This window comes from Pseudomonas sp. GL-B-12 (genome assembly GCF_019955895.1).
Classification (GTDB): Bacteria; Pseudomonadota; Gammaproteobacteria; order Pseudomonadales; family Pseudomonadaceae; genus Aquipseudomonas.
In genome coordinates this window covers 1-113,190 of sequence record NZ_JAHBCX010000005.1, presented here as the reverse complement: position 1 = coordinate 113,190, position 113,190 = coordinate 1, and the positions used below count along the sequence as shown (strand labels likewise).

The window sequence follows — 113,190 nt, the reverse complement described above, 5'->3', positions numbered from 1 at the left end:
GCCGACCTGGTCCAGCGGGATGCGACCACTGGCAACGAGACCGGGCGTGCTCCGCTCGGACTCCCCGTCCATGGCAGCCGCTTGAACCTGCTCGCCTGCTTCAGGATATGGATATGCATAAGAGCAAATTGCACGAGTCAGAAAAGACTCCGGAATCGATATTCGTAAGTTGAGCGCGGAGTGCGCGCTGCATTCATGTTGAACCAATGTTCTAACTGGAGGACATCATAATGATAGGTTATTGGTTGTGTGCGTTGCTGTGGGGTGTGGTGTTGCTGGAGGAGATCCAACTCATGCCCCTTCAAGAATGGAAAGACGAGGGTCTGAAAAAGGTTCTGTTGCTGCGCCGGACTAGAACCCGGACCGGCTACTTTATTGCGTTGATCGCGGGCGCCATGTGCCTTTATAGCGAAATCCTGGTGGCGCCGGTCGATCAGGGCATTTTCAATCCGGAGCTAATACTTGCCCTGTGTGGTGTTCTTTGGGGTGCTTATCTTTCCGTAGTCTGCATGAAGGGGAAGCGATAGATGCCTATCTCCATGACGACTGCGGGTAATTGATATTTCACTATCCTCGGCCGGCAGGGAAACTCCGCCGGTCAGGCGCTCAACTCAGCACTTGAACAGCCGCAGCCTCGCTGGCAGCGGCTTCATCCGAGGTTAGCGGACGAGTTCCAGGCGGGCGGCAATATTGATTGGGATGAGCGAAAGGATCTGAGGCGACGGAGCATAATGCCCGTGCTGTCGAGACGGATTCAACAAACTGGATTTGGTGTAGGCGGGATCTTGGTTAAACCGGCGCTGGCAGCACCTTGGGTGCTGCCAGCGAGGCTTGAGGCTGAACACTTCTGTCAGCCGGGGGACAGGCTACGCAGATCAGCTGTTGGCGTGATCGGTCGCTTTGGCTTTGCTTTCAGCGACAGCGGCTTCAGCCTTCTGTTTCTGTGCAACCTGGAAGGCTTTCATCGAGACTGTCCGGGCCGACTCCATGCGTGCGAAGGTCCGGTCACCACCACCTGTGGCCATCGCCAGAGAAGAAGCGGTCAGAGTGGCGACTACGAAGAGAACTTTCATGGATTTCATTTGGGTATCCTCAATTGAAATTTGTTAACAGTTAAAGCGGGATTCATTTGCTAGAGCAGAACTTCCTTGTTCAACCTGGATTCACCAGCCAGCCAGGGCGGCGTTGCCTGGTGTCCTGGTGCCTTGCTCCATACGCGCTTCGGTGTCTTTGTTTTTTGCCCAGGCAGTGAGCAGTACCATCATCGCGAACCCACCAACGATGAGAACCGGATAGGCTGCCAGCAACTCCACCAGCGAGTACTTCCAGGCTAGCGGACGACCAACACCGAGCATGGCGGCATAGAACCACGACACGCCAGAGAGGGCGCCCGAGAACAGCGCCAGCATGCGCAGGCTGAAGGAGAGTTTCAGTAACGAACCGGCTTTTTTCAGCGCCGGCAATACAGCGCTATGCAACAGGAAGCCGTTAAAGGTCAACAGCACAACGATGCCGATCTTGGCTTGCAGTTTGGGGTTGAGGAAATACTCCATCCCCTTGCCGGCATAATCGATCCCGATAATACCAATGCCCGTAACCCAGAGAGCTACAAGTGCAAGCGATACGGTTTTTTGAAGGCTTTCCATGTGCGCGTCATCTTGGTGACCTGACGCATCCCCCTTCAGGAGTTGCTTGACCATTGCAATGTCACTGGTCAAAACCAGCCCGATTGCAACGCAGCAGGCGATAAGATGAAAATATACAACGCCCAAACGCACATATTCCACGGTGGACGAAGAAAACATACTAAGTTCCATGGTGACCTCTTGGTTTCAATAGTGAATCAACTTGGCTCTCAGCACGGTTTGATTGAAATTTACCGTTGCTGACTACCATTTAGATCCAGCCATTGTTATCAGTTAATCTTGCGACATTACGCCATCAAGATAATAGTGAATTTCGCGAATGAACTTTTAGTCATTCGATCATGTCCATTTTCAGGTAACAAAAAACATCATCCGCACTGAGTGCATATGAGGTTTAACTTCCGCTTCTAGGGAGGGCGGCGAGGCCCGGAACCCGATCGACTAGTTGATCAGGCAATGCTGGTGGGGTCGGCGGGGCTTCCACCCCATTCGAGGAAACGGATCTTGTGAACCTCGCCCTCGCTGTCTTCGTAGACCAGGGTCACCGGTACCACGCCGGTCTTGTCGGATGTATCGGTGCGCTGCAGTACCCGCTTCACATCGATTTCCATACCGTAGTGGTATTCGACGGCTGAGACATGCGCGCCGGGTTCTTGCAGGCTGTTCTGGTCGAAGACACTGGGTGCGAGACTGGAAATCACCGCACTGACAATTGTGGCCATGCTCATAAGGCTGTACCTCTTCTTAAGTTCACTTGACAAGGACCTAATGTGACACGAGGTGACAGTGAAGTTCACTTCACCGCGACGAACGTGCCCGCCTGAAAAGCCTGTAGTGGCTGCAAACTCCCGGCAATTCCCCGCGCTTGACGCCTTTCGACCGTTCGTCCTTTAACCCCCGTATTTGTTGGGCAAAGTCCGTTTCTGAAGGAGGTCATAACATGTCATGACGGATTTTCGCGCACGGTGAATCAGTGCTTTCAATTCAGTCGGCTGAGTCCGAGCGATTGCGAACGCCTGCTATCGAGCCAGGGGAGAAATATCGGGTATTGGTCGATTGTTGACTGTCGCGAAAGGTAGCCACCGACCCATTGCGGACGGTCAGACTTCACTTGGGAAGCGCTGAGCAAGTACCCGACTCGTGTCTCGTCGACGTTCTCAGCCTGATTTCTAAAACCTGGTGGGCGAGCACTGCTATTTTGAGCCGGTTTGTGTCCCGGTTTCGCAGGTTGGCGGTGCATCGCCCGTGTTGCAAGCGGATTGATCCCTAAGTGTCGCACTAGCGACGATAGTAGCGGCGATCGTCCTCGTAGCGGTACCGCATGGCCCGATCCTGGTGGCGCTCCCAATCACGATGGCGTTCGGCTTCTCGGCGGGCTTGCTCTCTGCGCCAGTTATCTCTACGCCAGTCGTCTCGGCGCCAATCGTCTCTACGATCGTGCCAGCGGCCGTCATGCCAGTATCGGTCGTCATGTGCAAGCAACGACCCTGGCTGCTTGCCGGCCATACTGGCCAAGGTCGGCCAAGGGTTGCCGGCAGCCTGGACCGGAACCTGAACTGCTGCGACTTCAGGTGCGAAAACAGGGGTTGAGGTCTTCATCTGTGTTGCTGATGCCGAGCCCACTGCCGCGAACGCGAACAGGCCGAAGAGCACCATCCGTGGGTCATGGAATTTCATGAGTGAAGACAACCTCTGATTGACAATTGGACGTGTGGCCATCTGGCTGCGGGAAGCCTGCGGGTTCGCGCTTATCGAGCGGATGTGCCTATCCACATAGACCGATAAATAGGGAAAAGTTCTAGGTAGCCGCTGTTTAAATAACCAACGGCCTCAGTGTTCGGCCCCTTTGAGGACTGCTATCTCGATGTCCGCTTCGGTCCTTTTTGCCCCAACGTGAAGTGCAGATACGGATCACGCTTGGATGTTGGGGGTGGTAAAAAAGTGATACTGGTTGCGCCGGCCTTTACAGCGGGACCTTCAGGGTACTGGTCAGGTCAAGAGGGGCCCTGTATCGCAGATGCCGAGCAGCGCTGGCGGCCTGTTTCAGGGCTGTGCCGTCCGAGATCAGCCGAGTCCGCCCCCTGATGCCAACCAAGAGTTTTCTGTCGGCTCTGCTCCTCGCTTTTTGCGCCTTCGCGTCGCTTTGCTCTATTGCTGCGGAGCGAAGAGCGCCCCTGCATATTCAGCCGAACAATCCCGCGACGCTGCATTACCTCGGAGTATTGCGACTTCAACAGGGGCAGTACCAGCAAGCTGAAACCTTGGCGGCACGCTCTAATATTCGGATTGGTAACAACGTCGAGTTACGCAACCGCAACTTCGAATTGATCCAAGCGGCGCAGCAGGCCCAGGCTTCGAGTTCCCCACCCAAAGCCAAAGAGGAAGGACCTGGTCGTAGAACAGAGGGGGCAGGATGAGGAGGCCCAAAGGCGCTAAGAAGCAGAGATGGCCCCTGCTGAACAACCCCCGTCTGAATCGAGCTGAGCCACACCTGTATCGTTCAGATTTCTTCTGGGGAAACCACCCATACGCTGCAGGGCAACTTGTACAGCAGATGTTCCACGGTACTGCCAACCAACCGCTCCATTGCGCGGTGACCAACGCGTCCCATGACAATCACATCGGTGTCATTGGCACCCGCGTAGCTGGAAAGCACCTTGGCCGGATTGCCCATGATCATATGCTGGTGTTCCGGCGGGATACCGTTGCGCTCAGAAAGGTTTTGAAACGCATCAGCCTGCGCGTCGAACAGGGTCTTGGCTTTTCCCGATGAGAAAAACGCCGAGCCATTACTGAAACCGAATTCGTCCGCACTGATGCTGGAAAGGTCATGGGCGTAGATCACGTCCAGTTCTGCGTTACAGATACTCGCCAGTTTGGAGGCCTCGCGCAGAATTCTGTCGTTGAAGCCTTCGTATTGGTCATCACAATGAAAAGAGTCAACTGCGGCGACGATCTTGCGCGGCAAAACGTTGTGCAAATGACTGACAAAATGCAGGGGTACCGGGCATTCGCGCAGTAGATGGATATCCAAGGGCGTAAACATCAGGCGTGACAGCAGCGATTCGTGTTCCAGCGCCTTGATCAATACGGACATCGGCTGTTCTTTGAGATGAATGAGGATTTCCTGCAAGGGCCTTTCGACCCAGACGACTTCAGTGGTGACGTGCACACCGATCTTGCGCAAGGGGCGGGCCTGGTCTTCGAGCCACTGGCGATGGCGCTCGACATAACCCAGCCGCATCTGCTCCAGCGCTTGTTCGTTGACCATTGCGGCAGTCGCCAGTCCTTCAAGATAATCGAACGCCACGATGTGCAGGGCGGCACCCGTAGCCTTGGCCAACGCGGCGGCCCGGTCGAAGGCGGGGCTGTTTTCCATCAATGGCGAGACGACCAGCATGAAACGTGATTGATCAGACATGACAAATCTCCGCAAGGTAATCGCGCAATCGCTAGCCCCAATGGCTTCGGCGTTATTGGGCAGTGAAGCCTTTCACTTAGCCTGCCGCCGTTCGGAGCTCCGGGTTTGATCTTTGTCAAATGGAGGGGGGAAGAATGATCTTGGCCGACGCGCGGTTATCCGGGCGTCGTCCAGTGAAGAAATTGTTGACCATTATCAATCTTTCGTCCGGCTCCCCGGCGCAGTCTTTGGGTTCGTGCTGGGCTTTGGCTTACGTACGAAAAGGAGGGATTACCATGGCAACCATGAGCGCGGCTGGGGCCTGTCGCCGCTGGTGACCCACCGTTTCAAACTCGATGATATTGAAGCGGCCTATGAATTGTTTGCTCACCAACGAGACGGTGTGATGAGGGTTGCGATTACGCCGTGACGCTGTGCGCGCTGATTCTCTAAGTAGTACGGAGGTTTCAATGATCATTGATATCACGCAGAAGCCGGTAAGCCATTGCTGGGTCGTGTACATGGACGCCTTGGAAGTGAACTTCAACAGTCTGGGAGAAGCACAGGCGTTTGTTGGCCAGCTCAAGGCACGTATCGAGGCGCCACATGTCTGGCCAAGTGGCGCTGGCCCGGTAGACGACACAAGACGGATACCTGAGCGTCAAACGCCTTCTGTGGTTCTACTCCAGGATTGACATGACCCTGTGCCGAGGTGCCCCATGTCGCAATCTCAGCGTTTACTCTTGATCGCGCCTTCAGCCATGACTCGGACACCGGCATTCGACCGGGCCGTCGCGCTTGCGCTCGCGATGCAATTGCCATTGCACCTTGTGGCGTTCGACTATTCACAGGCCCTGGCGGTGGCCGGGCTGTTCGCCCCGGAACAATTCAGCCTGGCCCGGGACGGCTATCTGCAAATCCATCGCCAATGGCTCGCGGATCAGGCGGGATGGATCAGCAAGCAGGGCGTCAAGGTCACCAGCGAAGTGGTGTGGGTACAGCATCCTTACGAAGAGATCCTGAACTCCATCCATGAGATGCCGCTGACGCTGATCATCAAGGACGCCCAGGAAGAATCGGCGTTCAAGCGCGTGTTTTTCACACCGCTGGATTGGCAGCTGCTGCGCGATTGCCCAGCGCCGGTGCATCTGGTGACTACTGCGCTGAATGCCCGGCCACGCAATGTACTGGCCATCATTGACGTGTTGCGCGATGAAGATCAGGGCTCTGTGTTCAACGACCAGATTATCGACGCCGCGGTGAAGCTGGCTGCGGTCTGTGATGCCAGTCTTGAGTTGCTGCATGTGTATGACTGGACGGCTGTATACGTCCAGGACATGGGCTTTGCCGCATTGCCACTGGCCAGCGGGATCCATGAAATGTTGGGAGCGGCTCAGCATGAGGCATTTGCGGCCATCGCTGAACGCCACGGCGTGCCACCGGAGCGTCGGCACTTCGTGGCGGGGGCACCCGTGCCGAGTATTTGTGGATTTGTCTATGAGTACCGCAGCGATGTCATTGTCATGGGCACGGTGCAGCACAAGGGCTTGAGTAAATTACTCGGAACCACGGCCGAGCAACTCCTGCATCGGGCGCCGTGCAGTGTGCTGGCGATCAAGCCGGGAAGAATGCTGCAATCCTGAGGGCTTGGTCGCCCCGTGATGAGCCGTTGGCCGGAACATCGCGGGGCGATTTTCTACAGGTAAAGACGATGGGCTTGAAAGGTTGGCGCGCAGCAAAAGAACCGCGTTTGAATCCTTTTCCACACCGCTGTCGATGCTTGAATCTGATCTGGATCAGACAGCTGTGCCGGCGGCACTGGTTTGCGTGTGCTTGATGTAAATCAAACCGCACGAGGTGATAAAGCGCAGTCTTGAAACCATGCCGGCACTGTATGACCGGAGTCGAACGGAGGTGTGTGATGGGTCAATATCAACGTTTTCTGCTGATCGCTGACCAAACCCTGCATCAGTCTCCCGCCCAGTTGCGTGCCGTCGCATTGGCCAAGGCAGCCGGGGCCGTACTGGATGTGCGGGTCTTTGTCGAACCGGCGCCGGTGGTTCATTTATGGCAAGAAAAAGTCGACGACGCAGAGCATCAGCGCTATCTGCGTCGCTACCGCCGCTGGGAGGCTGAAGAACTCGATCGACTCAGCGATCTGGGGCTGGATGTGACGGTCAAAGCCGTCTTCACCACCCATCCGCTGCTGGATATTTTGAAGACGGTCGAGGACCTCAAGCCCGACCTGTTGATCAAGGATGTAACCCTTGAGCCCGTGCTCAAGCGAGTGTTCATCACCCCGCTTGATTGTCATTTGTTGCGTGAATGCCCAATCCCCGTGCATCTGGTCAATCACGTCCGTTACAGCTTGCCGCACCGAATCGTCGCGGCAGTGGACCCGTTCGATCCGTCGACACAAATCAGCGGTTTGAACGACACCATCATTCAGACCGCCAACGCTATGGCCCTGCAATGCGATGCTCCGTTACACCTGCTATTCGCCTATGATTTATCGCCCGCTTTCAACAGCGACGCGCCACTGGCCGGGGGCGGTTGGGGCGTGGATCTCAGCGAAGAGCTACGTCAATCCTTGCACCAGGCGTTTGTTACATTGGCAGAGCGCTACGGGGTGCCACCGGAGCGACGGCATTTCGTCATGGGACTGCCGGTGCCGGCGATCAGTGAGTTTGTCGAGCAATACCTGGCCGACGTCGTGGTGATGGGCACTGCGCATCGGGTGGGGCTCGACCGGTTGATCGGTAGCAACACAGAGCGAGCACTGTACTCTGTGCCGGGCAGCATTCTGGTGGTCAGGTCGCGTGTCAGGTAATGAGCGCTATCGCGCCGTTGAACTGACCTGTGCGCAACAGCGCCAGCCAGAACCATGGCACGCATGAAAATTCTCCAGGCAGCAGGTGTCAGCGGAGGTGACGATGGCAGCCCACGATCAGTTTCTTGAGCCCGTCCATGTTCTGGATGTGGACGTCGCGGCCGTTTATTTCCACCAGTCCCTGGTCACGCAGGTGCGCTATGCCCCGACAGATGGTTTCAAGGCGCAGGCCCAGGTAAGAGCCGATTTCCTCCCGACGCATTTTCAGCACAAAACTGCTGGACGAGTAACCGCGCGTATTCAAACGCTGCGACAAATTCAAAAGAAAAGCGGCCAGGCGTTCATCCGAGTTCATGTTACCCAGCATCATCAGCATGTCGTGATCGCGAACGATTTCCCGGCTGAGGATTTTGTTCAGGTTGTGCTGCAATGACGGCAGTTCTCGGGCAAGTTTTTCCAGGTGAGCAAAGTGGACGGGGCAGACCTCGCTATCCTCCAACGCAACCGCATTACAAGCATGCAGGTCGGTACTGATGGCATCTAGACCAAGTATTTCACCGGGGATCTGGAACCCCGTGACTTGCTCGCGACCATCGACCGAAAGCACGCTGGTCTTGAACGAACCGATTCGCACGGCATAAAGCGAACGCAACGGATCGCCTGTGCGGTAGAGTGCTGCGCCTTTTTTGACCTTCAATCGTTGAACGATCAGTGTGTCCAGACGTTTGATTTCCAGACCGGTCAGGCCAAGCGGCAGGCACAACTCCAACACGCTGCAGTTGGAACATGCAGACTTGAGGTTTTGACTTTGAAACGGCCTGGCTTCAGACATGATCTAAATGCCCCCGTATGGATGGGATAAGCATAGGTAGTACCCACCCAAATCACCCTTTGTTTCAAAGTAATGTGGACGTAACAGACGAGCGGGTGAAAACCCCGTTCCGTCGATTGGTTCCCATGCGCCATTGGGCCCATACGCAGTCTTTGAGATTTGATGTAAATCAAGTCATGAGCGCTTCAGACTCTCAGAATCGAGGAAAAACCTACTGGTTACCTGATCCTCTGGCGGAGAAGTTCATGAGCGATTTCCTGAGTGCCGAGCAACTGCAGGGGCATGACGTGCAAACTGAACCGGCCATGGACATTGGTGGTGAATCGCTGGCGTCTACACAGAGGCGGCCTGCGTCGAGTATCCACACCACTGGAGATTTATCATGAGCCAGTATCAAAGCCTGTTACTGATCATCAACCCGGCCTTGCGCCATTCTCCAGCCATGAATCGTGCGGCAGCGCTGGCCAAGACCAGCGGCGCGAGTTTGCATATCGCGGCGCTAATCCCCTCGTTCAAATGGTTATCGCTGCTTGAAGACGGCGATCGAGAACTGGCTCGGGAGCGTTACCTGCAGGACCATCGCCACTGGTTCAAGGCTCAGGCCGAGAATTTGCGTGGCAGAGGGATCGAGGTAACCACCGAGGTGGCTTGGGCTGAGGACATCAAGCAGGACATCATTGATCACGTCACGGACATGCAGCCCGACTTGTTGATCAAGGAGGTTCAGCATGAGTCCGTGCTCAAACGGGCCTTCTTCACCCCGTTGGACTGGCATTTGTTGCGTCACTGTCCGGTGCCGGTCTATCTGGTGGGCGGGAGCTGCTACGTTTTGCCCCGCAAGGTTGTAGCCGCGGTCGAGGTATCGGATATCGAGTCTGTCGACAACGAACTGAATGACCGAATCATCAAGCAGGCTTGCAGTCTTGCCATGCAGTGCAATGCCGAATTGCATTTGCTGTACGCCTGCGATATCTCGGCCGCTTATCTTGCGGACATGGGCGGCCTGACACTTGCTGACCTTACCAAAGCGCTTCGCAGAGACCTGGAAAAGTCTTTCCTTGAGTTGGCAGGCCGGTTCGGGGTGCCCTCCGATCGTCGACATTTCATTGAGGGACATCCGGTCACGGTGTTGAGTGAGTTTGCTAATGAACACAACGTGGATGTGATCGTGATGGGCAGAGTCCAGTCCCATGGTGTGGACAAGCTTTTGGGCAGCACGACCGAGCATATTCTGTATCAGGTGCCATGCTGCGTTCTGGCGGTCTAGATCGAGTCTGTACCAGACTTGATGGCACACCGTCAGTTCGACAGTTGAGTCTGATACGAGTCAGAAAGGGGATTAGTTGCGCTTCCAGTACTTTTGCATTTCCAGAAACAGGAAGGATGCGGTCCATGTGATGAGCACCAGCCCGGTAAGGGCTTGTAGACCGGTCAAGTATTTGAGGTTGCCCACAGGCGAAATATCGCCGAAGCCGATCGTCGTGTACGTCGTAAAAGAAAAGTAAACGCAGTCCATCAGCGTACCGTCGAAGTTGCCCGTCAGGCTGCCCCATCTCCCGGAGTGCACCATCAGGTAATAGACCAGTGCAAAGCACCAGACCTCTATCGCGTGGGCCAGGAGGGCGCCGAATACTCCAACTACGATTCTGAAGCGGCTCCACAGCTTGAGCCGGGGTAGCCAATCATTCAGGCGTAACAGACATTCATAGTGGATCACTACGGTGATGATGACCACCAGCGTATTGATCAGCGTGACTGCCAGCATGGCAAATCTCCAGCGAAAAGGGAGGCGGTGAATCAGAGTACTTCTACGCCTGGGAGCCGGAAAATCGTTGAGCTGAATCAACAAGGGTTTTAGTAATCGAAAGCCAGTCGTTGCGTTAACGATAGCTGCTGATTAGTTGATAAAAGTCAGGTCCCCCACGGCATAACGCCAAATAATCGAACTACAGCTCTCCAGTCGCAACAAATCGACGGGACGATTATGAGGACGTACTTGTTCGTTGTATTGCCGGATATTTTGCTGGCTGCAGTCACGAGCCCGCTCGAAGTAAATCCAAGTAACAAGCGTTTGACCCAAGGCCCCGACAGGAAGGCGGGTTTGCACTCAGGCAGGCAGGTTTCAGGGCGAGGTATGTGATGCTCAAACTCAAACGCATTCTATTGATAGCCCCCAGCGAAATGACCCTGACCCCGGCGTTTGAGCGTGCGCATGCCTTGGCTTGTGCAACCGGTGCCTTATTGCACATTGTCGCGTTCGATTATGTCCAGGCACTGGCGGTAGCCGGTCTGCTTGACCACGATGCGATGGCCCAGGCACGAGAAGGTTATCTGCAGGTGCACCGTCATTGGCTGGAGCAGCAGGCCCGGTTTCAACGATGCGGTGGCCGGCAGGTGACCACCGAAGTGGTCTGGGCCAAGTCGAGTCTGACAAACCTGCTTGAGTACGTGAATGACTTTCTTCCGGACCTGGTAATCAAGGACACCCATTATGTGCCGGCACTTGACCGTGCCTTTCACCGGCCTGTGGACTGGCGACTGCTACGCGAGTGTCCGACCCACCTGCACCTGGTTACCAGCGCCAAAAATCCCAAACCATTGAAAATTCTAGCGGCGATCGATCTGTCCCATCTGGAAGAGCTGACCCGGGGATTAAATGACCGAATACTCGATCTGGCATCTACTCTGGCGGCCAGCTGCGGCGCCGCGCTGCACTTACTTAACGTCAGTCGTTGGTCAGAGATGAGCGATGCGCCGATGAGTGTGCCAACGGGCAGTCTTGATGACAGTTTGAGGGACGCGATTGAAGATGCCCAACAAGAGGCTTTCGATGTGCTTGCCGAGCGCTATTGCATCAACAATACACGCCGACACTCACTGACGGGCGTCCCCCACAAGGTCATCGGACTTTTCGCTCAACAGAATGCCTTTGACATGGTGGTGCTGGGCACGGTTTATCACCATGGGCCTGACCGGTTTATCGGCGATACCGCCGAGAGCGTGTTAAACCGGGCACCGTGCAGTTTGATGATCGTCAAACCCTTCCCCCCGCCCGATTGAACGGGGCGCCCTACGATGAAACCACCTATTATATTGCTGCAATCAGTGCATTAATGTCCTGCAATCGACCCGTCTTGTTCATCAGGAGATCAGTTCTCACACTGAGGCCACTCATTTGATAACGGCTTTTGACTGAAGGAGAAATGACCATGGTATCTGCGATCCGGTTTAACCAGTTCGGCAACCCTGAAGTACTGAACCTGGAGACACTGAGCGAACAAACGCCAGGCCAAGGCGAGGTCTGGCTTGAGCAAGAGGCTGTAGGTGTCAACTTTCTCGACGTTACCCAGCGCAAGGGCGCGGTGCCCATTGCGTTGCCATCTGGACTTGGGCTGGAAGGCGCTGGGCGTGTCGCAGCTGTGGGGGCGGGTGTCAGCAACGTGCGAGTAGGGGATCGCGTGGCCTATGCCACCGGCCCTATCGGTTCCTATGCTTCGGCCCGGCTTTATCCGGCAGAGCGGCTGGTCAAAATTCCGGATTCGCTGTCATTTGACGATGCCTCAGCCGTCATGTTCAAGGGCATCACTGCACAGTACCTTTTGAAAGCCACCTATCCTGTGGGGCCCGATACAACCATGCTCCTCTACGGTGTGGCTGGAGGGTTGGGGGAAATCATGGTGCCGTGGGCCAGACACTTGGGGGCCACTGTGATCGGCGTGGTTTCAAAGCAGGCCAGTGTCGAGAAAGCTCAGGCGTCGGGATGCGATGAAGTCCTGGTGTTCGATGCTGACAGCCTGGCTTGCGAGGTCGCTCGAATCACCAAAGGTAAAATGGTCGACGTCGTCTATGACCCAATAGGGCGTGTTTCTTTCCAGGCATCCCTGGATAGCTTGCGACCACGAGGTCTGATGGTATCGTTTGGCGCTTCATCGGGTGCGCCGTCAGCCGTGGAGTTGTCGACACTCAATGCCAAAGGCTCGCTGTTCCTGACACGTCCTTCGTTGGCAGCCCATACGGCGAGTGCCTCTGAGTACCAGGAACGAGCGCAGGATGTGTTGGCCGCCATAGGTGCGGGTATTATCAAACCTCGGGTCCGGGCAAGCTACTCTCTGGCGGACGCAGCATTGGCGCATGCTGACCTGGAGTCGGGGCGTTCATCGGGGGCGATCATTCTAAAACCATGAATCTTGATGTTCTGAATAATCAGCACAGTGACGAAATCGCTGCGTTTCTGGCCGTGGCCTCGCAAGGTTCATTTGTCGGGGCTGGGCGGCTATTGCAGCGACATCCTACAGTCGTCTCAAAGCGACTCGCCGCAATGGAAAGGCGCCTTGGCGTTCGGCTCGTGGAGCGCTCCACCCGGCAGGTTCGAATTACTGAAACAGGTGCCAGGCTGGAGCAGCGCCTTCGCTCAGCCATCGAATTGATGAATGAAGCGCAGCAGCAAGCGTCTGAGGGCGCCAGCGAAATCCGCGGTACTTTGCGGCTTGCATTGCCAGCAGCCATGGGACGGCGTTGGCTTGGCCCGATGCTGCCGGAGTTTCTCAAGGCTCATCCGCATGTCTCGATCCTTGCAGACTATAGCGAGCGTCTGGTCGACATCATTGATGAAGGTTTTGACGCGGCGATCCGAATCGGAGAATTGGAAGACAACCGGTTGATAGCCAAAAAACTAAGTGACCATCGCCGGATACTGTGTGCCTCGCCTGCTTACATCAGACAGCACGGCATGCCCGAAACGCCACAGGATCTGATCAGGCACAATTGCCTTCGCTTCAGTGGCCTTGTGTCTTTTCCCCAGTGGAGACTCCATCGCGGCAATGAGCTGCAGACGGTTTCTCCCAAAGGAAACCTGACGGCCAATGACAGCGAATCATTACTGGCAGCGGCCCGCGCCGATGCGGGAATACTGGGGGCCGGTGACTGGTTGATGAGTCGTGATATTGCTGCCGGGAGGCTGTTGCATGTCCTTCCTGACTGGCAATTGGACACCGCCGGTGGGGTCTACCTGGTCAGGCCATCGGCCAAGTTTCCGGGCGCCGTGGTCGTCGCGTTCAAACAATGGATCGAGTCAAAGTTTACCCCCGCGCCCCCATGGGCCATTTGACCGAGGCTGCCTCAGCACGTGAATGCCCTCTACCCTCGACAACAGTTGAAGGCATGTCATGGACGTTCATGGCAAGACGTAGCAGCAATGCACCCGCAAAGGGGAGGCTGCCTCAGGGTTTTGTAGATGTTGAGCGCTGGTCTCTCAACACGGTGCTTGCGTCGTCAGAAGTCGAAGAACACCGTTTCCGATTCGCCTTGAAGGTGGATATCGAAGCGGTAGGCCAGCTTCCCATCAACCGTGCAGCGCCTGGCAATCAGGGATTCACGCCGATGTGGCTGTTCGATCAGATTCAATACGGGGTCCACTGCATTCGCCTCGGATTCGTCGTCGAAATACAGTCGCGTCTGCAGGTGAATGTTGATGCCCCGGGCGAACAGCGACACATTGATATGCGCTGCCATGGGCACACCCGAGGCATTTTTCACCAGGCCAGGCTTGACGGTTTCGATCGTCCATTCACCGACATCGGTAGTGGCGGTACGACCAAAGCAGTTGAAGGGTTTTTCCAGATCGAAACCGCTGTCGTAGTGGCCTTGGTGATTGGCCTGCCAGAGTTCCAGAAACGCGTCGCGAATCAAGTGGCCGTTACCGTCATAAACGTGACCCATCAATAGAATGTGCTCACCAGGCGCGCCAGGTTTTGCCATCACATTCCAGATTTCCTGTTCCCGCGGCGGGTTGCCGGCCGCCTCCAGTGCCAATCCGATATGGACATAGGGACCGGCTGTTTGCGACGGGGTTTCAGGCAGAAGTTGAACGGGCATATGCAGGCCTCCTCAGCAGTTTTCGAAGTGGGTCTTGCGCTGGCCGCGCAGGACGATATCAAAGCGATAAGCCAGGCAATCCATAGGATTGGCCATGCTCATGTCGAGCCTGGCGATCAGGCTCTGTACCGCTTCCGGATTGGCGATCGACTTGACGAACGGGCACATGGGGATCAGCGGATCGCCTTCGAAATACAGCTGGGTAATCAGGCGCGTGGCAATGGACGGGCCACTGATGGAGACATGGATATGGGCCGGTCGCCAGTCGTTGGGACCGTTGCGCCATGGGTAGGGACCGGGCTTGACCGTACGGAAGCTGTAGTTGCCATCGCGGTCAGTCAAGGCACGGCCGACGCCGCCGAAATTCGGATCAAGAGGGGCCAGGTAACTGTCTTTTTTATGCCGGTAACGACCACCCGCATTGGCTTGCCACATTTCCACCAAAGTATGTGGGATCGGCTTGCCGTACTGATCACAAACCCGGCCCGCGACGATGATGCGTTCGCCGATGGGCAGGCCGCCGTGATTGAAATTCAGCAGCAGGTCGTTATCGTGCTGGCCCATCTTCAGATGGGAAAAATCCGGGCCGCTGGTTTCCGAGACAGACTGGGGAATGCTCACCAATGCCTGGCGGGGGGAGCGCAGGATCGAAGTCTTGTAGTCAGGTGTCAGGGCTTTGGGATGCCAATTACGGTCACGAATGGCGAAGCGGCTCTCGTGCGCATCAGACATGTCGATTTTCCTATTGTTATGGTTGGTCAGAGGCAAGCGCTGCGATGGCAGCGACTTGCAGCCCAGTCTCCTCTTGTGCGACCCAACCCAAAATTGAAAAAACCGACTTAATACATGTCCAAATGGTTATGGATATTTCCCTTCGCTATATTCTTGCCCGACCTCGCGCAATGCCTCCACGCACCACTGGGCCGCAGGTGTCACCGGCAACACAGGATTTGTGCAGAGCCCCACGGAACCACCGGCTTCACGCATCCCCAGTTCCACCAACTCACCTAGCTTCAAGTCCTGTCTGACCGCGTCAAAAGGCGCGACCCAGATTGCCTGGCTGCATTGTATGTAGCGCCGGCTCAGGGCAACCGACAGGGTTTCCAGGCGTTGGCGCGAGGGGGTGATCCCGTGCTGCACAAACAGGCTGTCGGCGAATTTGCGGATCGTCGTCCCCGCCAGCGGAAGTACCACTGGATAGTCTTCGAGGTTTTTATGCCCCAGTGGATCAGTCAGCACTGGATGGCCGTTACGTACCACCAGGGTCATGGATTCGCTGTAAAGGTGCTCGAACGTCAAGCCGTGAATCGATGGGCTATCGGTCATTCTGCCGACCACCAGGTCCAGCTCGCCGACACGCAGTTGGGACAGCAGGTAGGCGCTCGGCCCGGTCACGACACTGACCGCCAAGGCGGGATGCCGGTCGTGTAAACGGCAGACAACCTCAGGCACCAACAGGCTTTCGACGGTGGATAGCACGCCGAGCCGTACGGCAATCGGCTCATGTACACCGGAGCGCAAACTGTTGACCCCTTCACGCAGCGATTGCACGCTCGGTCCCGCATATCGCAAAAAGGCCACCCCGGCCTCGGTCAGCGTCGAGCCCTTTTTGCTCCGCTCGAACAGCTTGGCAGCCAGCAGGGATTCCAGTTCCTTGAGGGTTTTCGAAAGCGCCGGCTGGCTGATTGCCAACTTGTCGCAGGCACGTGCCAGGCTACCCTGGCGCGCCACCTCGAGAAAACACACCAGATGACGGAATTTGATTCGGGTATCGATGTTCAATCTGCTGCTCCGCCTTCGTGGTGTGGCATTCATTAATCCTGGTGACCGATGCGGGCAAACGGTAGCTATCGGTCGACATTCGGCAGTTCGCATCCCGGGATCAGTCGTCCCAGTTTGACGGCCTGCTGATAAAGCACCTGCATGAGCTGCGTGGCGGATTCGCCAAGCGGCTCGAACCGCGAGTAGACAAAGCTGATATCGAAATGAATCGCCTCAACCAGCGGTACGACGATCAGCCCGCTGTCCTGGGCCACGAACTCATCGATGATGGTCAGTCCCATGCCTTGCTTGACCAGGGCGACCGCTTCGTTGGCATTGGTGAAATTCAGCATGGAGCACAGGTTCAGGCCCTGGCGTTCGATCTCGTCGGCCAGCAACCGGCCAAAAGGCATGTCGGGGCGAAACAGCAACAACGGCTGGTCGACAAGTTCGTGCAGTGACAATGCAGCTCGCCGGGCAAAGGGGTGATCAGCCGGCATCACGCAGACCATGCGTGCGCGCATGAAGGCCAGCGAGTGCAGGTGGTCATGGATCAGCGGCAGTGCCGAAACAGCCAGGTCGACCTTCTTCGAGAGTATCTGGTTGGGCATGTCGCCCATCAGCGTGGTTTGCCATTCAATGTTCAGCGATGGCAATTCCCGCTTGAGTCGGGCCAGGGCGAACGGGATGACCACCGTCGACAGCGAAGCACTGCAACAGATGCGCAGCTGACGGTGGGGGCCGTTGGCGAGGGCCAACGCACACTCATTAACCGCCAGCGCGGCCTGGTAGACACGCTCGACTTCCCGGTAAAGGGTCACGGCTTCTGCGGTGGGCACCAGGCGATTGTTGATGCGCTGGAACAGGCGGTAGACCAGCCGACTCTCGATATAGGCGATCAGCTTGCTGACTGCCGGCTGCGACACGTAGAGCATTTTTGCCGCACCGCTGATCGAGCCGGTCAGCATCACCGCCCGGAACACTTCCATGTGTCGCAGCTTGAACACCATCGTGTTGGCGTCGGGGCCTTCGCCGTAGGGCATGGGTCATTAACCTTTGGTTATTGTTCGAGCGATCTGTGTATGAGCGCTATTGATCGCCTGGTCGTATCTTCACTGCAACGGCATCGCCCACCGCGGCGAACAATAACAAAGATCAGTGAGCAAGCGCAGTGACGCTTGGTGGGAGCAGCCTTGAGCATCTACGACGAACCCAAGATCGATTGCCATAACCACCTGTTTGATCCCGTGCGGTTTGCCTATCGTGCCGACACGGTTTACGCACCCGCCGGGCAGGAGGTCGCGACCCTGGAGCAGTTCGGTCGGGTCATGGGCGCCTATGGTGTGCAACACGCTTTGCTGGTGGGGCCGAGCAGTGGCTACCGCACGGACAATCGTTGCCTGCTGCATGCGCTGGCGCAAAGCGAGGGCCGCTTCAAGGGGATTGCAGTTGTCGACCACGACACGCCCCTGGATGAGCTGGCAGCGCTCAAGGAACAGGGTGTGGTGGGGATTGCGTTCAATCCGGCGCTGGAAGGCGTGGAGGTCATGAGTGACGCGGCCGGGCTTTTCGGGCGGCTCGCCGAACTGGACCTGTTCGCCCAGATCCAGGTTCAGGGCAATCAACTGGTCGAGTTGCTGGGCTTGATCGAATCGACTGCGCCGCGGCTGCTCATCGACCACTGTGGCCGTCCCGACGTCCGTGCAGGCGTCGGCCAGCCGGGGTTCCAGGCGCTACTGGGTCTGGCCGGGAGCGGCCGGGCCTGGGTGAAAATCTCCGGCATGCAGAAGTTCGCCGCCCACGATCATCTCGATGAGCAAGCCGGTGCCTACGTGCAGGCGCTGCTCCAGGCCTTTGGCCCGGATGCGTGCGTGTGGGGTTCGGACTGGCCGTTCATTCGCGAGCAATCGCGCGTGGACTACGGGCCGCTGCTCAAGCTGGCTGAGCGATTGATGCCCGATTTCAGTGAAAGGAAAAAGGTGATGTGGGACACGCCACTGCGACTGTTCGGTTTTGGCGAGCGTTGAACCGGCCCTGGGCAGCAGTGCTGCCAGAAATACTCCGATAAAAACAAGGAACAAAACCATGACGACCGACAATAGATTTGCGGCGGCAACGCTCGCCTGTCCGGCGGCGCAAACCGCCAGAACCCGTACCCGATTCATGATCCTGGCGCTAATTTCCGGTGGCACCATGATCAACTACCTGGATCGCAGCGTCATGGGCATCGCCGCCCCCAGCATCAGTGCCGACCTGGGCCTGAACGCCGTCATGATGGGGCTCATCTTTTCTGCATTTTCCTGGACCTACGCAGCCGCGCAGATTCCCGGCGGCATCCTGATCGACCGGCTGGGCACCAAGTTCACCTATTGGCTGGCGCTGACGTTATGGTCGCTGTTCACCGGCCTGCAAGGTTTTGCCCAGGGCTTTCTCTCGTTACTGGGCTTTCGCCTGCTGGTCGGTGCCAGCGAAGCGCCGTGCTTTCCCACCAACAGTCGGGTGGTCGCGACTTGGTTCCCGCAGAGCGAGCGTGCACGGGCGACCGGCATCTATACCTTCGCTGAATACGTCGGTCTGGCGTTTCTCACGCCGCTGCTGTTCTGGGTGCTGCATGCCCATGGCTGGCGTGTGCTGCTGATGGCGGTGGGCATCCTGGGTGTGCTCTATGGCCTGGTGTGGTGGCGCAAGTACCACGAACCCCATGAGTCGACCACGGCCAATCAGGCCGAGCTGGATTACATCGCCGAAGGCGGCGGGGTGATCGATGGCGGCCAGAAAGCCACGCGGTTTTCCTGGTCGCAGATTCCGGCACTGCTCAAGCATCGCAACATGCTGGGGATCTGCCTGGGGCAGTTCGCCTGTAACTCGACCAACGTGTTCTTCCTGACCTGGTTCCCCACTTATCTGGTCACTGAGCGGCACATGCCCTGGCTCAAGGTGGGTTGGGTGGCGGTGCTGCCGTTCATTGCGGCTTCCCTGGGTACCCTGGCCGGCGGCTGGTTGTCGGACGCCTTGCTGCGCCGCGGCTACTCGTTGAATGTCGCGCGCAAGTTGCCGGTGATCGCAGGCCTTTTGACCGCATCGGTGATCGTGCTGGCCAATTACGTGGACTCCGACGCACTGGTGATCGCCATTCTGTGCGTGGCCTATTTCGCCCAGGGCATGTCGGCGCTAGCCTGGATGATCGTCTCCGATATCGCCCCCAAAGGCTTGCTCGGCTTGAGCGGTGGTGTGTTCAACCTGTTCGCCAATGCGGCCGGCATCGTGACCCCGTTGACCATCGGCGTGATTGTCACGACCACAGGTTCGTTCGTCTGGGCCCTGGCTTTCGTGTCCTCGATCACCGTCCTGGGGGCGCTGTGTTACCTGTTCATGGTGCGCGACCTGCGTCGCCTGCCCGAAATCCAATCCGTTCAACAAGGAGCACTTTGATGACTCGATACCTTGAAGGCCAGACGGCCATCGTTACCGGCGGCATGCGTGGCATCGGCCTGGGCATTGCGCGGCGCTTGCACACTGCTGGCGCGCAGATCGTCATCTGGGACCTGGCGGTCGATGGCTGGGACAGCGTCGCCAACGGCTTTGAGCCGGTGATGCGTCAAGCCGTCAATGTCGCCTCGCTGGGGTCCGTGGAGGCGGCTTTCGGCGAGGTTATTGCCCAGCAGGGACGGGTCGATATCCTGGTCAACAATGCCGGTATCAACGGGCCGGTTGCTCCTTCCTGGGAATACCCGCCAGCCGCCTGGGACCAGGTCATCGCCATCGACCTGACGGGTGTGTTCTATTGCTGCCGCACGGCCATCCCGCACATGCGCGAGCGCGGCTACGGGCGCATCGTTAACGTTGCCTCGATGGCCGGCAAGGACGGCGTGCAATACATCAGCGGTTATTCGGCGGCAAAGGCCGGTGTCATTGCGTTTACCAAGGCGGCGGCCAAGGAGTTGGCCCAGGACGGCGTGCTGCTCAATTGCATTGCTCCGGCCATGGTGGAAACCGGGCTGATGGCGGAAATGACCCCCGAGCACATTGCCGCGAGCAAGGCCAAGATACCCATGGGGCGTTTCCTGCAAATCGAGGAGATCGCCAACATGGTGACCTGGATCGCCGGGCCCGAGTGCAGCTTCACCACAGGCTTTGTGTTCGACCTCAGCGGCGGGAGGGCAACCTATTGAGAGGCCTGGGTGTCGCGCACCTCACCGCGTTGGAGCTGGCGCCCGATGCACTGGTACGAGAGGCGGCGCGCGCGGGTTTCAGTTCGGTCGGCCTGCGCCTGCACCCGGCCATGGCGGGTGGCATCGCTTACTCGCTGGCGCCGGGCAGCCAGGCGCTGCGGCAGTTGAAGACCACGCTCGATAGCGAAGGTGTGGTGGTCAACGAGATCGAATTCGTCGAGCTGACACCGCGAGTGGACGTCGCCGGGTTTGCGTCGCTGCTGGAGTCCGGGGCGCAACTGGGGGCGCGTTGCCTCACTGTGTCGGGCGACGATCCGGAGCAATGCCGGCTCACGGATAATTTCGCTGCCGTGTGCGAGTTGGCAGCCGGATATGGCCTGCGTGTGGATCTGGAATTCATGCGCTGGCGGCACATTGGCAACCTGCAACAGGCCGTCGCGTTGATCGCGGCGGCGGGGCAGGCCAACGGCGGCGTGCTGCTGGATGCGTTGCACCTGTTCCGCTCCAGCGGCAATGCCGCTGCCGTGGCTCAACTGGATCAGCGTTACATCCATGGCGTGCAGTGGTGCGATGCGCTGGCGCTGGCGCCCACGGGGGAGGGCATCATCCGCGAAGCCCGCGAGGGTCGCCTGCCGCCCGGTCAGGGGCAGTTGCCCTTGGCCGGGTTGCTCAATGTCCTGCCACCTCAGGTGCACTGGAGCGTGGAAATCCCATGCCCCGCGACATGCGCACCTGAGCGGTTGGCTCAAGCTTTCACGATCACCCGGGCCTGGTTGGCCAGCCATTCGTTGCCGTGAGCGTGCATATTCTGCTGATTCTTGGTACTACCTCGCATCCTCTCTCGAAGCACCGTTTCTGGCCGATTGCTGCCTCTGGCTAGGGGCAACAGTCGACCCAGGTTGTGTGAAAACGTTTTGGAGTGAGTTTGACACTCAGAACCGCAACGGAAATCGCATTCCTACGCAAATTTTAGGTCTGGCTGACCAGCCAAACGCTGACAGATTTTACGTAGCAACGCAGACTTCAAAACGGGGCATGCGCTTTCACACAGCCTGGACCCATAGCTGCCGGTCAGCACCGGAAGAAAACGGCCAGCAGCGGCTACGGTTCAGCATGTTTCACCGGCACCATTCGGTGACGCTTCGCCGCCCAGACGACCCCACCCACCAACAACACGATTGACGTCACCTCCATCAAGCCAGGCACCCGCTGGCTGAACAGAAAACCGTATACACAGGCAAACAGCGTTTCGAACACGATCATCTGGCCACTCAACGACGTGGCCATTCGACGCGAGCAGGCATTCCACAGCCCATTGGCAACCCACGAACCACAGAGTGCCAGGAACAGGCAGACCCACAGCAAAGCTATCCAGCGGCTGTTTTCAACCTGAGCGGGTACCAGGTTCGGGAACAGTATCAAGGCAGCGATGCCGAACACGACCGCCACGACGCCCGTCACGATGCCCAACAGCGTCGACCATTCGCTGCTGTTGAAATGGCTCTGTTTGAGGTAACGGGCATTATGGGTGGCGTACCACGACCAGCAGACCACGCCGCTGACCCCGCAGGCCAGGCCCAGCAACTGGGAAGACAGCGAGGTACTCGCTGCCCGCGCGCCTGAGTGTTCGAGACTGACCGATACGATGCCCAGGAATACCAGTAACAGGGGCAGCTTGAGCTTTGTCAGGGGTAGGGACCCTGCATCGCCACGCCCCAGAAAGGTAATGGCAACCGGCATCATGCCGTTGATGAGGGCGGCGGCAGTCACCCCGCTCAGTTGTACGGAAGCGCCCAGCAGCGCGTAGTTCAGGATGTTTCCGGTTAATGAAAGACGAAGCAACATCAATGCATCGCGGCGCGTCAACTGTGAGAGCAGGCGGGATGCAATCGGTAAAGCCACGAGGAGCGAGATCAGCCCGTACATTGCAAACCGCACACTGCTGATCAGCACGGCATTGAATTCCGGCAGCAACGAAGGGGCGATAATCACCCCTCCCCAGATGGCACCCGCCAAAATCGCAAATACAATCCCACTGTTCATCATCTCGGCTCTGACAGGCTATTTAGCGGCATTCTAGCCATGGTATATAAGCGCCACCTGCGATAAAAAGTTGGCCACCCATTCCCAGCCGGAATGTCGTGCGGCAATCACCCGCTCAGGAGAACCCTCATTAACCGTTACCTGCGCACCTTGCCCCCATTAGAAACCCTGATCACATTTGAGGCCGTGGGACGACACGCCAGTTTCACGGGTGCCGCAGGCGAACTGTTTCTTACCCAGAGCGCCGTGAGCAAACAGATGCGCCAGCTTGAGGACTGCATGGGCGTCCCGCTCTTCGAGCGCAAACCAAGGGGTGTCAAGTTGACCAGCGCAGGAGATGAGCTGTTGATGACGGTCAACGTGCTCCTCACCACGATGTACCAAAGCGTCACGCGGATTCGCAATGTCCATCAGTCCAACGCCGTCTCGGTGCTGGCGACCCATGCCCTGGCCCAGTTCTGGCTGTTCCCGAAACTGATCGAATTCAACAAGGCATACCCCGATATCGCCGTGCACGTTCACGCGATCAACGAGTTCGATGAGGCCAGCCTCAATGATTTCGACGTGGGCATTCTCTATGGTTCTGGCGAATGGCCCTCGCTGGACAGCGATTTCCTGCTGCCGGAAATCGTCTATGCCGTGGCTCATCCTTCACTGGATGTCTCGGGGATCAAGACCCTGGAACAACTGGCGCAGGCCAACCTGGTGCAGATCGACACTTGCGCCTGGCAGTGTCTGGACTGGCATCAATGGTTCGGCCACTTTGGCATCGACTACATACCGCGGGACAAAGCCCCGGTCTTCAACCAGCTGACGTTGGCTTATCGGGCCGTTCAGCAAGGCATGGGCATCGGCCTGGCCTGGACGTTCATGGCTGATGAAGCGCTGGCCAAGGGAGAATTGCAGCGGGTTACGCCTTTCGAATGCGTGACGGGCAATGGCGAATTCCTGGTGTCGCTCAAGCATCGCAAGCGTTCTGCCTCTGCCGAGATATTTCGGCAGTGGCTCCTGGGATCAATGGGCGACTGACCAGCCAAAGCGAGCGGTCACAGGTGTCACTCAGTGCAGGTTAATCATGCGTAGGCTTCGCACGCCTTCAGCCCATCTTATCCAGCCAATGCGACATCAACAGGGCGAGCTTTTCAGGCTGCTCCAAGGGAATCATGTGGCCTGATTCTTCCACCACTTCCACGCTGGCTCCCGGGATCGCGTCACGCAGCTCCTGTGCCTCTTCAGGCAATCTCAGTTTGTCCTGTGCACCGGCAATGATCAGGGTCGGGCAATGGATATTGCAGGACGAGATGTCATCCCTGATCAACAGGGATTGTCTGGCAAATACTTCGTGGCCCATTCGCTCACCCATTTCACGAATACGGCCGATCAACGCTTTGTCGTTTGCCCGTTGTGGGTGCACCGATTGGGTAATCGAGACCGAACTCAAGCCACGAAATTGCCCTTGTGCAGATGCCTTCACTGCGGCGTGCTTGAGTTGCTGTTGCCCTGGCGTGTCCGGGCGCAATGATGTCGCAATCAACACCAGGCCCGCCACACGGTCAGGAAACTGTTGTACCAATGACCTTGCGACATAGCCGCCCAATGAAAAGCCGATCAGGAAAAACCTTGAAGGTGCGCCGGCAGCAATGTTCTGAGCAATCTCAGCGATCGTTTGTCCATGGAGCAGGTTCGCCCGATGGACCTTTCGATTTGATGGCAGTTGTTGAACCACCTCGTCCCAAAGCGATTCGTCGAGCATGAAGCCGGGAATCAGTACCAATGGCAGAGCACTTTCAGAGGACATATTTATCATCCCCTGGGACGTGAGTCGGTCCATCGCAGAGTGGGTCGCGCAAGGCTCCTGCAACATGTGCGTACAGCGCATCTACAGCGCGTGAGCCTGTCGAGTCTCGGCTTCGGGTCAACACGACTTCCGCCACCGGCAATTCTGGCAGACCGTGCCGAGTATCCAGCACCTTAAGGTACGCCGGCAGACTGCAACGAGTTACCACGGCCACCGCCAGGCCACTTTCCATCGCCGCCAATTGGCCGCTCACATTGGGGCTGTTGTAGACCACTCGGTACTCGCGCCCCAAGCCCGAGATAGCGGCAAGTATTGCCGAGCGCAATCGTTCGCTGAGCCCGTGCACGGCGATTGGCAGCGGGCTGCGCTTCCAGGTTTCATGTTGCTCGGCGCCGCCCCATACCAACGCTTCCCTGAACAGCAGTTCGCCCCGTGAAGGGCCGTCGCGGGTGACCAGGGCAAGGTCGACCTGGCCGCGGTCGACCTTTGTCCAGAGGCTTGCAGAGTCTTCGCAGACCAATGTGACCTCGACCTCGCCGAAGCGGGTCATAAAGCTGCGTAGGGCGGGCATCAGGTAAGTCAGGGCATAGTCATCCGGAGCACCCAGAGTCACGCGCCCGGAGACCGCGCCCCCGTGCATCGCATCAACCATCGTCGAGTGGGCTTCGAGCAGCTTGCGGGCATGGCCGAGGAGGTCATACCCGGCAGGGGTCAACGTCAGTTGCCTCGGCTCGCGCTTGAACAGCGGCCGACCGAGGCTGTCTTCCAGCTTCTTCAACTGCATGCTCACCGCGGACTGGGACCGGGCGACCTGACGCGCCGCCGCGGTCATGGAACCGGTATCCACGACTGCCAAAAACGTGCGTAACCAATCGATCTGCAAATCCTTGGAATGAATCATAGTGTCTAAGCATTCGATAATCGAATGCCTTGTATAACAGATATTCGCTTTTCTGGGTGATGGATGGACATTCACACTTGTCGCCACAACGACAGCAATAGCGATGCAGTGAGAAGCCGCCAATGACCCACCCATACACGAGAAGCGAGATCCTGCGAGGGGCGAGGGATGCTCTCCCGGTCATGTTCGCGGTCGCCCCCTATGCCATGGTCCTCGGTGCGCAAGCCTCCCAGGTAGGCCTGTCACTGGTTGAAGTGGGGGCCATGACCGGCCTCAACTTCGCCGGCGGTTCGGAGTTCGCCGCCATCAAGCTTTGGGCTGCGGTGCCACCGATGCTGACGATTGTGCTCATCACCCTGCTGATAAACAGCCGCCATATCGTCATGGGCGCAGCGCTGGCGCCTTATCTCCAGCACTTGCCCAAACGCAAGGTGATCCCGGCCTTGTTCTTCATGGCGGACGAGGGCTGGGCGATCTGCTATGCCGACACCATGCGGCGGTCTCTGGCACAGCAGCAAACGGCCTTCAGCTGGCCCTACTACTGGGGTGCTTGCTTGCCTTTCTACCCGGTCTGGGTCGGTTTTGCCTTGATTGGCGCAGCAATCGGACCTGCGCTAGGCAACATCGAAGCCTATGGCTTTGCCATGGCGTTCCCGGCGGTCTTCATCGTGCTGCTCAGGGGCATGTGGAAAGGCTCGCGGTTGGCCTGTTCCTGGTTGATCAGTCTGCTCGTCGCGATCCTGGTCTACCTTACGGTGCCCGGCGCCTGGTTCGTGTTTGCCGGCGTCATTGCCGGGATGCTGTTCACTTACCTTCGGGCGATAGAGTCATGATCAGCATGGCGGCTTTGCTGACGATTGTGGGCATGGCGTCAGCCACCTATGCGACACGCCTGGCGGGTTATCTGCTGCTGCGCAAACGCAAACTCGGGCCGCGTGCCCGCGCGGTAATGGAGGCCGCACCGGGGTGCGTGCTGATCTCGGTGATCGCTCCACACTTCGTCTCGCCTCATCCTGAAGAGTTGCTCGCATTGGGCATCACGCTGGTTGCCGCGTGGCGCTTGCCGATGCTGTTCACTGTCGCGATTGCTGTGGGGTCGCTGGCGGGGCTCCGGTTGCTCCTGTAGGTGATGAGTAATTTGCATCATCAGGCAACGAAGCCTTCGGTATTATGCCCTCAATTTTCTACGAGCCTGGAACCATGGACCCGAACACTATGCTGGCTTTTACCCTGGTCGCCGCGATTGCCATCGCCAGCCCGGGGCCTGCGACATTAATGGCGATCAACAACAGCCTCGCCCATGGCCAACGCAGCGCAATGTGGTCCTCGCTGGGCAATGCCAGTGGTCTGTTCTGCCTGTCGGCGGCTGCGATGCTGGGGTTGGGGGCGCTGCTTGCCAGTTCCGAAGGGTTGTTCAACATGGTAAAGATCGTCGGCGCCGGTTATCTGTTCTACCTGGGGGTGAGGCAGCTACTCAACAAGACGCCGCTGCTGGCTGATGACATTCAGGAGGGGCAGAGCCTGCGGCCCACACGACTAAAACTGTACAGGTCGGCGTTTTTTACCGCGCTCTCCAACCCCAAGGCGACTCTGTTTTTTACGGCGTTATTCCCGCAGTTCATCGACCAAGGCGCAGCCCTGTTCCCACAATTTCTGATCCTGACCGCGATTTTCATGGCGCTCTCAGTGTCGTCGTTGAGCCTGTATGCCGCGCTGGCTTCGCGCGCCAAGGGCGTGCTGGTACGACCCGAGCTGTCCCGCTGGGTAAGTCGGGTGGTGGGGGTAACGTTCATCGGATTTGGTGCTGCGATTCTCGCTATACGTAGGCAGACAGCCTAAGACATGAGTGTTGATGAATGACCTGGCTTCTGGCCGACTGCCGCCTGTCGTGAGGGGCTGCAATCGACCAGAGGCAGACGGACTTGCCGTCCTGTCGGTAGTGACTGGGTGTTGCTATCGAACCTGAGCTTTCGCCGGGATCACCCACAACCCCAGAAAAGTCAGAACAGCAAAGCCGCTTCCCATCAGGAAGGTAGCTTGGTAGCCGACCGTATCCCACAGCGCCCCCGCGATGACACTAGCCAACAGCAAGGCTAACCCAGTCAGCAGATTGAACATGCCAAATGCCGTCCCGCGCAGTTCAGCCGGCGCGCAATCGGCGATCAGGGCGGCGAATGTCCCTTGGGTAAACCCCATGTGCAGCCCCCATAGAACGACACCGACGACCAGGCCGGCGATACCCGGCGCGAACGCCAGCGTCAGATCGGCAGCAATCAGAAATATCAGACCTGCGCCGAGTACCGTCACGCGGCTGACACGATCAGACAATGCCCCGGCGGGATAGGCTGACAGCGAGTACGCCACTCCCATGAGGACAAGTACCGCTGGCGCCCACATCGGCGCCAGCCCAACGGCCTGGCCGCGCAGGATCAGAAAGGCTTCGCTGAAGCGCGCCAGGGTGAACACCGCAGCGACACCCGCCACCCACCAGTAGCCGGCGCCCAGTCGGGCCAATTCCCGCCGGCTCAAGGGCGTACGCACCCTTTGCGTCCCTTGTACCTGTTTGGGCTCATGAACGAACAAAAGCAAAACCGCGACGGCGAGGAAGGCCGGGATGACGGCGACCCAGAACACAGTCTTGAAGTGGTTCGCGGTCAGCCACATCAAACCAATCGCCAGCAACGGTCCCAGGAATGCACCAACGGTATCCAGAGTCTGACGCAGGCCGAAAGCCGCCCCCCGTATCGCAGGTGGCGTGATGTCGGCCACTAATGCATCACGCGGGGCGCCGCGAATCCCTTTGCCGATACGGTCGATAAAGCGCGCCCCGGTCAGCCAGTCCAGCGAGCCTGCCAAAGGAAAGATCGGTTTGGACAGCGCCCCCAACCCATAACCCAGCGCCGCAAGCAGTTTGCGCTTGCCCAATCGATCACTGAGTGCCCCGGAGAATACCTTGGTGATCGAGGCCGTTGCCTCGGCTATTCCTTCGATGAGACCCACTGCCAGGACGGAGGTACCCAGTACTGTCACCATGTAGAGCGGCAACAATGCATGGATCATCTCTGAGGAGATGTCCATCAGCATCGAGACGAAGCCTAGCGCCCAGATGCCGCCAGGCATGGTGCGCCAGACACTGCCGGTTGACGCCTTCCGGATTGGCGCAGCCGTTGAAGCACCGCCCGACTTGTCAGTGGTTTTCATCATGAGCCTCGACAACCTGTTTGGCATAGGCATCTGAAAGCGCTTCGCAATCCTTTAACCGCGTCGCGGCTAGCCGACTCCTATGAAGGCGGGAGTGAGAAAAGCTGAAAGCTGCGCAAGGCAGCCTTCAGCTATAAACCCTGTATACCGGGCAATAGTGACGCAGAGCGGAACGCCTACCAGATTGGTAAGGTGTAGCTGACGATCAAACGGTTTTCATCCAGATCGCTGCCAAAGTTGGTCGAACGCACAGTCGCGTTGCGCCATTTCACCCCGACGTTTTTCAGCGGGCCGCTTTGCACGACGTAACCGATGTCGGTATCACGCTCCCATTCCTTGCCCTCTGGCCGGTTATTGCCCAGGTCAATGTTGTCGCCGTTGATGTAGCGGGTCATGAAGGTCAGGCCAGGCACCCCGATGGCCGCGAAGTTGTAGTCGTAGCGAACCTGCCAGGACTTTTCGTCCTTGCTGGCGAAGTCGCCGATCTGCACGAAGTTCACCAGGAACGCGTCGGCGCCGTTAACGTAAGCATAACCAGTGTCACCGCTCATGCCTTGATAGCCCAGGCCAAACGCGTGCCCGCCGACGTTATAGGTGAACATCGCACCGAACGCATTGTTGTCCACATTGCTGCCGCCATCGTCTGTAGAACGGGCGAAGCGCAGATCCGTCTTCAGCGACTGGCCCGTCGTGACCGGCAACATGTAGGTCAGGTTGACCAGGTGTTGACTGTAGAAGTTGTCGAGATGCCCATAGCTGTAGGCTGTAGCGAGATTGCTGGTCCATTTGTAATTCAGGCTGGCGAAATCGAATGTGTCGCTGGCGGCATTTTGCGTTGTGATGCCTTTGGCGCCAGTCCGGGTGATGCTCATGTCTTCGTAATTCGAGGAGTCGCGCTGATTGACCTGCGTCAGTCGCCCGGCATCCACCGTCAGGCCTTCAATCTCCAGCGACGTCAGCTGACCTCCCTCGAACGTTTGTGGCAGCAGCCGTGAATCGTTGGCCAATATCGTCGGCAGTTTAGGCATCAGCGTGCCGAGTTTCAGCGCACTCCTGGAAGCGCGTAGTTTGGCGGTAAGGCCAAGTTCGCCATACTCGTCCTGGGAACCATTGCGGGGGTTGCTATGGCGTTTGAGCAGGCCGGAACCCGCGCGATCAGGGCTGGAATCGAGCTTGACGCCTTCAAGGCCCAGGGCATCGAAACCCACGCCAATCAAACCTTCGGTGTATCCCGATTCATAGCGCAGCAGGAAACCCTGCGCCCACTCTTCTTGTTTGGATTGCGCGGCATTGGTTTGGCGAAAGTCACGGTTGAAGTAGAAGTTGCGCAGTTCAAGGCTGGCCTTGCTGTCCTTGATAAAGTCAGCAGCGGCCGGGGCTGAAAGGCTGATGACGCCTCCAGTGAGCAGGATTCGGGTAGCGAGAATGCGGGTGTTGCGGTCCATGGTGAAGCTCCTTTGTTTTTATTTTTGGAATCATGGGTCTGTCACCGGGCGGCTGGGGCTCGATGTCCAGGGGCCGTGCAGGTGTGAAGCAGCCCTCGCCAGCGGGGCGAGGGTTACTGGAAAAAAAACGCCAACGCCCAAAGAGAGGAGTTTTTTGACGCGGCGTCGGCTCAATCGTCAGAACTGTTCCGCGCTCAGGCCATACAACGAGGCACTGCCGGCCCGAACGGATTGTTCCAGGCTCAAAATGCGTGGTAGCAAGCGTTGGATGTAAAAGTCGGCGGTGGCGATTTTCGCGTCGTAGAAATCTTCGTCTTCGCCGCGTTTTTGCCCGGCAACCTGAGCCATGCGCGCCCAGAGCCAGGCGTAGGCGACGTAACCGAACAGGTGCAAATACTCCACCGAGGCTGCGCCGACTTCGTTGCGGTTGGTTGTCGCCCTGTCGTTTAGCCAGTCGCTGATGTCCTCCAGCCGCTGCACGGCATCGAGCAGCTGTGCGGCATAGGGGGCATCGGGCTGAGTGGCAAAACGGCGAATCTCGCCGGTGAATTGGCGAAGCACGACGCCTTTATCGGCGAGCACTTTGCGTCCGAGCAGGTCCAATGCCTGGATGCCATTGGCGCCTTCGTAGATCTGTGCAATGCGCACATCACGGACCAATTGTTCCTGGCCCCATTCGCGGATGTAGCCATGGCCGCCGAAAACCTGCTGGCCATTGATGCAGCTTTCCAGGCCAGTGTCGGTAAAAAACGCCTTGGCCACCGGCGTCAGCAGCGCAACCAGGTTCTGTGCTCTGTCGCGCTCGCAGGCATCGCAGGAAAACTTCGCCAGGTCCAGTTGTTGCCCGACATAACTGGCGAACGCGCGGCCGCCCTCGGTCATGGCTTTCATGCCGAGCAGCATACGCCGCACATCCGGGTGAACGATGATCGGGTCGGCCAGTTTGTCCGGGGCCACGGCACCGGTGGGTGCCCGACTTTGAAGGCGTTCGCGAGCGTAGGCGACGGCGCTCTGGTAAGACGCCTCGGCGCAGCCGATGCCCTGAATGCCGATGGACAGGCGTTCGTAGTTCATCATGGTGAACATCGCCGCCAAGCCTTTGTTCTCCTCACCGACCAGCCAGCCACTGGCGCCGTCGAAGTTCATCACGCAGGTGGCCGAGGCCTTGATGCCCATCTTGTGTTCGATCGAGCCGCAACTCACGGCGTTGGCAGCGCCGAGGGAGCCGTCGGCATTGACCAACACTTTAGGTACGACAAACAGCGAAATTCCTTTCGGACCAGCAGGCGCATTCGGCAGTTTGGCCAGTACCAGATGCACGATGTTCTCGGTCAGGTCCTGGTCGCCGCCAGTGATGAAAATCTTGCTGCCGGTGATCTTGTAGCTGCCGTCAGCCTCAGGTTCGGCGCGGGTGCGGATGAGCCCGAGGTCGGTGCCGGCATGGGCCTCGGTCAGGCACATGGAGCCGGCCCAACGGCCTTCATACATCGGTGGCAGATAGAGGTTTTTCAAGGTGTCGCTGGCGTGGGCGTCCAGCGCCAGGCAGGCACCGGAACTCAATGCCGAATACAGCGCAAAACTTGAATTGGCGCCGTAGAGCATCTCTTCGAATTGCACGGCGAGCATTTTCGGCATGCCCATGCCACCGAACCCGGGGTTGCCGGACAGTCCCACCCAACCGCCTTCGATGTAGGTAGCGTAAGCCTGTTTGAAACCGATGGGGGTGCTGACTCGCCCCTCATGCCACTGCGCGCCTTCTTCGTCGCCGCTGCGATTGAGAGGCGCAATCAGGTGCGAGGTGACTTTAACCGCCTCCTCAAGAATGGCGTCCGCCGTATCGGTGTCGATGCTGTCGGCCAGGGCCGGCAAGCGCGCCCACATGGCCGGGGCATCGAACACTTCGTGCAGCACAAAGCGCATGTCGCGCAGCGGGGCTTTGAATTGGGGCATAAGGTAAACCTCGTTGGGACGGTTGTGTCACGGGCACAGCGCCGCACAGGCGGGCGGTGCCCCTTCAGTCAATGGCTGGAAGCGGCGGCAGCGCCGAGGCCGGTCTGAGCGCGAACGAATTGATCGGCGTAGGCGTCACGCTCCTTGTCGGCGCGTTCACTGCGGTCGAGTCTGGACACCACGATGATCACCAGGAAGGCCAGCGGCATGGAGAACAGCGCCGGATGGTCGTACGGGAAGATCGCTTGCGCATGACCAAGCACGGTCACCCAGACCGGTGGCGACAGGATCACCAGTGCCAGCGCGCAGATCAGTCCGGCAAAACCGCCGAGGATCGCGCCTTTGGTCGTCAGGCCTTTCCAGTACATGGCCATGATCAGCACCGGGAAGTTGGTCGAAGCAGCGATGCCGAACGTCAGGCCCACCAGAATGGCGACGTTCATCTTCTCGAACACAATACCCAGCACAATCGCGATGATGCCCAGGCCCACAGTGGCCATGCGGGTCACGCGCATTTCCTGCTTCTCGTTGGCGGTGCCTTTCTTGTACACGGTGGCGTAAAGGTCATGGGAGATCGCCGAAGCACCGGCCAGCGCCAGGCCGGACACCACCGCAAGGATGGTTGCGAACGCTACTGCGGCGAGGAAACCGAAGAACAGATTGCCGCCGACAGCTTTGGCCAGGTGCATGGCAACCATGTTGCCGCCGCCAATCAAGGCACCGCCGACTTCGCCATTGACGTAGTACTGCGGATCGGTGCCGATGATCACCATTGAGACAAAACCCAAGGTGCAGACCACGAGGAAGAAGAAACCGATGAAACCGGTGGCGTAGAACACCGACTTTCGGGCTTCCTTTGCGCTCGGCACGGTGAAGAAACGCATCAGGATGTGCGGCAGTCCGGCAATCCCGAACACCAGGCCCAGCGACATCGACACGGTGTTTATCGGGTTGGCGAGCAGAGAGCCCGGGCCCATGATGTTCCAGCCGCTGGCGTGAACACTGACGGCTTTTTCGGCCAGGGTTTCATAGCTGAAACCGAACTGCGACATGGCCATGACCGCGAGGGTGGTGCCGCCGACGAGCAGCAGCACAGCCTTGATGATCTGGACCCAGGTGGTGGCGATCATTCCGCCGAAGATCACGTAGATCAGCATCAGCGCGCCAACGATCATCACCGCGACCGGGTAGTCGAGGCCGAACAGCAATTTGATCAGTTGGCCGGCACCGACCATCTGCACGATCAGGTAGCAGCACACTACCGTCAGCGAGCCGAAGGCTGCGAAGATCCGTACCTTGTTCTGGTCCAGGCGATAGGAAACGATGTCGGCGAAGGTATAGCGTCCGAGGTTGCGCAGACGCTCGGCCATCAGGAAGGTAATGATGGGCCAGCCAACGAAGAAGCCGATGGTATAGATGAAACCATCGTAACCCTTGGCGAATACCAGGCTGGAAAGCCCCAGCAGGGTGGCTGCGGACATGTAGTCGCCGGCAATCGCCAGGCCATTCTGAAACCCGGTGATACCACCGCCCGCCGTGTAAAAGTCCGAGGTGGATTTGGTTTGGCGCGCGGCCCACCAAGTGATGGCCAGCGTGCCGAGGACGAACACGAAGAACATGCCGATCGCATTCAGGTTCAGTGGTTGCTTTTCCACCGCGCCCATCGTCGGCGCGGCGAGTGCAATGGAGGCTGGCAGCAGACCGGTAGCGGCGAGGATCAGTTTACGCAACAGAGTCATCACTTGCTCTCCTCGATAATGGCTGCGCCCAGGGCGTCAAAACGGGTATTGGCGCTGTAGACATACCAACCGGTCAGTAACCAGGAAAACACGATGATTGCCGCGCCCACCGGCATGCCCAAGGTCAACATCCGATGTTCGCCCAGTGGTGCATGCAGCCACTGCGGGGCAAACGCCACCACCAGCATGAACAGGTAATAGGTGCCCAATACAACGGCGCTCAACGACCAGGCCAGGCGTGAACGGCTGCTCACCAGTTGAAGGAATTTCGGATTGCTCCGAATGCGTTCGCAACGTTGGGTATCGGTTGAATGGATGTCGGTCATTGGTAGCTCCACATTGTTTTTGTTGTCGTTGTGTAGGGGCAGGGCACTGCTGAATTCGGCCTGCACGAACCCGCAGCAGCAGGGCAAAGACCTGCTGCTTGATGGTTGCAATGTCAGATGGGGTTAGAGCGCCTTGGCCCGGTCGCGCAACACGTACTTCTGGATCTTGCCTGTGGAAGTCTTCGGCAAGAGCGTGAAAACCACTGTTCGCGGTACCTTGAATCCGGCCAGATGCTCACGGCAGAAACTGATGATGTCGGCCTCGCGAACGTCCTGGTGATCAGCCTTCAAGGTGATGAAGGCGCAGGGCGTTTCGCCCCATTTCTCATCGGGGCGAGCGACCACGGCTGCTTCCAGCACACCCGGGTGGCGATAGAGCACGCCTTCGAGTTCGATGGTGGAAATGTTCTCTCCGCCCGAGATGATGATGTCCTTGAGCCGGTCCTTGATTTCGACGTAACCGTCGGGATGCCAGACGGCCAGGTCACCGGTGTGGAACCAGCCGCCCTCGAACGCTTCGGCAGTGGCGGTCGGGTTCTTCAGGTAGCCCTTCATGACAGTGTTGCCGCGCAGGAAGATCTCACCGATGGTCTGGCCGTCACGCGGGGTTGGTTCCAGCGTTGTGCAATCGCCGACCATCACGCCTTCCAGAGTCGGGTAGCGCACGCCCTGTCGCGACTTGATTTGCGCCCGCTCCTCCAGAGAAAACTCATCCCATTCGGCGTGCCACGCGCAGACCGTCACCGGGCCATAGGTTTCGGTCAGGCCAAACACGTGAGTGACCTTGATGCCCATCTCTTCGACGGCACCGATCACTTTGGCCGGTGGCGCAGCGCCCGCGACCAGGGCGTTGACCGGGTGATCGATGGCCGCTTTCGCTGATTCGGGCATGTTCACCAGTGCATTGAGCACGATCGGCGCACCGCACAGGTGAGTGACCTGATGCTCGCGGATCAGCGTGAGGATTTTCTGTGGATCGACCCGGCGCAGGAAAACGTGCACACCCGCCAGGGCGGTGATGGTCCATGGGTAGCACCAGCCATTGCAATGGAACATCGGCAGGGTCCAGAGGTACACCGGATGGTTGCCTATGGCCCAGGTCATCTGGTTGCCCAATGCGCTCAGGTAAGCGCCGCGATGGTGGTAGACCACGCCCTTGGGGTTGCCGGTGGTGCCTGACGTGTAATTCAGCGAAATGGCTTGCCACTCGTCGACCGGCCATTGCCAGTCGAATGCCGGGTCGCCTTCGGCCAACAACGCTTCGTAGTCCAGGTCGCTCGCGGCCTGGCCTTCACCGTATTCCGGGTCATTGACGTCGATCACCAGAGGCGGGTGATCGAGCATGCCAAGCGCCGCCTGGATCACATCATGGAACTCGCGGTCGGTAATCAACACCTTGGCCTCGCCATGCTGCAGCATGAAGGCGATCGCCTCGGCATCGAGGCGCACGTTGAGCGGGTTGAGCACGGCGCCGATCATCGGCACACCGAAATGCACTTCAAGCATCTCGGGAATGTTGGGCAGCATCACCGCGACCGTGTCGTCCTTGCCGATACCGCGACCGGCCAGCGCCGAGGCCAGACGTCGGCAACGGGTGTAGGTCTGCGCCCAGGTGCGACGAATCGAACCGTGGATAACGGCGGGGTGGTTCGGATAAGTGCTGGCGGTGCGCTCGATGAAGCTGAGCGGAGACAAGGCTATGTGGTTGACAGCCGAAGGGCCTAGGCCCTGGTCATAGATAGACATGTACGGGTACTCGATGGCTGATTGTTAGCTCTATGGTTGACCTCGCCGAGGTCACCTTCAAAGTCCGGATTACCTTATATAACATTCTGCCGCGAGTATGGAAGTACAACCTACGAAGTATAGTATATATACTATATTTGATTCTTTTGACTCCAAATCACCGCCGCCAGGCCTCCAAGGCTGGTATATGCTTGGTTTCCCTGACGAAGTGGACCCGCAATGACCCTGACTCCCGTTCGATTGCACAGTTGGTTGCGCCTGCAGCGCGAGGGCGTGTCTCTGGCCGCCCGGGCCGATGCGTTGTGTCGGGCGCTGCAGGATTGCCCCGAGGTGCAGCGGGCGGTTTACCTGAGTTGGCAACCCAATGCGCGGATCTACAGCCATGAGGGCGCCGCCCAGCATTTTCCGCCGGGACTTGGCGCCCCGGCGCTGGCCAGCGACCAGTTGCTCTTCGAGCATCTGGTGGAGGCAGGGCGCCTGGACCTGGCTCAAGTCCGTCAACTCGATTGCTGGTTGTCCGGCCGGTTGCGGCGGGCCGCGATCAGTCATGGCCAGGTATTCGATCTGGCCTTGCAGACGGGGCAGCCGGGGTTGTTGCTGGTGCAGGTGTGCGAGGGCGTGAGTCTCGATTGGCTGGGCTGGGTTCAGGATTTGCTGACGACGCTGCTGAGCAGCGTCAACGGCATGCTGCGTGGTTCGCCGCTGCTGGGCCACGACCCACAACCGAGCCTGCTGCTCGATGCACAAGGTCGACCGCTGGAGTTCAACGCGGCACTGATGGCGCTGCTCGCCGAGAAGTCGCTGACCGATGTGTTGGGTTTTTTACCGGTCAATCATCGGGTGCTGGTGCGTGCCTGCCTGGACCAGCAACGCGCCGTCGAAGGCGTCGAGGCTCAGTTTGAAGCGCAGATCCTGATCTGGACGTTCATCCCCGATCCCCAGGACAACCGAGTGCTCGCCCGTTGCCGCGACGCCACGGCCCAAGTGCTGGCGGAGCGTGAGGCGGCCACCGCACGGCGGCTGTACCGGCTGATCATCGAAAACACGACCGACCTGATTTCCCGCCACACGCCGGATGGGCACGTTATCGATGCGTCACCGGCATCCTGGACCTTGCTCGGTTACTGGCCCGAAGAGTTGCGCGGGAAATTGGCCCAGGGCCTGTTTCATGGCCAGGATCTGGCCGGTCTGGTGCAGCGCGCGCGTGATGCGCTGGAGCAGGATGGCTATCACACCATGACTTATCGCATCCGCCATCGCGACGGCCATTACCTGTGGTTCGAAACTGCCAGCCGGGCGATCCGGGAAACCTACACCGGGGCTGTGGTCGAAGTCGTCAGCGTATCCCGGGACATCACCGCCCGAGTGCAGGCCGAGGAGAACAAGCGACGCCTGGCCGAAGTGGTCGAGGCCAACATCGATCCGGTGTTGTTCATCGCCCCCGAGGGCCAGGTCACTTACCTCAATCCAGCCGCGCGCCGCATCCTCGGGATTGATGAGCAACAACCCATGCCGGCCCTGGCCGCGTTGTTCGCCAGCGGCGACCTTGCGCGCCTGCAACGCGATGGCTGGCGGAGCGCTGAGCGCGACGGTGTCTGGAGCACCGATGCGCGGTTGCAACCACCGGGTGGCGGTACATCCGTGCCGGTGTCGCTGGTACTGTTGGCGCACCGTTCCGCCGGCGGCGAGCGTTATTACTCATTGGTCGCGCGCGACATGACCGAGCGCGAGCTGCGGGAAGTGCAACAGCGCCGTCATCAGGACGAACTGGCACACACCGCGCGGCTGGTCACCCTCGGTGAACTGGCCTCGGGGATCGCCCACGAAATCAATCAGCCGCTGGCTGCCGTGGTCAATTATGCGAATGCGAGCCAGCGCTATTTGCAGGCGCTGGATTCCAATCCCCAGGCCGCTGCAAGGGTGACGCAAGGCCTGGAACGCATTACCCATCACGCCACCCACGCCTCCGAAGTGATCCGGCGGTTACGCTCCTTTTTGCGCAAGGGACAGCGGCGCATGCAGGCGTTGAGCTTGACCGACGTTGCCCGCGAAGCCGTGCGTTTGTGTGCCTGGGAGGCGAGTAATTGCCAAGTGACAATCGAGGATCGACTGCCGGATAATCTGCCACCCGTTTATGCCGACCGCGTATTGCTGGAACAGGTGCTGCTCAATCTGTTGCGCAATGCCATCGACGCCAACCGTGAACAACATCCCGGGCTACCTTCGCTGATCGTGATGACCGTGGAGCAGGGCGGTGGCGCCTGCGTGGAAATCCGTGTGCGAGACCAGGGGCCGGGCGTCAGCGAGCCGGAACTGGAACAGATATTTACCCCGTTCTACACCAGCAAGGCCGATGGCCTGGGGCTCGGTCTGTCCATGAGTCGCAGCATTATCGAAGGTTTCGGTGGCGAATTGAATGCCCGGCGCCAGCCTGTCGGGCTGCTGATGTGTTGCCGCCTGCCGCTTGCCGGCCCAACAAAACAACAACAATAGGAATCAGGTAATGGCAGGTGTAACGGAGCAGGTTGTGTACGTGGTCGATGATGACCAGGGCATGCTCGAATCGACGGTCTGGTTATTGGAGTCGGTCGGGCTCAAGGCCTTGCCGTTTACCAGTGGCGTCGCGTTCCTCGATGCCTGCGATGCAAGTCTCGATGCCTGCGTGCTGCTGGACGTGCGCATGCCCGGCATGGGCGGATTGAACGTGCAGGAAGAAATGCGCGTACGCCAACTGGACTTGCCGATCATCTTCGTCAGCGGGCACGCGGATGTGCCGATCGTGGTGCGCGCGTTCAAGGCCGGTGCCCATGATTTTATCGAGAAACCCTACAACGAGCAGCTGTTGCTGGACAGCGTGCAACAGGCACTCAGCAACTGTGCAGCCAACCGCTCGGGCAACCGGGGCCATGACGCCTTGCAGACGCGCTTGCTGAGCATGACCCCGCGCGAGCGCGATGTCATGTTGCCGCTGGTGCAGGGATACACCACCCGCGAAATCGCGGAGCAACTGGGCGTGAGCGCAAAAACCGTTGATCTGTATCGCGCGCGCGTCATGAAACGCATGCAGGCCAACACGCTGCCGGACCTGGTGGGCATGGCCATCGCGTCGCAGATGGTCGACCCGCTGAAGTTGCGTTGATTCCTCGCTCCTTATATTTCCAATGTTGCCGGCTACTTCGTCATGGTCCTCGCGGCTTGACGGTCACTGGCCCAGGCTGCCAGTGGCGCCAGGCCGCAATCAGCAAGAAGCGTGTGTTGGATTTCTTTCACTACTTGATTGAGTTTGCCTTCAAGGTATCTACGAAACCCAAGGCGATTCAGCATGTAGTTGGCGAAGGAAACATCTCTAGAACAGCAGGATCAACACCAGGTCTGGAATACCGCGAATCAAGGTGGTGTAACTTTCTCCGAGCATGGCCAGCCATTTGAGCGGTGACAATCGCAAGGCCGCTAAATAGCCGCCCTCGGAAAACACTAAACTACGAAACACCTGCGGAACGATTCAGCCAATCTGTTGCGTCGACCGGTTGAATCCACAGGCAGCTGCCATTCAGTTGAGACGGCTATCGACTCTATGCAAATTCGGCTTGAAGCAGGCGCTCTTGCAGTGCGCCGATTTGACGGGTGTAGAAACGGTTGAAACGGCGAACGGGCGCAACGCCCCTTCGGCATTCAATGCCCGCGGCTGTTGCGGATCAACTCATAGGCTCGACGTACCAGGGGATTGACGGTATTGGACCGAATCCACAGGTGATAGGTGACGTCGGGCAGGCGCGGCAACCCGTCGTTTTCACCCAGCACCCGCATGTCCGGGCCGAGCATTTCCATGCTTCTGGGGGTGACGCCCAGACCTGCACGTGTCGCCGCCTTGATGCCGATCAGGTTCGAGGCGAGGTAAGCCTGGCGCCAGGCAATGTTCGCACGCTCCAGGGCTTCCAGGGCGTAGCGGCGGTAGATGCTTGGCTCATCCACCAGAATCAGCGGCAGGGGTTCGCCGGGGGTGTGGATGTAATCCGCCGAACAGATCCACCACACCGGTGAAGTGCGCAGGGCGAAGCCTTCGAGGTTCGGGTCTTCACGGGTAGAGATCACCATGTCGACCTTGCCACGGTGCAGATCGTCCATCAGGAAAGGGCTTCGGCCGACGTCGATTTCCAGGCGCAAACGCGGGGCCGAGCGAGCGATGTGACTGAGGATCGGTGGCAGGATGGTGTCGGCGATGTCATGGGGGGAGCCGATGCGCAGTACCCCGCTCAAGCTGCTTTCACGCAGGGAGGTCAAGGCATCGTCGTTGAGCGAGAGCATTTGCCGGGCGTGTCGCAGCAATTGCAAGCCGGGTTCAGTGAGGTGCTTTTGCCGTCCACGTTTCTCGAACAGGCTGACCCCGACCTGTTGCTCCAGGCGTTGCATGTGTTGCGTGACGGATGATTGCGTGCGTGCCAGTTGCACACCGGCCTCGGCGAAACTGTGGTGATCCACTACGGCAATGAAGGTGCGCAACAGTTCGAGATCGAGCGTCGACATGGCGTTTTTCCGAGGGTGTTTTTACATCAGCAGTGCAAACATTAATATCAGATAACGTTATGTGTTTGTAAGGCTTTAGCGATCTTTAGTAGCAAATAAGCCAGTAAATGCTGGGGTTGGTTGTCTGAGGCACGAGCTGATATACGGCAAGTTATAACGATATTAGATATCTGCATTTCCGTTACCTCAACGCGATACCTAGGATGCCCTCATACCGGATCGGGGGACGCCGATCATCCAATGGGGGGAAATCCATGTTGCTCAAGCACGCGCCTTTAAAACGATTGTTGCCCGTGATGTTAGGTTCCTTGATCTCGCTGGCCGTCAGTGCTGGCGCCCAGGCTGATGCAACCTTGGACAAGATCGAGCAACGGCATGTGATGGTGGTCGGTGTCCTGTTGTCGGGAGGTCCTTTTGGCGGGATTGATCCGGCCACACAGAAGCCGCGCGGCTTGAACGTCGAACTGGCTCAGGAGCTGGGGCGGCGGTTAGGCGCTGAAGTGGAACTGGTGCCGGTTTTACCCGCCAATCGCGTGCAGTTCTTGCAACAGGGCAAGGTCGATCTGCTGATCGCCAATATGGAATGGACCGCCGAACGCGGTGAAATCCTAGGGTTTGTGCCTACGCCGTTTTACCGGGTTGGCGGCACCGCCGCGGTACTCAAGGACAGCAAGATCAGCCGCTGGGAAGATCTCAAGGGCCAGCCGGTCTGCACCTCCCAGGGCAGCAGTTACGTCAAGCCGCTCACCGGGTTGGGCGCTGAAATCAAGGCCTTCAAGAGTTCGTCCGAGTCCTTGCTGGCGTTGCGCGGCAACAACTGTGTCGCGGCGGTGCATGACGCCACGCTGGTCAATCCGTTGATCGCCGACAGTGCCGAATGGCAGGGCTATCGAACGATCACACCGGAACTGAACCCGGCGCCTTCGGTGATCTGGACTCGTCGTGGTGAAAGCGACACCCAGGCCAGGCTCGACCCCATCGTCAAGGACCTGCACCGCAGCGGCTGGTTGATTGAAGCCCAGACCCGCAACCACATCACGCCTGCGTCACCGGCGCTGGTCGAATTGCAAAAGCAGTTCCAGGCCAATGGCGCCTGACGCCGGTTCTTCACTTCATCGTATCCAACAGGCCGCCGCATGAGGCGACGGCCGCTCAAGGCAGTCGTGCATGAATCGTCATTTTTCCGCTAAAGCCCTGACCTCGCAGTGCCTGGCCGGCGCCACCGCGACCGCGACTGACAGCGTCGCTGAAGCCGGACGCCGCATCGCTCGTGCCTGCGCGCAATTGCGGGGCACAGCATGAGTCACTGGCTGGAGCTTTTCGTCCACTGGGCCGCCGGGTTCGGCCTGAACTACAGCTTTCTCCTGGACACCTATCAGCGTGGATCCCTGGAACAGGGGGCCCTGACCACGGTGTGGTTGTGCCTGTTCACCATCGTCGGCAGTTTGCTCGCCGGTGTCGGCTTGGCGGCGATGCTGACGTCGGGCAAACCGTGGCTGGCGAAACCGGCACGGGTGTTCGTTGAGGTCACCCGCAACACGCCGACGCTGGTGCAGCTGTATTGTGCGTTCCTGGTGTTGAACATGTTGCTGACCCAGGCCGTCGGCGCGGCGAACCCGCTGACGCCGTTCGCCTGGGTGGTGATCGTGATCTCGCTACACAAGGGCGCGTTCCATGCCGAAGCCTTGCGCGCCGGCATCGAGGCCGTGCCGGCGGTGACGCTGGAAGCGGCCAGTTCGCTGGCATTGAGCAGTCGTCAGTTGTTGTGGAGCGTGCAACTGCCGCTGGCCCTGCGCTTCGCTCTGCCGTCGCTGATCAACAACCTGATCGACCTGGTGAAGATGACCGCCGTTGCCTCGGCCATTGCGGTCGGCGACATCACCTACGCATCGATCATGATCTGGACCCAGAGCGATAACGTGCTGGAACTGATGATTCTGATCCTGAGCTTTTTCGGTCTGCTGAGTTTTATCGTCAATTGTGTGGGGCGCTCTCTGGAAGCGCGCCTGAGGATGCCCGGCTATGGCCATTGAATCGTCCGTCCCCGCGCCGCAGGCCTGGCCGCGGCGGCATGTCGGCAAGTTGTTGCTGTTGATCTGCGCCGTGCCCTGGCTGTTGTGGCTTGCACCGCACAGCCCGGTGTTCAAGGCATTGCTGCAATGGTCGCCGGCCCTGGCCGCAGGCTTTGGCCAGAACATCCTGATCAGTCTGGTCGCGATCGCATTGGGTTCGCTGCTGGGGTTGCTGGTGGGTGCGCTGGCCTTGTCGCCGCTGCGTCTGCTGCGCTTGCCAGCACGGATCTGGGTCCAGGTTTTCCGCAATGCGCCGTGGCTGGTGCTGATCTATTTCACCACCTATGTGTTCCCGTTCGAGATCAGGATCGGCAGCGCCTATGTCTCGTTCCCCGGCTGGGTCAAGGTCACCCTCGGGTTGGCGTTGCCGGCGAGTGCCAACGTCGCGGAAATCTTCCGTGGCGCCATTGCTTCGATCCCGAGCACGCAGTGGGAAGCGGCCCGTTCGCTGGCGTTCAGCCGCGGACAGATTTTCCGCTCGATCATCCTGCCGCAGTGCTTCAAGCGCATGTTGCCGCCGTGGATGAACCTGTATGCGGTGATCACCATGGGCACGGCGCTGGCCTCTTTGGTGGGCGTGCATGACGTGATCGACACCGCGCAAATTGCCAGCAACACCGTGAACATGACCGGCTTCACTGTGGTGATCTACCTGAGCCTGCTGGTGCTGTTCTTCGCTTACTGCTACCCGATTTCCCGACTCACCCAACGCCTGGAGCGACGTTATGCCTTTTACTGAAACCGTCGCCGAGCCATTGGTCAGCCTGCGCGATCTGCACCTGTCGTTCGCCAGCAACCCGGTACTCAAAGGTATCAACCTTGACGTGCACCGTGGTCAGGCGGTGTCGATCATCGGCCCGTCCGGCTCCGGCAAGTCGACCATCCTGCGCTGCATCACCGGGCTGTTGCAGCCCCAGCGCGGCAGCATCCGCGTCGGCACCACCGAGGTTCACACACTGGTCCAGGAAGCCCAGCGCATCGAGTTGCGCAAGCGCGTGGGGTTTGTCTTTCAGCAGTACAACCTGTTCCCGCATCTGTCGGTGCTGGAGAACCTGGTGATTGCACCGCGCAAGGTGTTGGGGCGCAGCCGGGCCGAAGCCGAAAAAGACGCGCGTGCCTTGCTGGCCAAAGTGCGCATGGAGCACAAGGCCGATGCCTATCCGGGACAACTGTCCGGCGGCCAGCAGCAGCGCGTGGCGATTGCCCGGGCACTGGCGATGCGCCCGGAACTGATCCTGTTCGATGAAGTGACCTCGGCCCTTGACCCGGAAACCGTTGGCGAGGTGCTGACGGTGATCCGCGAGTTGACCGAAGAGGGCATGACCTGCGTGCTGGTCACCCACGAGATGCGTTTCGCCGAAGAGATCAGCGACATCGTCTACTTCACCGAAAACGGCGTGATCGTCGAGCACGGCAGCGCCGCACAGATTTTCCAGCATCCCACCAGCGAGCGCACCCGGGAATTCCTGCGCCATGCATTGGGTGATCCGGGGCGCCGTCCCGTCGTCGCCAACGACCCTTACCTGCTGACCAACCTGGGTCGCTACAGCCTGTCCGTCTAATACTGAGGAGCCTGTTCATGAGTACTGAAAACCGTGCCGTCGTCATCGAGGATTTCCTGAAGAAAATCCGTGTCATCAATCAACGCGGCGTCGACCGCGCCGCGCTGTCGGAAATTGTTGCCCTGCTCGAAGCACTGGCCGAGCGTCGTGACCTGTTCAATTTCGACGCGTTTCCCGCGCCAGTGCCGGGGCAGGGCAGCACAGCATTTCGCTACCGCCTGAATGACGACGGCGATACGCCAACGCTGTACCTGAACTCGCTGTTGCCAGGCAAAAGCACCATCCCTCACAACCACGAAACCTGGGCGATCATCAGTGCCGTCGAAGGCCAGGAGATCAACTACGTTTACCGCCGTGATGACGAAGGTCGCGAGCCGGGTTTCACCACCTTGCATCTGGAAAAGGAAGTGATCGTGCAACCCGGCACGTCGATCTCGTTTCTAGGCGAAGACCTGCATGGCATTCGCGTCGAGGGTGAGCAGGCGACCTTGCATTTCCATCTCTACGGTCTGCCGCTGGAGTCCCTCAACGGTCGCTACGGCGTCGAGGCCGACGGGCGCATTCTCAATTACAACGCCTCGCAAATGGCGCCATCAATCAAGGCCTACGCATGATCGATGCGAGGGTGAGCAGGACCTGACGGATTTCCCGCACATCCATGCCTGGCGCGAACGCCTCAAGGCGCGTCCGGCTGTTCAGCGCGCGTATGCGAAGGGCCGTGAAGTGGCGGCCAACGAGCGCTCTCTGGCGCTTCAATAATTCTCTTTCGAACAGGACTTCCATGAGCCAGACCGTAACCCCAGGGCAATTGCAGCAGTGGCTGTTCGACGGGCAGGAAATCGCCTTGTTTGATGTGCGCGAGCACGGCCAGTATGGCGAGGCCCATCTGTTTTTCGGGGTCAACCTGCCCTACAGCCAACTGGAGCTGGAGGTGCGGCGTCTGGCGCCGAATCTTCAGGTGCGGCTGGTGATCCATGACCAGAATGGCGGCGACGTCGCCTCGCGTTCCGCCGAGCGCCTTCAAGCGCTGGGGTACAGTCGCGTGCACGTACTGGAGGGCGGTGCCGATGGCTGGCAGGCCGCTGGTTTTCAGCTGTTTGCCGGTGTGCATGTACCGTCCAAGGCGTTTGGCGAGTTGGTCGAAGAGGTCAGTCACACGCCGCATGTCACCGCACAGCAACTGGCCGAATGGCAAACCCGGGGCGAGCCTTTGGTGGTGCTCGACGGCCGCCCGTTCGATGAATACCGCAAGATGACCATTCCCGGTTCCGTGTGCTGCCCGAACGGTGAGTTGGGGTATCGCATCCATGACCTGGTGCCAGACGAAAAAACACCGGTCGTGGTCAATTGCGCCGGGCGAACCCGCAGCATCATCGGCGCGCAAACGCTGATCAACCTGGGTTTGAAAAACCCGATCTACGCGTTGGAAAACGGAACCCAGGGCTGGTACCTGGAAGATTTTCCGCTGGAGCACGGCAGCTCCCGTCGTTATGCCGATGCCGTGTCCGATGCACCCTTGGCCGCGCAGCGACTGGCGGCTGCCAGACTGGGGGAGCGTTGCGGTGTGAAAACGGTTGCAGCTGCCCAGGTCGAGCAGTGGGCCAACGATGCCGGGCGCAGCCTGTTTCTGTGCGACGTGCGCACCGCTGAAGAGTTCGCTGCCGGCAGCCTGCCCGGCGCACAACACACACCGGGCGGGCAGTTGATTCAATCCACTGATCTGTATATCGGCGTGCGCCGGGCGCGGCTGGTGCTGATCGACAGCGATGGCGTGCGTGCGCCCATTGTCGCCAGTTGGCTGCGCCAGTTGGGGCACGAGGCGTATGTACTGGCAGGTGGCGTCAGCAGCGGTCTGGCGTTGTCCGCAGGTGAAGTGATCGCCCACGACCTGTTGCCATCGATCACGGCGCGGGCGCTGGCCGATGCGTTGAAGGATGACGCCGTTGTGCTGGTCGACTTGCGCCCGAGCATGGCCTATCGCAAGGGACACATCAGCGGCTCGCGTTGGTCGATCCGCTCGCTGTTGGCGACGCATGTCGCGGATGAGCAGCGGCCTCTGGTGCTGATGGCCGACGATCCGCGGCTGGCCGCGCTGGTTGCCCGGGAACTGCCTGAAGCCCAGCGCACGGGCATCCGATGGCTGGACGGCGGACTCGCGGCGTGGCACGCAGAGGGCCTTGGCGTGCAGGAAAGTCCGGACTCGCCAGCCGATGATCAATGCATCGATTTTCTGTTTTTTACCCATGACCGCCACACCGGCAACAAGGATGCGGCGCGTCAGTATCTGGCCTGGGAAATCGGCTTGCTGGCGCAGATGAGTGACGACGAACTCGCCAGTCTCAAACCGCTGCAACCTCAAACTCGTGTGGGCGCACGGGTACGCACTCGTCTGGTGCATGCCGCGCGCACCGAGCCAGGGGGTGGCGGTCGGTCAGTCAACGTACCCGTCACCCGTTTGAGCACTGTGCTGTTCGACAACCTGGCGCAAATGCGCGACGCTCGAGCCCGCCGTGATCACGAGCGTGTGCTGAGTTACGGTGCCCGTGGCAACCCGACGGCGTTCGCCCTCGAAGACCTGGTCACTGAACTGGAGGGGGGGTATCGCACGCGGTTGTTCGGCACAGGTCTGGCGGCGGTCGCACAGGTGTTTCTGGCCTACCTGCGGCCCGGCGATCATGTGCTGATCACCGATGCGGTGTACGCACCGGTGCGACGTCTGGCCCGGGAGTTTCTCGAACCCTTTGGCATTCAGGTCAGCTACTTTCTCCCGGACGGCAGCGATTTGCAGGCCCGACTGCAAGCCAACACCAGAATGGTCTACACCGAAGTGCCAGGCTCCTTGCTGTACGAACTCTGCGATCTGCCGGCCATCGCCGCCCTGTGCAAACCGCGAGGCATCCTGCTGGCCGTCGACAACACCTGGGGCTCGGGTTACCTGTACCGACCGCTGGCACTGGGCGCGGATATCTCGATCATGGCGCTGACGAAGTACCTGTGTGGCCACAGTGATGTGGTCATGGGCAGCGTTTGCACCCGGGAAGAAGTGTGGCCGGCACTCGCGTCCATGAGCGACAACTTTGGAGCGACCGTCAGCCCCGACGACGCCTATCTGGTGCTACGTGGCGCGCGAACCCTGGCGCCACGACTGGAGGTGCATGAGCGCCAGGCGCTGAAAGTCGCCCATTGGCTGCAAACGCACCCCCGAGTCAAACGGGTGTTCCATCCGGCCTTGCCCGATCATCCGGGCCATGCCTTGTGGCAGCGGGACTTCACGGGCAGCAACGGTCTGCTGTCCTTTGAACTGAAAGAGGCGGACGCTGCTCATGTCGAGCGCTTCATCGATGGGTTGCAGCTATTCGGATTGGGCGCTTCTTGGGGCGGCTATGAAAGTCTGATCACCGTAGCCGATACCCGGGACCGCAACAGTGCGGTGCATCGCTCATTGAATCCGGTGTTGCGATTGCACGTTGGGCTGGAGGATGTTGAGGCGCTGATCGAAGATCTGCAGCGCGGGTTTGGGGCCATGGGGTACTCCGACTGATTGAAGCGGGTCTGGTGCTCATAAAAAAATGCCCGGCACATTGCCGGGCAATTTCTCATTCCTGACACCCTGGTGGCGGGGCTCAGTTTGCAGCTTGCGGTTGAGACTCGCTGGTCGCTCCGTTGCGGGCGATCACGGTCAGGATCGACAGCGCAGCGATCACCAGCCCTGGTGACGTTGCCAGCAGCACGCCAGTGGTGCCGGCACCGGCGGCGAGGATCTGGCCGGCGGCCAGGGGACCTGCCACCGAGCCGAGCCGGCCGATGGCCACGGCCGCGCCGACACCGGTGGCGCGCACCGAAGTCGGGTAGGAAGGGGGCGCCAGGGCGTACAGCACCAGCTGTGCGGCCATGACGAACAACCCGACGGCAAACCCGGCGATGGCCATCGGCACGATACCCACTGACAGGCCGACCCCGGCCAGCGCCGCCAACACTCCGGCGTACACGAACAGGACCACTTTCAGGCCGTTGCAGCGGTCCAGCATCACCCCGCCGAGTAGCGAACCAATGGCCCCACCTATGTTGAACAGCATCTGCACCATGCCTGCCTGGGGCTTGGTGAAACCCTGTTCCAGCAACAGCGAGGGCAGCCAGTTGAGCAGCATGTACATCACGGTCAGGGTGAAGAAGTAGCTCAACCACAAGGCCAGCGTGCTACGTGCGCGTCCTTCGCCGAACAGCGCCTGGGCGGTAGACGACCGTGGGCTGGCGGTCGTGATGTGTTGCTGGCGAAACGCAGTGGATTCGGGCAGCAGCAGCGCCATTAGCGGCACCACCAGCAAGGGCGTCAGACCGCCGATGATGAAGGTGGTTTGCCAGTGTTCACTGGAAAACATCGCCACCACCGCCGCCAGCGCGCCGCCCAGGGGCACGCCGCAGTACATCACGCTGATGGCGGTGCCGCGATGGCGCTCGCTCACGGCCTCGGCACACAGGGCAATCAGGTTGGGCAGGGCGGCACCCAGGCCCAGGCCGGTCATGAAGCGCACCAGCAGCAGGCTCGAATAGCTCTCGACATAGGCGGTGCAGAGCGAGAAGACACCGAACAGCAGCACGGCGCCGACGAGGATTTTCTTGCGGCCGATACGATCGGCCACCCAGCCGCCAAAAAACGCACCCGGCAGCAGACCGATGATCCCGGCGCTGAACACCCAGCCCATCATCTTCGGGTCCAGGGCAAAGCTCTGGCGCAATCCTGCAGCAGCGGTGCCGGCAGCCTGCAGATCGAACCCCTCGATCAGCGCAACGATAAAGCACAAAGCGATTGTCAGCGTCGAGCGACGCGATGGACTGTCCATGGGTGAACCTCATTGTTGTTTTTGTTATGCAGTCGAGCCCTCCGAGCGTTGGGTGCGCCGTCAGTGACTGCTGGAGATTAAGATAACAAAGATAACTAAAAAAAGAATGATGTTCTGAGAATTGCAAAAAACTACGAATAAAGTGTTTAAAAACAGATTGTTATGAATTAATTGTGAGGCTTATGCAAAAGTAGATAATAATATTAATGTTCGATTATCGGTCATTAGCGATTGACGACGCCCCTTGGCTGTTTCCATTCTCTGATCGTGAAACCGGCAGACCCGTGCGGGGCCGGCACTCAAAAACAACAATAAAAAGTGGACATCGAACATGCCAAAACGCCCCATGAACAGCGGTTCCATAGCGTCACTCCCCTGCGTTTGCAGTATCCATCCAGGGTGGGTCGTGGCGCTGCTTGGCGTCAGCGTTCTGCCTTCTCAGCTGCGGGCCGAGGGATTTATCGAGGACAGTCACGCAAACTTGACCCTGCGCAATTACTACATCGACCGTGAGTACCAGGACGGCGGCGCCAAGACGGCCGCGCGGGAATGGGCCCAGGGTTTCATCCTGGGCATGGAGTCGGGGTTTACCGAAGGAACTGTAGGCTTTGGTCTGGATGTGCGGGGGTTGCTGGGGGTCAAGCTCGACTCCGCTCCGGATCGCAGCGGCACCGAACTGTTGCCGGTGTCGGCCAGCGACAAGCGCGCGGCGGATGACTATTCGCGGCTGGCGCCGACGGCCAAGCTGCGGTTTGCCCAGACAACGGTCAAGAGCGGCGATGTCTCGATCTTCCTGCCGTTTGCCTTTGCCAGCCCGTCGCGACTGCTGCCACAGACCTTTCGCGGCACCACGCTCAGTTCCAGGGACATCGATGGCCTGACCCTGAACACCGGTTACATCGATCGCATCAACAAGCGTGATTCCACGGACTATCAGGCCATGGCCATCGCCTCGCCGAACCGGCGTTTCAACGGCGCTGCCACCACCTCACACCTGGCTTATCTGGGAGGTGATTACCAGGTCAACAAGGACCTGAGCCTGCGCGCCTACCATGCCGAGGTGACCGACCTGTACCAACAGGACACCCTGGCATTGCTGCATAACCTGCCGCTCGGCGAAGGCGTGTTCACCAGTGACTTGCGCAGTTTTTTCAGCCGCGAGGATGGCAGCGCCAAGGCGGGTGAGGTGGACAACCGCAACCTCTCGGCATTGTTCGGCTACCGCTTCGGCGGGCACCGGGTGAGCCTCGGCTACATGTACTCCAGTGGCGACACGGCGACGCCGTACATCTCTGGCACCGAGTTGATGGGCATGAGCGAGCTGACCATGAGTTCGGACTTTCTCAATGCCAGGGAACGCACCTGGCAGGCCATCTACGACTATGACTTCGTCGCATCCGGCGTGCCTGGGCTGAAGGGGCGGTTGCGTTATGTGCGCGGCGACAATATCGAGTTGGCCGCTTTCAATGCCGATGACCGCAAGGAGCGCGAGTTTCAGATGGAGCTGGGTTATGTGATTCAGAGCGGTCCGCTGAAAAACGTCGGTCTGTTGGCGCGCAAGTCGATCTACCGCAATGACTTCCCGGCCGGCGCGGCATTTCGCGATGAAAACCAGACCCGCTTCCTGGTGCTCTATACCTTGCCGATCTGGTAATCCCGGGTCCTTCGATGTTCCCCGCCGGCCGTCCCTTTTTTTGGAGGGGAGCGTGCCGGCAGCGTGCGTTCAGTCCTGGTAAACCTTTCTCAGCAAGCGCAGCAGCTCCTCGCGCTCTTCGCCGGTCAGCGATGAAGTGGAGTCGAAATCGCTTTGTGCGGCAATCTGCTTTAGCTCCCTGAGCAAGGTTTCGCCGGTCTTGCTCAGGAAGATTCCGTAGGAGCGTTTGTCCGGCTTGCAGCGCACCCGCACCGCCAGCGCGCGGCTTTCCAGTTTATTGAGCAGCGGCACCACCTGCGGCGGCTCGATGGCCAGGGCCCGGGCCAGGTCGGCCTGCATCAGCCCTGGATTCTGCTCGATGATCGCTAGGGCCGAGAATTGCGCGGGGCGCAGGTCGTGGGCTGACAGGCGACCGATCAGGTTCTGGAACAGTTTGAGTTGGGCGCGCCGCATCGCGTAGCCGATCAGGTCATCCAGTGCCGAATCCAGCGGTGCCTGCAGCTCGGCGGTGGCGGACGGGGACTCGCTCTGGTCGGCGAGGGGAGAAGGCTTGGCCATTGCGGGTGAATCCTGAAGAAGTGGAGGTTAACAAGCGTATCTAGTTTGCCGGGGTTGGCCGCTGATAGCTATGCCCGTCGTTCATGGCGATGGGTTCGGAGGATATTTGCGGGTGGATAAAAAAATGGTTAATTCGATTAATAGTTAATTGACATAACTATATGGGTCCTTTAATTTCCAGTCATCTTCAAGCCAAGAACAAGAGAGCATCGCCATGAGCAACTACGAAGGTCGCTGGACAACCGTCAAGGTCGAGATCGAAGAAGGCATCGCCTGGGTCATTCTCAATCGCCCGGAAAAACGCAACGCCATGAGCCCGACACTCAACCGGGAAATGATCGATGTGCTGGAAACCCTGGAGCAGGATCCGGCGGCCGGCGTGTTGGTATTGACCGGTGCCGGCGAAGCCTGGACCGCGGGCATGGACCTCAAGGAATACTTCCGCGAAGTGGACGCGGGCCCGGAGATCCTCCAGGAAAAAATCCGCCGCGAAGCCTCGCAATGGCAATGGAAACTGCTGCGCATGTACACCAAGCCGACCATCGCCATGGTCAACGGCTGGTGTTTCGGTGGCGGCTTCAGCCCGCTGGTGGCCTGTGACCTGGCGATCTGCGCCGACGAAGCGACTTTCGGCCTCTCGGAAATCAACTGGGGCATCCCGCCGGGCAACCTGGTGAGCAAGGCCATGGCCGACACCGTGGGCCATCGTCAATCGCTGTACTACATCATGACCGGCAAGACCTTCGGCGGGCAGAAAGCCGCCGAGATGGGCCTGGTCAACGAAAGCGTACCCCTGGCGCAACTGCGTGAAGTCACCGTGGATCTGGCGCGCAACCTGCTGGAGAAAAACCCGGTGGTACTGCGTGCGGCCAAGCATGGCTTCAAGCGCTGCCGCGAGCTGACCTGGGAGCAGAACGAGGACTACCTGTACGCCAAGCTTGACCAGTCGCGCCTGCTCGATACCGAAGGTGGCCGCGAGCAGGGCATGAAGCAGTTCCTCGACGACAAGAGCATCAAGCCCGGTCTGCAGGCCTACAAACGCTGAGACTGATCGCCGGGTGCATCTGCGCCCCGGCGCTCTGCATCGCTCGAATGTATTCCCGATAAAGACAATAAAGAGGAATCACCATGCTGGACGTGCCCCTGCTGATTGGCGGCCAGTCGCTGCCTGCCCGCGACGGTCGGACCTTCGAACGCCGCAACCCGGTGACCGGTGAACGGGTATCGCGGGTTGCCGCCGCCACCCTGGAAGATGCCGATGCCGCGGTGGCTGCGGCCCAGGCAGCGTTTCCCGCCTGGGCCGCCCTGGCGCCCAATGAACGTCGCAGCCGTTTGCTCAAGGCGGCCGAGCAGTTGCAGGCGCGCAGTGCCGAGTTCATTGCAGCGGCTGGCGAAACCGGGGCCATGGCCAACTGGTACGGATTCAACGTGCGGCTGGCAGCGAACATGCTGCGTGAAGCGGCGTCGATGACCACCCAGATCTATGGCGAAGTCATCCCCTCGGATGTGCCGGGCAGTTTTGCCATGGCCCTGCGCCAACCCTGCGGTGTGGTGCTGGGTATCGCCCCGTGGAATGCCCCGGTGATTCTCGCCACCCGCGCCATCGCCATGCCGCTGGCGTGCGGCAATACCGTGGTGCTCAAGGCCTCCGAGTTGAGCCCGGCAGTGCATCGCCTGATCGGCCAGGTCTTGCAGGATGCAGGATTGGGTGATGGCGTGGTCAATGTCATCAGCAATGCCCCGGCCGATGCCGCGGCGATTGTCGAGCGGCTGATCGCCAACCCGGCGGTGCGGCGGGTCAACTTCACCGGTTCGACCCATGTCGGGCGCATTGTCGGCGAGCTCTCGGCGCGCCACCTCAAGCCGGCCTTGCTGGAGCTGGGTGGCAAGGCACCGTTGCTGGTGCTCGATGATGCCGACCTGGATGCGGCGGTGGAGGCAGCGGCCTTCGGCGCGTACTTCAATCAGGGGCAGATCTGCATGTCCACTGAACGGCTGATCGTCGATGCCAAGGTCGCCGACGCCTTTGTCGAAAAGCTGGCGGCCAAGGTCGAGACCCTGCGCGCCGGTGATCCAGCATCGGCGGATTCGGTGCTCGGTTCGCTGGTCGATGCCAGTGCCGGAACGCGCATCAAGGGGTTGATCGACGATGCCTTGGGCAAGGGCGCGCGACTGGTGGTCGGCGGGCAACTGGACGGCAGTATTTTGCAGCCGACCTTGCTCGATGGCGTCAACGAGACCATGCGTCTGTATCGCGAAGAGTCTTTCGGCCCGGTGGCGGTGTTGTTGCGCGGGGAGGGCGATGAAGCGCTACTGCGCCTGGCCAACGACTCCGAGTTCGGGTTGTCGGCGGCGATTTTCAGCCGCGATACCGGGCGCGCCCTGGCGCTGGCCCAACGAGTCGAGTCGGGTATCTGCCATATCAACGGCCCGACCGTGCACGACGAAGCGCAAATGCCTTTCGGCGGGGTCAAGTCCAGCGGCTACGGCAGCTTTGGCGGCAAGGCGTCCATCGAGCATTTCACCCAGTTGCGCTGGGTCACCTTGCAGCATGGACCGCGGCATTACCCGATCTGAACAGCAGAAATAACAATAAAAAAGGCTGCAGCCACCACCATGCCCATTCGTGCGGCTTGGTGGTAGCGTGCCTTGATGGAGAACAAGCACGTGAGTTCCGAATTCAGATCGCAACCCCACACCCAGATCAGCGCGCCGCGCTACCGTCACGTGTCCATCGGTCGCGCAGCGGTCGAGGTGACAGAACAGCAGGGTGCATTGCACATGCGTTCCCTGGAGCCATTGGCCGAGTATCCGCCGCGCCTGCTCGACCGTCTGGTGCATTGGGCCCGGGTGCGTCCCGAGCAGACTTTTATCGCCGCCCGCCAGGCCGACGGCGAGTGGCGCCGGGTCAGTTACGCCGAGATGCTCGACAGTGTCCGGGCCATCGCCCAAAGCCTGTTGAGCTACGGCCTGTCGGCGGACAAACCGCTGGTGCTGCTCTCGGGCAATGACATCGAGCATTTGCAACTCGCCTTCGGCGCCCTGTACGCGGGCATTCCCTACTGCCCGGTGTCGCCGGCCTATTCGCTGTTGTCCCAGGATTTCGCCAAGCTGCGTCACGTCTGCGACCTGCTGCAGCCCGGCCTGGTGTTTGTCAGTGATGCCGCGGCCTACCAGCGTGCCATCGATGCCGTGCTACCCGCTGAAACGCCCATGATTACCGTCCGGGATGAAATCGCGGGGCGTCGCCAGGTGAGCTTTGCCAGCCTGCTTGAGCAGCCGGGCGGGGCCGAGGCCGAAGCCGCGTTTGCCAGTACGGGGCCGGACAGCATCGCCAAGTTCCTGTTCACCTCCGGCTCGACCAAACTGCCCAAGGCCGTGATCACCACCCAGCGCATGCTTTGCGCCAACCAGCAGATGCTGTTGCAGACGTTTCCGGTGTTCGGCGAAGAACCGCCGGTGCTGGTGGACTGGCTGCCGTGGAACCACACCTTCGGCGGCAGCCATAACGTCGGCATCGTGCTCTACAACGGTGGCAGCTTTTACCTGGACGACGGCAAACCCACAGCGCAGGGTTTCGCGCAGACCCTGCGTAACCTCAAGGAAGTGTCGCCCACCGCTTACCTGACCGTGCCCAAGGGCTGGGAAGAACTGGCCTCGGCACTGGAGCAGGATGTGGAGCTGCGGGAGATCTTTTTCAAACGTATCAGCCTGTTCTTCTTCGCCGCGGCCGGTCTGTCGCAAAGTGTCTGGGACCGACTCGACCGGATCAGCGAACAGCACTGCGGTGAACGTATCCGCATGATGGCCGGGCTCGGCATGACCGAGGCTTCGCCGTCCTGCACCTTCACCACCGGGCCGTTGTCCATGGCCGGTTATGTCGGCCTGCCGGCGCCTGGTTGTGAGGTGCGCCTGGTGCCGGTGGACGGCAAACTGGAAGGGCGCTTTCGTGGACCGCACATCATGCCCGGCTACTGGCGGTCACCGCAGCAGACCCTCGAAGCGTTTGACCCGCAGGGCTTCTACTGTTCCGGCGATGCGCTCAAGCTCGCCGACCCGCGCGATCCGCAATTGGGGCTGATGTTCGACGGGCGCATCGCCGAAGATTTCAAGTTGTCATCCGGGGTGTTTGTCAGCGTCGGGCCATTGCGCAGCCGCGCGGTGCTCGAAGGATCGCCCTATGTCCAGGACCTGGTGGTGACCGCGCCGGATCGTGAATGCCTGGGCGCGCTGGTCTTTGCGCGGATGTTTGAATGTCGACGGCTGTCAGGGCTGGCGGCCAGTGCCAGCGACACCGAGGTGTTGGCCAGCGCGCCGGTACGCGAGTGGTTCGCCGGCTGGTTGCAGCGACTCAATCGCGAGGCCACGGGCAACGCCAGTCGCCTGGAGTGGATCGCCTTGCTCGACGAGCCGGCGTCCATCGACCGGGGGGAAATCACCGACAAGGGCTCGATCAATCAGCGTGCGGTATTGCAGTGGCGCGCGGAGCAGGTCGAGGCGCTGTATCGCGGGCTCGATCCGGCCATCCTGCGCGCCGGGGCGAAATCGTGAGCGAAGTCGTGAACACAGACGGGCAGTACTCGGCCTTTGCCGATGCGGCTATTTTCGATGCGGTACGCACGCCATGGGTGGACCTCGGTGGGGCACTGGCCGAGGTGTCGCCGATCGACCTGGGCATCAAGGTCGGGCGCGAAGTACTGGCGCGCGCGGCAGTCGATCCGCTGGCGGTCGACAGCGTGCTGGCGGGTTCCATGGCCCAGGCCAGTTTCGATGCCTACCTGCTGCCACGGCACATCGGCCTCTACAGTGGCGTGGCGCAATCGGTTCCGGCACTGGGGGTGCAGCGCATCTGCGCCACCGGTTTCGAACTGCTGCGCCAGGCCGCCAGGCAACTGGATGACGGCGTGCAGTTGGCGTTGTGCGTGGCCACCGAATCGATGTCGCGCAATCCGATTGCGGCCTATACCCATCGAGGCGGTTTCCGTCTTGGCGCGCAAGTGCAGTTCAAGGATTTTCTCTGGGAAGCGTTGTACGACCCGGCTCCCGGGGTGGACATGATCACCACCGCCGACAACCTGGCGCGGCGTTATGGGCTGACTCGCGAAGCGGTGGACGCCTACGCCTGTGCCAGTCATCAGCGGGCGTTTGCGGCGAAGCAGGCCGGGTGGTTGTCACCCGAGATCGTTGCCGTGGGGCATCAGACGTTTGAGCTGGAAGGCTATCAGCCACGCAGCATCCGCCTGTCACGCGGTGTCGCCGCGGTGAGTGAGGACAGCCACCCTCGGCCCGGAGAAATCGCGGCTTTGGCCCGATTGCGCAGCGTGCACGAAGGCGGGGTGCAAACCGCCGGCAACAGTTGTGCAGTGGTCGATGGCGCGGCAGCGGCGCTGGTCGGGCGCGCTGCGGCCTGTCGGGATACACCGCTGGCCTTGCTGCGGGCCAGCGCGGTGGTCGGCGTGGCGCCGGAGTTCATGGGCATCGGTCCGGCACCGGCGATTCGCCTGCTGTTGCAGCGCAGCGGCTTGAGCCTGGAGCAGATCGATCGCTTCGAAATCAACGAAGCCCAGGCCGCCCAGGTCCTGGCGGTGGCTCAGGAACTGGAGCTGGATCGTTCGCGTCTGAACGTCCAGGGTGGTTCGTTGGCACTCGGTCACCCCTTGGCCGCCAGTGGCTTGCGCCTGGTGCTGACCCTGGCCCGACAACTGCGTGAGCACAATCTGCGTTACGGGGTCGCCGCGGCCTGTGTTGGCGGCGGGCAAGGCATGGCGCTATTGATCGAGAATCCGGCCTGGCGGGCCTGAGGTTTCGTCGGCTGACGGACAATCTGTGTTTTCCGGTAATGACCGGTTCTGGCCGAGAGGTGATTGCCGGGAAGGGCTGCAACCGACCCATTGCTGACGGTGACGAAAGGCAGAAATCGGCTGAGTAGTCAGTCAGATGTGTTTTCGAAATCAGGGGCTACTCACACCACCGCAGTTAGCTATGAACACCCAGCAGTTATGGTTTTACTGCGTGATCATCGTCAATGTGGGGAGCGTCCGTTGGTTTCTTCTCCGGAACTATAAAACTCACTGTCGTACTGGTGAGGATTTTGTGAGTCGGGTCGGCCACTTCAAGAAGAACCTTGTGAGTGCCGGGCGTCAGTCCAACCAGGATAATCGGGTCTTCGCTGGTGTGCGCCCATGTACCTTTCCAGTCGTCGACGGTCACGTGGAGGTGACCGAGACGTGGTGATACATCAACAGCCGCCTTGCCAAATACCGGCATGATCCTGGCGTGTTCTGCTCGATACTGGATAATGACAACACCGCGGGCGAGTGGCTCGGCAAGCGGCGGGTAGACAATGAGTTTTGGCGCAGTCTCGGATTCCAATGGAAGTATTGCCGGTGGGGAATCGGTGTCTGCTACCCCTTGTCCGCACACGGCTGTGCAAAAGAAGACACCCAAAGCCAGGGCCAATAGATTTCCGGGAGCGAGGGACATGGTGTTTTTCTCCCGCGTGGTTTCATTCAAGCCTAGATCGATCCGAGTATTTCCCAGTGTTTATTTGAAATTGGAATCACCCACGTATTTCATCGACGCTGACTGACAGCTTTTGGCCGGTTTCTGTCTGCGGGAGCAGACAACAACCGACCCAACTCATTCGCTCAGGACGATTGCGCTGAACCTTCTACGGCCCGCAAGAGCCTGGGGATATTTTCCAAGGCTTTCTTTCTAGCTTCAGTAAATCGGTTCAACACTGCCAGCTTTTCAGGATCCCCCTCCTGCAGGCTTCTCATCACTATCGGCAAAAGGTGCAGATGGCACTGCGTAAGCCAGTTGGACAACCCCGCGTGGTTCTTCCATTGCCGTTGATTGCCAAGATAAGCGGCCCACATTCTGACCCAGTCCACCGGTGAGCGTGGTAGTGGGACAATCCCGCATAGTTCATTCATCTGCATCTGATCGTCGAAGTGACTTTCCACGTATGCGATTACTGCGGCACTGAATAAGATCTGATAACTGCTTACTGTCATCAAATTGATGCGATTGCCATCAAATGCTTTCACGATTCCATCAGGAATAATTGGGACAGCGCTAGCGCTGCAGTCGACGTAAAGGGCGTCGGGATCTCCAGCGATGCAGCCCCTTTCGAGGGATATACGGTTGGCTTCAATCGCGCAAACCCGCCCCAAGCGCACTACATTGCTTATGCGCCGTAGTGCACGCAATTCACCCTGTGAAATGGTCGCAGCACGGAAGGCGGTGGGTTCGACGGCTTGATCGATGCGCACCAGTTCGCCGACACGTTCGAGTCTGAAGAATAGGTCCGGGATCGAATCTGCAGCACCTATTGCTTCGAACTGGTTAGCGAGGCTACCGATTGTTCGTACAACATTCTCCTGGCCGGGTTGAAGGTTGGCGCGATCCAGCAGCCAGGGGTCGTTTGGAACGATCCATTGAATCCTGCCTGGTGCCACGCCATTCTGCAGCAGCCACAGACAGGCATCGATGCCGGTCTTTCCTCCTCCCACCACCACGTAACGCAAGTAAGGCTGTCTGATCTTTGGCAAGTCGTTCAGCGGTACGCACCGTATTCCGGGTTCTATCCGGTAATGCGGTGGATGGGTCGAAGGAACGGCTGTCTGTGCAATAGTCGCGTCCACTAGCTTCCTGCGCACCTGGACAAGGTTACTTTCGCCGGTGACCAAGGATGTGATGCAATGATTATTGCTGCGATCACCTTCGTAGTTGTGCATCGGAAAATATTGCACCCGACCTGACGGCAAGAATCGATGATGCATAAGCTGATCGAAGTAACTGACAATCTCGGCGCCTGAGGCCAATTCATATAAGCCACCGCCCCATTCGGATTCGTCTTTTTGGCCGGAGCCCAGCTCGCAGGAGTTAACTCCATAAAAGGCAGACGGCTGGTGCAAGCGGACAAACGAGTAGGCATCGTTCCAATGTCCACCAGGTTGAGCATGTCGATCCACCATCAACACACTCGCATCCGACTCATCGAGCAATGTATCGACGAAGGCCATAGCTGTTGCCCCCGCGCCGACAACCAGATAATCCGTCGCTATGGTGGTTGTGTTCATAGGTATGCCCTAATGACGGGTGAATACTCGCCTCCATCGAATCAGGCTAGTTCATTTTGCTTGTCGTAAAAGAACAGTTGTTCCTTACCTAAATTGCCAACAGATTTAACGACTCTCTAAATCCCATGACACTCATCCTGCGACGCGCTTCTCGCTTGCGTTGGCGGGGAGTTGTAGGGCGCTGCATACGTCAGCGACGCAAGCCCACGGCAGGTGTTCACGACGTTTATCGGGCGCTGGCTGCCTTTCGCGAAGGCCTGCAAGCAACCCTTTGCGGACGTTAAAAAAGTCTATAACGGGTCGTTTCAAGTATCTCATCCGTCATTAGCCGACCAGGTTTAACCCGTTGAACTCAAGGATTTCGAGGAGGCTCTGGCTGGGCCACGCTGACTCTTAGCGCTCTGGCTACCTGGGTTTGAATTTCGTAGGCAGGCGCCTCAACGGTTGTGTAATCACGGGTATAGCGAGTGGCAAACTCGTGAACGCCCCATTGCAAGTACTGCTGCACGTGCTTCAATTCATGCGCCCATAGCGCGACATTGTTAAGTGCATCATCGGGACTGCGAAAGACGATGATGTCTATAAGGGTGACCGCACTTACATCGGGATTCTGCAGCATGGTGTGTGCGGCGTTCAGCTCTGCATCATCGCCTACCTTGTAGCGAGCCGAATCGAGCACCTGGATGTCATAGTAGGGTTCGAGTTGGGCTCGAATATTCAGCGGGATTGTCCGAATATCGTCAGTTGCCGCGGTGTTGCGCGATTGCACAATCCAATTCTGCAATCCAGAGGCCGCCATTTGGTTCATGTTTTCGAAAATCTCCCCAGTTTCCTCTTTGGAGCCTGGAGCACAAAAACAAGCGACCATGCAGACTTGGTACTGTCCTTCCGGGCAGGCGAAAACAGCGGACGAAGTGCCAACGGAAAAGAGCGGTATCGCTAACCGGAAAATTTGACGTAAAAAGACAGTTAACAATTGGTTCTCCCAAAGGCAATGGTGGTCGGCAGACGATACTTTGGGCATCTCGCGCCCGTTGTCCTGCCAGGTGTTGGACCGCTGCGACTACCGTTCGACTCCCTGAGTTCCACAACTTCTTCAGGCCATCTCCAACATTGCCTGAAAGGCCGCGCCTAGCCGGGAAGCGACGGTCTAACCACTACCGTCGCAGTGGAAGTCAGACTTCCGTCTGTTCCGCCATTTCAAGAGCATCATCGACCTCGATTTCCAGGTGCCTGACGGTGCTTTCAAGTTTCGTATGACCAAGCAGGAGTTGGACAGCGCTTAGGTTCGTCGTAGCGTGTGAGTGCCGTACAAGATTGGGTCAAGGCCAATGGTCGTCACCCCAAGCGGGAACTTCAGGGTACTGGCCAGGTCAATTGCGGCCTTATATCGGAGATGCCGAGCAGCGCTGTGGCCTGTTTTACGGCAGTGCCGTCCTTGATCAGCCGAGTCCGTCCCCTGATGCCAACCAAGAGTTTTCTGTCGGGTCTCATCTTGGCGTTCTGCGCCGTCGCGTCGCTTTGTTCGGTTGCTGCTGAGCGAAGAGTTCCCTCGCAAAGTAACAGCGCATCAACCACCCTGATCGAAACCGCCTCGCGGCAGTATGAGAATGGCCAGTTGGACCAAGCCGCTGCCACGCTGGAGCGTGCCCTGCATATCCAGCCGAACAATCCCGCGACGCTGCATTACCTCGGTGTGTTGCGTCTTCAGCAGGGGCAGTACCAGCAGGCTGAAACCTTGGCGGCGCGCTCGAACATGCGGGTTGGTCGCAACGTCGAGTTGCGCAACCGCAACTTCCAATTGATCCAGGCGGCGCAGCAGGCCCAATCTTCGGGTACCCCACCCAATGCCAAAGAGGACCTGGTCGCAGTACAGAAGGGGCTGGAAGAGGAGACCCAAAGGCGCCGCGAAGCGGAAATGGCGGTTGTTGAGCAATCCACTCCGGACACTGGGCGCGACGCTGGCAACTTCGCTAACACAGAGACAGATCGGGCGCCGGATTTATCGACGGCTAGCAGACCTCAGCCCGAAGGGGAAGTGCAAATGGCTAATGTCGAGCCAGAGCGGGCGTACGCTGAGGTTGAGATTCCCCGCGGCCATATGCCGCCTCCGGGCAAATGCCGAATTTGGTTTCCTGATCGTCCGCCGGGGCATCAGCCTGCACCCGGCAAATGCAAGAAGCTGCGATATCGGGTTCCCTCAGGGGCCTACCTGGTGCGCGGTTGAGTTTCTGAGTGTCCACTTCTGGCCGATTTTTGCCGGTCGTGACCGGCAGCCCCCGACCCATTGCAGTCGTTCAGCGTGCCAAAAACGCAGTCCGAAAGTCATTCTGTTGCCGTGGGCGAAATGGCGAGCAGCGTTCGCCACCAATGGACGTAGAAACGACGGTCAAAGCTAACGGGCAAGAACCCTTTTGTGTGGCTGCGCTACACACTTGAACGCCTGCCATAGGTAATCTCGGTTGAAAACTACGAAGCCCTGATGCCTTGTAACTGCTCGCTTTCATCAGCCTCGCTGAGCGCACTGCCTATTTTTGAATAGGTGGGGTTCTTGAAGCGCTTACAATTGTTCGGCCGCATCCTGAGCATCGTCAATTCGCCCGATAATACAGTCCGAGGCGTCAGATCCCTGATATGAGTTTCCATGGCCAAAATTTGCGCTCCTGCCCTTTTTAAAGCCTGCGCATTTTTTTGGGCCAGAGCCTTAGCGTCATTGAAAAGGGGTGACAACACTTTTTCTAATACATCGAGCCGGTAAATAAGCCGGCGCCGATCTTGAAGGGAATTACGGCAAGCAGAAGACCGTCTGAACCCAACCCTGCAACGTGTATTTCTGATAGACCTCAGCGGGAATATCCACATACGGTGCGTTGATGAATGTCTCGGGAATTACCGGGCAAGCCTCGTCGACGACCAGAATATTGCACGGGTTATAAAAGTCATATTCGGTAACGCTGCTGTTCGTTGTGATGATTTTTTTGCGAAACGCCATCGCTTCGAAAAAACGAAAACTCAAACCCGTCTGGCCGGCCTTAGAAATATCTATGACAATCCTGGATTTTTTGACCAACTCCTCCACGGACTCCAAAGACATCCGCTCTTTAAAATAGGTTATGCCTGGATGCGAGTCAAGGATGCTCTTGCACTGAACCAAAAACTTGTAATCGGAGATGTTGAGACGATCAACCTCATGGGCCAGGCGCACTAGAAGCGGGACTCGGTCTTTACCGGACATGACTACAAAAGCCGAGTATTCGCGGGGCTGACTTTCGGCGTCATAGTCGGCATAAATATAGTTGTACAGCTTTTGCAGGCCATGGCTTTGAGCATTTTTCCGGTCAAACGAAAACACCTCGTCGTACTGGGCAAGCTCTTCTGTACCCATCGGCAATCGGCTGAAACTGTCATAAAGGTAGGCCACCTTGTCGTGGCTGACGGACGCGACCATAGGTTTTTACCGCGCGCAGAAGTAGTGTCGCCGCCGCCTAATGATTTTCGGTAGTAAATTTCATTCACCTGTGAACTAGTTTTTCATATGGGCCGAGATTCTAGTAGCAGACTTAAAATTACATTGGATCATGCGCGAAAAAAAATAAAGTAATCACCCCTGAAGAGAGTACGGCTTGTAAAAAAACAACAGTTCGCACTGGAGCTGCCGCAAGGGAGGCGCTTAGGTTTGTGGGTACAATTACGCGAAAATCGTTGCGAACCAGGAAGATAAGGAGCAAGAGATGTCGAGTGTTTTCGTTAAGGAAGTACTTCGCAATTTAAAATTTGATGGGTAAAGGCATGTTGATTTTTGGGCGAGGGGGGCTTCGCGAATACAATAAGCCACGAAATAATGCTTTTTATGTCAAGTTTCCCGGTGGGTTTATCGGAGTCTATTCGTCAACCGACGGACCTGTCTTGTTTGTCAATGACGGCCAGTATTTCTTTACTGATCCGACATGGAGTGTGTCGGCTCAAAGGCGGGCAGATGTTAAAGAAGTTAGCCTAATCGGTTCTCAAGGCATCCTTATATTCGAATATTCATTTGTGGCACTTGAATCGTTGGGTGTTTGGTCAAAAGTGCAATTTGACGCTACCTCGGGCTAACAAAGAAGCGGCGTTATCGCGAATTGATTGATAGGTAGAAAGAAAAAAGCATTAATCGGTAGCGGGGTGATAGAACTCGATGCGATTTTGTGCTAAGCAAGTTGCGCACCAATTGCGGATTGCGCCAGCATTTGTAAAAATTTGCGTTATCCCGCAATGCTGCTATAAAAAACAGGCTCGCATTAACATTGGAGTGCTTTGTTCAACCACAGTCCGTGTTTAGACGTCTCGGATGACAGTTATCATCTAAGGAATAAATACTCATGGCTATAAAAGAGATTGGCAAGTTTTCACTGCATAATGGCGGCGGTTTTGTTGCAAGAGGCGAAGTCACATATCTTGATGACGGCGGCGAAAAGCATCTTTCTGGCAATGCGGGTGACATTCTTCTTGGTCAGACCAAGGAAGTTGATCCGGGTGCGTTCGATATTCCGGATGGAAGTATTGTTTCACTCTATGTTTTTGTCGTGTGGGGCTACGACAATGAGGCAAGGCAATCCTTCATCTACAAGAAGGGAAGCACTGTAGTTGCCAACTATACAATTACCGGCACTACATTGAGCAATACTCTCGGGTTGATCTCAGTGGAATAATGGTCCCGGCGCCCGGACATATTGCTGCGGCTCCTGCCCGGGCTGTACCGGAAAGAAACGATAAAGCTCGGCAATAGAAGAGGGAGATGTATCGTGAGCGATCAGAACGATAACGACGAAGGCAATGAAAATCGTTGGACCAACTGGGCGGGAAACGTGACGAGCGTACCGGATGAAATCGCCTATCCCACCAGCTTGTCTGATGTTCAGAATCTAGTGAAACGTTGCGCTGGTACCACTATACGTACCATTGGTACCGGTCATTCTTTCAGCCCCCTTATCGTCAACAATGGCGAGACCCTCGTCGAAATGTCGGCTTATACCGATGGCCCGCGAAAGGCTTGGCGATGGCAGAACAACGGGGTCGATCTTGTCAGCTTTCTGCCCTCGGCGCTCTGGTCTGAAGTCCGCGATGCCCTGACTGCCCCGGACCCGTCGCTACCGCAGATGTATTTATCATCGACGGGGGCTCTGGCCTCGATTAACGCAACTGGCTTCGTGGTGGCAGGCTGCCATGGCACTGGCTGGAATCAGCAGACGGTGTCCGACCTTGTCTACGCGGTCGAAATTGTCGCTGCCGATGGCCAGTTGCACGTTTTTTCTGAGGAAACCACTCCCGACGATATGCCGGCCGTTCGCGTCAATCTCGGCACACTGGGGATCATCACCAAGCTGACGCTGCGGGTCGAGCCGCTCTACAATCTCCATGACGAAGAAATCGTCACTGCTACCGAAAGCGTGATGGGTCCGAACCCGAACGGCACCGGGGGCGAGATAAGGCCGCATAGTCTGCACAAGCTGTTGACCGAGAACGACTATGTCGAGCTGTTCTGGTTCCCGGGCAGCGGCTACAACAATGGGCAAATCTGGATCAAGAAATTTAACCGGACCCAAGACGAGTCACGCGATATTCCGCTCAGGCCGGATGGCTGGGCCGATAAAATGGCGACCCAGGTCATGGAGTGGACGGCGACCCATCCCCTATTCTGGACGCCGATCCTGTCTTTGACTTGGAACACGATCCACGATAGGGCAAAGGCTATCGAGGCCAAAGGTGGCTTCGTTGCCCCGGCCCCACGCGTAATGTTTTATGTAGACCAGGCCTTTCCAGTCCTCGACCTCGAAGTCGCCATTCCCATTCCTCAAACGGGACCGGGAGCATGGGACGTTGATAATATCGTCCGGGCCTGGTACGCAGCACTCAACTATGCCTACAAGTTCCAAGGCGATTTTCCGCTCACAACCTGTCTCCACGCCCGCTTTACGAAGACGAGTCAATCTCTGTTGTCTCCCGCTTTTTCAAGTGCCACGGAAGACCGGGTCTGCTGGATGGAAATCATTAGTGCATATCCCAAATCCGAGCCCGATGCTGGTAAGCGGTCCGCGGCGATGGCTCCCCATCTCGCCATGATCAACTCTGTCATGGCGGACTGGATCGGCGCCCGGAACGGGCGGCCACATTGGGCCAAGAATTGGCAATACATCACGCCGCATATAGACGTGAAATCACTCTACCCGGATCAGAATCTGCAGAAATTTAATAGTTTGCGCCGCCAGCTCGATCCTCACGGCATGTTCCTGAATCCGTTCTTGTCGCAGCAGGGCCTGTTTTCGTAGCCGCAAAGGGACCTGCATTGAGTAGAGGATGTACGCCGGCCCCCTGGAAACGTGATGGGTTGCATTTCCGAGTTGTTGCAGCTATCCGACACGGTTTTTCGTGGACGTTTTAAGGACTTACAGTTGCCATTTGCGTTGAGGACACGTCTGTCGGAAAACAACTGTTTTCCGACAGATCTCGCCGTGGTTCTGTCGCAGTAAGCATCCAGTAGACTGCACGGCTATCGAATTGAATACGGTGAGTCGTTGATTAGTCCGGAATTAGCGGCGTTTTACTCGGGCTTAAATGCTTTAGCTGCGCGAGCATTTTGCTGGGTGGCATTGAGCTCATGTACATGATCACCAAGGACCAGATGTTTGGCCCCGGGAAAAATTTTTCTGCAACTGAACAGTTTTACTCATTGGCCCACTGAGGGATGGTTCCCCCGGGTTTTGAGGCGTCCGCTCACTTACTGCGACATAAGAGCTAGAGACCGCCGCTACGGACTATACCGTGCGTCTTGCCCGTGGAATCGCCCACCCCGCGCAACAGGGGGAGTGATTAGCCAAGCGCGGGCAGATATTACGTAGCAGCGCAGATTTCCAAACGATGTCTGCGTGTTTTTACACACTCTGGGCCGATTACTGCCCTTGGCGAGTGGCAGAAAATGGCCGATTGCTTCCGGTCACGAATGGCTCCTATTGGCCGATCGCTGCCTGTCCGGGAGGGCTGATTTCGACTGTGGATTCAACCGAAAGCAGTCGGTTGCGGTCAGCTGATTTCGGCCTGGGCTGACTCAACGTAAAGATCGTCAGATCAACAGTAAGGTGGGGTCGCCCACCTCTTGATACTGCAGTTTTCAGTACGATTTAGTGATGTTTTACGGCTCTAATCCGCATCAGTATGTGTGAAAGTATGAGAGCTGCGACGGGCGCAATTACAATCACGGCGGACCTTGGTGACAAGTCGACTCCCAGCAGATGGACGCCCGAATACAGCAATTTCAACAAGCTCAGCACGTAATACGTGATGGCAATAATGGAAAGGCCTTCAACCGCCCGCTGAATCTTGATCTGAGCATCGGCCCGGGCGTTCAGGCTTTTCAGGATTTCGGCGTTCTGTTCTTCCATCTCTACCTGTACGCGCGCCTGCAAAAGGTCACCTAGATTGGCCACGCTCTTGGCCAGCACATCGAGTCGTTGTTCCGTCACGGCGCAGTACCTTACCGTCGGTTTGAAGCGTCGCTCAATGAAGATTCCCAGGCGCTGGTAGTCACCTGCGCGATTCTCCCGCAATTCTGCCAGTCGATCGAATACGAGCTGCGCGTAAGCTTGTGTGGCACTGAAGCGATGCCGGTGCCTGGCTGAGAGACTGACGACTTTGGCCGACAACGCTGCAATTTCTGAAAGCAGTTTTTTTGCATTGCTGGAGTCGGGCGCAGCGTTTCGCTCCGACAGGTCGACCAGGGTTCTATCGAAGGCATCGAGTTGCGAGCTCAATTGCTTCGCTGTTGGAAGCGCAAGCGAGGCCATCATGCGATAGGTTTCAATCTCAAGTAGCCGGCGAATCATTCGACCTTGGCGGTAGGCGTTGAGGTGAGTGTTGATGAACAAAAATCTGTTTTCACCGCATTCGCTCAGCCGGAAGTCGCTCCATACCGCCGCATCGCCACCCCCGATGGACGAGCCGCACGGGTCCTTGAATCCGTACGCCGCGTGATCCCCCTCCCATGAGTCATGGTTGCGCACCACAATTTGCACGCGGTTGATCAGCAGCTGGGTGTAAGGGCTGATCTTTGCTGCCAGGGCCTCAGGCAAGGAAGTCCAGTGCGGGCGATCCGTGTTCGCGGTGACGACGTAAGTAAGGGTAAAGAACTCCGCATGTCGCTCCCATTTCAGCCAATGCTCGTCAAGCCTGGTGATGCCTTGGGGGATTTCACCACTGACTGGTTCGTCGTAGAGGCTGTTGAGCAGTGCCTGTCGCTCATTGTCGCTGCCCAAGACGGCCAGGTGAAAAACATAAGCCGGCTCGCTGAAGTACAGGGAAGGGCGGGCGTGCAGTTCGTCATGAAGCGTATGTCGTAACGGGTGCATAGTGCTTATGCCTTGAGCGCTGAGTCTCTGCTACAGGCAATGATGCCCAGGGCAAAGTGAGTCAGGGCATCCGTGAGTTTTTGTTCCGGGACGTCAATGATTTGCCAGAGGGACTGTCCGTAAAGCATGCCGATGACGGCCTCTGTGATCAGGCCTGTGCGGTCACTGATGCAGCCAGTTTCGCCACACTCGGCGGAAACGATGGCCTTCAGCAGGGTGGCGTAGCTGCTCTTCAGCTGATTGATCTCCTGTTGTTGATCATCGCTGAGGTTGACGAACTCCCGTGTCACCAGCATTAGCCGATGTTTCTCGGTCAGGTTGAACACCACAAATGCGTGCACAAAGCGCTGGAGACGGTCGCGGTGCGTCCGGGCTCCCCGCATGCGGCGCTTGGTACCGGCCAACAGGTCGGAGACTGCGCCTTCGATCAGTTCGAACAACAGGCTTTGTTTGTTCTCGATATGGTTGTACAGCGAGCCGGCATGCAGCCCCAACTGGCCAGCCAGGTCACGCAGGCCGATGGCCTGGTAGCCGCGCGTTGCAAAGAGTTCCAGTGCAACATCGAGCAGGCGGTCGCGGGCACTCGGGGCGGGGTGCTTCGGTGTGTTTGCGGCAAGCATAGGAGGTCAGGCGCTCTGCGTTGAGAGAAGTGCAGTGGCGGTCCTGCTGGACCGCCCTGCCGTGAGTGTGTAATCAGGCTGGATTGGCTTCTTCCGGAAGAATCAGCTGCGCGGGAATCCGTTGCGTCGAGTTACGCGCCACCCAGTAGTAAATGAGGGCTGGTACGGTTAGGCCGATCAACCACGAAATGTCCGTCCCACCCAAGGTTTCAACCAAGGGGCCGGTGTAGAAACTGGTGGCAATGAAGGGCATCTGAATCACTACGCCGAGGGCGTAGACTGCTATGCCGGTGACATTCCAGCGTCCGTATCGACCATCCGGATTGGAGAGGGCGGGGATGTCATAGCGCTCCTTGGTCACCAGATAAAAGTCAACTAGGTTGATGGCGCTCCAGGGCGTGAAAAAGGCCAGCAGGAACAGGATGAACGCTGAGAAGTCATGAAGGAACGAATGCCTCCCCAACAGCGCCAGCGCCGTGGCGAATCCGACCATGACCAGGATGTAGATCAACCGCACGGTTTTGGAAATTTCCTGGTTGCCTCTGAAACCGCTGATGATGGTAGCCAGAGACATGAAACTACCGTAGGCGTTGAGCGTGGTAATGGTCACCTTCCCGAACACGATACTGAAAAACAGCAGTGACGCGACGACGCCGCTGGCCCCCATGCCGACGATGTAGGACACCTCGTGGCCGGCAAACTGATCACCCGCCAAGGCGGCGACGAATACACCGAAGACCATGGAAATTTGAGTGCCGATCACTGAGCCCAGGCCCACAGCCAAAAAGGTTTTCCAGGCTGAAGTCTTTCTCGGCAGGTAGCGCGAATAGTCAGCGACATAGGGGCCGAATGCGATCTGCCAGGAAGCCGAGAGTGATATTGCCAAGAGAAAACTGGCCAGTGAAAAGTGTCGATTTCCAAGCAGCTCGCTGATGTCATGAGCTGACAGCAAGCGGTAGAACAAGTAGAAGAAAGACACCACGCCAATCAGGCTCGACAGGCGTCCGATCAAATGGATAGTCCGATAGCCCAGCACTGTGAGCACAACGATCATCACCGCGAAAATCAGGATGCCAGCGGCGTCACTGACATTGACCAGTTGACTGATGGCCTGGCCCGCAAGCACCGAGCCGCTGGCAGAAAAGCCCACGTACATCAGGCAGACCAGGACGATAGGGATAACGGCGCCGTAGACGCCGAATTGCACGCGACTGGAGATCATCTGCGGCAGGCCCAACTGGGGGCCCTGAGCGGCGTGCAGCGCCATGATTGCGCCGCCCAACAGTTGCCCGATCAACAAGCCAATCAGCGACCAGAACACATCGCCGCCCAATACGACAGCCAGTGCACCAGTGACGATCGCAGTGACTTGAAGGTTGGCGCCGAACCACAGGGTGAACTGACTGAGCAGCCGGCCATGGCGCTCGGACTCAGGTATGTAATCGATGGATCGCCGTTCTATATACGTCTTGCGCTGCGCACTTTCTTTGGTGGCGGACATGGCAGTTCCTCTCGGGCGTCGTACTGTACGACAGCCTTCTCGTGGGGGAGTGACTCAGGGGAGGGCCTGTTAAACAGGCCCGGTTTTTCGCTCGATCAGCGCTGGGCGTCGAGCAAGCTTCGCGAAATGATGATTTTCTGCACTTCGGACGTGCCTTCGAAAATGCGCAGGATCCGTGCGTCGCGTACGTAGCGTTCCAGTGGAAGGTCGCGGATGTAGCCATAACCGCCATGGAGCTGGAGCGCTGCATCGGTGATGAAACCGGCGCATTCGGCGGCGACCAGTTTGGCGGTGGCCGAGTCCAGGCTGAAGCGCTCACCGCTGTCGCGGCGGGCGGCGGCTTTCCAGGTCAGCATGCGGGCACCTTCCAGCTGTGCATACATGTCGGCGAGACGCCACTGTGTGCCTTGGTAGGCGGCAAGCGGCTTGGGGCCGATCTGCCGTTCGCGGACCCAGTTCAAGCTCGCTTGCAAGGCGGCATTGGCGATCCCCAAGGACATGGCCGCCACTTCAACGCGACCCCGGTCCAGCACCGCCATTGCCGTGTTGAAGCCGGCACCTTCGATGCCCAGCAATGCCGATTCGGGCAACCAGCAGTCCAGGGCCAGCTCATAGATCGTGCTGCCACGCAGTCCCATGGTTTTTTCCGGACTGGAGAAGCTGATCCCTACCGTTCCCTGGGGAATCATGAAGGCACTGATGCCCTTGTGGCCGGCTTCGGCGTCGGTCTTGGCATAGAGCACAATGAAGCCTGCTTCGCGGGCATTGGTGATGTAGTGCTTACTGCCGCGCACCCGCCAACCGCCATCTTCACGCTGCGCACGGCAGCGCATGTCGGCCGGGTTGGAGCCTGCTGCCGGCTCCGTCAGTGCGAAGGCGCCGAGTAATTCACCGCTCGCTGCGCGAGGTAGCCACTCGTGCTTCTGCTCTTCGGTACCGCCGATCAGGATCGAATCGGTTGCCAGAAAATGCGCAGTCAACGCCGATGCAGTGGAGGCGCAGGCGCCAGCCACGGCTTCAACGACGCGGCTCATGGCCAGGCTGCCAATGCCCAGTCCGCCGTACTCTTCGGGCAAATTGATACCCATGCCACCCAGCTCGGCCAACGCCTGCAGGCTTTCGGCACAGAATGTCTCGGTTTCGTCGTAATGCTGGGCGCGCGGCTGGATCACCTCGCGAGCCAGTTTTTCAGCGGTTTCGACAACGGCCAATTCGACCTGATCTAATTCAAAGTTCATGGGAAAGCTCCTGTTTGTTCAGTCCGAAAGCATGGTTGTCGGCGCCGAGGCGTGGGGCGTGAGTGACTGCGTGGGGTTTGCGGCCATTGAAGAAAACAGGTTGCGGTACCAGCGGTTGCGCGGAGCCTTCGGGGTGAATCAGCAACTGTCGTACTTGGGCCTGTTCGCTGCTGGCGGCCTGGGCGAGGTTCCACACCGGGGAGGACGGCACGCCCGCCTCGAGCAGGATGTCGCAGACCTGCTCAACGCTCATTTGCTGCGTCCAGACTTCGATTTCGGCGCGTAGCGCCGGCTCGTTGAGTGTGCGTTGCGGGTCATCGGCAAAGCGTGGGTCGCTGCCAAGTGCTGGCTTGCCCAGGCATTCGCATAACCGTTGGAAGAGCTTGTTGCTCGCCACGGCGATGACCACTTGACCGTCGGCGGCGCGGTAAGTATCAAAGGGGGTCGAAACCGGATGGCGGTTGCCCACCAGCCCAGGCGCAACACCATTGGCGAGGAGATTCGACAGGCCGGTCATTTGCAGGCTGAACAACACATCGAACATGGCGACGTCGATGTACTGGGCGCCGGGTGCATGCCGTTCGCGAGCGAATAGCGCGGAGCTGATGGCCCAGGCCGCATAAACACCGGCGCAAAGATCACCGATGGCTTCGCCACTGCGTGTAGGGCCTGTCTCTGCAAAACCTGTGACGCTCATTAGCCCCGACATTGCCTGGGCGACGATGTCATAGGCCGGGTTAGCCGACAGCGGACCATGCTGGCCGAAACCGGAAATGCTCGCGTAGATCAGCTTGGGGTTGTATTGCTTGAGGGTGTCGAAGTCGATACCCAGGCGACGTGTCACGCCGGGACGAAAGTTTTCCACGACGACGTCTGCGTCACGGACCAGCTCATATAGCCGGGCACGATCAGCAGTGGACTTGAAGTCCATTTCGACACTGCGCTTTCCGCGATTGATCAGGCCGAAATAGACACTCTCGCCATCCTTGAAGGGGCCCAGGTGACGGCTGTCATCGCCGTGGTCAGGGACTTCGAATTTAATGACGTCGGCGCCCAGGTCGGCGAGCATGGCCGTGCAATGCGGACCGGCCAAAACGCGGCTCAGATCAAGCACGCGAATGCCTTGGAGTTGTTGGGTAAACGGACTGCTGCTCATGGTGCAGGCTCCTCGATTCCGGGGCTTAGACGTTGCCGATCATCGGTAGGTTGAGGCCTTGTTCCTTGGCGCAGTCGATCGCGATCTGGTAACCCGCATCGGCGTGACGCATGACACCGGTGGCCGGGTCGTTGTGCAGCACGCGAGCGATACGCTCGGCCGCTTCGTCAGTGCCGTCGCAGACAATCACCATGCCCGAGTGCTGGGAGAAGCCCATGCCGACGCCACCACCGTGGTGCAGGGAAACCCAGGTCGCGCCGCTCGCGGTGTTGAGCAGAGCGTTGAGCAGTGGCCAGTCGGAGACGGCGTCGGAACCGTCCTGCATCGATTCGGTTTCGCGGTTAGGGCTGGCCACCGAACCGGAGTCCAGGTGGTCGCGACCGATCACGATGGGCGCGGACAATTCGCCGCTGCGCACCATTTCGTTGAACGCCAGACCGAGCTTGGCGCGCAGGCCCAGGCCAACCCAGCAGATACGGGCCGGCAGACCCTGGAAGCTGATGCGTTCGCGGGCCATGTCCAGCCAGTTGTGCAGGTGGGCGTCGTCCGGGATCAGCTCCTTGACCTTGGCGTCGGTCTTGTAGATGTCTTCAGCGTTGCCCGACAGTGCAGCCCAGCGGAACGGGCCGATGCCACGGCAGAACAGCGGACGGATGTAGGCCGGTACGAAGCCTGGGAAATCGAATGCGTTTTCCACGCCTTCTTCCTGGGCCATCTGACGGATGTTGTTGCCGTAGTCGAAAGTCGGCACGCCCATTTTCTGGAAGTCCAACATCGCTTTAACGTGCACGGCCATCGATTGCTTGGCGGCTTTGACCACCATTGCCGGATCGGTGACGGCGCGGTCGCGGTACTGCTCCCAGGTCCAGCCGGCTGGCAGGTAGCCGTTGAGCGGGTCGTGGGCGCTGGTCTGGTCGGTGACCATGTCCGGGCGCACGCCGCGACGGACCAGCTCCGGGAGGATTTCAGCGGCGTTACCCAGCAGGGCAATGGAAATCGCCTTGCCTTCTTTGGTGTATTTGTCGATGCGGGCCAGCGCGTCGTCGAGGTCGGTGGCTTGTTCATCGACGTAGCGGCTGTTCAGGCGGAAGTCGATGCGGCTCTGCTGGCATTCGATGTTCAGCGAGCACGCGCCGGCCAGGGTTGCAGCCAGTGGCTGAGCGCCGCCCATGCCGCCCAGGCCTGCGGTCAGTACCCACTTGCCTTTCAGGTCATCGTTGTAGTGCTGGCGACCGGCTTCGACGAAGGCTTCGTAGGTGCCCTGAACGATGCCCTGGCTGCCGATGTAGATCCAGCTGCCGGCGGTCATCTGGCCGTACATGGCCAGGCCTTTGGCGTCGAGTTCGTTGAAGTGCTCCCAGCTCGCCCAGTGCGGTACCAGGTTGGAGTTGGCAATCAGTACGCGCGGGGCGTTGCTGTGGGTCTTGAACACGCCGACCGGCTTGCCGGATTGCACCAGCAGGGTCTCGTCGTCGTTCAGGTTGGTCAGGCTTTCGACGATCTTGTCGTAGCATTCCCAGTTACGTGCCGCACGACCGATGCCACCGTAAACCACCAGTTCCTTAGGGTTCTCGGCGACTTCCGGGTCGAGGTTGTTCATCAGCATGCGCAGCGGCGCTTCGGTCAGCCAGCTTTTGGCGGTCAGCTTGTTACCGCGGGCAGAGCGGATTTCGACATCACGCAGGCGAGTGGTCTTGGTGGTCATGGTTATCTCCTCATTCAGTGGTGAACGGGGTGGTAGTCACGCTTACAATGTCTGTATACGCTTATACCAACCTGTATGTACAAGTGAATGCAAGTGAAGGGCCAAATGCGCCTGATGAAAGCCGAATGAAAATTAGAAAGTAAATAAAATAGTTTTAAATCAAATAGTTAAGATTTATACGAAATTTCTGAGCGGAGCGGGATGGACGAAAATGTTGTTGCAATTTTTCGATTGGTGGTCACGATAGTTGTGCGTTATGTAACACTTTTTCGCGATCGGCTTGAGGAGTGTCACCATTCTGCCAATTGGGTCGGCACGGGTAACAGCTTCAGAGGGATGGCTAGGGGGAGATGTCTATCGAGCGGCAGGCGGGGGCCGCTCGACCTGTGAGTCAGTTGCCGAACTTGCCTTCGAGGCGATAGCGCGAACCTGGGTAAACCAGGCGTGCGCAACCCACTTGACCCATTGCCGCCCATGTACGACGGCGAATCAGCAGGCACGGTTCATAGCGATTGATTTGCAGAAGCTTGCACTCGGCAGATTTGGCGTGAATCGACTCGACCACGTGCTCGCCTTCGGTCAGCGGGGCCAGTTGAATCAGATAGGCGTAAGGCGTGACCTTGGTAAAGTCCTGCTGCAGATAGGCGGGTGCGACCTCGGCATTGACAAAGCGCTCTTCGATCTGCACCGGCACATCATTTTCGTGATGCACGACAACCGAATGGAACAAGCGCTTGACCCCCTCGAGGGGAAAGGGCATCGAAGCTCGCGCCCGTTCAGGCATCTCTTCAAGCACGACCACTTCACAGCGATGCTCATGACCTCGGGCCGCAATCTCTTCCGCAATGTTGTGGATCTCGAAGAGCGCCGCATGGCCTTTTGGTTCGGCTACAAAAGTGCCTACACCCTGCATGCGCACCAGCGAACCCTCAATGGTCAGTTCTCGCAGCGCCCGGTTGATGGTCATGCGACTCACGCCGAGCAAATTCAGCAGTTCACTTTCAGAGGGCAGTTTGGAATTGGGCAGCCACGCACCGGAGCGAATCTTCTGCATGATGATTTGCTTGACCCGTGCATAAAGCGGGGAGGGGCTTTCGAGCGAAAAGGGCTCGAGGGATGCATTATCCTCAATAGGTTTGGACACAATAATTCCCAATATAAAAATGAATTGCTCCGATAGGCCTGGAGCGAAGTTTACTCTGCAGCCAAGGATACGCCTATGCATGCAATGCATCGACGGGGTAAGGGGGCGCTGTTCTGAACAACCACTTGAGAGCGGCCTGCCGCCAATACTGGAAGCCCGGAAGTCCAACCAGGTTGAGGCGGGGTGATGGGCAATTAACTCAAGATGTACGCGGCTCTGAGCAAGCGCTGTTAGCCCGGTCGTAACATGGGTTCAGTTGAACGTGAGGGGCCGCTTCTGGCCGATTCTGTTGAAAAAGTCGGCCATGGTTTGCGCATCAGAAAAGTACGCGTCCGAGATTGAAATCTTTACTTTTGGCAGAGGCTTCCGGACTCGGATTTCACGTAGCTGCGTGCAAAAAAGGCGTTTTCACTAGTCAATGATCAGGCAGTTTGGGCAGACCGACTGTTTTCAACAGAATCGGCCACTTTCTGCCTCTCGCAAAAGACTGTAATCGACCCAAAGAAACCATTTTCACGCGCTAACCAGGGATTAGCTGTGTTCAGGTTTTCCTGCATTTTTAATCCAGGTATCAAGCTCTGTAACCATTTTGTTGACCTCACTGTCCTCTCGTTCCGAGGGGCGAACAATGGCGTTCCAGGCGATGTCGAGGCCGTCATTCAGGGCGGCCCACGCCAGCTCCCCACGCTCAAGGCTGGGGGTCACCAGGTCCCGTTGCAATATGCTGATTCCGTATCCTGACCGAACCAGTTCAACGATGGCTTCGATCAACTCCACCGTGATCATTCGACGCGGCAAGATGCTGGCAGGGGCGAAAAACCGGTCATATTCCCAGCCACTGGCGCGATCGGTTGAATACGTCACCAGGTTGTAAGTCTTGAAGTCCTCCGCGTAGATATTTTTCCTGCCTGCCAGAGGATGATCGGTCGCCATGATCGCAATCAGGTCGTCCCGAAACAGCGGCAGTTTTGCTACGCCACTAGGCACCATGCCGTCATCGATAATGGATACATCCAGTCTGCCTTGCATCAGGCTCGCGTAAACATCATCGCGGGGCACGGTCACCAGAGTGATTTCAATGTCTGGCCGAAGGCTGGAGTAGTGCTTGATGAATTTTGGAATCCAGCGAAACGGACCGTAGGAGGTGACGCCCATGCGTACAAAAGCGGTGACGCCGCCGGCCATGGATCGGGCTTCGGACTCGGCTTCATTGAGTGTGGCGATGATGTCTTTGGCGGCCCGTTCCAGGCGCACACCGGCAGGGCTGAGTCTGAGCTTTCCTCCTGATCTTTCCGTCAGGCTCACACCCAGCCGCCGCTCCGCTTCGCGCAGGCGGTGACTGACGGCTGAAGGGGTCAGCCATAGACGCTCGGCCACCGCCGTAATCGAATCGACTTCCGACAGGGTTTTCAACATCACAAGGTGATCCAGCGTCAGTCTCATGGCAGGCGACCTGAAAATAATTCACAAAATTGCGTAAAATTATGAGCGTGACTTGTTTTTGGTGCCGTTGCAATCTGAATCCAGCAGAGCCCACCGGAGACCAACAACAATGACTACCCTGCCTTTCACACCTGCGCTCACCCTGGGCGATATCATTGATCTCGAGCGTTACCCCATTACCGATCGCACCAGTCCCGCTTATCTCGCACTGGTCACGCGCAGTCAGGCGTTGCTGGGACAAGAGGGCGTTGCGATCTTTCCGGGTTTTGTTCGTGATCCATCGGTTGTCGCGATGGCGCAACAGACACTTGCCCTGCACTCGCGCATGTTTCATTTTCGGGAAAACCACACGGTTTATTTCAAACCCCAGGACGAAAGCGTTGACCCGGAACATCCGCTCCGGCGCTTGATGAACACGGCAAAAGACACCGTTGCTTATGCCGATATTCCTGCCGACCATTTGATCCGGCAGATCTACGGATCGGACGAAGTCCTTGCTTTCATCAAGGATGTCCTGGATCTGGACACGCTCTATCGTCATGCCGATCCGCTGGCCGCCCTTAACTTGCAGGGCTTCACGGCTGGACAGGAGTTGGGATGGCACTTTGATCGTTCCGACTTCAGCGTCACGCTGTCCCTTCAGGCGGCGAGTGCTGGCGGGGATTTTGAGTACGTGCGCATGCTGCGCAATGAATACGACGATTGCTATGACGCAGTCAGGCAATTCCTCGATGACTCGCAAACACAGCAGATAGAGGTTCTGCCTCAAGTGCCAGGCACCCTGACATTGTTCCGTGGCCGCTATTCATTGCACCGGGTCACGCCGGTGGAAGGAGGCAGGTTGAGGCTCAACGCGGTGTTCGCGTATGTGGATCAACCCAATGTCGAGTTCAGTGCCTATGCCCGGCAATTGTTTTACGGGCGTACCTCCGTTGACCCGGCAGTCTGAGTTTCGCCCATAACAATAAAAGCAATTGATTCACGCCTTTGCCTCACGTGTTTGCGCGCGTACCTGTCCATGCTGAATCAGATGGGCTCGTTTGTTCCTGTGTCGCACACAACAGTTCGCTGCCCCCAATAATAACGATTCGGAGCGTCTGATCATGAAAAACAGGAAGAGTTTGCTGGCCTCGTTACTTACCCTCGGCTTGCTCGTTGGTAGTGCTTCAAGCCAGGCTTCGGGATGGTGTGAATCGGGCAAGCCGGTGAAATTTGCCGGGTTGAACTGGGAGAGCGGGATGCTCCTCACCGACATCATGATGATCGTGCTCAAGGAAGGCTACGGCTGCGCAACGGATCAGTTGGTGGGTAACACCATCATTCTTGAGACCGCGCTGGCCGGCAACGACATTCAAGTGTTTGGCGAAGAGTGGATGGAGCGCAGCGAAGTCTGGAAGAAGGCTGCGGCAGCCGGGAAGGTCGTCGGGGTTGGCGCGCCGATCGTCGGTGCGACTCAAGGCTGGTATGTGCCGCGCTATGTCGTGGAGGGGGACGCAAAACGCAATAGACCGGCGCAAGCACCCGACCTCAAGACAGTCGCCGACCTGAGCAAGTACCCTGGCGTTTTCAAAGACTCGGAGGAGCCGTCCAAAGGCCGCTTCTACAACTGTCCCGCTGGCTGGATCTGCGAACAGGACAATACCGAGATGCTGAAAGAATACGGTCTTGAAAGCACCTTCATCAACTTCCGTCCAGGCACTGGTGCGGCATTGGATGCAGCGGTCCTGTCCAGCTATAAACGCGGTGAACCGGTACTGTTCTACTACTGGTCACCGACCCCGTTGATGGGACAGATCGATGCGATAAGACTGGAAGAAAAGACTGGGGCCAACAAAGACGTCATCACCATGGTCGGGCTCTCCAAGGCGTTTCATGAACAGGCGCCCGAGCTGGTCGCAGTATTGGAGAAGGTCAACATTCCCATCGATCTGCTGAATCAGAATCTGGCCAGGATGACCCGGGAACGCATCGAGTCGCCGAAGCTGGCCAGGATGTTCCTCAAGGAACACCCGGAAGTTTGGCATGCCTGGGTGGATGAAGGCGTAGCAAAAAAGATCGAGGCATCGCTCTAACCGGCCTCCAGGGCAAGGACGCCTGACTTCTGTAACGCCCCTCTGAACACAACCTCTTTACCCTTTCTACAAAGTGGAGGCTTCTCTTTGCCTCCGGGAATCATGACCATGATCAAATCACGAGCGGCCGTCGCCTTCGCGGCGAACCAGCCTCTGCAAATTGTCGAAATCGATGTGGCGCCGCCGCAAGCCGGTGAGGTGCTGGTGCGCATTGTTGCGACAGGCGTGTGCCATACCGATGCGTTTACCTTGTCCGGCGCCGATCCGGAAGGGATCTTCCCCGTCATTCTTGGCCACGAAGGTGGCGGTATTGTCGAAGCGGTGGGCGAGGGGGTGACCTCACTTGCAGTGGGCGATCATGTGATCCCGCTCTACACCCCGGAATGCGGAGACTGCAAATACTGTAAGTCCGGGAAGACCAATCTCTGCCAGAAAATTCGTGCAACCCAGGGCAAGGGATTGATGCCAGACGGCACCAGTCGTTTCTCCTATAACGGCCAGCCCCTGTTCCACTACATGGGCACGTCGACCTTTTCCGAATACACCGTGCTACCCGAAATTTCCCTGGCCAAAATCCCCAAGGATGCGCCACTGGAAAAGGTCTGCCTGCTCGGTTGCGGTGTGACCACCGGCATTGGTGCGGTGCTCAACACTGCAAAAGTGGAAGAGGGCGCCAGCGTGGCGATCTTCGGTCTGGGCGGCATCGGCCTGGCCGCCATTATTGGCGCCACCATGGTCAAGGCCGGTCGCATCATCGCGATCGATATCAACCCGGCCAAGTTCGAAATCGCCAGGCAACTGGGCGCTACCGACTTCATCAACCCCAACGATTACGACAGACCGATCCAGGGCGTGATCGTCGAGATGACCGGGGGCGGTGTCGACTACTCCTTCGAATGCATTGGCAACGTCCATCTCATGCGCGCGGCCCTGGAGTGTTGCCACAAAGGTTGGGGTGAGTCGGTGATTATCGGAGTTGCCGGCGCGGGCCAGGAAATCAGTACCCGACCGTTCCAGCTGGTGACCGGTCGGGTCTGGCGCGGCTCGGCATTTGGCGGTGTTAAAGGCCGCAGCGAACTGCCCACTTATGTCGAGAAGACCCAGGCCGGTGAAATACCGCTCGACACCTTCATCACCCACACCATGGGGCTTGAGGACATCAACAAGGCCTTCGAGTTGATGCATGAAGGCAAGAGCATACGCACCGTTATCCATTTCGATCGCTGATTGAATCGTCCTGGCGTTGAGCGTCTGACGTCTCGCGCACGGGCCAACTGCAATATCTACTCACTGTGTCTTTATAAAGAGAGCATCAAAATGAGCATCTTCACTCACGTCACCGTCGGTACCAACGATCTGCAAAAGGCCCGCAGTTTCTACGACAATGTGCTCAGCACACTCGGCCAGAAACGCATCGCTGATCTGGAAGATAATGGCTCGATCTGGGGTGAGAATGCCCCGTCCTTCTTCGTCCTGAAGCCGGCGAACGGTGCTCCGGCCAGCGTCGGTAACGGTGTCACCATCAGCTTCGAAGCACCGGATCGCGCCGCTATCGATGCCTTCCACGCGGCAGCCCTGGCCTGCGGTGGCACCGACGAAGGTGCACCGGGCCCGCGAGGTTGGGCCCCTAACGCCTATGCGGCCTATGCGGCCTATGCGCGGGACCTGGACGGTAACAAGCTGGCCGTGTACTGCTTCAAGGCTGCGTAAGCTTCATTCAAGCTGCGCATTCACTTCTGTGAGCCGGTCAATCCAACATGAGGTTTTGGTCATTTTCAGAAGATGCCAGTGACACCATGTTTCAGGAGTCGTGTAACAGGCGGCCGGTCGGTAGCCTTTTGCTACCATCAGCCGCAGTTGGTCGGTAGCCGCCTGTTGCGACTGGCAACAACCGATCTATATAGCTACCTTTCGCGAGAGGCAGTTAATGGCCGATTGCTGCCTATCACGAAGGGCGTGAGGCTGCCCTTCGCGCAGGGCAGTTAACGGGCAATAACGGAGGTTGGTGATAGTGTGCCAATAATCAAGAGTCGACATTCACAACTGTCTACTAAACCACCGGCGTTTCGTGGAACCATGAAGCTGTTAACCAAAATCGTTTGTTTGCCCGTGAATACGGTGCGCTCTACTCCGGCGAGTAGCGTAAAACTACAGGAGTCTGATGGCGCTGGACTCTATAACTCTATAAGCAGTGCAGATCGCATTAAGTCGAACTGAAAACCTGAAGGCCCCGTGCAGCCTGGATATTTTCTCAGGCAGTCGCCGCAGCCTGGTCTGGTTGCCGGCACTCCCGGCTTGCCGAGCCCGCCCGCCGGCCATACGATTCGACTATTCCTCAGGCGGAGGAGTCATTGTGAAGCCGGTGATGCTCCTGACGCGCATCCTGGCGCCTGCCATCGCTCTGGCGCTGGCATCCGCCGGCCTGCATGCCGACGACCCGTTCGCGCCGTTGCGCGACGCCATGGTGCGGGAGATCGCCAACATGTCGTCCGTCACCCGCGACGAAACCGGCAGAGTCGAGTTTGCCGCGCCGGTGATGGCCGCTATAGCCAAGGTGCCACGCCATAAGTTCGTCCCGCCCGACGAGGTGCCCTACGCCTACGAGAACCGGCCGCTGCCGATCGGCTACGGCCAGACCATCTCCCAGCCCTACATCGTCGCCCTGATGACCGACCTGGCGCAGGTCGGGCCCGGCGACGTGGTACTCGAGATCGGCACCGGCTCGGGCTACCAGGCGGCGATCCTCGCCGAGCTGGCGCAGGCGGTCTACACGATGGAGATCATCGAGCCGCTGGCAGTGCAGGCCGGGGAGCGCCTGGGCCGGCTAGGATATGCGAAGGTGCAGGCCCGGCTGGGCGATGGCTACCACGGCTGGCCCGAGCACGGGCCTTACGACGCCATCCTCGTCACCGCCGCCGCCAGCCATGTGCCGCCGCCACTGATCGCCCAGCTCAAGGCCGGCGGACGGATGGTAATCCCGGTCGGCGCGCCGTTCATGATCCAGTACCTGCTGCTGATCGAGAAGGCCGGCGATGGCAGTGTGTCCACCCGGCAGTTGCTGCCTGTGCGCTTCGTGCCGCTGGTCGGAGGAGATTGAGCATGCATTCGCCGCCGTTGCTCGCCCTGGCGCTGCTGTCTGCCTCCGTGCTCGGCTATGAGGTGCTGCTGCTGCGGCTGCTTTCGATCATCCAGTGGCACCATTTCGCCTACATGATGATCAGCGTCGCGCTGCTCGGCTACGGCGCTGCCGGCACCGCAGTGGCGCTGGCACGGCCTGTGCTGGCGCCGCGCTTCCACGGCGTGTTCATCGGCGGCGCGGTGCTGTTCGGGCTGAGCGCCATCGCCTGCTTCAGCCTGGCCCAGCAGGTTCCGTTCAATCCCCTCGAGATCCTCTGGGACGCGCGGCAGTCGGCGCGCCTGCTGATGATCTACCTGCTGCTGTTCGTGCCGTTCTTCTGCGCGGCGGTGTGCATCTGCCTGACCTTCACCTGCTTTCAGGAACAGATTCACCGGATCTACGCTTTCGACATTCTCGGCGCCGGCTTGGGCAGCCTGGCGATCGTCGCCGCGCTGTTCGCTCTGACGCCCGTCGATGCGCTGCGGCTGCTGGGCGGCACCGGCATCGCCGCCGGGGCGCTGGCCGGCATGGCTTGCACGGGGCACAGGCACTGGCTCGTGCCGTTGCTGCTGGCGGCGGCGGTCGCGGTGCCGGCCGGCGTGCCCGGGCGCTGGATCGCCCTGTCGCCCTCCGAGTACAAGGAACTGAGCCAGACGCTGCGTATCAAGGATGCGCGCGCAATCGCCCAGACCTGGAGTCCGCTGGGCCTGCTCACGGTCGTCGACAGCCCGACCATTCCCCTGCGCTACGCACCGGGCCTAAGCCTCAACGCGACGCAGGAACCGCCCGCACAACTGGCCATCTTCACCGACGGCGACGGCCTTTCCGTGCTGAACCGCTATGACGGACGCCGCGAGCCGCTCGCCTACCTGGACTACCTGACCTCGGCTCTGCCCTATCACCTACTGCGGCAACCCCGCGTGCTGGTGCTGGGCAGCGGCGCCGGCGCCGATGTGCTGCAGGCGATCTACCACGGCGCCAGCGCGGTGGATGCCATCGAACTGAACCCGCAGGTGATCGATCTGGTCCAGCGCCGCTTCGCCGACTTCTCCGGTAAGCCTTACAGCGCGCCCAACGTCCGTGTGCTGATCGGCGAGGCGCGCGGCCTGGTGGCTTCGCGCGGCGAGCCTTACGAGCTGATCCAGATCGCCCTGCTGGACTCCTTCGGCACCGCCTCGGGCGGCCTGCATGCGTTGTCCGAGAACTACCTGTACACGGTGGAGGCCTTCACCGAGTACCTGCGCCATCTCGCGCCCGGCGGCCTGCTGGCCATCACCCGCTGGGTCACCCTGCCGCCGCGCGATGTTCCCAGGCTGCTGGCCACCGCGGCCGCGGCCATCGAGCGCGACGGGCAGGCCAGCGCGGCGCGCCGCATCGTCATGATCCGCGGCTGGAAGACCGCGACGCTGCTGGTCAGCAACAGGGATTTTGACGACGCCGGCATCGCCGTGCTGCGGGAGTTCTGCCGGGCGCGCTCCTTCGACCTGGCCTACTACCCCGGGATGACCGTGACCGAGGCGAACCGCTACAACCTGCTCGACCGGCCCTGGTTCTTCGACGCGGCGCAGGCCCTGCTGTCCGGCGAGCGCGCGGAGTTCCTGGCGCACTACAAGTTCGACGTGCGTCCGACCACGGATGATCGGCCGTATTTCTTCCTCTTCTTCAAGTGGCGCTCGCTGCCGGAACTGCTGGCGCTGAAGGCGCAGGGCGGCCTGTCAATGCTGGAGTGGGGCTATCCGGTGCTGATCGCCACGCTGCTGCAGTCCGGCGTGGCCGCCGTGCTGCTGATCCTGGCGCCGCTATGGGTGGCGCGGCGGCGCCAGCGGCGCTCTCGAAATGCGGCTTTGGCCAGGTTCGAACTTCGGGTCGTGTCCTACTTCGCCGCCATCGGCGGTGCCTTCATGTTCATGGAAATCGCCTTCATCCAGAAGTTCACCCTGTTCCTCAGCCACCCGTTGTATTCGGTGGCAGTAACGCTCAGTGCGTTCCTGATCTTCGCTGGCCTCGGCAGCCGTTACTCCGGCCGGCGGCGGGGGGACATTGGAACGGGTGTGGGGCCCCGTCATCCGCTGGCGCGTCCGGTCCTGGCGATCTGCGCGATCGTGCTTCTCTACCTGATCGTCCTGCCCCCGTTGTTCCAGTTGCTGGCGCCGGTGCAGACCCTCGCCAGGTTCGGCATCTGCGCCGCGCTGGTAGCGCCGCTGGCGTTCGCCATGGGCATGCCGTTTCCGCTCGGACTCGGGCGCGTCTCCGCGCGCGCCGAAGCACTGGTGCCGATCGCCTGGGGCGTCAACGCCAGCGTATCGGTGGTGGCGGCCGTGCTGGCGACCCTGCTGGCGATCCACCTGGGCTTCACCGTGGTGTTGCTGCTAGCGTTGCTGCTGTATCTCGCGGCGGCGGTCGCGTTTCCCTGATCGCGGCGGTTTGGAAAAAGGGGACAGATTTATTTCTCTACTCTAGAACTGACTAACTAGACAGAGTTAGAGTGAAAAATAAATCCATCCCCCGTTTTCTCGTCAGTCTATTACCAACCAGACTCAAATCTGATCTGCATCGTGGTAGATCTGCGCAAAGCTCAGCAGACCGACCAGCTCCTCGATTTCCGCCAAGGATTTTTGCCTGGCCTTCCACTCCGGCGTGACGACAAACTCCATGGGCAGGCTTGATAGATCTTGCTCGAGAACAAAAGCAAAGACTTGGAGCTTTCTGTCCTTTATTGCGCAAATCACCTTCCAGAAGCGAGAAGGAATTTGGACTCGCTCGGTTCCTGGAAACGTTTCATCGTCGTTGGACAGAATCGGTCCTGCAAAAATGCAGTAACGCTCGGAATCTGCCTGAGCACCAATGAAATTCTCCAGCCGTCCCCAAATGCCACTTTTCCCGGACTGGTTAAAGTTTCCGCGCTGCGGTGAGCAGTTGGTCACGTGGTAGGTATCACCGTTCGCCCGTTGAATTTGTTCAAACGAATTTCCCCAACAGACGTCTTCTCGACGAACAATATGACCCTTGTCGAACGCACCATTGTCTTTGGTGTAAAACCGATCTGGAATCTGAAAGCGCTCCTCAACGCGAGGGTCCAAGACCCACTTTTCCATCTCACCTTTTTTGAGTAGCCCCGTGAGTGCTGTTCGAGTGTAGTCACGTCCCAGTTGTGGTTGCTTTACCTCCACCCGACCATCAACGTTAGAAGCGGTAAAGATTGCCAGCTTCCTTTCGCGGTGAAGAACGATACTGAAGTGCTCATAAGGGATGATCGTATCGCCGCCCTTGGTTGGGGCGATCAGCAATGGATCCTTAACGGTGGGGAGCGGTGTACCGATGCCAAGAAAATTCGAATTGAACCCAAGCCTGGTCGAGTAATCAGTATCGACAATTGGTTCCTTGTAAACCTCTGTAACGACCGACAAGTCTGTCACATCAGGTACATCACTGCCTGTTGGGTTTGACTGCGTCCCGAGTCCCAGGCGTGCAACGAGACCGGCTAATGGCTCACCAAGCTCAAGCACCAAAGTCCCTATCTCCAAACGCCCTTTACCGGCACCAAATGTAGACGCAGGTATTGTTGCGGGAGTAGTCACAGGCGTAGGTGCAATTACACTGACCTGCGGAGCAAGCTCCTCATCCAGACGTGATGCATGAAACGCGTTGGACAGGATATCTCCACCTTCTCGCGCTGCTACAAGCTCTGCCAAATACCCTAGATTTTCCGGTGCCGTCTGATCGATGTGAGCACAAATACTGCTCACACGAATACCTTCGTTGGCTTCCCAATCCACAAGTGAATCGTCGATGCCATCAAGGCTATCGACAGCACTGCCGTCGCGTAACATCGGTCGGCCAGCGGCATCTTTCTTCGGCACACCCGAGTGGTGCAACGCCACAACCTGGAAACTATCGTTTAGAACAGCCGCTCCACTGGAGCCGGGAGCAGTATCGCTTCGGTACCAAAGCACATCCGCAATACTGTCATCCGTACATTCATTTTCTCGAATAGCCCATTGTCGAGCCGCACCACCAGGATGTTGGACGATGGTCAGCCATTCCCCCTTCACAGCCTTGCCACTGGTAGGCAGCAAGCGGTGATAGCCGAAACGCGTCAAAGAAGTAGATCCATCTATTGATTTTGGTTCAACGGCTACCAAGGTGAAGTCCAACTCGACGTTGTTGAAAAAATACAAGTCGGGCCGCAGATGAAATCGATATGTTGGTTCAGGATCGCCTGCAATGTTCAGGCGATAGTTAAACTCGGCCAATGACGGGGCTGCCTCTTCGACGCTTCCCAAGACATGCTCATTGGTAAGTAGCAGTCGCGGCGACACCATGAACCCCGTTCCGGAGCCAAGAGACCGCCCATCCTCTGCCCGAACCAGAATGCGGCAAACCGGCATGCCCGCCAACAAAGCCCGATCGAAGAAAAACTCGTCGACCAGATCGTTCGTCCCCATGATCCGCTCTTGCTCGACCTTGGTTGGCTGAGCGCCTCCGGCCGACAAGAAAGCACGTCTCACCAAGAGCTTGAGGGGCAAAGAGTGAGCTTCAACCGCTGGCCCAATATTCAGTGGTTGATTGCTAGCGCCGCTTAAAGCCGCCTTGGCGGCTCGTCTCGCGCTCAGGTCCAATTGGTGCTGTCGAACGAAGCCCATTTCGTCTCTCCTTGTCCATATGGCACGCAGGGCTAGCCACGCGCTAGCAGACATAGGTTAGACGAAGAAAAGTTACGCAATCACCAATGTTACGGGGCTTCGCGAAGGGATGAGCATAGGCAGAGCCCATGGGTAGGGCGCGTCTATGGAACTCGCATCTGACGTCTGACAGTCTTCAGACCTGGGTCGTTTCGGGCTTATCCTCCTGTCATGGTTAGCCAGCCCGAGGTCGAACTGGTGCTGCTCAACGGCGAGTCGGTGGGATTCGAGCGGGTGATCTTCGACAGCGACCGGCTGGCGGTGTATCCCAAGTTCGAAGCGCTGGACATCAGCCCGCTGCTCAAGGTTCGTGCACAACCTTTACGGGTGCTGCGCATGAGCGGCTTCGACACCCTCTACGACAATGGTTTCGAGGATGGCGAGATCGCCGAGATCGCTTCGCAGCAAGGCCGCATCGTGCCAACCCGCGACCGCGAACTGCTCAAGAGGCGGATCATCAGCCACGGCTGTTACGTGCATGCCCTGAAACCGTCGCTGCAGCTGCGCGAATTGTACGAGCGCCTCGACCTGGCGCGTAACGCGCACTCGCGTTTAAGTGGATTCGGATTCTGTATCGGTGCTGGCAGTCCAGGACGCTCTACGATGAAACCACCTATTTGAATGCCTTGAGGAAGCGCGGTTCACCGCTCCTGAAGAACGTCGATTTAGGTTGACTGACTTCCTCAGGGCGTGAAGCGGACTGTCGAATTCGTCGAACTTCATCATCAACTCTGTGCTTCCTGAGCAACATCACCCAATGGGTTTTTGAGTTGCCGGTAAGCGCCAGCTGGCAATGAAGCACATCAATGGCGGGAGATTGGGATGCGGCTAAAAGAGTTGAGCTGGTCCTTCCGGAGACTGGCATTTGCAACTCGGATTTCGATGAAGTCGATGATCGCTTGAAGGCTTCGGCAAGTCCGGCGTCTTGTTGCGGCACTGGAGGGACAATTCCTGAGGTCGCACCTCGCCGGGTTGTTGCAAAGCCTGGTGCACAGCCACCGAGCCCGCCCTCGATGACCGGGGCGGGTTAGGGGCGACCTATTTCTGCATGAATGACAGGTTCATTACAGAAACCATATATATGCCGCCACAGATGTTTGAAGAGGCCCGTAAGCGAATTACGTAGCTTATGCCTTGATACACGGCTTTCATTGAAGGTTAGCTGCGGAATTCAATCGCTTTGATGGATTGATCTGCCGTTGACTCTTTACATTACATACGGGAAAACATATATTCGTTAAACCATATATGGCCTGAGGCTTCACAATGAGATGTTCGTCTTGGTCAAAAACAAACTCTGAGAACCGATATGGCTGACCATCTGACACCGACCACTGTTTTCAAATGCCTGGCTGACGACACTCGGGTCCGCACGATGATGCTGATCACCCGCGAAGGAGAGCTTTGTGTTTGCGAACTGACCTGCGCGTTGAACGAGAGTCAGCCAAAAATCTCCAGGCACCTCGCGCAACTTCGGACTTGCGGTCTGTTGTCAGACCGTCGGCAAGGCCAGTGGGTCTATTACCGACTGCATCCAAATATGCCGGACTGGGTTCATCAAGTGCTGACCACGGTGCTCGAAAGCAACAAGCATTGGTTAAGTCCTGATGCCAAACGCCTTGATGAAATGGGCGACCGTCCTGAGCGGGCACTCGCCTGCTGTTAAAGCCAGATCGTTGGATTCCACCTTCGACTACGAGATCGCTCGATGAAAATCTTGTTCCTTTGCACTGGCAACAGTTGCCGCAGCATCCTCTGCAGGAGCAATGACCATGAGTAAAAGCCGCCTTTCCTTCCTGGACCGTTACCTGACCCTGTGGATTTTTCTCGCCATGGCGTTGGGTATTGGTTTGGGGAGCCTGTTTGAAGGCTGGCCGCAGTGGCTCAACAGTCTGTCTGTGGGCACCACCAACATCCCCATCGCTATCGGCTTGATCGTGATGATGTATCCGCCTCTGGCCAAGGTTCGTTATGAGGAACTGCCGGAAGTCTTCAAGGACAAGCGCATCCTCGTTTTGTCTTTGGTCCAGAACTGGGTCATCGGCCCGGTGTTGATGTTCGCACTGGCGATCATCTTCTTGCGGGACCAGCCGGAATACATGACGGGCCTGATCCTGATCGGCTTGGCTCGTTGCATCGCGATGGTGCTGGTCTGGAATCAGATCGCAGGTGGCAACAATCAGTACGTCGCTGGATTGGTGGCGTTCAACAGCATCTTCCAGATCCTGTTTTTCAGTGTGTACGCCTGGGTCTTCCTTGGGCTGTTGCCGCCGCTGTTCGGGCTGGAAGGCAGTGTGATTGAGACCAGCATTGTCAGCATCGCCGAGTCGGTCCTGATCTACCTGGGCGTGCCGTTCCTGGCAGGTTTCCTGACCCGCAGGATCCTCATCGCTCGTAAAGGCGAAGCCTGGTTCCAGGAACGCTTCATTGCGAAGATCAGTCCGCTGACGCTGGTGGCACTGCTGTTGACCATCGTGGCCATGTTCAGCCTCAAGGGTGATGTGGTGCTGCAATTGCCGCTGGATGTATTGCGCATCGCGATCCCCCTGACGATCTATTTCGTGGTGATGTTCTTCATCAGCTTCTGGATGGGCAAGCTGCTCAATGCTGACTATCCACGCACCACCGCGTTGGCTTTCACCGCCGCAAGCAACAACTTCGAATTGGCGATTGCCGTGGCCATTGCCACCTTCGGCCTGGCTTCCCCGGTCGCTTTCGCCACGGTGATTGGCCCGTTGGTGGAAGTGCCGGTACTGATTTCCCTGGTTGGTGTGGCCCTCTGGTTGAAACGCCGCTGGTTCGATGAATCCAAGAGCGCCGTTGCGCAGGACAAAGACTATGTTTGATAACCATATCCCCCAACTCGATACCGAACTGGTTGATCTCCCGACGGCTGACAAGCTTGGTATTGAACAGACCTCCATTCATAAGCCGCGCATTTTGCTGTTGTACGGATCGACTCGTGAGCGGTCCTTCAGTCGTCTGCTGGTAGAGGAGGCTGCTCGACTGCTGGAGCACTTCGGCGCCGAGACGCGGATATTCAATCCATCCGGTTTGCCGCTGCCAGATGACGCACCCGACGATCATCCACGGGTGAAGGAACTTCGTGACTTGGTGTTGTGGTCCGAAGGACAGGTCTGGTGCTCTCCAGAGCGTCACGGAAACATGAGCGCAGTGTTCAAAGCGCAGATCGACTGGGTGCCACTGGCCATGGGCGCGGTACGCCCGACCCAGGGCAAAACCCTCGCCGTCATGCAGGTGTGCGGTGGCTCGCAGTCGTTCAACGTGGTCAATCAGCTGCGAGTGCTGGGACGTTGGATGCGCATGTTCACCATCCCAAACCAATCCTCCGTACCGAAGGCCTATATGGAATTCGACGACAACGGTCGGATGAAGCCTTCTCCGTTCTACGACCGTGTCGTTGATGTGATGGAAGAGTTGGTGAAATTCACGCTGCTGCTTCGCGACCGTCAGGACTATCTGGTGGATCGTTATTCCGAGCGCAAGGAGTCGGCGGAAGAACTCATGAAACGTGTCAATCAGCGCTCCATCTGAGGATATTTCACCGTGCAACAACACCCATATTCCGTACTGCCCTTGGTACAGTTCGACACCCAGTCGAACTCCCACTGACAACAGAGACAGAGCACTACAACATGACTATCAAAGTTGGCATCAATGGTTTTGGCCGGATCGGTCGCCTCGCTCTGCGAGCAGCCTGGAGCTGGCCAGAGTTCGAGTTCGTGCAGATCAACGATCCAGCGGGTGACGCGGCGACTCATGCACACCTGTTGAACTTCGACTCCGTGCATGGCCGTTGGAACAACGAAGCCAGCGCCGAAGGCGATAGCGTCGTCATCGACAGTAAGCGGATCAAAGTAACGGCTAACAAGGCAATTGCCGATACCGACTGGTCGGATTGTGATCTGGTGATTGAAGCCAGCGGCAAGATGAAGACCGTCGCTGTGCTTCAGGCTTACTTGGACCAAGGTGTGAAACGTGTGGTGGTCTGTGCGCCGGTCAAGGAGCAAGGCGCCTTGAACGTGGTGATGGGTGTTAACCAGCACCTGTTCGACCCTGCGCAGCACCGCATCGTCACCGCCGCTTCCTGCACCACCAATTGCCTGGCCCCTGTCGTCAAAGTCATCCACGAAAAACTGGGCATTCGCCACGGTTCGATCACCACCATCCACGACCTCACCAACACCCAGAGCATCCTCGACCAGCCGCACAAGGATCTGCGTCGTGCGCGTGCATCCGGGATGAGTTTGATTCCAACCAGCACCGGCTCGGCCACCGCCATTGCCGAAATCTTCCCGGAGTTACGTGGACGCCTCAATGGCCACGCCGTACGCGTGCCGCTGGCCAACGCTTCGCTGACTGACTGTGTCTTTGAAGTCGAGCGTGCCACCACTGTCGAAGAGGTCAATCAGTTCCTCAAGGACGCTTCCGAGAACGAGCTGAAAGACATTCTCGGATTCGAGGAGCGTCCACTGGTGTCCATCGACTACCGTACCGACCCGCGTTCATCGATTATCGATGCGCTGTCGACTATGGTCATCAACGGCACCCAGGTCAAACTCTATGCCTGGTACGACAACGAGTGGGGCTATGCCAACCGCACCGTCGAATTGGCCAAAATGGTTGGTCTGGCAGTCTAAGGAACGGTCATGAAAGCGTTGTCAGCCCTCGCGCCGGATGTGCGGCAGTACCTGCTCGTGACGGGCAACTACTGGGCCTTCACCCTCACCGATGGCGCCTTACGCATGTTGGTGGTGCTGCACTTTCACGCGTTGGGCTACAGCCCACTGCAAATCGCTGCGTTGTTTCTGTTTTACGAACTCTTTGGCGTGATCACCAACCTGGTGGGTGGCTACCTCGGCGCTCGGCTGGGTCTGAACCGAACCATGAACATCGGGCTGGGTATGCAGGTCGCGGCGCTGTTGATGCTGACGGTGCCCTCGGCCTTGTTGACCATCCCCTGGGTGATGGGCGCTCAAGCATTGTCCGGGATCGCCAAAGACCTGAACAAGATGAGTGCCAAAAGCTCTATCAAGCTCCTGGTCCCCGATGGGCAGCAGGGCAAACTCTACAAGTGGGTGGCGATCCTCACCGGCTCGAAGAACGCACTCAAGGGCGTCGGCTTCTTTCTTGGCGGAGCCTTGCTGGCATTGATCGGATTCAAAGGCGCGTTGCTGGCCATGGCGAGTGTCCTGGCGCTGATCTGGATCAGCAGCTTGATCCTGTTGAAGAAGGACCTGGGCAAGGCCAAAGCCAAGCCCAAATTTCGCGACATCCTGTCCAAGAGCCGGGCGATCAATATCCTCTCGGCGGCACGGATGTTCCTGTTCGGCGCCCGCGATGTCTGGTTTGTAGTGGCGTTGCCGGTGTACCTGAGCAGTGCCTTCGGCTGGGACTTCTGGAAAGTTGGCGGCTTCCTGGCAGCTTGGGTGATTGGCTACGGCATCGTGCAGTCTTTCGCGCCCAACATCACCGGCAAGAAACGTGGGCATGTACCGGATGGTCGTGCGGCATTTTTTTGGGCACTTGCTCTGGCGGGTCTACCTGCGGCAATCGCTCTCGGGCTGAACACCGGGCTATCGCAACAGGTTGTGCTGCTCGGGGGATTGATGGTTTTTGGCGTGCTGTTCGCGGTGAATTCGTCGCTGCACAGCTACTTGATCGTGTCCTATGCCAAGGAAGACGGTGTGTCGCTGGATGTGGGTTTTTATTACATGTCGAACGCGATGGGCCGCCTGATCGGCACGGTGCTTTCCGGTTGGGTCTATCAGGTGTATGGACTGCAAGCGTGCTTATGGATATCGAGTGCTTTCGTGCTGTTCGCAGCTTTGATTTCGATTGCATTGCCTCGTCACGCGCTTAGTGAATGACTGCACAGCCGATTGCTGCCTTTTGGGAGGGGCAGCAAACGATTGTGGATTCAACCGGTCGATCAAATGCGGGGCAATTTCCATATGCCGTATGTCCTGGGTAATTTATGCCCGGCCCTGGTTTGATCGGGCCTGCCAATCACGCAGCCATTGCAAGCCCTTGGAGGTGTCGCCGCGTGGCCTGTACTCGCAACCCACCCAGCCGGTGTAACCCAGTTGATCGATCAGTTCGAACAGGTAGGGATAATTCAACTCATTGTTCAGGTCCGGTTCGTGGCGATCCGGCACGCCCGCGATCTGGATATGGCCGATGCCGGCGAAATCCTGTCGCAGCTTCGTCGCCACGTCGCCCTCGACGATCTGGCAATGGTAGACGTCGAACTGGACTTTGAGGTTGGCCTGGCCGACCGCCTTGCAGATGGCCTGGGCCTGATGTTGGTGGTTGAGGAAAAAACCCGGCATGTCACGGGTATTGATCGGCTCCAGCAAAACGGTGATGCCTGCACTGGTTGCTTGCGTCGCTGCGTGGCTGAGGTTTTCCAGGTAGGTATGCTGGTGCCTGGCACGATCCGCTTCGTTCGCCAGTAGTCCGGCCATGACGTGAATGCGGTCGTTGCCCAGTACCGCGGCATATTCCAGGGCCTGGTCGAAACCGGCGCGAAACTCTGATTCACGGCCTGGCAAGGACACGATGCCTTTTTCGCCTGCCGCGATATTGCCAGGTGGTGCGTTGAACAGGGCCTGGACCAGGCCGTTATCGTCGAGCCGCTGTTTCAGTTGCTGCGCGCTGTAGTCGTAGGGGAACATGTATTCCACTGCCTGAAAACCATCGGCGGCGGCTGCGGCGAAACGGTCGAGAAAATCATGTTCGGGGTAGAGCATGCTGAGGTTGGCAGCGAAACGTGGCATGAAGACTCCTGCGGTCAAAAAATCAATCGTATGGCCTGTGGGTTACCACTGAACACCAAAGGCCTCGTGCAATTCATCCGGCGCCGCCTGGTGCAGCGGAGTCGGCCGTGGATTGCTCATCAGCCACAGGCGTGCCGTTTCTTCCAGTTCTTCCAGGGCATAGCTGGCTTTGGACACCGAGCTTTCCCAGACCACCGGGCCCAGGCGTTCAAGCATCACGCCGCGCACGCGGTTGGCCAATTGCGCCACACGTTCGGCCACCTTTGGTGAGCCGGGACGTTCATAGGCGATCAGCGGGATGTGCCCGACCTTCATCACCTGATAGGGGGTCAGCGGCGGCAGAATGTCATCCTCGTGCCAGACACCGGCCAGCGTCAACGCCACCAGGTGGGTCGAGTGGGTGTGTACCACGCCTCCAACCCCCGGGTTGCGATCGTAGACCTGGCGGTGCAGGGCCAGGGTCTTTGACGGTTTGTTTCCGCTGACCCATTCCCCTGCCAGGCTGACCTTGGCAATCGCGGCCGGGTCGAGGCGTCCCAGGCACGCGTCCGTGGGCGTGATCAGCCATCCGTCCTCCAGCCGGGCGCTGATGTTGCCGGCGCTGCCCACCGTGTAGCCACGGGCATACAACGAAACGCCGACCTCACAGATCTCTTCGCGCAGGGCGTTTTCATTGCTCATGCCGGTACTCCTGCCAGTTGCTTGAGGGCCTTGTCGAAGAAATCCGCGCCACCGAAATTGCCCGACTTGAGTGCCAGGGCCAGCGGTTCCCCGGGCGTGCTGATGCAAGCGGGCACGCCTGGGTCGATTTGTGCGCCGATCTGCAACAGCTGGATGTTCAGTGCCTGGACCACGGCACCCGAGGTTTCCCCCCCGGCGACCACGAAGCGTCGGACACCTGCGTCGCGCAGCCTGCCGGCGATCTGGCCCATGGCCTGCTCGACCAGATGCCCGGCGTGCTCGGCGCCTAACTCACGTTGTACCGCCTTGACCTCATCCGGAGTGTTGGTGGCGTAGATCAGCACTGTTTGCGCATGGTCAGCGGCGAAGGCCAGCGCCTCCTCGATGACCGGCTGTCCCGCCGCCAGGGCCAGCGGATCGACACGAAAGGCCGGACGACCTGCCTGCAGCCAGGTCGCTACCTGGCCATTGGTGGCCTGCGAAGCGCTGCCTGCGAGCACCACTTCGCCGCCTTCGACCGCGGTCACTTGTGCGGCGTCCAGGTCGCGCAACTTGCCGGCACGACGAAAGTTGTCCGGCAAGCCCAGCGCCAGTCCGGAGCCGCCGGTGAGCAGCGCCAGGTCCGCGCAGGCTTCGCCCAGTACATAGAGATCGGCATCGGACAAGGCATCGGCGACGGCCATGCGTACTCCGTCGGCGCGAAGCTGGGCGATGCGCGTTCGAATGCTCTCGACGCCACCGGATACGCTGTCGTGGCGCAACAGGCCGACCTTGCCCCGAGTCTGCGCTTGCAGCACGCGAACCAGGTTTGCGTCAGTCATCGGAGTCAGCGGGTGATGCTGCATGCCCGACTCGCTGAGCAATTGGTCCTGTACGAACAAATGCCCGCGAAAGACCGTGCGACCGTTTTCCGGGAAGGCGGGACATGCGAGGGTGAAATCACTGTCCAGTGCCTCGAGCAAGGCTTCGCTGACCTGGCCGATATTGCCGGCCGGGGTAGAGTCGAAGGTCGAGCAGTATTTGAAGAAAATCTGTTCGCAGTCACGCTCACGCAGCCAGCGCAATGCTTCGAGCGATTCCTTCACGGCATCGACGGCCGGCACTGTCCGCGACTTCAGGGCGATGACGATAGCGTCGGCGTCGAGCTGGCCGGCGACATCGGCAGCGGGTATGCCGATGCTTTGCACGGTGCGCATGCCGCCGCGCACCAGCATGTTGGCAAGGTCGGTGGCACCGGTGAAATCGTCGGCGATGCAGCCCAGCAGCGGCCGGGCAGGGGCATTCAACATGTTGAACTCCTCAATCTGGTTTCGCCGGGCAGGTATTCGTTGATGAACTGCTCGATCACATCGGTGAAATCCTCATCCGCGGTGAAGCCCAGGTCCCGGGAGTAGGTGGCGCAAAAGGCGCCTGGCCAAGAGCCGACGATGCGCTCGATCGCCGGATTGCGTTCCATGCGAATCCGTCCGGCCACTTCCTCGCCTGCGGTCTGGCGCAGGGCATCGATCATGCGTTCGACGGTAATCGACAGGCCCGGCATGTTGATTACCCGACCTTCAGTCAATTGCTCGCCGGACAGTTCATGACCATGGATCAGGTTGCGAATCGCCTGTGCTGGCGACATCAGCCAGAGCCGGGTATCGAGCGGTACCGGACATACGCTGGGTTGGCCGTTGAGCGGTTCGCGAATGATGCCGCTGGCAAAGCTGGACGCGGCCAGGTTGGGTTTGCCCGGGCGCACCACAATGGTCGGCATGCGCAGACTGCGGCCATCGACGAATGCGCGCCGGCTGTAGTCGGCGAGCAGCAGGTCGTTCATGGCTTTTTGCGTGCCATAGGAGCTCTGCGGCGCCCAGACCTGATCATCGCGGACACGTTCCGGCAACTGCCCGCCGAACACCGCGACCGAACTGGTCATTACCCATTTCGGGCAGGTGCCGAGTCGGCGAACGCGTTCGAGCATGTTTTGGGTCGCGGTGAAGTTGATGCGCATGCCCAGTTCGAAGTCGCCTTCGGCCTGGCTGGAAACCACCGCAGCCAGATGGAAGATGCTGTCTGTGTTTGCATCGATCAGGCGCTCCAGCACTTCAGGGTTGGCGATATCGCCGCACACCACTTTTACCCGGGGATCATCGATCCCTGTGAGTTCGACCATGTCGAAGGCGACGATTTGCCCGATGGGCCGGGACTGGCCAGTACGGTCGGTGAGCGAACCACGCAGCAGCAGCGCTTCGATCAGGCGGCGGCCGAGGAAGCCGGCTGCGCCGGTCACGAGAATATTCATGAGTTACTCCAAACGTCAGCGGTTGACGAGTTTTCCGGGAATTCTGAAGACCAGCAGGGCGCCGAGGAACAATGCACTCGCCATCACATACATGCCGATCGTAGTGCTGTGGGTTGCGTCTTTGAGGAAACCCATCAGGTACGGCGAGACGAAGCCCGCCAGGTTGCCCCAGGAGTTGATCAGGGCAATGCCGGCTGCCGCCGCCGTGCCGCCGAGGAAGGCAGTCGGCAGGCTCCAGAACAAGGGCAGGGTGCTCATGGCCCCCATCGAACCAAGGGTCAGACCGATCATGGAAACCGTGAAGTTGTCGCTCCAGGTCGCGGAGATGAACAGGCCGATACCGCCGAGCACGGCGGTCAGCGCCAGGTGCCAGCGCCGCTCGCGCAGCCGGTCGGCGCTACGCGAAACCAGAATCATGGTCATTGCGGCTGCGGCGTAAGGGATGGCGGTGAGCATGCCGACCTGCAAGACGTCGCTGACGCCGGCTTGGCGGATAAGGGTCGGCAACCAGAAACCGACGGTGTAGAAACCGGCGATCATGCAGAAGTAGATGGCTGTCAGCAGCCAGATGCGCGGCTGCAGGAACACCTCTTTCAGGCTGTGTTTCTGGTGGCCGGCGGTTTCCGCGTCGATGCGCGTCTGCAGCAGGGTTTTCTCTTCCCGGGTGAGCCAGCCGGCACTGGAGATGCGGTCGCTGAGGCAGAAAATCACCAGGATACCGACGGCGATCGAGGGCAGTCCTTCGAGAAAGAACAGCCACTGCCAGCCAGCATACCCGTGGTCACCGTTGAAGGCGCTCATGATCCAGCCGGACAAGGGCGCGCCGATCAGCCCGGACAGCGGCACGGCGGTGGCGAACAGGGCGTACATTTTGCCGCGGCGATGGGTCGGGAACCAGTAGGACAGATAGAGGATAACGCCCGGGTAGAACCCGGCTTCGGCGATCCCCAGCAGGAAGCGCATGATGTAGAAGGACATTGGCGTATTCACCAGTGCCATGGCCGAGGAGATGATTCCCCAGGTGATCATGATGCGCGCGATCCACAACCGTGCGCCGACGCGATGCAGGATCAGGTTGCTGGGAATTTCCACGAGGAAGTAGGCAATGAAGAAAATCCCTGCGCCAAGGCCGTAGATGGCTTCGGAAAATTGCAGATCGTCGGACATCTGCAACTTGGCGAAACCGACGTTCACCCGGTCCAGATAGGCAACCAGGTAGCACAGCAACAACAGCGGCAGGATACGCCACGCCACTTTGCGATACGCCAGATCCTCGAAGCGATCGGCGGGCACGACGGCACCGGTTTGAATCACTGATTCAGTCATGTGTTTCCCCCATCCTTTTTTTTGTAGTGGGTGACTTTGTTTTTGTCGGATTACATGATGTGGCGTTTTTTATCATAATACGTCATACGAATTCAACGGCTAAATCCAAAGAGGACGGCGGGTCTAAAATGCAGTACCGTTCACCGATTTGACCCCAGAGATGCCTATGCCCATTCGTGACAAATCTTCCTGTAGCGCCGATGCGCTGGGCGCCCTGAAAGACTCCGCCAAGGGCACGCTGTCCGATCAGGTGACGGCGGCCCTCAAGGCCTATATCGCCAGCGGCGAAGCGCTGCCGGGCGATCGCCTGCCCACCGAACCCGTGCTCTCGGAACGTTTCGGAGTCAGCCGGACAGTCATTCGGGAGGCGATCTCGCGCCTGAAGTCAGCCGGTCTGGTCGAGGTTCGCCAGGGCAGCGGTACCGTGGTCAGCGAAGGTGCGCACATCAAGGCGTTTACTATTGATCTGGATGTCGGCGGGTCGATCGAGGCGGTATTGAGGGTCACCGAACTGCGCCGCGGTATTGAAGGAGAGGCGGCGGCACTGGCGGCCCAACGGCATTCACCGGCGCAGCTGGAAGCCATCCACCAGGCACTGAAGGCCATTGATGCAGCCGAGCAGGCGAGTCGCGACGGGGTGGAGGAAGACCTGGCGTTTCATCACTCCATTTCCAGGGCTACCGGCAATCCGCTGTACCCGTCATTGCACGAATTCATCGCTCAATTCATCAAAGAGGCGATCCGCATCACGCGCTCCAACGAGGAGCGCCGCCGGGATCTGGCCAAGACCGTGCGGGCCGAGCACTTGGCCGTGTACTCCGCCATTGCCGCACGAGACCCCGAAGGCGCACGCCATGCGGCGCTCAACCACATCAATAATGCTGTCGAGCGGCTCAAGAGTGCCGATCCCTCGTTCTGGCAGAACCCGGGGACGAGAAAGCCTTAGCATCTGCACATCTCAATCGAGATGCTTGCCCACCACTTCGACTATTCGCTGAGCAATCTGCACAGCGTGGGTTTCCAGCGCGAAGTGGCCGGTGTCCAGCATCTCGACCACCGCATTCGGGTTGTCACGCTTGTAGGCCTCGGCACCTGGCGGAATGAAAAACGGATCGCCCTTGCCCCAAATCGCCAACGTCGCCACTTGGGTATCACGGAAGAATTGCTGGAACGCCGGGTACAGCTTCAGGTTGTTCTGATAGTCATAAAACAGATCGAGCTGAATGTCCTTGTTGCCGGGCCGTTCCAGCAATAGTGCGTCCAGATGATAACCCTCGGGTGCAATGAGTTCGGGGTTGTTCACGCCTTCCATATACTGCCAGCGCGTTCCCTCCAGGTGCAGGATGGCATCGTTGATCACCTGGCGATTGGCTTGCGACGGTTCGTCCCAATACTGGCGGATCGGCGCCCAGGCATCCCCCAGTCCTTCGAGATAGGCATTGCCGTTCTGCGAAACAATCGCGCTGACCCGCTCCGGATAAGCCAGCGCCAGGCGCAGGCCAGTGGGCGCGCCATAGTCGAAGAAATACATCGCATAACGCTTGAGACTCAGCACATCGACGAACTGCCGGATTGTCTCGCCGATGGTATCGAAGGTGTAGACGTAGTTGCGTTCGACAGGAACCTCGGTGAAACCGAAACCGGGCAGATCCGGCGCAATGAGGCGGTACTTGTCCGCGAGCTGCGGGATCAGGTCCCGGAACTGGTGCGATGAACTGGGAAAACCGTGCAGCAGCAAGAGCACGGGGGCGTCGGCTGCACCGGCTTCGCGGTAGAAAACCCTGACGCCGTCGGCTTCGACGAATTTGCAGGCAACGGTGGGCGTGCTCATGATTGATCTCCTTTGTAACTTGTAAAAATGTTTATACGGGTTACTGGTTTTTATTTTGCACGAGTCTTGTAACTGGTAAAATCTTTTTTGTGGGTTACAATTCGCGCATTGATTGCCGGGAGATTTCCATGACTGACGTCGTCACCACGCCTGACTTGCCCACGCCGCTGGTACTGGCCGACCATCCGGCGCTGGATTTGCTGAACACCCGAATGATGGTCGAAGGCCAACGCCGCGATCTGCTCAACAGCGATGCCGACGCGGCGCGCTGGCTGGAGCAGATCGGTTTCGGTCTGGCGACGGAAGTGGCGGTGGGTGACGGGCAGTTGCTTGCCCGGTTGCGCAAGCTGCGCGACTGCATCGAGAGCCTGCTCGTCGCCCGTCGAGAGAACCGCGTGGCGGATCCGGCGGCGCTGAATGCCTTTCTGCAGCGGGTGGTGCCGCAACTGGTGTGGGAGGAGACGGGCGCGCCGGTGCTGGATCGCTTCCGTCAGGGGGATGCAGGCCATCAGCGTCTGGGCAGGCTCGCTTACGCCGCCGCGCAGTTGCTGGCAGAAGGCGATTTCAACCTGGTGCGCAAATGCGAAAGCCCCGAATGTTCATTGATGTTTTACGACCGAACCAAATCGCACAAACGACGCTGGTGCAGCATGGCGCTGTGCGGAAATCGGCATAAGGTCGCCGAGTTCCGCAAGCGACGTCAGTGTGTTCCGGACTGAAGGCCATAACCCTGGATGGTGCTTGCGGGGCGGATCTCTGAGAGCGGCGATCAACTCGGTGAGCCAACCTGATGCGGCAAAACCCGTCCCAGCACCTGGGCTTTCTATTGTGTGCAGGGTTCGGATGGAATGAGGATGACCAGATCCGTATCACCTGTGTCGACACCCGCTTGTGAAAGCAAGGTCGTCACTTGTCCGCGGTGGTGGGTCTGATGGTTGAAGAAGTGCATGACCAAGCCATAAAAGCTCTTGTCAGCGGGCACTCCCTTCATGCTTGAGTACTTGAGAGTGTGATCCAGATCCGACTCGGTAATGGAGCGAGACCACTGGACAATGACCTGATCGAGCCACACTCGATGTGCCGACAGCTCGCGGATATTCGAGAACAGTAACTCGTTGAGATTCCTGGGGGCAGACAGCTGTCGAATCGGCTCCAGTGCCAAGTGGTTCGCCGGGTGCGCGGCGAATCGCTTGAGCCAGACAGTGTCCCCGGCCACCAAGTGATTCAGGGTCCCGAGAATGGAACCAAAGAATGCTTTCCTGTCCGCTGCGAGTTCTTCATCAGACAGGCTGTTGGCCGCTTGATAGATCTTTGCGTTCATCCACTCGTTGTAGGTCGCCATCAGGCAGGTATGGCGGGTGCGGCTCATGGTGTTCCTCCTTTCAGGCAACCCATATTGCTTTCGACGTCCTTATCAGGATAACTGCAGCCTTGTCCTGGCTTGAGGTGACGGCAATGTTTGATCTGACCTCTATCGTGACGTATGTAGCCGTCGTCATCGGTCTTTTTTTAATCCCGGGCCCCGCGGTGCTGCTGGTCATCACACGCACCCTTCAAGGTGGACGTAAAGTCGGCATTGCCACAGGGCTGGGTATTGCAACAGGAGACCTGATCCATACGTTGAGCGCAGCGCTTGGTTTATCGGCAATTCTGATGACCTCGGCACTCGCGTTCGATGTCGTGAAGACGGCAGGCGCCTGTTACCTGATCTATCTGGGCGTGCGTGCATTTTTTGCTGAATCCAGCACCACTGCGCGAACATCCTTGGCTGGCGTGACATTGCCCCAGGCTTTTGTTCAAGCGGTCGGCGCAGAGGTACTGAACCCGAAAACCGCCCTGTTTTTCCTGGCATTCCTACCTCAATTCATTCACCTGGAATCAGGCTCATCCTTGAGTCAGTTCGCGGTGCTTGGCTTGATATTCTCGGGGCTCAGCGCGGTCTATACCAGCGTCATTTCCATCACCATTCGTCCCTTGAGCCAGTGGGTCAAGGGCCTTTCAGGGTTACGTCGCTGGGAGGGGAAAATTATAGGAACGTTGTTTGTAGGGCTCGGAGTGAAGGTGGCTTTTCAGCAACGATAAGACGGGATTGACGACGGGTTGTTTCTGGCCGTTTTCTGCCTTTGGCGAAAGGCTGTATCCGACCGAGGCTGTGTAAAAACGTTCTCGACCAGTAACGGCGATCTGATTCGGGTCAAATAACGCGATCCCGCGCAAATTTCAGGTCTTGATTTGACCAGAACTCCGGCAGATTTCACGTAGCAACGCAGACCTAAAAAATGATGCAGGCGTTTTTACACAGCCTGGGCCAGAAGCCATTCACGTTTCGTCGGAAAAGTGTCTCTGAGCCACATTCGGGGGGACAATCGAGAGCGATCTTCACATCTCGATCATGTATGCCCTTAGGGCGTGGTCAGGAGGAAACCATGAGCAAACGCGACAAGCGTGGCAATCCTGTTTCCTATGGCGTGCAGGAGGCGATCGATGCTCTGGATAGCGCTTGCGACTTGCTGCATGCCTACCAGGCCGATCCTCTGGCGGCGGCTGACAAAATTATCGCGCAGCACCCGGATTTTGCGCTGGCCTACGCCTTTCGTGCTGGCGCGATTGCGACTGCGACCGACAAAGCGTTTGACTCAGAGCTGTTCAAAAGTTTGGACGCGGCAGAGCGGTTGGCGCCGAAAGCGAATGATCGCGAGCGGCAGCATATCCATGCCGTACGCGCTTGGTTCGACGGCGACTGGGAGCGGGCAATCGAAACCTGGGGGCGTGTTTCGATGGAGCACCCCCGCGATCTGCTGGCACTGCAATTCGCCCATTTGGGCGACTTCTATCTAGGTTACTCGCACATGCTACGTGATCGCGTGGCTCGTGTGATGCCGCGCTGGGATAACCAGACTCCTGGCTTTGGCTTTGTGAAAGGGATGTATGCCTTTGGCCTGGAAGAGGCAGGGGATTACCGGCAGGCCGAAGAGCAGGGGCGCGAGGCTGTTGCCTTGAACCCGCAGGATGGCTGGGCAGTGCATGCCGTCACCCATGTCATGGAAATGCAGGGCCGTAGCGAAGAGGGGGCCAAGTATCTTTCATCCAGCGCCAGTGCTTGGGCTCCCAATAGCATGTTTGCCTTCCATTTGTGGTGGCACCAAGCGCTATTCCTCCTTGAGGCCAATGATGTGGCGGGCGCGTTTCGTCTCTTTGATGAGGACATTTCAGCGGGTGGATTTGGTCAAGCGCTTGAGCTACTTGATGGATCAGCGCTGCTCTGGAGACTCTCTCTGCTCGGTCATGACGTTGGAGATCGGTGGAAAGGACTGGCCGAAAGATGGGAGTCCCGTTGTGAAGACGGCTTCTACGCCTTTAACGACGTGAACGCGATGATGTCATTCGTGGGTTCTGGAAACAGCCGTGCACAAACTCAGCAATTGGATACCCTGAAGCGGGCCGCTGCTGGCACTGGTACCAACGCCATGATGAGTAGAGAGATTGGTGTGCCGGCGTGCGAAGGGTTGGTGGCGTTTGGTCGTGGGGATTACGCCCAGGCTATAGCGTCGTTGATGCCGCTACGAGCCAAAGCCAACCGCTTCGGCGGTAGTCACGCGCAGCGTGATGTCTTCTCATGGACGCTGACCGAAGCCGCTATTCGCCTTGGCAACCGCACACTTGCCGAGGCACTGGTTGCCGAGCGCCTTGCATTGAAGCCTGAGAGCCCGATCAACCGCGCCTGGAAAATACGCGCGGGTCAATTTCAGCCGCTGCATGCGCGATAGCAGGAAGTCCGACCAATGATAGATCTATTTTCTCCGGGGCTTGCAGCAACCTTGTAGAAGCGGGCAGCTATGGGTCCAGGCTGTGTGAACACGCCAGTGATTGTCTAACCTTCTGATCGTCGAGATCGTTTCGGGGGCGATCATGAAGCGATTCATTGAAGGTGAGGCTCGGACGCAAGTCACCTTGCTGCCGGAGTGTCTGGACGATTACGTAGCTGAAGAAAATCCAGTGCGCGTGGTCGACGTTTTTGTCGATGAACTCGACCTGGGTGCACTTGGGTTTGTGGGTGTCGATCCTGCTGCAACGGGCCGTCCGGCCTACCATCCAGCGACCTTGCTAAAGATCTATATCTACGGCTATCTCAATCGGATTCAGTCCAGCCGCCGGCTTGAACGTGAGGCCGAGCGCAACGTCGAGTTGATGTGGCTGACGGGGCGTTTGGCTCCTGACTTCAAAACCATCGCCGACTTTCGCAAGGACAACGGCAAAGCCATTCGCAGTGTATGCCGCCAGTTCGTAGTGCTTTGTCGCAACCTCAATCTCTTCTCTCAATCGATCATCGCCATCGATGGCAGCAAGTTCAAAGCCGTCAACAACCGTGACCGTAACTTCACCCAGGGCAAAGTGAAGGCGCGCATGCAACAGATCGAGCAGAGCATTGATCGTTATCTGGCGGCGATGGATTCGGCGGATCGGGCAACGCCCGAAGTGGCCGAGGCCAAAGCCGAGCGGCTGAAAGAAAAAATCGAAACCCTGAAAAAGCAGATGCAGAAACTCAAGGACATCGAGGCGCAGCTCCACGACAGTCCAGACCAGCAAATCTCCCTCACAGACCCAGATGCACGCTCAATGGCCACGAGCGGACGAGGCACCGGGACGGTTGGCTACAACGTCCAAACAGCTGTCGACGACAAGCACCATCTGATCATTGCCCATGAGGTGACCAACGTTGGTAATGATCGTGGGCAACTGAGCAATATGGCGAACCAGGTGCGTGAAGAAATCGAGGCTGAATCGCTAACGGTGGTGGCCGACCGAGGCTATTACAAAGGTCTGGAAATCCTTGCCTGCGAGCAAGCCGGTATCACTACCTTCGTACCGAAACCCCTGACATCAGGCAGCAAAGCCGAAGGCCGATTTGGTAAGCAGGACTTCATCTACGTTGCTGCATCGGACGAGTATCGATGCCCTGCGGGACAGTTACTGACCCGGCGGCATTCTTCGGTGGAAGACGGCATGCTACTGCACTGCTATTGGTTCTCGGGCTGCCAGTCCTGCGCAATGCACAAGCAATGTACGACGGGCAAGGAGCGTCGGGTAAAGCGCTGGGAACATGAAGCCGTAGTCGATGCAATGCAACTACGGCTGGAAAATGATCCAACGATGATGAGGCGTCGCCGACAGACCGTTGAACATCCTTTTGGAACGCTCAAATACTGGATGGGAAGTACCCACTTCCTGACCAAAACCCTGCCGAGGGTAAGCACCGAGATGAGCCTTCACGTGCTGGCCTACAACCTCAACCGAATGATGAGCATCTTCGGCATCGCAGAACTGCTTGAAGCGATCAGGGCGTGAATCCAGCCGCTTGATCGTCCGTGAGTGGCCGTTTCGGCCGCTGACGCGGCCCAAACGGCACTACAAACGCCGATGTAGCTGACTAGGGCAATTCGCGCTTCCGTCTGCTGGTTTCGCAGGCAACACGCGCAGCTCTCAGTTTTCGACGTATTCAGTGCGTTTTCACACAGCCTGGACCCATAACGGTCGCTCAAAACTTCTGTTCACTATGAAGGGAATCCCCCCCCTACACGCGCATTCCCATCTCGAGTGCACGTGCCTCAAACCCCAACTCTGTGTACAGACGCGTGGCACGTGCATTGAACGTCCACACAGACAGCCTTATGTCTTGGGCGTTGTTCTCGATTGCCCAGTTTTGAACGAGTTGTACCAGGTTTCGACCAATGCCTTTCCCCCAAAAATGCTCGGCTACACACACCGATCCGATACGAACAATAGCCAGTGGTTGCATCAGCGGCCCGGAGCTTATCGACAGGCTGGCAGAAATGAAGGCTGCGGCCTGGTGACCGACATTCGCAATGAATACAACCTGACCCGGCTTCTCGAAAAAACTCATCCAGTGAGGAAGGTCACGCGAAAAATCTTGGGTGGCAGCTGCATAAATATCGGGACGGGCAGCGTGATGTACCGCGTTAAGCACCTGGCCCAACTCACAAATGGTCAGTGCATCCTCTACGGTTGCCGTTCGGTACGTAATGACTTCATCCATGATGCGCAACTCTCCTTGAATGTGTTGGTGCTCCGCAGGACTCCCGGTCTTTGTCTCATAGCGAGGAGGAAATTCCAATGACCGCTCCCGGCCGACTTCTGCGTGCCACGACCGGATGAAACCGACCCTAAGCGGCCTATCGCTACACACCATGCAGACAAACACTGGGGCTCTTAATGAGGCAAAAGCTTGGCTTCAAAATGCACCTCGATCGCGCCATTGCCTATAAACGCTGACGTCGACCCTCATTACCTCGAAATAGAGATCGATGTAATGAGGGGGACCAGGTCCCTTTCTGTCTGAAGATGTCCGGAGGGCCGTGAAATCGACGCCTGCCTGGGCGCCGCCAATCCAAAGTTGAGGTCATTGGCTGCCGTTCGATTGGGTACAGGAATCCATCGAGATGAGCGCGCGATTTACCGAGCCACTACGGAGCGCAGGGTCACCAAATAGTGAAGCTGCCCCTCCACAATGACGATCAATCCATTGCAGCTTACGAGCTATGCGGAAATCGTGCGCGTTCGGTAATAACTTGGAATTTCAGCTGCGTAAAAACTGTTTTTTGCTCTGCAACGTAGCATTCGGTAACGAATCGCACCGTGTTGGCGTACCCGCCTGTCCATAAAAGGCGTTCTCCAGACAAAAAACTTTCAAGCAGGCCTTAAGTTCAATAGTTGGCACAGTATCCGCATATATGTAACTAAGTGATTGTTGAACAATCATGGCCGCCCTTACTGCTTCCACCTACCGAGGATACGAACATGCAAAAAGGTCTGATGGGCAAGAAAACCACGCGCAACCTCGCGTTGACGATCGCCCTGGCTTGCGTGGCGCCGCTACTGTCTGCCGCAGAGATCAAGGGCACGCTCAAGCAGGGAGAGCTGTCGGTCGGTTCCGACCTGACTTATCCGCCCTACACCTATCTGGAGCAAAAGCAGCCAACCGGCTTCGACCCCGAGTTCATGCAGTTGATAGGCAAACAACTGGGGCTGGAGCCGCGCTTCCTCGACACTCGTTTTGCCAACCTGATACTGGGTGTCAATGCCCAGCGTTTCGACGTGGTCGCCTCGGCACTGTACGTCACCCCGGAACGCTCCAAGCAGGTAGATTTCCTCAGCTACCTGAAGACCGGCTCTTCGCTGATGGTGCTCACCGCCAGCGACTTCAGGCCACAGCGGCCGGAAGACCTTTGCGGCAAGCGCGTGGGCTCGATCAAGGGCGCGTCCTGGGTTCCCAAGCTCAACAAGGTTTCCACCGAATACTGCCTGGCCTCGGGCAAGCCGGCGATCGAGTCTCGTGAATTCCCTACCTCGCCCGAAGCAGCTCAGGCCCTGCTGGCCAAGGCGGTCGATGTGCAGATGGAGGATCCCGCAGTAGCCAAGATCACCGTACAAAAACTGCAGGGCAAAACGGTTATCAGCTCCAGCGAACTGATCTATCCGGTGGTCATCGGGCTGGCCGTGCGCAAAGGCAACCAGGCGTTATTGGGAGAGCTGACCACGGCACTTGGCCAGATCAAACAGAACGGCAGCTACGGTGAATTGCTCGCCCGCTACAACCTGGACGAACCGAATGCCGAGGAGATCAACGCGGCGCTGGGCACCACCACACACTGAGACATTGCGCCGAGCGCACCCGGTAGCCGATTCATCGATTCTTTCCAGTCTGTGGAAAAATCACAGCAACGCGGAGTAAGTACATGCAATTCGATTGGCACTACACCTTGGGCCTATTGTGGAACGGCGACTTTTGGCGAGCCGTGGCGACTGTGGTCGAACTGAGCCTGGAAACCTGGCTGCTGGGTATCGTCTTCGGTTTCTTCCTGGCCCTGGCGCGACAGTCGCAACGGCGTTTTCTGCGGGACGCGGCCAGCCTCTATATCTGGTTTTTCCGTAGTCTGCCGTTACTGGTTCTGTTGATCTTCGTCTACAACCTGCCCCAGGCGTTTCCTTCCACCAGTGCGCTGCTTTCCAATCCCTACTCGGCAGGCCTTATCGCTTTGGTACTCAGTGAAGCGGCGTATATCGCAGAGATCCACCGGGGCGGCCTGCTGGCTGTGGCCAAGGGTCAATTAGAAGCGGGCAAGGCCCTGGGCGTCGGCTATCGCGGCGTACAGCAACTGATCGTGGTGCCTCAGGCGCTGCGCGTCGCGTTGCCGACCCTGGCCAACGAATACATCACCATCGTCAAGCTGACCTCGCTGGTTTCGGTGATTTCGCTGTCGGAAATCCTGCTGGTCGGCCAACAGCTCTACACCCAGAACTTCCTGGTCATGGAGACCATGTTCGCGGTGGCCTTCTACTACGTGTTTATCGTCACGGTGTTCAGCCGCCTGTTGCGTCTGCTGGAAAACCATCTGGACGTGACCCTGCGCAAACCGAAGCTCATCGCCCCCGTCGAACTCGGGCAGGTGGCGACCCGGCGTGCTGCCGGCCAGGCCGAGCCTGGTGAGTTTGCCCTTCAGGCGCGGGGCGTGCGTAAGTCGTATGGCGAACTGGAGGTGCTCAAGGGCGTCGAGCTGAATGTGCGTTGGGGCGAGGTGGTGTCGATCATCGGCCCATCCGGCTCAGGCAAGACCACGCTGATCCGCACCATGAACGGCCTGGAAAGCCTCGACCATGGCGAAATCACTCTGCAAGGCCAACCCTTTCTGCGGGGCAGCAAAGAACCGCAAGGCGCCTTGGGTCACAAGGTGCATATGCAGGGCATCGTGCAGGTCGGGATGGTCTTCCAGGGCTTCAACCTGTTCCCGCACAAGACGGCCCTGGAAAACGTCATGCTTGCACCGGTCTATCACGCCCATGGTGGCGGCGATGATTTGCGCTTGTTGAGCCTGGCGCTGTTGCGCAAAGTGGGCATGTTGGAGCATGCCGGCAAATACCCGCACCAACTGTCCGGCGGCCAGCAACAGCGGGTGGCGATTGCCCGGGCGTTGGCCATGCGACCTTCGGTGATGCTGTTCGACGAGCCGACTTCGGCCCTCGACCCGGAACTAGTCGGCGATGTCCTGGCGGTGATCGAGGAACTGGCGCGCGAAGGCATGACCATGGTGATCGTGACCCATGAAATGAACTTCGCCTTCAGGCTCTCCGACCGGGTGGTGTTTATGGAAGGTGGCGAGATTATCCAGAACGCCGCGCCGCGCGAGATGCTGGAACAGCGAAGCGAGCGCATGACCAAGTTTCTCAAAGACGTACAACTCGCGTGAACGGAGGGAGTGCACGGTGAGTCAACCCAAGGAAAAAAGCCTGTCGCTGCCGGACCAGGTCGCCATCGAGCTGCGCGAAGACATCATTGGCGGACGCCTGTTGCCAGGCATGCCACTGGTGGAAAGCGAGCTGGTCAACGCCTACAACGCCTCGCGCAACACCGTACGCGAGGCGCTACACCAGTTGGGTCGCGAAGGCCTGACCAGCTATGTGCGCAACAAAGGCGTGATGGTGCGCCGAATGGGTATCGACGATGTGCGCGACATCTTCAAGGTCCGCCGCACTCTCGAATTGCAGGCGATCGCCGCGAGCAAACCGTTACGCGAGTACCAGTCCGATCTGATGCTCGATGCCATCGAGGCGGCGCAACTGGCCCAGGATCGCGAGAACTGGCAAGCCTTCGGTACCCACAGCCTGCGTTTTCACCAACACATCGTCGGCCTGATGCGCAGCCCGCTGTTCGACGAATTCTTCACCCACGTGGCGGCTCAGATGCGCCTGGTGTTTTCCAACGCTCCCAGCGAGGAAACGTTCCAGAAACCCTGGCTTGAACGCGACCGGCATATTCACGACCTGCTGGGCGATGGCCGCAAGAAGGAAGCCGAGGAAGCCATGAGCAGCTATCTCAACGACTCCGAACTCGTGCTGCTGGATATTCTGAGCAGCCGACCAAAACACTGAAGAGAGGATCCATCATGTACAAGGATTATCCAGCGGCCTACCAAGTCAGCAAGGGCGCCGCATTGCAGGTAGACAAAGCGTTCTATGACCGCGTGCGCGAAAGCAAGGAAGGCCGCACGCTGGTCGAGCAATTCGAAGTGCCGATTCGCACCGGCCGCGCCTGGAAGGTGCCGGCGGGGCATGTGTTTCGCGTGACCACGCCTGTGGGGCCGCAGGTCGGCGACTTCAACGTGTGGAGCGCCAACGATCCCCGCGAACGCATGTGGGCGGCCCGCACCCGTCAGTTGCAAGGCGCGCACGTCACCACCTACGACCGCTTGTGGTCGAACCTGCCGTTCCTGCGACCGATGGTCACCATCACCGACGACAGCCTGGCCGACTACGGCATCGACGAACATGGCGGCCGTTTGCACGACCTGCTCGGCACCCGCTGCGATCCTTACGTGAACAAGATGCTCACCGGCGAGGATTTCCATCACCATTGCCACTCCAACCTGACCCGCGCGGTGTTGCCGCACGGCCTGACCGAGTTCGACGTGCACGATGTGTTGAACATTTTCCAGTGCACTGGCCTCAATCACGACGACATGTACTTCATGAAGGCGTGCCCGGCGAAGCAGGGCGACTACCTGGAGTTCTTCGCGGAAATCGACCTGCTCTGCGCGCTGTCCACCTGTCCGGGCGGTGACCTGTCATTGCCGATGTGGGGCCCCGACGCGGAGGATCCGCTGAAGGTTTGCCGTCCTCTCGGCGTGGAAATCTACCGTCTCGACGATTCGCTGCTGGAGGGTTGGAAACAGCCTGAGCGCGCCGCTTATAACGGTAACCACGGCTTGCTGATTCCCAAGGCCGAGTGGGAAAAGTAAACACCGAGTCGATTGACACCCGGGATGTCCGCCTGCCCCGGGTGTCTTCGCAAGCTGTCGGCGGACGAATGTTCATGAAGGCGCGATGTTATTAGGTGAGAATTGAGTGAGCCGTTCCTGTCGATCCAGGGAAACAGTGAGCCACCGGTTTGAAGGTTGAGTCCTCTTGGTCATGGGGCCTTAGCTCTGTTGATGTTTTAGCAAATGGCAAACAGGTATTGTGGCACCGGAAAGTCCGTATTGGCTGATTTCTGCCTGTCACCAAGGGATGCAATCGACCCAAAAGAGACGCTCAGCAGCGTCTCTGGACTCCGGGCCTTTTTACTTGTCAGTAGGGTTTGTCGCCGATAATGGCCGCACGCTCCATCTTGCGATGGCAGGGCGGATAGTCCATCACTGCATAGTGCTGGGTGCAGCGGTTATCCCATATCGCCACGCTGTTTTTCTTCCAGCGCCAACGGACCTGGTACTCGGGGTTGTAGGCCTGGCTGATCAGGTACTTCAGCAGGTCGACGCCTTTTTGGTTGTAGTCCTGGCCGACACGCACACGTCCCTGGCTGTGGTAATTCACGAAATGCGTAGCGTAGGCATTGACGAACAGCACCTTCTCGCCAGTTTCGGGATGGGTACGCACCACCGGATGCTCGGCATCCGGATATTGCGCCTTCATCGCCAGGCGCTTTTCCTTTGGCATGGCGGCGGCGAAGGAAGAATTGAAGCTGTGGTTGGCGATCAGGCTGTCGATTTCCTGCTTCACATCTATGGGCAGGTTGTCATAAGCCAGCACCATGTTGGCCCACATGGTGTCGCCACCGGTCAGTGGGCATTCGATGCAACGCAGTACAGCGCCCATCGGAGGCGATTCACGCCAGGTGGCATCGCAGTGCCACGCATTCTCGTAGCGATCCGCCGGGTTCTCCGGGGTCTTGTAGATTTGCACGAGACCAGGGGCCTCCGGATGGCTGGGGAGCATCGGATGGGTTTCAAGCTGGCCGAGGCGCATGGCAAATGCTTCGTGATCGCGGCGCGAGAGCTTGTCCAGATCCTGGTCGCGCAGGAACAGCACCTTGAACCTCAATAGCGCCGCGTAAATTTCATTGAACAATTCATCATCGCGTACTGCGTCGCCCAGGTTCACGTTGAGCAGTTCCGCGCCGATGGCACAGGTTAGTTGTTCGACTCGCATGGCGTCTCCGTTTCGATGGTTTATGGCCGGACCGTGGGCGGGGCAGGTGAAATCGTGCCTTGATACACGGTGGCGCTTTTTATTGTTGATCCAGTCTTTGCGGGTTCGGTGAGTGGGGATACGCGTGCCCGGCATACGCTCTGGCCCGATCGGCAGAGCGATTGCGGCCTCATGGTAGATTGCTCGAGAGCGCCGTCATGGGCATTGCGGGACAAATTCTTCGCGTATTGGGACGCTGGTTGTGCAACAACATCTAGCGAGTTCGAATTTGCAGGAATGCGCGCAGTGGTTGGTTCTTCGAGGGTGAGCAGCGCGAGCATGCCCAAATTGGAAGGTGTCTCGTTTCTGCGTCAGGGTGTACCGGGATTCTCCTGTCCCAATATCACAATATTGCGTCCTGAAAAGCTGAGTGCAAGGCGCCCTCTGAGGACTACCTTCAAGCCGACTACTGAAAATAGATGGAGGTAGAAAGTGGATGCACGCACTGCAATGCGCATTGGTCAACCCTGACCGCCGAATCCCTGCTCAAGAACGTTCTGCCGGGCAACGGCATGGCCCTGGCCATGTAGATGAACTCGCGTGCGGGCTTTGTAGACACTATCGCTCGCCGTCCGGCTACACGCTTGATAACAACAATAAAATAAAGACCTCGAGGAGGCTGCATGGCCTTTCACCCAATCGCCGCCGACGATGACGATGCTGGTTGCGTCAGCGTTGCGCGCCAATATGCCTGGATCGTTTTTGCACTGACGTTCGGCCTGTTGATTTCCGATTACATGTCGCGTCAGGTGCTGAACGCGGTATTCCCCCTGCTCAAGACTGAGTGGGCGTTGAGCGACGGACAGCTCGGTCTGCTCAGCGGCATCGTTGCCCTGATGGTCGGCCTGCTGACGTTTCCCCTGTCGTTGCTGGCTGACCGTTTCGGCCGGGTCAAGAGCCTGGCGCTGATGGCGTTGCTGTGGAGCGTGGCGACCCTGGGTTGCGCGGTGGCGCAGGATTACCAGCAGATGTTCATCGCGCGGTTCATGGTCGGTGTCGGTGAGGCAGCCTATGGCAGCGTCGGCATCGCGGTAGTGATCTCGGTGTTCCCCAAACACATGCGCGCGACCCTGACCAGTGCCTTTATGGCCGGTGGTTTGTTCGGCGCTGTTTTAGGGATGGCCCTGGGCGGCGCCATTGCGGCCAAGTTGGGCTGGCGCTGGTCGTTCGCCGGCATGTCGCTGTTTGGCCTGGTGCTGGCGATGCTGTATCCGCTCATCGTCAAGGAAGCACGTATTGCGCCGCCACGTGCCGCGCCAGTGGCGAACAGGGCAACGGTGGTGGTCAAGCGTCCGCTGCGCACGCTGTGGTCCAGCCGTTCGGTGGTGTCGACCTACATTGCCAGCGGCTTGCAGTTATTCGTGGGCGGCACGGTGATGGTGTGGATTCCCAGCTACCTCAATCGCTACTACGACATGCCCACCGACAAGGCCGGTGGCATGGCGGCGAGCATCGTGCTGTGCAGCGGTGTGGGGATGATTGTGTGCGGCATGCTCAGCGATCGGCTGTGTCGTCACTCGCCGGAGCGCAAGGTCAGCCTGGCCATCGGCTTCTGCCTGGGCAGTTGCCTGTTGCTGTCGGCGGCTTTTGCCTTGCAGGCGGGGCCGGTGCAACTGGCGCTGATCTGTCTGGGCATGTTGATTGCCACCGGCACCACTGGCCCCGCCGGTGCGATGGTTGCCAACCTGACCCATTACTCGGTGCACGGCACGGCCTTCGCCACGCTGACCCTGGCCAACAACCTGCTGGGGTTGGCACCGGGGCCGTTCATCACCGGTCGGGTGTCGGACCTCATCGGTCTGCATGCGGCATTTCAATTGGTTCCATTGATCAGCCTCGTGGCGGCGGCGGTGTTCTTTTATGCCAAGTGTCATTACCACAAAGATATCGCCCGCCTTCAGGGGCAGAGCGTGCCTGAGTCCATCAGTGAAGTCGGGTTAGAGGTGAAATTGTGAGTCGCCGTTTACATCTCGACCTGTGTTTCATTTTCATTGGGGGCTGATCGGCAGATGCCGCTGGGAGGGAGCGCGAGGCTCCCGACCTGTATCACAAGCACCTTTTTTTGCGGCGACTGTACCAGCAGTCGCCGTTTTTTTGTGCGCCCAGCATGGGCGCAATCTTGCGGGTGAAAGTCCCGTCGTAAGCTGACCACAGCGAACGAAGTGAAGCGCAACTGCATGAGGGCGACCGAGTGTGGGGAGGAAGCGTGAATCGAA

103 protein-coding genes and 6 pseudogenes (1 of these 109 only partly in view) are annotated in these 113,190 nt (G+C 58.6%); 60 read left to right on the top strand and 49 right to left on the bottom strand.

From position 1 onward, the window contains the following. On the top strand, window positions 1-85 hold the 3' end of the coding sequence (locus KGA85_RS03255) for a hypothetical protein (protein WP_223455514.1). It extends 263 nt beyond the left edge of the window; only the last 85 of its 348 coding nucleotides appear in the window; the start codon falls outside the window, past its left edge; it ends in the stop codon at window positions 83-85. 142 nt (window positions 86-227) lie between these two features. Beyond that, window positions 228-527, top strand: a complete 300-nt coding sequence (locus tag KGA85_RS03250) for a hypothetical protein (RefSeq protein WP_317848721.1) — start codon at window positions 228-230, stop codon at window positions 525-527. A 348-nt stretch (window positions 528-875) separates the two neighbouring features. On the opposite strand, the gene KGA85_RS03245 is transcribed toward KGA85_RS03250, so the two are convergent. From KGA85_RS03245 to KGA85_RS03230, 4 genes are all read right to left on the bottom strand, one after another. Continuing rightward, window positions 876-1,082 (bottom strand): co-regulatory protein PtrA N-terminal domain-containing protein, encoded by a 207-nt coding sequence (locus KGA85_RS03245; RefSeq protein WP_223455516.1) that lies wholly within the window; start codon window positions 1,080-1,082, stop codon window positions 876-878. An 81-nt stretch (window positions 1,083-1,163) separates the two neighbouring features. Then, window positions 1,164-1,817: a hypothetical protein gene (locus tag KGA85_RS03240; protein WP_223455517.1), complete on the bottom strand. Its 654-nt coding sequence runs from the start codon at window positions 1,815-1,817 to the stop codon at window positions 1,164-1,166. Between the two features lie 278 nt (window positions 1,818-2,095). Beyond that, window positions 2,096-2,374: a DUF2790 domain-containing protein gene (locus tag KGA85_RS03235; protein ID WP_008001371.1), complete on the bottom strand. Its 279-nt coding sequence runs from the start codon at window positions 2,372-2,374 to the stop codon at window positions 2,096-2,098. Window positions 2,375-2,924: 550 nt separating this feature from the next. Further along, entirely contained in the window at window positions 2,925-3,323 is a 399-nt protein-coding gene (locus tag KGA85_RS03230) for a hypothetical protein (protein ID WP_223455518.1), read from the bottom strand. 407 nt (window positions 3,324-3,730) lie between these two features. Here KGA85_RS03230 and KGA85_RS31350 point away from each other — a divergent pair. Beyond that, window positions 3,731-4,079: pseudogene (locus tag KGA85_RS31350) on the top strand (hypothetical protein); the annotation flags it as partial. Between the two features lie 67 nt (window positions 4,080-4,146). Here KGA85_RS31350 and KGA85_RS03225 read toward each other — a convergent pair. Then, a complete protein-coding gene (locus KGA85_RS03225; RefSeq protein WP_223455519.1) occupies window positions 4,147-5,067 on the bottom strand; it encodes a universal stress protein in 921 nt (306 codons plus the stop codon). 301 nt (window positions 5,068-5,368) lie between these two features. On the opposite strand from KGA85_RS03225, the pseudogene KGA85_RS31345 reads away from it, so the two are divergent. The 4 genes and pseudogenes from KGA85_RS31345 to KGA85_RS03210 form a co-directional block, all read left to right on the top strand. Further along, window positions 5,369-5,476 (top strand): annotated as a pseudogene (locus KGA85_RS31345) (hypothetical protein); the annotation flags it as partial. Between the two features lie 40 nt (window positions 5,477-5,516). After that, complete coding sequence (locus tag KGA85_RS03220; protein WP_223455520.1) at window positions 5,517-5,741, top strand: hypothetical protein; 225 nt, start codon at window positions 5,517-5,519, stop codon at window positions 5,739-5,741. A gap of 24 nt (window positions 5,742-5,765) precedes the next feature. Beyond that, window positions 5,766-6,689 (top strand): universal stress protein, encoded by a 924-nt coding sequence (locus KGA85_RS03215; protein WP_223455521.1) that lies wholly within the window; start codon window positions 5,766-5,768, stop codon window positions 6,687-6,689. A gap of 278 nt (window positions 6,690-6,967) precedes the next feature. Further along, entirely contained in the window at window positions 6,968-7,876 is a 909-nt protein-coding gene (locus KGA85_RS03210; RefSeq protein ID WP_223455522.1) for a universal stress protein, read from the top strand. Between the two features lie 88 nt (window positions 7,877-7,964). Here the strand turns inward: KGA85_RS03210 and fnr are convergent, their stop codons facing one another. Beyond that, a complete protein-coding gene (fnr, locus tag KGA85_RS03205; protein ID WP_223455523.1) occupies window positions 7,965-8,708 on the bottom strand; it encodes a fumarate/nitrate reduction transcriptional regulator Fnr in 744 nt (247 codons plus the stop codon). 245 nt (window positions 8,709-8,953) lie between these two features. Here fnr and KGA85_RS03200 point away from each other — a divergent pair, with 245 nt between their 5' ends. Further along, entirely contained in the window at window positions 8,954-9,094 is a 141-nt protein-coding gene (locus tag KGA85_RS03200; RefSeq protein ID WP_223455524.1) for a hypothetical protein, read from the top strand. Continuing rightward, on the top strand, window positions 9,091-9,975 hold the full coding sequence (locus tag KGA85_RS03195; protein ID WP_223455525.1) for a universal stress protein: 885 nt from the start codon (window positions 9,091-9,093) through the stop codon (window positions 9,973-9,975). Before KGA85_RS03200 ends, KGA85_RS03195 begins: the two co-directional genes overlap by 4 nt. A 72-nt stretch (window positions 9,976-10,047) precedes the next feature. Here KGA85_RS03195 and KGA85_RS03190 read toward each other — a convergent pair whose 3' ends face one another. Continuing rightward, window positions 10,048-10,473, bottom strand: coding sequence for a potassium channel family protein (locus KGA85_RS03190; RefSeq protein ID WP_223455526.1), 426 nt, complete (start codon window positions 10,471-10,473; stop codon window positions 10,048-10,050). A 374-nt stretch (window positions 10,474-10,847) separates the two neighbouring features. On the opposite strand from KGA85_RS03190, the gene KGA85_RS03185 reads away from it, so the two are divergent. From KGA85_RS03185 to KGA85_RS03175, 3 genes are all read left to right on the top strand, one after another. Beyond that, window positions 10,848-11,768, top strand: a complete 921-nt coding sequence (locus KGA85_RS03185) for a universal stress protein (RefSeq protein WP_223455527.1) — start codon at window positions 10,848-10,850, stop codon at window positions 11,766-11,768. 149 nt (window positions 11,769-11,917) lie between these two features. Continuing rightward, the gene (locus KGA85_RS03180) at window positions 11,918-12,892 is read left to right on the top strand and encodes a quinone oxidoreductase family protein (protein WP_223532099.1); all 975 of its coding nucleotides are present in this window, start codon (window positions 11,918-11,920) and stop codon (window positions 12,890-12,892) included. Further along, on the top strand, window positions 12,889-13,815 hold the full coding sequence (locus KGA85_RS03175; protein WP_223455529.1) for a LysR family transcriptional regulator: 927 nt from the start codon (window positions 12,889-12,891) through the stop codon (window positions 13,813-13,815). The genes KGA85_RS03180 and KGA85_RS03175 overlap by 4 nt, the downstream gene beginning before the upstream one ends. A 164-nt stretch (window positions 13,816-13,979) precedes the next feature. Here KGA85_RS03175 and pcaG read toward each other — a convergent pair whose 3' ends face one another. The 4 genes from pcaG to KGA85_RS03155 form a co-directional block, all read right to left on the bottom strand. Next, window positions 13,980-14,582 carry a protocatechuate 3,4-dioxygenase subunit alpha gene (pcaG, locus tag KGA85_RS03170; protein ID WP_223532102.1) on the bottom strand — a complete coding sequence of 201 codons (603 nt, stop codon included), beginning with the start codon at window positions 14,580-14,582 and terminating at the stop codon, window positions 13,980-13,982. 12 nt (window positions 14,583-14,594) lie between these two features. Next, window positions 14,595-15,314: a protocatechuate 3,4-dioxygenase subunit beta gene (gene pcaH / locus KGA85_RS03165; RefSeq protein ID WP_223542905.1), complete on the bottom strand. Its 720-nt coding sequence runs from the start codon at window positions 15,312-15,314 to the stop codon at window positions 14,595-14,597. 126 nt (window positions 15,315-15,440) lie between these two features. After that, window positions 15,441-16,364: a pca operon transcription factor PcaQ gene (pcaQ, locus tag KGA85_RS03160; protein WP_223532104.1), complete on the bottom strand. Its 924-nt coding sequence runs from the start codon at window positions 16,362-16,364 to the stop codon at window positions 15,441-15,443. Between the two features lie 65 nt (window positions 16,365-16,429). Beyond that, on the bottom strand, window positions 16,430-17,386 hold the full coding sequence (locus KGA85_RS03155) for a LysR family transcriptional regulator (protein ID WP_223455533.1): 957 nt from the start codon (window positions 17,384-17,386) through the stop codon (window positions 16,430-16,432). Window positions 17,387-17,536: 150 nt separating this feature from the next. On the opposite strand from KGA85_RS03155, the gene KGA85_RS03150 reads away from it, so the two are divergent. From KGA85_RS03150 to KGA85_RS03135, 4 genes are read left to right on the top strand one after another with little or no spacing between them, the layout of a single operon-like run. Further along, a complete protein-coding gene (locus KGA85_RS03150) occupies window positions 17,537-18,370 on the top strand; it encodes an amidohydrolase family protein (RefSeq protein WP_223455534.1) in 834 nt (277 codons plus the stop codon). Between the two features lie 58 nt (window positions 18,371-18,428). After that, window positions 18,429-19,775: an MFS transporter gene (locus KGA85_RS03145; RefSeq protein ID WP_223455535.1), complete on the top strand. Its 1,347-nt coding sequence runs from the start codon at window positions 18,429-18,431 to the stop codon at window positions 19,773-19,775. Beyond that, window positions 19,775-20,515: an SDR family NAD(P)-dependent oxidoreductase gene (locus KGA85_RS03140; RefSeq protein WP_223455536.1), complete on the top strand. Its 741-nt coding sequence runs from the start codon at window positions 19,775-19,777 to the stop codon at window positions 20,513-20,515. Before KGA85_RS03145 ends, KGA85_RS03140 begins: the two co-directional genes overlap by 1 nt. Next, the gene (locus KGA85_RS03135; protein WP_223455537.1) at window positions 20,512-21,312 is read left to right on the top strand and encodes a sugar phosphate isomerase/epimerase family protein; all 801 of its coding nucleotides are present in this window, start codon (window positions 20,512-20,514) and stop codon (window positions 21,310-21,312) included. Before KGA85_RS03140 ends, KGA85_RS03135 begins: the two co-directional genes overlap by 4 nt. A 304-nt stretch (window positions 21,313-21,616) precedes the next feature. On the opposite strand, the gene KGA85_RS03130 is transcribed toward KGA85_RS03135, so the two are convergent. Further along, window positions 21,617-22,561 (bottom strand): DMT family transporter, encoded by a 945-nt coding sequence (locus KGA85_RS03130; RefSeq protein WP_223455538.1) that lies wholly within the window; start codon window positions 22,559-22,561, stop codon window positions 21,617-21,619. 90 nt (window positions 22,562-22,651) lie between these two features. Between KGA85_RS03130 and KGA85_RS03125 the strand changes: the two genes are divergently transcribed. After that, on the top strand, window positions 22,652-23,587 hold the full coding sequence (locus tag KGA85_RS03125; RefSeq protein WP_223542904.1) for a LysR substrate-binding domain-containing protein: 936 nt from the start codon (window positions 22,652-22,654) through the stop codon (window positions 23,585-23,587). A 67-nt stretch (window positions 23,588-23,654) separates the two neighbouring features. On the opposite strand, the gene KGA85_RS03120 is transcribed toward KGA85_RS03125, so the two are convergent. Both KGA85_RS03120 and KGA85_RS03115 read right to left on the bottom strand, forming a co-directional pair. Continuing rightward, a complete protein-coding gene (locus tag KGA85_RS03120; RefSeq protein ID WP_411741740.1) occupies window positions 23,655-24,356 on the bottom strand; it encodes an alpha/beta fold hydrolase in 702 nt (233 codons plus the stop codon). Further along, the gene (locus KGA85_RS03115; RefSeq protein WP_223455540.1) at window positions 24,346-25,257 is read right to left on the bottom strand and encodes a LysR family transcriptional regulator; all 912 of its coding nucleotides are present in this window, start codon (window positions 25,255-25,257) and stop codon (window positions 24,346-24,348) included. Before KGA85_RS03115 ends, KGA85_RS03120 begins: the two co-directional genes overlap by 11 nt. A gap of 122 nt (window positions 25,258-25,379) precedes the next feature. Here KGA85_RS03115 and KGA85_RS03110 point away from each other — a divergent pair, with 122 nt between their 5' ends. From KGA85_RS03110 to KGA85_RS03100, 3 genes are all read left to right on the top strand, one after another. Then, a complete protein-coding gene (locus tag KGA85_RS03110) occupies window positions 25,380-26,090 on the top strand; it encodes an AzlC family ABC transporter permease (protein WP_223455541.1) in 711 nt (236 codons plus the stop codon). After that, complete coding sequence (locus KGA85_RS03105) at window positions 26,087-26,383, top strand: AzlD family protein (protein ID WP_223455542.1); 297 nt, start codon at window positions 26,087-26,089, stop codon at window positions 26,381-26,383. The genes KGA85_RS03110 and KGA85_RS03105 overlap by 4 nt, the downstream gene beginning before the upstream one ends. Before the next feature lie 74 nt (window positions 26,384-26,457). Then, window positions 26,458-27,096 carry a LysE family translocator gene (locus KGA85_RS03100; RefSeq protein ID WP_223455543.1) on the top strand — a complete coding sequence of 213 codons (639 nt, stop codon included), beginning with the start codon at window positions 26,458-26,460 and terminating at the stop codon, window positions 27,094-27,096. A gap of 114 nt (window positions 27,097-27,210) precedes the next feature. On the opposite strand, the gene KGA85_RS03095 is transcribed toward KGA85_RS03100, so the two are convergent. The 6 genes from KGA85_RS03095 to KGA85_RS03070 form a co-directional block, all read right to left on the bottom strand. After that, window positions 27,211-28,458, bottom strand: a complete 1,248-nt coding sequence (locus tag KGA85_RS03095; RefSeq protein WP_411741680.1) for an MFS transporter — start codon at window positions 28,456-28,458, stop codon at window positions 27,211-27,213. A gap of 176 nt (window positions 28,459-28,634) precedes the next feature. Further along, window positions 28,635-29,903, bottom strand: coding sequence for an OprD family porin (locus tag KGA85_RS03090; RefSeq protein ID WP_223532106.1), 1,269 nt, complete (start codon window positions 29,901-29,903; stop codon window positions 28,635-28,637). A 177-nt stretch (window positions 29,904-30,080) separates the two neighbouring features. After that, the gene (locus KGA85_RS03085) at window positions 30,081-31,853 is read right to left on the bottom strand and encodes an acyl-CoA dehydrogenase C-terminal domain-containing protein (protein WP_223532108.1); all 1,773 of its coding nucleotides are present in this window, start codon (window positions 31,851-31,853) and stop codon (window positions 30,081-30,083) included. Window positions 31,854-31,921: 68 nt separating this feature from the next. Then, window positions 31,922-33,592, bottom strand: a complete 1,671-nt coding sequence (locus KGA85_RS03080; RefSeq protein ID WP_223532111.1) for a cation acetate symporter — start codon at window positions 33,590-33,592, stop codon at window positions 31,922-31,924. After that, window positions 33,592-33,918, bottom strand: a complete 327-nt coding sequence (locus KGA85_RS03075; protein WP_223455547.1) for a DUF485 domain-containing protein — start codon at window positions 33,916-33,918, stop codon at window positions 33,592-33,594. Before KGA85_RS03075 ends, KGA85_RS03080 begins: the two co-directional genes overlap by 1 nt. Before the next feature lie 123 nt (window positions 33,919-34,041). Further along, entirely contained in the window at window positions 34,042-35,664 is a 1,623-nt protein-coding gene (locus tag KGA85_RS03070; protein WP_223455548.1) for an acyl-CoA synthetase, read from the bottom strand. A 219-nt stretch (window positions 35,665-35,883) separates the two neighbouring features. Between KGA85_RS03070 and KGA85_RS03065 the strand changes: the two genes are divergently transcribed. Then, window positions 35,884-38,157: a PAS domain S-box protein gene (locus KGA85_RS03065; RefSeq protein WP_223542903.1), complete on the top strand. Its 2,274-nt coding sequence runs from the start codon at window positions 35,884-35,886 to the stop codon at window positions 38,155-38,157. Window positions 38,158-38,167: 10 nt separating this feature from the next. Beyond that, window positions 38,168-38,803, top strand: coding sequence for a response regulator transcription factor (locus tag KGA85_RS03060; RefSeq protein WP_223455550.1), 636 nt, complete (start codon window positions 38,168-38,170; stop codon window positions 38,801-38,803). Window positions 38,804-39,016: 213 nt separating this feature from the next. Here the strand turns inward: KGA85_RS03060 and KGA85_RS03055 are convergent. Further along, window positions 39,017-39,121, bottom strand: a pseudogene (locus KGA85_RS03055) (arginine ABC transporter permease ArtQ); the annotation flags it as partial. A gap of 215 nt (window positions 39,122-39,336) precedes the next feature. Further along, on the bottom strand, window positions 39,337-40,188 hold the full coding sequence (locus KGA85_RS03050) for a LysR substrate-binding domain-containing protein (RefSeq protein ID WP_223455551.1): 852 nt from the start codon (window positions 40,186-40,188) through the stop codon (window positions 39,337-39,339). A 254-nt stretch (window positions 40,189-40,442) separates the two neighbouring features. On the opposite strand from KGA85_RS03050, the gene KGA85_RS03045 reads away from it, so the two are divergent. The 8 genes and pseudogenes from KGA85_RS03045 to metC all read left to right on the top strand — a co-directional run bounded on the left by KGA85_RS03045 (window position 40,443) and on the right by metC (window position 47,363). Next, on the top strand, window positions 40,443-41,285 hold the full coding sequence (locus KGA85_RS03045) for a transporter substrate-binding domain-containing protein (protein WP_223542902.1): 843 nt from the start codon (window positions 40,443-40,445) through the stop codon (window positions 41,283-41,285). A gap of 70 nt (window positions 41,286-41,355) precedes the next feature. After that, on the top strand, window positions 41,356-41,490 hold the full coding sequence (locus tag KGA85_RS31095; protein WP_263287441.1) for a hypothetical protein: 135 nt from the start codon (window positions 41,356-41,358) through the stop codon (window positions 41,488-41,490). Next, window positions 41,487-42,221, top strand: coding sequence for an amino acid ABC transporter permease (locus tag KGA85_RS03040; RefSeq protein ID WP_223532120.1), 735 nt, complete (start codon window positions 41,487-41,489; stop codon window positions 42,219-42,221). Before KGA85_RS31095 ends, KGA85_RS03040 begins: the two co-directional genes overlap by 4 nt. Then, the gene (locus tag KGA85_RS03035; RefSeq protein WP_223455555.1) at window positions 42,211-42,999 is read left to right on the top strand and encodes an amino acid ABC transporter permease; all 789 of its coding nucleotides are present in this window, start codon (window positions 42,211-42,213) and stop codon (window positions 42,997-42,999) included. The genes KGA85_RS03040 and KGA85_RS03035 overlap by 11 nt, the downstream gene beginning before the upstream one ends. After that, window positions 42,986-43,822 (top strand): amino acid ABC transporter ATP-binding protein, encoded by an 837-nt coding sequence (locus KGA85_RS03030; RefSeq protein ID WP_223455556.1) that lies wholly within the window; start codon window positions 42,986-42,988, stop codon window positions 43,820-43,822. Before KGA85_RS03035 ends, KGA85_RS03030 begins: the two co-directional genes overlap by 14 nt. Before the next feature lie 17 nt (window positions 43,823-43,839). Continuing rightward, on the top strand, window positions 43,840-44,436 hold the full coding sequence (locus KGA85_RS03025; RefSeq protein WP_223542901.1) for a cysteine dioxygenase: 597 nt from the start codon (window positions 43,840-43,842) through the stop codon (window positions 44,434-44,436). Window positions 44,437-44,452: 16 nt separating this feature from the next. Next, window positions 44,453-44,581: pseudogene (locus tag KGA85_RS31245) on the top strand (thiol:disulfide oxidoreductase); the annotation flags it as partial. A 22-nt stretch (window positions 44,582-44,603) separates the two neighbouring features. Further along, window positions 44,604-47,363, top strand: coding sequence for a cystathionine beta-lyase (gene metC, locus KGA85_RS03020; protein WP_223542900.1), 2,760 nt, complete (start codon window positions 44,604-44,606; stop codon window positions 47,361-47,363). An 82-nt stretch (window positions 47,364-47,445) separates the two neighbouring features. On the opposite strand, the gene mhpT is transcribed toward metC, so the two are convergent. Then, window positions 47,446-48,663 carry a 3-(3-hydroxy-phenyl)propionate transporter MhpT gene (mhpT, locus tag KGA85_RS03015; protein ID WP_223455559.1) on the bottom strand — a complete coding sequence of 406 codons (1,218 nt, stop codon included), beginning with the start codon at window positions 48,661-48,663 and terminating at the stop codon, window positions 47,446-47,448. Window positions 48,664-48,843: 180 nt separating this feature from the next. After that, the gene (locus KGA85_RS03010) at window positions 48,844-49,026 is read right to left on the bottom strand and encodes a hypothetical protein (protein WP_223455571.1); all 183 of its coding nucleotides are present in this window, start codon (window positions 49,024-49,026) and stop codon (window positions 48,844-48,846) included. On the opposite strand from KGA85_RS03010, the gene KGA85_RS03005 reads away from it, so the two are divergent. Further along, window positions 49,010-50,317 carry an OprD family porin gene (locus KGA85_RS03005; protein WP_411741739.1) on the top strand — a complete coding sequence of 436 codons (1,308 nt, stop codon included), beginning with the start codon at window positions 49,010-49,012 and terminating at the stop codon, window positions 50,315-50,317. The two genes, KGA85_RS03010 and KGA85_RS03005, sit on opposite strands and share 17 nt — an antisense overlap. A gap of 69 nt (window positions 50,318-50,386) precedes the next feature. On the opposite strand, the gene KGA85_RS03000 is transcribed toward KGA85_RS03005, so the two are convergent. After that, a complete protein-coding gene (locus KGA85_RS03000; protein ID WP_223455561.1) occupies window positions 50,387-50,875 on the bottom strand; it encodes a MarR family winged helix-turn-helix transcriptional regulator in 489 nt (162 codons plus the stop codon). Between the two features lie 214 nt (window positions 50,876-51,089). On the opposite strand from KGA85_RS03000, the gene KGA85_RS02995 reads away from it, so the two are divergent. The 4 genes from KGA85_RS02995 (at window position 51,090) to KGA85_RS02980 (ending at window position 56,676) form a co-directional block, all read left to right on the top strand. Beyond that, complete coding sequence (locus tag KGA85_RS02995) at window positions 51,090-51,920, top strand: p-hydroxycinnamoyl CoA hydratase/lyase (RefSeq protein ID WP_046038330.1); 831 nt, start codon at window positions 51,090-51,092, stop codon at window positions 51,918-51,920. A gap of 83 nt (window positions 51,921-52,003) precedes the next feature. Further along, window positions 52,004-53,452: an aldehyde dehydrogenase gene (locus KGA85_RS02990; protein WP_223455562.1), complete on the top strand. Its 1,449-nt coding sequence runs from the start codon at window positions 52,004-52,006 to the stop codon at window positions 53,450-53,452. Between the two features lie 90 nt (window positions 53,453-53,542). Then, entirely contained in the window at window positions 53,543-55,426 is a 1,884-nt protein-coding gene (locus KGA85_RS02985) for a feruloyl-CoA synthase (RefSeq protein ID WP_223532131.1), read from the top strand. A gap of 8 nt (window positions 55,427-55,434) precedes the next feature. Continuing rightward, window positions 55,435-56,676 carry a thiolase family protein gene (locus KGA85_RS02980; RefSeq protein WP_223532161.1) on the top strand — a complete coding sequence of 414 codons (1,242 nt, stop codon included), beginning with the start codon at window positions 55,435-55,437 and terminating at the stop codon, window positions 56,674-56,676. Between the two features lie 196 nt (window positions 56,677-56,872). Here the strand turns inward: KGA85_RS02980 and KGA85_RS02975 are convergent, their stop codons facing one another. The 4 genes and pseudogenes from KGA85_RS02975 to KGA85_RS02960 all read right to left on the bottom strand — a co-directional run. Continuing rightward, window positions 56,873-57,358 carry a DUF6130 family protein gene (locus KGA85_RS02975; protein WP_223455570.1) on the bottom strand — a complete coding sequence of 162 codons (486 nt, stop codon included), beginning with the start codon at window positions 57,356-57,358 and terminating at the stop codon, window positions 56,873-56,875. Between the two features lie 164 nt (window positions 57,359-57,522). Then, window positions 57,523-58,959 carry an NAD(P)-binding protein gene (locus tag KGA85_RS02970; protein WP_223455564.1) on the bottom strand — a complete coding sequence of 479 codons (1,437 nt, stop codon included), beginning with the start codon at window positions 58,957-58,959 and terminating at the stop codon, window positions 57,523-57,525. Window positions 58,960-59,311: 352 nt separating this feature from the next. Then, entirely contained in the window at window positions 59,312-59,983 is a 672-nt protein-coding gene (locus KGA85_RS02965) for a DUF4157 domain-containing protein (RefSeq protein WP_223455565.1), read from the bottom strand. A 151-nt stretch (window positions 59,984-60,134) separates the two neighbouring features. Beyond that, a pseudogene (locus KGA85_RS02960) lies at window positions 60,135-60,301 on the bottom strand (integrase); the annotation flags it as partial. Between the two features lie 120 nt (window positions 60,302-60,421). Between KGA85_RS02960 and KGA85_RS02955 the strand changes: the two are divergent. Next, a complete protein-coding gene (locus tag KGA85_RS02955) occupies window positions 60,422-61,186 on the top strand; it encodes a tetratricopeptide repeat protein (RefSeq protein WP_223455566.1) in 765 nt (254 codons plus the stop codon). Between the two features lie 558 nt (window positions 61,187-61,744). On the opposite strand, the gene KGA85_RS02950 is transcribed toward KGA85_RS02955, so the two are convergent. Then, entirely contained in the window at window positions 61,745-62,407 is a 663-nt protein-coding gene (locus tag KGA85_RS02950) for a hypothetical protein (RefSeq protein WP_223456356.1), read from the bottom strand. Window positions 62,408-63,317: 910 nt separating this feature from the next. On the opposite strand from KGA85_RS02950, the gene KGA85_RS02945 reads away from it, so the two are divergent. Beyond that, window positions 63,318-63,647, top strand: coding sequence for a hypothetical protein (locus KGA85_RS02945; RefSeq protein WP_223456355.1), 330 nt, complete (start codon window positions 63,318-63,320; stop codon window positions 63,645-63,647). A 93-nt stretch (window positions 63,648-63,740) separates the two neighbouring features. Beyond that, window positions 63,741-65,264 (top strand): D-arabinono-1,4-lactone oxidase, encoded by a 1,524-nt coding sequence (locus KGA85_RS02940; RefSeq protein WP_223456354.1) that lies wholly within the window; start codon window positions 63,741-63,743, stop codon window positions 65,262-65,264. Window positions 65,265-66,113: 849 nt separating this feature from the next. Here KGA85_RS02940 and KGA85_RS02935 read toward each other — a convergent pair. The 8 genes from KGA85_RS02935 to KGA85_RS02900 form a co-directional block, all read right to left on the bottom strand. Next, window positions 66,114-67,337 carry a DUF3422 domain-containing protein gene (locus KGA85_RS02935; protein ID WP_223456353.1) on the bottom strand — a complete coding sequence of 408 codons (1,224 nt, stop codon included), beginning with the start codon at window positions 67,335-67,337 and terminating at the stop codon, window positions 66,114-66,116. Between the two features lie 5 nt (window positions 67,338-67,342). Continuing rightward, window positions 67,343-67,957, bottom strand: coding sequence for a TetR/AcrR family transcriptional regulator (locus KGA85_RS02930; RefSeq protein WP_223456352.1), 615 nt, complete (start codon window positions 67,955-67,957; stop codon window positions 67,343-67,345). Between the two features lie 73 nt (window positions 67,958-68,030). Next, window positions 68,031-69,458 (bottom strand): purine-cytosine permease family protein, encoded by a 1,428-nt coding sequence (locus KGA85_RS02925; protein WP_046043091.1) that lies wholly within the window; start codon window positions 69,456-69,458, stop codon window positions 68,031-68,033. A gap of 95 nt (window positions 69,459-69,553) precedes the next feature. Further along, the gene (locus KGA85_RS02920) at window positions 69,554-70,696 is read right to left on the bottom strand and encodes an acyl-CoA dehydrogenase family protein (RefSeq protein ID WP_150724758.1); all 1,143 of its coding nucleotides are present in this window, start codon (window positions 70,694-70,696) and stop codon (window positions 69,554-69,556) included. Beyond that, window positions 70,686-71,765, bottom strand: a complete 1,080-nt coding sequence (locus tag KGA85_RS02915) for a CaiB/BaiF CoA transferase family protein (RefSeq protein ID WP_411741606.1) — start codon at window positions 71,763-71,765, stop codon at window positions 70,686-70,688. Before KGA85_RS02915 ends, KGA85_RS02920 begins: the two co-directional genes overlap by 11 nt. Window positions 71,766-71,877: 112 nt before the next feature. Further along, complete coding sequence (hutU, locus tag KGA85_RS02910) at window positions 71,878-73,557, bottom strand: urocanate hydratase (protein WP_223532136.1); 1,680 nt, start codon at window positions 73,555-73,557, stop codon at window positions 71,878-71,880. 391 nt (window positions 73,558-73,948) lie between these two features. Continuing rightward, window positions 73,949-74,701 (bottom strand): histidine utilization repressor, encoded by a 753-nt coding sequence (hutC, locus tag KGA85_RS02905; RefSeq protein ID WP_046038586.1) that lies wholly within the window; start codon window positions 74,699-74,701, stop codon window positions 73,949-73,951. Window positions 74,702-75,232: 531 nt separating this feature from the next. Beyond that, window positions 75,233-76,144 (bottom strand): LysR family transcriptional regulator, encoded by a 912-nt coding sequence (locus KGA85_RS02900; protein WP_223456349.1) that lies wholly within the window; start codon window positions 76,142-76,144, stop codon window positions 75,233-75,235. A 109-nt stretch (window positions 76,145-76,253) separates the two neighbouring features. Between KGA85_RS02900 and KGA85_RS02895 the strand changes: the two genes are divergently transcribed. From KGA85_RS02895 to KGA85_RS02870, 6 genes are all read left to right on the top strand, one after another. Beyond that, a complete protein-coding gene (locus KGA85_RS02895) occupies window positions 76,254-77,093 on the top strand; it encodes a hypothetical protein (RefSeq protein WP_223456348.1) in 840 nt (279 codons plus the stop codon). 154 nt (window positions 77,094-77,247) lie between these two features. Beyond that, a complete protein-coding gene (locus tag KGA85_RS02890; RefSeq protein ID WP_223456360.1) occupies window positions 77,248-78,216 on the top strand; it encodes an ABC transporter substrate-binding protein in 969 nt (322 codons plus the stop codon). 108 nt (window positions 78,217-78,324) lie between these two features. Further along, window positions 78,325-79,443, top strand: a complete 1,119-nt coding sequence (locus tag KGA85_RS02885; RefSeq protein ID WP_223456347.1) for an S-(hydroxymethyl)glutathione dehydrogenase/class III alcohol dehydrogenase — start codon at window positions 78,325-78,327, stop codon at window positions 79,441-79,443. 90 nt (window positions 79,444-79,533) lie between these two features. Beyond that, window positions 79,534-79,926 carry a VOC family protein gene (locus KGA85_RS02880; protein ID WP_223532137.1) on the top strand — a complete coding sequence of 131 codons (393 nt, stop codon included), beginning with the start codon at window positions 79,534-79,536 and terminating at the stop codon, window positions 79,924-79,926. Between the two features lie 643 nt (window positions 79,927-80,569). Next, complete coding sequence (locus KGA85_RS02875; protein WP_223456345.1) at window positions 80,570-81,313, top strand: protein-L-isoaspartate(D-aspartate) O-methyltransferase; 744 nt, start codon at window positions 80,570-80,572, stop codon at window positions 81,311-81,313. Between the two features lie 2 nt (window positions 81,314-81,315). Then, complete coding sequence (locus tag KGA85_RS02870) at window positions 81,316-83,748, top strand: SAM-dependent methyltransferase (protein WP_223456344.1); 2,433 nt, start codon at window positions 81,316-81,318, stop codon at window positions 83,746-83,748. Between the two features lie 123 nt (window positions 83,749-83,871). Here KGA85_RS02870 and KGA85_RS02865 read toward each other — a convergent pair whose 3' ends face one another. Then, the gene (locus KGA85_RS02865; RefSeq protein WP_223456343.1) at window positions 83,872-85,977 is read right to left on the bottom strand and encodes a DNA/RNA non-specific endonuclease; all 2,106 of its coding nucleotides are present in this window, start codon (window positions 85,975-85,977) and stop codon (window positions 83,872-83,874) included. Window positions 85,978-86,190: 213 nt separating this feature from the next. Here KGA85_RS02865 and KGA85_RS02860 point away from each other — a divergent pair. The 6 genes and pseudogenes from KGA85_RS02860 to arsJ all read left to right on the top strand — a co-directional run. Beyond that, window positions 86,191-86,607 (top strand): annotated as a pseudogene (locus KGA85_RS02860) (Mut7-C RNAse domain-containing protein); the annotation flags it as partial. 718 nt (window positions 86,608-87,325) lie between these two features. Next, on the top strand, window positions 87,326-87,682 hold the full coding sequence (locus KGA85_RS02850; RefSeq protein WP_223456341.1) for a metalloregulator ArsR/SmtB family transcription factor: 357 nt from the start codon (window positions 87,326-87,328) through the stop codon (window positions 87,680-87,682). A 106-nt stretch (window positions 87,683-87,788) separates the two neighbouring features. Continuing rightward, complete coding sequence (gene arsB, locus KGA85_RS02845; protein ID WP_223456340.1) at window positions 87,789-88,862, top strand: ACR3 family arsenite efflux transporter; 1,074 nt, start codon at window positions 87,789-87,791, stop codon at window positions 88,860-88,862. Beyond that, window positions 88,855-89,571 carry an arsenical resistance protein ArsH gene (gene arsH / locus KGA85_RS02840; RefSeq protein WP_223456339.1) on the top strand — a complete coding sequence of 239 codons (717 nt, stop codon included), beginning with the start codon at window positions 88,855-88,857 and terminating at the stop codon, window positions 89,569-89,571. Before arsB ends, arsH begins: the two co-directional genes overlap by 8 nt. Window positions 89,572-89,672: 101 nt before the next feature. Then, complete coding sequence (locus KGA85_RS02835) at window positions 89,673-90,677, top strand: ArsJ-associated glyceraldehyde-3-phosphate dehydrogenase (RefSeq protein ID WP_223456338.1); 1,005 nt, start codon at window positions 89,673-89,675, stop codon at window positions 90,675-90,677. A gap of 9 nt (window positions 90,678-90,686) precedes the next feature. Further along, window positions 90,687-91,907: an organoarsenical effux MFS transporter ArsJ gene (gene arsJ, locus KGA85_RS02830; protein ID WP_223456337.1), complete on the top strand. Its 1,221-nt coding sequence runs from the start codon at window positions 90,687-90,689 to the stop codon at window positions 91,905-91,907. Window positions 91,908-92,012: 105 nt separating this feature from the next. On the opposite strand, the gene otnI is transcribed toward arsJ, so the two are convergent. Genes otnI through KGA85_RS02805 form a run of 5 tightly spaced genes read right to left on the bottom strand, consistent with a single transcriptional unit; the run spans window position 92,013 to window position 97,107 of the window. Further along, a complete protein-coding gene (gene otnI / locus KGA85_RS02825; RefSeq protein WP_223456336.1) occupies window positions 92,013-92,816 on the bottom strand; it encodes a 2-oxo-tetronate isomerase in 804 nt (267 codons plus the stop codon). A 42-nt stretch (window positions 92,817-92,858) separates the two neighbouring features. After that, a complete protein-coding gene (locus KGA85_RS02820; RefSeq protein ID WP_223542899.1) occupies window positions 92,859-93,497 on the bottom strand; it encodes an aldolase in 639 nt (212 codons plus the stop codon). Then, complete coding sequence (otnK, locus tag KGA85_RS02815; protein WP_223456334.1) at window positions 93,494-94,786, bottom strand: 3-oxo-tetronate kinase; 1,293 nt, start codon at window positions 94,784-94,786, stop codon at window positions 93,494-93,496. The genes KGA85_RS02820 and otnK overlap by 4 nt, the downstream gene beginning before the upstream one ends. Continuing rightward, window positions 94,780-95,781: a D-erythronate dehydrogenase gene (denD, locus tag KGA85_RS02810; protein WP_223542898.1), complete on the bottom strand. Its 1,002-nt coding sequence runs from the start codon at window positions 95,779-95,781 to the stop codon at window positions 94,780-94,782. Before denD ends, otnK begins: the two co-directional genes overlap by 7 nt. A 15-nt stretch (window positions 95,782-95,796) precedes the next feature. Continuing rightward, window positions 95,797-97,107 carry an MFS transporter gene (locus KGA85_RS02805; RefSeq protein ID WP_223542897.1) on the bottom strand — a complete coding sequence of 437 codons (1,311 nt, stop codon included), beginning with the start codon at window positions 97,105-97,107 and terminating at the stop codon, window positions 95,797-95,799. A gap of 166 nt (window positions 97,108-97,273) precedes the next feature. Between KGA85_RS02805 and KGA85_RS02800 the strand changes: the two genes are divergently transcribed. After that, entirely contained in the window at window positions 97,274-98,053 is a 780-nt protein-coding gene (locus KGA85_RS02800; RefSeq protein WP_223456331.1) for a FadR/GntR family transcriptional regulator, read from the top strand. A 12-nt stretch (window positions 98,054-98,065) separates the two neighbouring features. On the opposite strand, the gene KGA85_RS02795 is transcribed toward KGA85_RS02800, so the two are convergent. Further along, a complete protein-coding gene (locus KGA85_RS02795; protein WP_223456330.1) occupies window positions 98,066-98,938 on the bottom strand; it encodes an alpha/beta fold hydrolase in 873 nt (290 codons plus the stop codon). Between the two features lie 128 nt (window positions 98,939-99,066). Here KGA85_RS02795 and KGA85_RS02790 point away from each other — a divergent pair, with 128 nt between their 5' ends. After that, window positions 99,067-99,657, top strand: coding sequence for a CGNR zinc finger domain-containing protein (locus tag KGA85_RS02790; RefSeq protein ID WP_223542896.1), 591 nt, complete (start codon window positions 99,067-99,069; stop codon window positions 99,655-99,657). Between the two features lie 104 nt (window positions 99,658-99,761). Here the strand turns inward: KGA85_RS02790 and KGA85_RS02785 are convergent, their stop codons facing one another. Beyond that, window positions 99,762-100,307, bottom strand: coding sequence for a DinB family protein (locus KGA85_RS02785; protein WP_223456328.1), 546 nt, complete (start codon window positions 100,305-100,307; stop codon window positions 99,762-99,764). A gap of 86 nt (window positions 100,308-100,393) precedes the next feature. Between KGA85_RS02785 and KGA85_RS02780 the strand changes: the two genes are divergently transcribed. From KGA85_RS02780 to KGA85_RS02770, 3 genes are all read left to right on the top strand, one after another. Next, a complete protein-coding gene (locus KGA85_RS02780) occupies window positions 100,394-101,020 on the top strand; it encodes a LysE family translocator (RefSeq protein WP_223456327.1) in 627 nt (208 codons plus the stop codon). 344 nt (window positions 101,021-101,364) lie between these two features. Next, window positions 101,365-102,705: a tetratricopeptide repeat protein gene (locus tag KGA85_RS02775; protein ID WP_223456326.1), complete on the top strand. Its 1,341-nt coding sequence runs from the start codon at window positions 101,365-101,367 to the stop codon at window positions 102,703-102,705. Window positions 102,706-102,847: 142 nt separating this feature from the next. After that, window positions 102,848-104,284 carry an IS1182 family transposase gene (locus KGA85_RS02770; protein WP_223456325.1) on the top strand — a complete coding sequence of 479 codons (1,437 nt, stop codon included), beginning with the start codon at window positions 102,848-102,850 and terminating at the stop codon, window positions 104,282-104,284. A gap of 226 nt (window positions 104,285-104,510) precedes the next feature. On the opposite strand, the gene KGA85_RS02765 is transcribed toward KGA85_RS02770, so the two are convergent. After that, on the bottom strand, window positions 104,511-104,993 hold the full coding sequence (locus tag KGA85_RS02765) for a GNAT family N-acetyltransferase (protein WP_223456324.1): 483 nt from the start codon (window positions 104,991-104,993) through the stop codon (window positions 104,511-104,513). A 761-nt stretch (window positions 104,994-105,754) separates the two neighbouring features. Between KGA85_RS02765 and KGA85_RS02760 the strand changes: the two genes are divergently transcribed. The 4 genes from KGA85_RS02760 (at window position 105,755) to KGA85_RS02740 (ending at window position 109,749) form a co-directional block, all read left to right on the top strand. Then, window positions 105,755-106,609, top strand: coding sequence for an ABC transporter substrate-binding protein (locus KGA85_RS02760; RefSeq protein ID WP_223456323.1), 855 nt, complete (start codon window positions 105,755-105,757; stop codon window positions 106,607-106,609). Window positions 106,610-106,692: 83 nt separating this feature from the next. Then, window positions 106,693-108,201: an amino acid ABC transporter permease/ATP-binding protein gene (locus KGA85_RS31240; RefSeq protein WP_317848723.1), complete on the top strand. Its 1,509-nt coding sequence runs from the start codon at window positions 106,693-106,695 to the stop codon at window positions 108,199-108,201. 16 nt (window positions 108,202-108,217) lie between these two features. After that, entirely contained in the window at window positions 108,218-108,883 is a 666-nt protein-coding gene (locus KGA85_RS02745; RefSeq protein ID WP_223456322.1) for a GntR family transcriptional regulator, read from the top strand. A 14-nt stretch (window positions 108,884-108,897) separates the two neighbouring features. Next, window positions 108,898-109,749: an urea carboxylase-associated family protein gene (locus KGA85_RS02740; protein ID WP_223456321.1), complete on the top strand. Its 852-nt coding sequence runs from the start codon at window positions 108,898-108,900 to the stop codon at window positions 109,747-109,749. A gap of 328 nt (window positions 109,750-110,077) precedes the next feature. Here the strand turns inward: KGA85_RS02740 and KGA85_RS02735 are convergent, their stop codons facing one another. Further along, complete coding sequence (locus tag KGA85_RS02735) at window positions 110,078-110,935, bottom strand: TauD/TfdA dioxygenase family protein (protein WP_223456320.1); 858 nt, start codon at window positions 110,933-110,935, stop codon at window positions 110,078-110,080. A gap of 662 nt (window positions 110,936-111,597) precedes the next feature. Between KGA85_RS02735 and KGA85_RS02730 the strand changes: the two genes are divergently transcribed. Then, window positions 111,598-112,929, top strand: coding sequence for an MFS transporter (locus KGA85_RS02730; RefSeq protein ID WP_223456319.1), 1,332 nt, complete (start codon window positions 111,598-111,600; stop codon window positions 112,927-112,929). Between the two features lie 8 nt (window positions 112,930-112,937). On the opposite strand, the gene KGA85_RS02725 is transcribed toward KGA85_RS02730, so the two are convergent. Further along, on the bottom strand, window positions 112,938-113,190 hold a 253-nt coding region (locus KGA85_RS02725), incomplete at its 5' end, for a hypothetical protein (protein ID WP_223542895.1).

Excerpts from the sequence above, each read along its gene's own strand:
- pcaG (WP_223532102.1), bottom strand. The coding sequence starts at position 14,582 with ATGCCCGTTCAACTTCTGCCTGAAACCCCGTCGCAAACAGCCGGTCCC.
- mhpT (WP_223455559.1), bottom strand. The coding sequence starts at position 48,663 with ATGGACAGTCCATCGCGTCGCTCGACGCTGACAATCGCTTTGTGCTTT.
- KGA85_RS02835 (WP_223456338.1), top strand. The coding sequence starts at position 89,673 with ATGACTATCAAAGTTGGCATCAATGGTTTTGGCCGGATCGGTCGCCTC.
- KGA85_RS03050 (WP_223455551.1), bottom strand. The coding sequence starts at position 40,188 with ATGTCGACGCTCGATCTCGAACTGTTGCGCACCTTCATTGCCGTAGTG.
- KGA85_RS03215 (WP_223455521.1), top strand. The coding sequence starts at position 5,766 with ATGTCGCAATCTCAGCGTTTACTCTTGATCGCGCCTTCAGCCATGACT.
- KGA85_RS03235 (WP_008001371.1), bottom strand. The coding sequence starts at position 2,374 with ATGAGCATGGCCACAATTGTCAGTGCGGTGATTTCCAGTCTCGCACCC.
- KGA85_RS02780 (WP_223456327.1), top strand. The coding sequence starts at position 100,394 with ATGTTTGATCTGACCTCTATCGTGACGTATGTAGCCGTCGTCATCGGT.
- KGA85_RS02735 (WP_223456320.1), bottom strand. The coding sequence starts at position 110,935 with ATGCGAGTCGAACAACTAACCTGTGCCATCGGCGCGGAACTGCTCAAC.
- KGA85_RS02765 (WP_223456324.1), bottom strand. The coding sequence starts at position 104,993 with ATGGATGAAGTCATTACGTACCGAACGGCAACCGTAGAGGATGCACTG.
- KGA85_RS03075 (WP_223455547.1), bottom strand. The coding sequence starts at position 33,918 with ATGACCGACATCCATTCAACCGATACCCAACGTTGCGAACGCATTCGG.
- KGA85_RS03120 (WP_411741740.1), bottom strand. The coding sequence starts at position 24,356 with ATGTCCTCTGAAAGTGCTCTGCCATTGGTACTGATTCCCGGCTTCATG.
- KGA85_RS02990 (WP_223455562.1), top strand. The coding sequence starts at position 52,004 with ATGCTGGACGTGCCCCTGCTGATTGGCGGCCAGTCGCTGCCTGCCCGC.
- KGA85_RS02930 (WP_223456352.1), bottom strand. The coding sequence starts at position 67,957 with ATGCTTGCCGCAAACACACCGAAGCACCCCGCCCCGAGTGCCCGCGAC.
- KGA85_RS03210 (WP_223455522.1), top strand. The coding sequence starts at position 6,968 with ATGGGTCAATATCAACGTTTTCTGCTGATCGCTGACCAAACCCTGCAT.
- KGA85_RS31240 (WP_317848723.1), top strand. The coding sequence starts at position 106,693 with ATGCAATTCGATTGGCACTACACCTTGGGCCTATTGTGGAACGGCGAC.
- KGA85_RS03110 (WP_223455541.1), top strand. The coding sequence starts at position 25,380 with ATGACCCACCCATACACGAGAAGCGAGATCCTGCGAGGGGCGAGGGAT.
- KGA85_RS03115 (WP_223455540.1), bottom strand. The coding sequence starts at position 25,257 with ATGATTCATTCCAAGGATTTGCAGATCGATTGGTTACGCACGTTTTTG.
- KGA85_RS03175 (WP_223455529.1), top strand. The coding sequence starts at position 12,889 with ATGAATCTTGATGTTCTGAATAATCAGCACAGTGACGAAATCGCTGCG.
- KGA85_RS02730 (WP_223456319.1), top strand. The coding sequence starts at position 111,598 with ATGGCCTTTCACCCAATCGCCGCCGACGATGACGATGCTGGTTGCGTC.
- KGA85_RS03095 (WP_411741680.1), bottom strand. The coding sequence starts at position 28,458 with ATGAAAACCACTGACAAGTCGGGCGGTGCTTCAACGGCTGCGCCAATC.
- denD (WP_223542898.1), bottom strand. The coding sequence starts at position 95,781 with ATGAATATTCTCGTGACCGGCGCAGCCGGCTTCCTCGGCCGCCGCCTG.
- arsB (WP_223456340.1), top strand. The coding sequence starts at position 87,789 with ATGAGTAAAAGCCGCCTTTCCTTCCTGGACCGTTACCTGACCCTGTGG.
- otnK (WP_223456334.1), bottom strand. The coding sequence starts at position 94,786 with ATGTTGAATGCCCCTGCCCGGCCGCTGCTGGGCTGCATCGCCGACGAT.
- KGA85_RS03105 (WP_223455542.1), top strand. The coding sequence starts at position 26,087 with ATGATCAGCATGGCGGCTTTGCTGACGATTGTGGGCATGGCGTCAGCC.
- KGA85_RS02950 (WP_223456356.1), bottom strand. The coding sequence starts at position 62,407 with ATGGTCGCGTCCGTCAGCCACGACAAGGTGGCCTACCTTTATGACAGT.
- KGA85_RS03195 (WP_223455525.1), top strand. The coding sequence starts at position 9,091 with ATGAGCCAGTATCAAAGCCTGTTACTGATCATCAACCCGGCCTTGCGC.
- KGA85_RS02925 (WP_046043091.1), bottom strand. The coding sequence starts at position 69,458 with ATGTCCGCCACCAAAGAAAGTGCGCAGCGCAAGACGTATATAGAACGG.
- KGA85_RS02970 (WP_223455564.1), bottom strand. The coding sequence starts at position 58,959 with ATGAACACAACCACCATAGCGACGGATTATCTGGTTGTCGGCGCGGGG.
- KGA85_RS03080 (WP_223532111.1), bottom strand. The coding sequence starts at position 33,592 with ATGACTCTGTTGCGTAAACTGATCCTCGCCGCTACCGGTCTGCTGCCA.
- KGA85_RS03245 (WP_223455516.1), bottom strand. The coding sequence starts at position 1,082 with ATGAAATCCATGAAAGTTCTCTTCGTAGTCGCCACTCTGACCGCTTCT.
- KGA85_RS03085 (WP_223532108.1), bottom strand. The coding sequence starts at position 31,853 with ATGCCCCAATTCAAAGCCCCGCTGCGCGACATGCGCTTTGTGCTGCAC.
- KGA85_RS03035 (WP_223455555.1), top strand. The coding sequence starts at position 42,211 with ATGGCCATTGAATCGTCCGTCCCCGCGCCGCAGGCCTGGCCGCGGCGG.
- KGA85_RS02850 (WP_223456341.1), top strand. The coding sequence starts at position 87,326 with ATGGCTGACCATCTGACACCGACCACTGTTTTCAAATGCCTGGCTGAC.
- KGA85_RS03090 (WP_223532106.1), bottom strand. The coding sequence starts at position 29,903 with ATGGACCGCAACACCCGCATTCTCGCTACCCGAATCCTGCTCACTGGA.
- KGA85_RS02790 (WP_223542896.1), top strand. The coding sequence starts at position 99,067 with ATGACTGACGTCGTCACCACGCCTGACTTGCCCACGCCGCTGGTACTG.
- KGA85_RS31095 (WP_263287441.1), top strand. The coding sequence starts at position 41,356 with ATGAATCGTCATTTTTCCGCTAAAGCCCTGACCTCGCAGTGCCTGGCC.
- KGA85_RS03185 (WP_223455527.1), top strand. The coding sequence starts at position 10,848 with ATGCTCAAACTCAAACGCATTCTATTGATAGCCCCCAGCGAAATGACC.
- KGA85_RS02740 (WP_223456321.1), top strand. The coding sequence starts at position 108,898 with ATGTACAAGGATTATCCAGCGGCCTACCAAGTCAGCAAGGGCGCCGCA.
- pcaH (WP_223542905.1), bottom strand. The coding sequence starts at position 15,314 with ATGTCTGATGCGCACGAGAGCCGCTTCGCCATTCGTGACCGTAATTGG.
- KGA85_RS03060 (WP_223455550.1), top strand. The coding sequence starts at position 38,168 with ATGGCAGGTGTAACGGAGCAGGTTGTGTACGTGGTCGATGATGACCAG.
- KGA85_RS03180 (WP_223532099.1), top strand. The coding sequence starts at position 11,918 with ATGGTATCTGCGATCCGGTTTAACCAGTTCGGCAACCCTGAAGTACTG.
- KGA85_RS03200 (WP_223455524.1), top strand. The coding sequence starts at position 8,954 with ATGAGCGATTTCCTGAGTGCCGAGCAACTGCAGGGGCATGACGTGCAA.
- KGA85_RS03225 (WP_223455519.1), bottom strand. The coding sequence starts at position 5,067 with ATGTCTGATCAATCACGTTTCATGCTGGTCGTCTCGCCATTGATGGAA.
- KGA85_RS03010 (WP_223455571.1), bottom strand. The coding sequence starts at position 49,026 with ATGGAACCGCTGTTCATGGGGCGTTTTGGCATGTTCGATGTCCACTTT.
- KGA85_RS03130 (WP_223455538.1), bottom strand. The coding sequence starts at position 22,561 with ATGATGAACAGTGGGATTGTATTTGCGATTTTGGCGGGTGCCATCTGG.
- KGA85_RS03100 (WP_223455543.1), top strand. The coding sequence starts at position 26,458 with ATGGACCCGAACACTATGCTGGCTTTTACCCTGGTCGCCGCGATTGCC.
- KGA85_RS02975 (WP_223455570.1), bottom strand. The coding sequence starts at position 57,358 with ATGTCCCTCGCTCCCGGAAATCTATTGGCCCTGGCTTTGGGTGTCTTC.
- KGA85_RS02760 (WP_223456323.1), top strand. The coding sequence starts at position 105,755 with ATGCAAAAAGGTCTGATGGGCAAGAAAACCACGCGCAACCTCGCGTTG.
- KGA85_RS03125 (WP_223542904.1), top strand. The coding sequence starts at position 22,652 with ATGTCGTGCGGCAATCACCCGCTCAGGAGAACCCTCATTAACCGTTAC.
- KGA85_RS03145 (WP_223455535.1), top strand. The coding sequence starts at position 18,429 with ATGACGACCGACAATAGATTTGCGGCGGCAACGCTCGCCTGTCCGGCG.
- KGA85_RS02870 (WP_223456344.1), top strand. The coding sequence starts at position 81,316 with ATGCATTCGCCGCCGTTGCTCGCCCTGGCGCTGCTGTCTGCCTCCGTG.
- KGA85_RS03000 (WP_223455561.1), bottom strand. The coding sequence starts at position 50,875 with ATGGCCAAGCCTTCTCCCCTCGCCGACCAGAGCGAGTCCCCGTCCGCC.
- arsH (WP_223456339.1), top strand. The coding sequence starts at position 88,855 with ATGTTTGATAACCATATCCCCCAACTCGATACCGAACTGGTTGATCTC.
- arsJ (WP_223456337.1), top strand. The coding sequence starts at position 90,687 with ATGAAAGCGTTGTCAGCCCTCGCGCCGGATGTGCGGCAGTACCTGCTC.
- KGA85_RS03190 (WP_223455526.1), bottom strand. The coding sequence starts at position 10,473 with ATGCTGGCAGTCACGCTGATCAATACGCTGGTGGTCATCATCACCGTA.
- KGA85_RS02995 (WP_046038330.1), top strand. The coding sequence starts at position 51,090 with ATGAGCAACTACGAAGGTCGCTGGACAACCGTCAAGGTCGAGATCGAA.
- KGA85_RS03005 (WP_411741739.1), top strand. The coding sequence starts at position 49,010 with ATGAACAGCGGTTCCATAGCGTCACTCCCCTGCGTTTGCAGTATCCAT.
- KGA85_RS02920 (WP_150724758.1), bottom strand. The coding sequence starts at position 70,696 with ATGAACTTTGAATTAGATCAGGTCGAATTGGCCGTTGTCGAAACCGCT.
- KGA85_RS02865 (WP_223456343.1), bottom strand. The coding sequence starts at position 85,977 with ATGGGCTTCGTTCGACAGCACCAATTGGACCTGAGCGCGAGACGAGCC.
- KGA85_RS02955 (WP_223455566.1), top strand. The coding sequence starts at position 60,422 with ATGCCAACCAAGAGTTTTCTGTCGGGTCTCATCTTGGCGTTCTGCGCC.
- KGA85_RS02785 (WP_223456328.1), bottom strand. The coding sequence starts at position 100,307 with ATGAGCCGCACCCGCCATACCTGCCTGATGGCGACCTACAACGAGTGG.
- KGA85_RS02770 (WP_223456325.1), top strand. The coding sequence starts at position 102,848 with ATGAAGCGATTCATTGAAGGTGAGGCTCGGACGCAAGTCACCTTGCTG.
- KGA85_RS02900 (WP_223456349.1), bottom strand. The coding sequence starts at position 76,144 with ATGAGACTGACGCTGGATCACCTTGTGATGTTGAAAACCCTGTCGGAA.
- KGA85_RS02890 (WP_223456360.1), top strand. The coding sequence starts at position 77,248 with ATGAAAAACAGGAAGAGTTTGCTGGCCTCGTTACTTACCCTCGGCTTG.
- KGA85_RS02915 (WP_411741606.1), bottom strand. The coding sequence starts at position 71,765 with ATGCTCGCCGACCTGGGCGCCGACGTCATTAAATTCGAAGTCCCTGAC.
- fnr (WP_223455523.1), bottom strand. The coding sequence starts at position 8,708 with ATGTCTGAAGCCAGGCCGTTTCAAAGTCAAAACCTCAAGTCTGCATGT.
- KGA85_RS03230 (WP_223455518.1), bottom strand. The coding sequence starts at position 3,323 with ATGAAATTCCATGACCCACGGATGGTGCTCTTCGGCCTGTTCGCGTTC.
- KGA85_RS02935 (WP_223456353.1), bottom strand. The coding sequence starts at position 67,337 with ATGCACCCGTTACGACATACGCTTCATGACGAACTGCACGCCCGCCCT.
- KGA85_RS03220 (WP_223455520.1), top strand. The coding sequence starts at position 5,517 with ATGATCATTGATATCACGCAGAAGCCGGTAAGCCATTGCTGGGTCGTG.
- otnI (WP_223456336.1), bottom strand. The coding sequence starts at position 92,816 with ATGCCACGTTTCGCTGCCAACCTCAGCATGCTCTACCCCGAACATGAT.
- KGA85_RS02800 (WP_223456331.1), top strand. The coding sequence starts at position 97,274 with ATGCCCATTCGTGACAAATCTTCCTGTAGCGCCGATGCGCTGGGCGCC.
- KGA85_RS03045 (WP_223542902.1), top strand. The coding sequence starts at position 40,443 with ATGTTGCTCAAGCACGCGCCTTTAAAACGATTGTTGCCCGTGATGTTA.
- metC (WP_223542900.1), top strand. The coding sequence starts at position 44,604 with ATGAGCCAGACCGTAACCCCAGGGCAATTGCAGCAGTGGCTGTTCGAC.
- KGA85_RS02895 (WP_223456348.1), top strand. The coding sequence starts at position 76,254 with ATGACTACCCTGCCTTTCACACCTGCGCTCACCCTGGGCGATATCATT.
- KGA85_RS03040 (WP_223532120.1), top strand. The coding sequence starts at position 41,487 with ATGAGTCACTGGCTGGAGCTTTTCGTCCACTGGGCCGCCGGGTTCGGC.
- KGA85_RS02880 (WP_223532137.1), top strand. The coding sequence starts at position 79,534 with ATGAGCATCTTCACTCACGTCACCGTCGGTACCAACGATCTGCAAAAG.
- hutU (WP_223532136.1), bottom strand. The coding sequence starts at position 73,557 with ATGACCACCAAGACCACTCGCCTGCGTGATGTCGAAATCCGCTCTGCC.
- KGA85_RS03030 (WP_223455556.1), top strand. The coding sequence starts at position 42,986 with ATGCCTTTTACTGAAACCGTCGCCGAGCCATTGGTCAGCCTGCGCGAT.
- KGA85_RS02820 (WP_223542899.1), bottom strand. The coding sequence starts at position 93,497 with ATGAGCAATGAAAACGCCCTGCGCGAAGAGATCTGTGAGGTCGGCGTT.
- KGA85_RS02945 (WP_223456355.1), top strand. The coding sequence starts at position 63,318 with ATGGCTATAAAAGAGATTGGCAAGTTTTCACTGCATAATGGCGGCGGT.
- KGA85_RS03155 (WP_223455533.1), bottom strand. The coding sequence starts at position 17,386 with ATGCCCTACGGCGAAGGCCCCGACGCCAACACGATGGTGTTCAAGCTG.
- KGA85_RS02775 (WP_223456326.1), top strand. The coding sequence starts at position 101,365 with ATGAGCAAACGCGACAAGCGTGGCAATCCTGTTTCCTATGGCGTGCAG.
- KGA85_RS02795 (WP_223456330.1), bottom strand. The coding sequence starts at position 98,938 with ATGAGCACGCCCACCGTTGCCTGCAAATTCGTCGAAGCCGACGGCGTC.
- KGA85_RS02965 (WP_223455565.1), bottom strand. The coding sequence starts at position 59,983 with ATGCCCAAAGTATCGTCTGCCGACCACCATTGCCTTTGGGAGAACCAA.
- KGA85_RS03065 (WP_223542903.1), top strand. The coding sequence starts at position 35,884 with ATGACCCTGACTCCCGTTCGATTGCACAGTTGGTTGCGCCTGCAGCGC.
- KGA85_RS03240 (WP_223455517.1), bottom strand. The coding sequence starts at position 1,817 with ATGGAACTTAGTATGTTTTCTTCGTCCACCGTGGAATATGTGCGTTTG.
- KGA85_RS03025 (WP_223542901.1), top strand. The coding sequence starts at position 43,840 with ATGAGTACTGAAAACCGTGCCGTCGTCATCGAGGATTTCCTGAAGAAA.
- KGA85_RS02885 (WP_223456347.1), top strand. The coding sequence starts at position 78,325 with ATGATCAAATCACGAGCGGCCGTCGCCTTCGCGGCGAACCAGCCTCTG.
- KGA85_RS02805 (WP_223542897.1), bottom strand. The coding sequence starts at position 97,107 with ATGACTGAATCAGTGATTCAAACCGGTGCCGTCGTGCCCGCCGATCGC.
- KGA85_RS03140 (WP_223455536.1), top strand. The coding sequence starts at position 19,775 with ATGACTCGATACCTTGAAGGCCAGACGGCCATCGTTACCGGCGGCATG.
- KGA85_RS03070 (WP_223455548.1), bottom strand. The coding sequence starts at position 35,664 with ATGTCTATCTATGACCAGGGCCTAGGCCCTTCGGCTGTCAACCACATA.